Source organism: Flagellimonas lutimaris (assembly GCF_051494225.1).
Taxonomy (GTDB): Bacteria; Bacteroidota; Bacteroidia; order Flavobacteriales; family Flavobacteriaceae; genus Flagellimonas; species Flagellimonas lutimaris_A.
Genome location: NZ_JBNPYE010000001.1, coordinates 173,015 through 288,357, shown reverse-complemented (window position 1 = coordinate 288,357; position 115,343 = coordinate 173,015). Strand labels below are relative to the sequence as shown.

At 40.9% G+C, this 115,343-nt stretch carries 99 protein-coding genes and 1 riboswitch (2 of these 100 running past the window's edge); of the genes, 64 read left to right on the top strand and 35 right to left on the bottom strand.

The annotated features are described in order from the left end of the window. On the bottom strand, positions 1-1,815 hold the 5' portion of the coding sequence (gene serA, locus ACQQ5U_RS01250; RefSeq protein ID WP_437395107.1) for a phosphoglycerate dehydrogenase. 78 nt of this gene lie to the left of the window's left edge; only the first 1,815 of its 1,893 coding nucleotides appear in the window; it begins with the start codon at positions 1,813-1,815; its stop codon lies off the left edge, out of view. A 159-nt stretch (positions 1,816-1,974) separates the two neighbouring features. Next, entirely contained in the window at positions 1,975-2,427 is a 453-nt protein-coding gene (locus ACQQ5U_RS01245; protein ID WP_437395106.1) for a methyltransferase family protein, read from the bottom strand. 60 nt (positions 2,428-2,487) lie between these two features. Here ACQQ5U_RS01245 and ACQQ5U_RS01240 point away from each other — a divergent pair, with 60 nt between their 5' ends. From ACQQ5U_RS01240 to ACQQ5U_RS01225, 4 genes are all read left to right on the top strand, one after another. Beyond that, positions 2,488-3,069, top strand: a complete 582-nt coding sequence (locus ACQQ5U_RS01240) for a non-canonical purine NTP diphosphatase (RefSeq protein ID WP_437395105.1) — start codon at positions 2,488-2,490, stop codon at positions 3,067-3,069. Between the two features lie 145 nt (positions 3,070-3,214). Beyond that, positions 3,215-4,969, top strand: a complete 1,755-nt coding sequence (locus ACQQ5U_RS01235) for a DEAD/DEAH box helicase (RefSeq protein ID WP_437395104.1) — start codon at positions 3,215-3,217, stop codon at positions 4,967-4,969. A 75-nt stretch (positions 4,970-5,044) separates the two neighbouring features. Then, positions 5,045-5,827, top strand: a complete 783-nt coding sequence (locus tag ACQQ5U_RS01230) for a carboxypeptidase-like regulatory domain-containing protein (RefSeq protein WP_437395103.1) — start codon at positions 5,045-5,047, stop codon at positions 5,825-5,827. A gap of 96 nt (positions 5,828-5,923) precedes the next feature. Further along, entirely contained in the window at positions 5,924-7,606 is a 1,683-nt protein-coding gene (locus ACQQ5U_RS01225) for an alpha-amylase family glycosyl hydrolase (RefSeq protein WP_437395102.1), read from the top strand. Between the two features lie 3 nt (positions 7,607-7,609). On the opposite strand, the gene ACQQ5U_RS01220 is transcribed toward ACQQ5U_RS01225, so the two are convergent. The 3 genes from ACQQ5U_RS01220 to ACQQ5U_RS01210 are packed head-to-tail and all read right to left on the bottom strand — an operon-like array spanning position 7,610 to position 9,215. Then, positions 7,610-7,990, bottom strand: coding sequence for a VOC family protein (locus ACQQ5U_RS01220; protein ID WP_437395101.1), 381 nt, complete (start codon positions 7,988-7,990; stop codon positions 7,610-7,612). A gap of 6 nt (positions 7,991-7,996) precedes the next feature. Continuing rightward, on the bottom strand, positions 7,997-8,521 hold the full coding sequence (locus ACQQ5U_RS01215; RefSeq protein ID WP_437395100.1) for an SRPBCC family protein: 525 nt from the start codon (positions 8,519-8,521) through the stop codon (positions 7,997-7,999). Between the two features lie 40 nt (positions 8,522-8,561). Continuing rightward, positions 8,562-9,215: a TrmH family RNA methyltransferase gene (locus ACQQ5U_RS01210; RefSeq protein WP_437395099.1), complete on the bottom strand. Its 654-nt coding sequence runs from the start codon at positions 9,213-9,215 to the stop codon at positions 8,562-8,564. An 89-nt stretch (positions 9,216-9,304) separates the two neighbouring features. On the opposite strand from ACQQ5U_RS01210, the gene ACQQ5U_RS01205 reads away from it, so the two are divergent. Further along, positions 9,305-10,291 (top strand): glycoside hydrolase family 43 protein, encoded by a 987-nt coding sequence (locus ACQQ5U_RS01205; RefSeq protein WP_437395098.1) that lies wholly within the window; start codon positions 9,305-9,307, stop codon positions 10,289-10,291. A 123-nt stretch (positions 10,292-10,414) separates the two neighbouring features. Here ACQQ5U_RS01205 and ACQQ5U_RS01200 read toward each other — a convergent pair whose 3' ends face one another. Next, positions 10,415-11,095 carry a hypothetical protein gene (locus tag ACQQ5U_RS01200; protein WP_437395097.1) on the bottom strand — a complete coding sequence of 227 codons (681 nt, stop codon included), beginning with the start codon at positions 11,093-11,095 and terminating at the stop codon, positions 10,415-10,417. Between the two features lie 317 nt (positions 11,096-11,412). Between ACQQ5U_RS01200 and ACQQ5U_RS01195 the strand changes: the two genes are divergently transcribed. Beyond that, on the top strand, positions 11,413-13,818 hold the full coding sequence (locus ACQQ5U_RS01195) for a penicillin acylase family protein (protein ID WP_437395096.1): 2,406 nt from the start codon (positions 11,413-11,415) through the stop codon (positions 13,816-13,818). 31 nt (positions 13,819-13,849) lie between these two features. Then, positions 13,850-14,542, top strand: coding sequence for an SIR2 family NAD-dependent protein deacylase (locus ACQQ5U_RS01190; RefSeq protein WP_437395095.1), 693 nt, complete (start codon positions 13,850-13,852; stop codon positions 14,540-14,542). Here the strand turns inward: ACQQ5U_RS01190 and ACQQ5U_RS01185 are convergent. Further along, positions 14,532-14,984: a heme-binding domain-containing protein gene (locus ACQQ5U_RS01185; RefSeq protein WP_437395094.1), complete on the bottom strand. Its 453-nt coding sequence runs from the start codon at positions 14,982-14,984 to the stop codon at positions 14,532-14,534. The two genes, ACQQ5U_RS01190 and ACQQ5U_RS01185, sit on opposite strands and share 11 nt — an antisense overlap. A 33-nt stretch (positions 14,985-15,017) precedes the next feature. Between ACQQ5U_RS01185 and ACQQ5U_RS01180 the strand changes: the two genes are divergently transcribed. Next, positions 15,018-15,590, top strand: a complete 573-nt coding sequence (locus ACQQ5U_RS01180) for a hypothetical protein (RefSeq protein ID WP_437395093.1) — start codon at positions 15,018-15,020, stop codon at positions 15,588-15,590. 46 nt (positions 15,591-15,636) lie between these two features. Continuing rightward, on the top strand, positions 15,637-16,980 hold the full coding sequence (purB, locus tag ACQQ5U_RS01175) for an adenylosuccinate lyase (RefSeq protein WP_437395092.1): 1,344 nt from the start codon (positions 15,637-15,639) through the stop codon (positions 16,978-16,980). Positions 16,981-17,326: 346 nt separating this feature from the next. Here the strand turns inward: purB and ACQQ5U_RS01170 are convergent, their stop codons facing one another. The 5 genes from ACQQ5U_RS01170 to ACQQ5U_RS01150 all read right to left on the bottom strand — a co-directional run bounded on the left by ACQQ5U_RS01170 (position 17,327) and on the right by ACQQ5U_RS01150 (position 20,409). Continuing rightward, positions 17,327-18,142 carry a mechanosensitive ion channel family protein gene (locus ACQQ5U_RS01170; protein WP_437395091.1) on the bottom strand — a complete coding sequence of 272 codons (816 nt, stop codon included), beginning with the start codon at positions 18,140-18,142 and terminating at the stop codon, positions 17,327-17,329. Positions 18,143-18,270: 128 nt separating this feature from the next. Then, on the bottom strand, positions 18,271-18,810 hold the full coding sequence (locus ACQQ5U_RS01165) for a DUF4252 domain-containing protein (RefSeq protein WP_437395090.1): 540 nt from the start codon (positions 18,808-18,810) through the stop codon (positions 18,271-18,273). Positions 18,811-18,925: 115 nt separating this feature from the next. Further along, positions 18,926-19,465, bottom strand: a complete 540-nt coding sequence (locus ACQQ5U_RS01160) for a DUF4252 domain-containing protein (RefSeq protein WP_437395089.1) — start codon at positions 19,463-19,465, stop codon at positions 18,926-18,928. Positions 19,466-19,478: 13 nt separating this feature from the next. After that, positions 19,479-19,913, bottom strand: a complete 435-nt coding sequence (locus tag ACQQ5U_RS01155) for a hypothetical protein (RefSeq protein ID WP_437395088.1) — start codon at positions 19,911-19,913, stop codon at positions 19,479-19,481. Continuing rightward, positions 19,900-20,409 (bottom strand): RNA polymerase sigma factor, encoded by a 510-nt coding sequence (locus tag ACQQ5U_RS01150; RefSeq protein ID WP_437395087.1) that lies wholly within the window; start codon positions 20,407-20,409, stop codon positions 19,900-19,902. Before ACQQ5U_RS01150 ends, ACQQ5U_RS01155 begins: the two co-directional genes overlap by 14 nt. A gap of 215 nt (positions 20,410-20,624) precedes the next feature. Here ACQQ5U_RS01150 and ACQQ5U_RS01145 point away from each other — a divergent pair, with 215 nt between their 5' ends. Beyond that, the gene (locus tag ACQQ5U_RS01145) at positions 20,625-22,088 is read left to right on the top strand and encodes a S41 family peptidase (protein WP_437395086.1); all 1,464 of its coding nucleotides are present in this window, start codon (positions 20,625-20,627) and stop codon (positions 22,086-22,088) included. Positions 22,089-22,116: 28 nt separating this feature from the next. Here the strand turns inward: ACQQ5U_RS01145 and ACQQ5U_RS01140 are convergent, their stop codons facing one another. Beyond that, positions 22,117-23,979: a TonB-dependent receptor plug domain-containing protein gene (locus ACQQ5U_RS01140; RefSeq protein ID WP_437395085.1), complete on the bottom strand. Its 1,863-nt coding sequence runs from the start codon at positions 23,977-23,979 to the stop codon at positions 22,117-22,119. A 69-nt stretch (positions 23,980-24,048) separates the two neighbouring features. Next, positions 24,049-24,282, bottom strand: a riboswitch (cobalamin riboswitch). Positions 24,283-24,337: 55 nt separating this feature from the next. Between ACQQ5U_RS01140 and ACQQ5U_RS01135 the strand changes: the two genes are divergently transcribed. The 6 genes from ACQQ5U_RS01135 (at position 24,338) to ACQQ5U_RS01110 (ending at position 30,154) form a co-directional block, all read left to right on the top strand. Beyond that, positions 24,338-25,489, top strand: coding sequence for an ABC transporter substrate-binding protein (locus ACQQ5U_RS01135; RefSeq protein WP_437395084.1), 1,152 nt, complete (start codon positions 24,338-24,340; stop codon positions 25,487-25,489). Next, positions 25,490-26,521, top strand: a complete 1,032-nt coding sequence (locus ACQQ5U_RS01130) for a FecCD family ABC transporter permease (RefSeq protein ID WP_437395083.1) — start codon at positions 25,490-25,492, stop codon at positions 26,519-26,521. Then, on the top strand, positions 26,521-27,300 hold the full coding sequence (locus ACQQ5U_RS01125) for an ABC transporter ATP-binding protein (protein WP_437395082.1): 780 nt from the start codon (positions 26,521-26,523) through the stop codon (positions 27,298-27,300). The genes ACQQ5U_RS01130 and ACQQ5U_RS01125 overlap by 1 nt, the downstream gene beginning before the upstream one ends. Before the next feature lie 616 nt (positions 27,301-27,916). Then, a complete protein-coding gene (gene rmuC / locus ACQQ5U_RS01120; protein WP_437395081.1) occupies positions 27,917-29,233 on the top strand; it encodes a DNA recombination protein RmuC in 1,317 nt (438 codons plus the stop codon). 8 nt (positions 29,234-29,241) lie between these two features. After that, on the top strand, positions 29,242-29,607 hold the full coding sequence (locus ACQQ5U_RS01115; protein ID WP_437395080.1) for a 6-phosphogluconate dehydrogenase: 366 nt from the start codon (positions 29,242-29,244) through the stop codon (positions 29,605-29,607). A gap of 1 nt (position 29,608) precedes the next feature. After that, positions 29,609-30,154 (top strand): acyl-CoA thioesterase, encoded by a 546-nt coding sequence (locus ACQQ5U_RS01110; protein WP_437395079.1) that lies wholly within the window; start codon positions 29,609-29,611, stop codon positions 30,152-30,154. On the opposite strand, the gene pgl is transcribed toward ACQQ5U_RS01110, so the two are convergent. Together pgl and zwf are read right to left on the bottom strand one after the other, a co-directional pair. Then, positions 30,135-30,863: a 6-phosphogluconolactonase gene (gene pgl, locus ACQQ5U_RS01105; RefSeq protein ID WP_437395078.1), complete on the bottom strand. Its 729-nt coding sequence runs from the start codon at positions 30,861-30,863 to the stop codon at positions 30,135-30,137. The genes ACQQ5U_RS01110 and pgl overlap by 20 nt on opposite strands. A 70-nt stretch (positions 30,864-30,933) precedes the next feature. Next, positions 30,934-32,466, bottom strand: a complete 1,533-nt coding sequence (zwf, locus tag ACQQ5U_RS01100) for a glucose-6-phosphate dehydrogenase (protein WP_437395077.1) — start codon at positions 32,464-32,466, stop codon at positions 30,934-30,936. A gap of 164 nt (positions 32,467-32,630) precedes the next feature. On the opposite strand from zwf, the gene gndA reads away from it, so the two are divergent. The 4 genes from gndA to ACQQ5U_RS01080 all read left to right on the top strand — a co-directional run bounded on the left by gndA (position 32,631) and on the right by ACQQ5U_RS01080 (position 37,486). Next, entirely contained in the window at positions 32,631-34,040 is a 1,410-nt protein-coding gene (gene gndA, locus ACQQ5U_RS01095) for an NADP-dependent phosphogluconate dehydrogenase (RefSeq protein ID WP_437395076.1), read from the top strand. Between the two features lie 11 nt (positions 34,041-34,051). Then, positions 34,052-34,903 (top strand): ChaN family lipoprotein, encoded by an 852-nt coding sequence (locus ACQQ5U_RS01090; protein ID WP_437395075.1) that lies wholly within the window; start codon positions 34,052-34,054, stop codon positions 34,901-34,903. Between the two features lie 117 nt (positions 34,904-35,020). Beyond that, on the top strand, positions 35,021-37,051 hold the full coding sequence (locus ACQQ5U_RS01085) for a S9 family peptidase (RefSeq protein WP_437395074.1): 2,031 nt from the start codon (positions 35,021-35,023) through the stop codon (positions 37,049-37,051). 39 nt (positions 37,052-37,090) lie between these two features. Further along, positions 37,091-37,486: a hypothetical protein gene (locus tag ACQQ5U_RS01080; protein WP_437395073.1), complete on the top strand. Its 396-nt coding sequence runs from the start codon at positions 37,091-37,093 to the stop codon at positions 37,484-37,486. Between the two features lie 142 nt (positions 37,487-37,628). Here the strand turns inward: ACQQ5U_RS01080 and ACQQ5U_RS01075 are convergent, their stop codons facing one another. The 4 genes from ACQQ5U_RS01075 to ACQQ5U_RS01060 all read right to left on the bottom strand — a co-directional run bounded on the left by ACQQ5U_RS01075 (position 37,629) and on the right by ACQQ5U_RS01060 (position 43,969). Then, the gene (locus ACQQ5U_RS01075; protein WP_437395072.1) at positions 37,629-39,086 is read right to left on the bottom strand and encodes a TolC family protein; all 1,458 of its coding nucleotides are present in this window, start codon (positions 39,084-39,086) and stop codon (positions 37,629-37,631) included. Further along, positions 39,046-42,315 carry an efflux RND transporter permease subunit gene (locus ACQQ5U_RS01070; protein ID WP_437395071.1) on the bottom strand — a complete coding sequence of 1,090 codons (3,270 nt, stop codon included), beginning with the start codon at positions 42,313-42,315 and terminating at the stop codon, positions 39,046-39,048. Before ACQQ5U_RS01070 ends, ACQQ5U_RS01075 begins: the two co-directional genes overlap by 41 nt. Before the next feature lie 23 nt (positions 42,316-42,338). Next, on the bottom strand, positions 42,339-43,421 hold the full coding sequence (locus tag ACQQ5U_RS01065; protein WP_437395070.1) for an efflux RND transporter periplasmic adaptor subunit: 1,083 nt from the start codon (positions 43,419-43,421) through the stop codon (positions 42,339-42,341). Between the two features lie 146 nt (positions 43,422-43,567). Then, entirely contained in the window at positions 43,568-43,969 is a 402-nt protein-coding gene (locus ACQQ5U_RS01060; RefSeq protein ID WP_437395069.1) for a hypothetical protein, read from the bottom strand. 237 nt (positions 43,970-44,206) lie between these two features. Between ACQQ5U_RS01060 and ACQQ5U_RS01055 the strand changes: the two genes are divergently transcribed. The 3 genes from ACQQ5U_RS01055 (at position 44,207) to ACQQ5U_RS01045 (ending at position 45,956) form a co-directional block, all read left to right on the top strand. Continuing rightward, positions 44,207-44,758, top strand: coding sequence for a Crp/Fnr family transcriptional regulator (locus ACQQ5U_RS01055; RefSeq protein WP_437395068.1), 552 nt, complete (start codon positions 44,207-44,209; stop codon positions 44,756-44,758). Positions 44,759-44,824: 66 nt separating this feature from the next. Continuing rightward, complete coding sequence (locus ACQQ5U_RS01050; protein ID WP_437395067.1) at positions 44,825-45,265, top strand: carboxymuconolactone decarboxylase family protein; 441 nt, start codon at positions 44,825-44,827, stop codon at positions 45,263-45,265. Positions 45,266-45,368: 103 nt separating this feature from the next. Beyond that, complete coding sequence (locus ACQQ5U_RS01045; RefSeq protein WP_437395066.1) at positions 45,369-45,956, top strand: hypothetical protein; 588 nt, start codon at positions 45,369-45,371, stop codon at positions 45,954-45,956. A gap of 217 nt (positions 45,957-46,173) precedes the next feature. Here ACQQ5U_RS01045 and carB read toward each other — a convergent pair whose 3' ends face one another. Both carB and rpmH read right to left on the bottom strand, forming a co-directional pair. Continuing rightward, the gene (gene carB, locus ACQQ5U_RS01040; protein ID WP_437395065.1) at positions 46,174-49,026 is read right to left on the bottom strand and encodes a carbamoyl-phosphate synthase large subunit; all 2,853 of its coding nucleotides are present in this window, start codon (positions 49,024-49,026) and stop codon (positions 46,174-46,176) included. Positions 49,027-49,120: 94 nt separating this feature from the next. Next, on the bottom strand, positions 49,121-49,279 hold the full coding sequence (rpmH, locus tag ACQQ5U_RS01035; RefSeq protein ID WP_072882462.1) for a 50S ribosomal protein L34: 159 nt from the start codon (positions 49,277-49,279) through the stop codon (positions 49,121-49,123). A gap of 169 nt (positions 49,280-49,448) precedes the next feature. On the opposite strand from rpmH, the gene ACQQ5U_RS01030 reads away from it, so the two are divergent. Then, positions 49,449-49,964 carry a DUF2892 domain-containing protein gene (locus tag ACQQ5U_RS01030; RefSeq protein WP_119608127.1) on the top strand — a complete coding sequence of 172 codons (516 nt, stop codon included), beginning with the start codon at positions 49,449-49,451 and terminating at the stop codon, positions 49,962-49,964. Between the two features lie 170 nt (positions 49,965-50,134). Next, positions 50,135-50,590, top strand: a complete 456-nt coding sequence (locus ACQQ5U_RS01025) for a hypothetical protein (protein WP_146035242.1) — start codon at positions 50,135-50,137, stop codon at positions 50,588-50,590. A gap of 345 nt (positions 50,591-50,935) precedes the next feature. Here the strand turns inward: ACQQ5U_RS01025 and ACQQ5U_RS01020 are convergent, their stop codons facing one another. Next, a complete protein-coding gene (locus tag ACQQ5U_RS01020; protein ID WP_437395064.1) occupies positions 50,936-52,420 on the bottom strand; it encodes a cytochrome C in 1,485 nt (494 codons plus the stop codon). Between the two features lie 255 nt (positions 52,421-52,675). On the opposite strand from ACQQ5U_RS01020, the gene ACQQ5U_RS01015 reads away from it, so the two are divergent. Both ACQQ5U_RS01015 and ACQQ5U_RS01010 read left to right on the top strand, forming a co-directional pair. After that, positions 52,676-53,335, top strand: coding sequence for a peptidoglycan DD-metalloendopeptidase family protein (locus tag ACQQ5U_RS01015; protein WP_437395063.1), 660 nt, complete (start codon positions 52,676-52,678; stop codon positions 53,333-53,335). Between the two features lie 256 nt (positions 53,336-53,591). Further along, entirely contained in the window at positions 53,592-55,022 is a 1,431-nt protein-coding gene (locus ACQQ5U_RS01010; RefSeq protein WP_437395062.1) for a S41 family peptidase, read from the top strand. 18 nt (positions 55,023-55,040) lie between these two features. On the opposite strand, the gene ACQQ5U_RS01005 is transcribed toward ACQQ5U_RS01010, so the two are convergent. Beyond that, on the bottom strand, positions 55,041-56,003 hold the full coding sequence (locus ACQQ5U_RS01005; RefSeq protein WP_437395061.1) for a lytic transglycosylase domain-containing protein: 963 nt from the start codon (positions 56,001-56,003) through the stop codon (positions 55,041-55,043). Between the two features lie 48 nt (positions 56,004-56,051). Further along, entirely contained in the window at positions 56,052-56,714 is a 663-nt protein-coding gene (locus ACQQ5U_RS01000) for an alpha/beta hydrolase (protein WP_437395060.1), read from the bottom strand. A 164-nt stretch (positions 56,715-56,878) separates the two neighbouring features. Between ACQQ5U_RS01000 and ACQQ5U_RS00995 the strand changes: the two genes are divergently transcribed. Continuing rightward, on the top strand, positions 56,879-57,172 hold the full coding sequence (locus ACQQ5U_RS00995) for a GNAT family N-acetyltransferase (RefSeq protein WP_437395059.1): 294 nt from the start codon (positions 56,879-56,881) through the stop codon (positions 57,170-57,172). Between the two features lie 62 nt (positions 57,173-57,234). Here ACQQ5U_RS00995 and mtaB read toward each other — a convergent pair whose 3' ends face one another. Then, a complete protein-coding gene (mtaB, locus tag ACQQ5U_RS00990; protein ID WP_437395058.1) occupies positions 57,235-58,563 on the bottom strand; it encodes a tRNA (N(6)-L-threonylcarbamoyladenosine(37)-C(2))-methylthiotransferase MtaB in 1,329 nt (442 codons plus the stop codon). Positions 58,564-58,800: 237 nt separating this feature from the next. On the opposite strand from mtaB, the gene ACQQ5U_RS00985 reads away from it, so the two are divergent. The 13 genes from ACQQ5U_RS00985 (at position 58,801) to ACQQ5U_RS00925 (ending at position 72,211) form a co-directional block, all read left to right on the top strand. Beyond that, entirely contained in the window at positions 58,801-60,102 is a 1,302-nt protein-coding gene (locus tag ACQQ5U_RS00985) for an alpha-L-fucosidase (RefSeq protein ID WP_437395057.1), read from the top strand. A 63-nt stretch (positions 60,103-60,165) separates the two neighbouring features. Next, positions 60,166-62,211 carry an amidohydrolase family protein gene (locus ACQQ5U_RS00980; RefSeq protein ID WP_437395056.1) on the top strand — a complete coding sequence of 682 codons (2,046 nt, stop codon included), beginning with the start codon at positions 60,166-60,168 and terminating at the stop codon, positions 62,209-62,211. A 102-nt stretch (positions 62,212-62,313) separates the two neighbouring features. Then, positions 62,314-63,087 (top strand): DUF6090 family protein, encoded by a 774-nt coding sequence (locus tag ACQQ5U_RS00975; protein ID WP_437395055.1) that lies wholly within the window; start codon positions 62,314-62,316, stop codon positions 63,085-63,087. Further along, positions 63,080-64,687, top strand: coding sequence for a serine hydrolase domain-containing protein (locus ACQQ5U_RS00970; RefSeq protein WP_437395054.1), 1,608 nt, complete (start codon positions 63,080-63,082; stop codon positions 64,685-64,687). The genes ACQQ5U_RS00975 and ACQQ5U_RS00970 overlap by 8 nt, the downstream gene beginning before the upstream one ends. Positions 64,688-64,863: 176 nt before the next feature. Continuing rightward, positions 64,864-67,179 (top strand): hypothetical protein, encoded by a 2,316-nt coding sequence (locus ACQQ5U_RS00965; protein ID WP_437395053.1) that lies wholly within the window; start codon positions 64,864-64,866, stop codon positions 67,177-67,179. A gap of 182 nt (positions 67,180-67,361) precedes the next feature. After that, complete coding sequence (locus ACQQ5U_RS00960) at positions 67,362-67,736, top strand: hypothetical protein (protein ID WP_437395052.1); 375 nt, start codon at positions 67,362-67,364, stop codon at positions 67,734-67,736. Positions 67,737-67,800: 64 nt separating this feature from the next. Then, complete coding sequence (locus tag ACQQ5U_RS00955) at positions 67,801-69,429, top strand: bifunctional metallophosphatase/5'-nucleotidase (protein WP_437395051.1); 1,629 nt, start codon at positions 67,801-67,803, stop codon at positions 69,427-69,429. Positions 69,430-69,438: 9 nt separating this feature from the next. Beyond that, positions 69,439-69,837, top strand: coding sequence for a DoxX family protein (locus ACQQ5U_RS00950; protein ID WP_437395050.1), 399 nt, complete (start codon positions 69,439-69,441; stop codon positions 69,835-69,837). A 2-nt stretch (positions 69,838-69,839) separates the two neighbouring features. Then, the gene (locus ACQQ5U_RS00945; RefSeq protein WP_437395049.1) at positions 69,840-70,265 is read left to right on the top strand and encodes a sulfur reduction protein DsrE; all 426 of its coding nucleotides are present in this window, start codon (positions 69,840-69,842) and stop codon (positions 70,263-70,265) included. A gap of 120 nt (positions 70,266-70,385) precedes the next feature. Then, on the top strand, positions 70,386-70,790 hold the full coding sequence (locus ACQQ5U_RS00940) for a hypothetical protein (RefSeq protein ID WP_437395048.1): 405 nt from the start codon (positions 70,386-70,388) through the stop codon (positions 70,788-70,790). Positions 70,791-70,884: 94 nt separating this feature from the next. Continuing rightward, positions 70,885-71,583: a helix-turn-helix domain-containing protein gene (locus tag ACQQ5U_RS00935; protein WP_437395047.1), complete on the top strand. Its 699-nt coding sequence runs from the start codon at positions 70,885-70,887 to the stop codon at positions 71,581-71,583. Continuing rightward, positions 71,584-71,748, top strand: a complete 165-nt coding sequence (locus tag ACQQ5U_RS00930) for a helix-turn-helix domain-containing protein (protein WP_437395046.1) — start codon at positions 71,584-71,586, stop codon at positions 71,746-71,748. It abuts the gene before it with no gap. Positions 71,749-71,857: 109 nt separating this feature from the next. Next, positions 71,858-72,211, top strand: a complete 354-nt coding sequence (locus tag ACQQ5U_RS00925; RefSeq protein ID WP_437395045.1) for a hypothetical protein — start codon at positions 71,858-71,860, stop codon at positions 72,209-72,211. 32 nt (positions 72,212-72,243) lie between these two features. On the opposite strand, the gene ACQQ5U_RS00920 is transcribed toward ACQQ5U_RS00925, so the two are convergent. The 4 genes from ACQQ5U_RS00920 to ACQQ5U_RS00905 all read right to left on the bottom strand — a co-directional run bounded on the left by ACQQ5U_RS00920 (position 72,244) and on the right by ACQQ5U_RS00905 (position 76,554). Next, positions 72,244-74,058, bottom strand: a complete 1,815-nt coding sequence (locus ACQQ5U_RS00920) for a CocE/NonD family hydrolase (protein WP_437395044.1) — start codon at positions 74,056-74,058, stop codon at positions 72,244-72,246. An 88-nt stretch (positions 74,059-74,146) separates the two neighbouring features. Beyond that, positions 74,147-74,869: a LytR/AlgR family response regulator transcription factor gene (locus ACQQ5U_RS00915; RefSeq protein WP_437395043.1), complete on the bottom strand. Its 723-nt coding sequence runs from the start codon at positions 74,867-74,869 to the stop codon at positions 74,147-74,149. Continuing rightward, positions 74,869-75,930 (bottom strand): sensor histidine kinase, encoded by a 1,062-nt coding sequence (locus ACQQ5U_RS00910; RefSeq protein WP_437395042.1) that lies wholly within the window; start codon positions 75,928-75,930, stop codon positions 74,869-74,871. The genes ACQQ5U_RS00915 and ACQQ5U_RS00910 overlap by 1 nt, the downstream gene beginning before the upstream one ends. 42 nt (positions 75,931-75,972) lie before the next feature. Next, positions 75,973-76,554: a hypothetical protein gene (locus ACQQ5U_RS00905; protein ID WP_437395041.1), complete on the bottom strand. Its 582-nt coding sequence runs from the start codon at positions 76,552-76,554 to the stop codon at positions 75,973-75,975. A gap of 269 nt (positions 76,555-76,823) precedes the next feature. On the opposite strand from ACQQ5U_RS00905, the gene ACQQ5U_RS00900 reads away from it, so the two are divergent. Together ACQQ5U_RS00900 and ACQQ5U_RS00895 are read left to right on the top strand one after the other, a co-directional pair. Beyond that, on the top strand, positions 76,824-77,903 hold the full coding sequence (locus ACQQ5U_RS00900; RefSeq protein WP_437395040.1) for a family 16 glycoside hydrolase: 1,080 nt from the start codon (positions 76,824-76,826) through the stop codon (positions 77,901-77,903). A 180-nt stretch (positions 77,904-78,083) separates the two neighbouring features. Then, positions 78,084-79,451, top strand: coding sequence for a S41 family peptidase (locus ACQQ5U_RS00895; RefSeq protein WP_437395039.1), 1,368 nt, complete (start codon positions 78,084-78,086; stop codon positions 79,449-79,451). 36 nt (positions 79,452-79,487) lie between these two features. On the opposite strand, the gene ACQQ5U_RS00890 is transcribed toward ACQQ5U_RS00895, so the two are convergent. Together ACQQ5U_RS00890 and ACQQ5U_RS00885 are read right to left on the bottom strand one after the other, a co-directional pair. After that, positions 79,488-80,666, bottom strand: coding sequence for a GlmU family protein (locus ACQQ5U_RS00890; protein ID WP_437395038.1), 1,179 nt, complete (start codon positions 80,664-80,666; stop codon positions 79,488-79,490). 83 nt (positions 80,667-80,749) lie between these two features. Beyond that, on the bottom strand, positions 80,750-81,019 hold the full coding sequence (locus ACQQ5U_RS00885) for a type B 50S ribosomal protein L31 (RefSeq protein ID WP_119608105.1): 270 nt from the start codon (positions 81,017-81,019) through the stop codon (positions 80,750-80,752). A 159-nt stretch (positions 81,020-81,178) separates the two neighbouring features. On the opposite strand from ACQQ5U_RS00885, the gene ACQQ5U_RS00880 reads away from it, so the two are divergent. The 8 genes from ACQQ5U_RS00880 (at position 81,179) to ACQQ5U_RS00845 (ending at position 88,534) form a co-directional block, all read left to right on the top strand. Next, a complete protein-coding gene (locus tag ACQQ5U_RS00880) occupies positions 81,179-81,700 on the top strand; it encodes a DUF4199 domain-containing protein (protein ID WP_437395037.1) in 522 nt (173 codons plus the stop codon). A gap of 42 nt (positions 81,701-81,742) precedes the next feature. After that, positions 81,743-82,690: a glycosyltransferase family 2 protein gene (locus ACQQ5U_RS00875; protein ID WP_437395036.1), complete on the top strand. Its 948-nt coding sequence runs from the start codon at positions 81,743-81,745 to the stop codon at positions 82,688-82,690. 58 nt (positions 82,691-82,748) lie between these two features. After that, positions 82,749-84,455 (top strand): phospho-sugar mutase, encoded by a 1,707-nt coding sequence (locus ACQQ5U_RS00870; protein WP_437395035.1) that lies wholly within the window; start codon positions 82,749-82,751, stop codon positions 84,453-84,455. A gap of 3 nt (positions 84,456-84,458) precedes the next feature. Then, positions 84,459-86,285 (top strand): ABC transporter ATP-binding protein, encoded by a 1,827-nt coding sequence (locus ACQQ5U_RS00865; RefSeq protein ID WP_437395034.1) that lies wholly within the window; start codon positions 84,459-84,461, stop codon positions 86,283-86,285. 243 nt (positions 86,286-86,528) lie between these two features. Continuing rightward, entirely contained in the window at positions 86,529-87,071 is a 543-nt protein-coding gene (locus ACQQ5U_RS00860) for an RNA polymerase sigma factor (RefSeq protein ID WP_437395033.1), read from the top strand. Positions 87,072-87,104: 33 nt separating this feature from the next. Further along, positions 87,105-87,638 carry a hypothetical protein gene (locus ACQQ5U_RS00855; protein ID WP_437395032.1) on the top strand — a complete coding sequence of 178 codons (534 nt, stop codon included), beginning with the start codon at positions 87,105-87,107 and terminating at the stop codon, positions 87,636-87,638. Beyond that, positions 87,631-88,071: a hypothetical protein gene (locus tag ACQQ5U_RS00850; protein ID WP_437395031.1), complete on the top strand. Its 441-nt coding sequence runs from the start codon at positions 87,631-87,633 to the stop codon at positions 88,069-88,071. Before ACQQ5U_RS00855 ends, ACQQ5U_RS00850 begins: the two co-directional genes overlap by 8 nt. A 109-nt stretch (positions 88,072-88,180) precedes the next feature. After that, entirely contained in the window at positions 88,181-88,534 is a 354-nt protein-coding gene (locus ACQQ5U_RS00845; protein WP_437395030.1) for a DUF6515 family protein, read from the top strand. A gap of 55 nt (positions 88,535-88,589) precedes the next feature. On the opposite strand, the gene ACQQ5U_RS00840 is transcribed toward ACQQ5U_RS00845, so the two are convergent. Then, complete coding sequence (locus ACQQ5U_RS00840) at positions 88,590-89,621, bottom strand: WD40/YVTN/BNR-like repeat-containing protein (RefSeq protein ID WP_437395029.1); 1,032 nt, start codon at positions 89,619-89,621, stop codon at positions 88,590-88,592. A 59-nt stretch (positions 89,622-89,680) separates the two neighbouring features. On the opposite strand from ACQQ5U_RS00840, the gene ACQQ5U_RS00835 reads away from it, so the two are divergent. After that, complete coding sequence (locus ACQQ5U_RS00835; protein ID WP_288933492.1) at positions 89,681-90,895, top strand: methyltransferase domain-containing protein; 1,215 nt, start codon at positions 89,681-89,683, stop codon at positions 90,893-90,895. 207 nt (positions 90,896-91,102) lie between these two features. Here ACQQ5U_RS00835 and ACQQ5U_RS00830 read toward each other — a convergent pair whose 3' ends face one another. Beyond that, complete coding sequence (locus ACQQ5U_RS00830; RefSeq protein WP_437395028.1) at positions 91,103-92,695, bottom strand: amidohydrolase; 1,593 nt, start codon at positions 92,693-92,695, stop codon at positions 91,103-91,105. 236 nt (positions 92,696-92,931) lie between these two features. Between ACQQ5U_RS00830 and purL the strand changes: the two genes are divergently transcribed. The 6 genes from purL (at position 92,932) to ACQQ5U_RS00800 (ending at position 104,569) form a co-directional block, all read left to right on the top strand. Then, positions 92,932-96,597 (top strand): phosphoribosylformylglycinamidine synthase, encoded by a 3,666-nt coding sequence (gene purL / locus ACQQ5U_RS00825; RefSeq protein WP_437395027.1) that lies wholly within the window; start codon positions 92,932-92,934, stop codon positions 96,595-96,597. A gap of 127 nt (positions 96,598-96,724) precedes the next feature. Next, a complete protein-coding gene (locus ACQQ5U_RS00820; protein ID WP_437395026.1) occupies positions 96,725-98,494 on the top strand; it encodes an AMP-dependent synthetase/ligase in 1,770 nt (589 codons plus the stop codon). A gap of 135 nt (positions 98,495-98,629) precedes the next feature. Beyond that, entirely contained in the window at positions 98,630-99,079 is a 450-nt protein-coding gene (locus ACQQ5U_RS00815; protein WP_437395025.1) for a MarR family winged helix-turn-helix transcriptional regulator, read from the top strand. Between the two features lie 15 nt (positions 99,080-99,094). Beyond that, the gene (locus ACQQ5U_RS00810; RefSeq protein WP_437395024.1) at positions 99,095-101,500 is read left to right on the top strand and encodes a 3-hydroxyacyl-CoA dehydrogenase NAD-binding domain-containing protein; all 2,406 of its coding nucleotides are present in this window, start codon (positions 99,095-99,097) and stop codon (positions 101,498-101,500) included. A gap of 49 nt (positions 101,501-101,549) precedes the next feature. Further along, the gene (locus ACQQ5U_RS00805; RefSeq protein ID WP_437395023.1) at positions 101,550-102,740 is read left to right on the top strand and encodes an acetyl-CoA C-acyltransferase; all 1,191 of its coding nucleotides are present in this window, start codon (positions 101,550-101,552) and stop codon (positions 102,738-102,740) included. A gap of 20 nt (positions 102,741-102,760) precedes the next feature. Continuing rightward, positions 102,761-104,569: an acyl-CoA dehydrogenase family protein gene (locus tag ACQQ5U_RS00800; protein WP_437395022.1), complete on the top strand. Its 1,809-nt coding sequence runs from the start codon at positions 102,761-102,763 to the stop codon at positions 104,567-104,569. Positions 104,570-104,639: 70 nt separating this feature from the next. Here ACQQ5U_RS00800 and ACQQ5U_RS00795 read toward each other — a convergent pair whose 3' ends face one another. Beyond that, a complete protein-coding gene (locus ACQQ5U_RS00795; protein ID WP_437395021.1) occupies positions 104,640-106,439 on the bottom strand; it encodes a glycoside hydrolase family 15 protein in 1,800 nt (599 codons plus the stop codon). A 103-nt stretch (positions 106,440-106,542) separates the two neighbouring features. Between ACQQ5U_RS00795 and ACQQ5U_RS00790 the strand changes: the two genes are divergently transcribed. From ACQQ5U_RS00790 to ACQQ5U_RS00770, 5 genes are all read left to right on the top strand, one after another. Further along, on the top strand, positions 106,543-108,753 hold the full coding sequence (locus ACQQ5U_RS00790; protein ID WP_437395020.1) for a bifunctional alpha,alpha-trehalose-phosphate synthase (UDP-forming)/trehalose-phosphatase: 2,211 nt from the start codon (positions 106,543-106,545) through the stop codon (positions 108,751-108,753). Then, positions 108,750-110,279 (top strand): nuclear transport factor 2 family protein, encoded by a 1,530-nt coding sequence (locus ACQQ5U_RS00785; protein WP_437395019.1) that lies wholly within the window; start codon positions 108,750-108,752, stop codon positions 110,277-110,279. The genes ACQQ5U_RS00790 and ACQQ5U_RS00785 overlap by 4 nt, the downstream gene beginning before the upstream one ends. A gap of 109 nt (positions 110,280-110,388) precedes the next feature. Continuing rightward, positions 110,389-111,723, top strand: coding sequence for a M28 family metallopeptidase (locus tag ACQQ5U_RS00780; RefSeq protein WP_437395018.1), 1,335 nt, complete (start codon positions 110,389-110,391; stop codon positions 111,721-111,723). A gap of 14 nt (positions 111,724-111,737) precedes the next feature. Further along, positions 111,738-113,351 carry a M1 family metallopeptidase gene (locus ACQQ5U_RS00775; protein ID WP_437395017.1) on the top strand — a complete coding sequence of 538 codons (1,614 nt, stop codon included), beginning with the start codon at positions 111,738-111,740 and terminating at the stop codon, positions 113,349-113,351. A gap of 1 nt (position 113,352) precedes the next feature. Further along, the gene (locus ACQQ5U_RS00770; protein WP_437395016.1) at positions 113,353-113,925 is read left to right on the top strand and encodes a YdeI/OmpD-associated family protein; all 573 of its coding nucleotides are present in this window, start codon (positions 113,353-113,355) and stop codon (positions 113,923-113,925) included. Between the two features lie 2 nt (positions 113,926-113,927). Here the strand turns inward: ACQQ5U_RS00770 and ACQQ5U_RS00765 are convergent, their stop codons facing one another. Next, a complete protein-coding gene (locus tag ACQQ5U_RS00765; RefSeq protein ID WP_437395015.1) occupies positions 113,928-115,184 on the bottom strand; it encodes an MFS transporter in 1,257 nt (418 codons plus the stop codon). 100 nt (positions 115,185-115,284) lie between these two features. Here ACQQ5U_RS00765 and ACQQ5U_RS00760 point away from each other — a divergent pair, with 100 nt between their 5' ends. Continuing rightward, positions 115,285-115,343, top strand: the 5' portion of a protein-coding gene (locus tag ACQQ5U_RS00760; protein WP_437395014.1) for an amidohydrolase family protein. It continues 1,351 nt past the right edge of the window; the window shows 59 of its 1,410 coding nt (coding positions 1-59); the start codon lies at positions 115,285-115,287; its stop codon lies off the right edge, out of view.

Below are 115,343 nucleotides of genomic sequence, written 5' to 3'. Positions count from 1 at the left end.
CAAATCGGTGATTACATAACCTACTTCGTTATCTGTAGAAAGGAATTGTCCTGAAATGTTAAGTCCGTATTGTGCCAATACTTCGTTGATTTTAGCCATAATACCTGGAACATTTCGGTGGATGTGCAAGAATCGGTGCGCTTTGTTTTGTTTGGGCAATCTAATATTCGGAAAGTTCACGGCATCTACTGTATTTCCCGAATTGATGTAGTCCATAATTTTGTTAGGAACAAAATCGGCGATGTCTCGTTGCGCCTCCTCCGTACTACCTCCAATATGAGGGGTGAGAATCACATTGGACAACCCTTGTAATGGTGTTTCAAATTCACCATTGCTCCTTGGTTCGGAAGGATATACATCTATGGCTGCACCACCTAGTTTTCCGTTCTTCAGGGCGTTGGCCAATGCATTTATATCAACCACAAACCCTCTGGATAGGTTGATGAGTTTTGCACCATCCTTCATTTGGTTTATTTCACGCTCTCCGATAAAGTTTTTGTTGGCTTTATTATCATCTACATGAAGAGTTACAACGTCGGAAACATTGAGTAAATCCTCCAAAGTGTCACATTTTACCGCATTACCTAGTGCCAATTGGTCGTTTACATCATAATAATAGACCTTCATGCCCATGGCTTCGGCCAAAACGGACATTTGTTTACCAATGTTCCCGTAACCTACGATACCTAAGTTTTTTCCGCGTACTTCTTGTGACCCAATGGCTGTTTTGTTCCATTCACCGTTATGAATCTCCGTGCTGCGTGGAAAAATGCTACGCATCAACATAATGGTCTGCCCAATGGCCAGCTCCACCACTGAACGCGTGTTGCTGTAGGGAGCATTGAATACCACTACGCCTTTCTTTTTACTGTAATCTAGGTCTATCTGGGTAGTACCGATACAGAACGCACCTACCACCAATAGTTTATCAGCGGCATCCAATACTTTTTGGGTCACTTGCGTCTTGGATCTAATTCCCAAAACGTGCACTCCTTTAATACGCTCTACAAGCTCCTCTTCCGAAAGGCTTGTTTTGATCAACTCTACCGAAAAACCTTCTTCGGATAGGTTTTCAAAAGCTGCTGGGTGTACATTTTCCAGTAAAAGTATCTTGATTCTGTTCTTTGGGTATGATAAGTTTCTTGGCAAATCGTTCACAAATAAAAATTCATCTAGGTTAGGTGTCACGTGGTCGGCATTATCTGCTGCCTTTTCACGGTGCACATTTTCAGTATAGGCAAAAAATTTATGGGCAATACCGGCCTCGCGCATTACATAGTCGCTGTAGCCATCGCCAATAACTTGAACTTCGCCTTCCAAATCCAAGTTTTTTAAACATTCTATTTTTCCGTTATGTGCAGCTAACACATTGGTTTCGTCAAAGCCAATAATATTGCCTTCATCATCAAACTTGAAGGTATTGGCATAAACACGCTCGGAGGGAATATTGTATTCTTCAACAATAGGGTCGATAAACTCCTTGAAACCACAGGAAATCACATAGATATGTTCCGAGAACTCATGGAAAAAATCTTTGTTGGCAGCAATGGATTTAGAAATCTTTTGACGCAGTTCCACAACCAAATCTTCCAAATCGCTTTTATTGGCTTCTAGCAACTTGATTCTTCGTTCCAAGGATTCGGTGAAAGAAATATCCCCATCAATCCCCAAGTTGGTGATTTTTTGGATTTCCGACACAATCTCGTCCCTTTTCGGATTATTTTGCAGGGTCATTTCTGCCAAAACATCCAAAGCCTCCACTCTTGTGAGCGTGCTATCAAAATCGAACACATATTTGCGTCCTGTTTCTACCATAAATCGCTTCAAAAAAAATTAAGGCATAAAATTAAACATTAATTCTATCCTTGTAATCGGAACTTGTCAAAAACCTTACACTTTTGCGGATAAATCAAAAATCCATTACGATTTGTTTTAAATGGCACCCAAAAAGGTACGTTTTTCAACTTCGGGTTCTTAAAACCACCGCCTTGTCAGCTTACGATAGATATTATATTCCTTACCAAACGTTTCTTTGAGCACCTTTTCTTCAGGTTTAATCTGAAATCGGTTCATATACGACACAAAACCAGCTGCTATAAGCGTATTGAAAGCATTGCCCAACTTTAAACCAAAGGCCAGCAAAAAAAGAAGCATCCCTAAATACATAGGGTTGCGGGTGAATTTATAGACACCATTGGTTACCAAATTGGATGTTTTCTTTGGATTCAAAGGGTCCACCGTAGTTTTTGTGATAAAAAATTGGATTACCGATATCAAAATCACCAGAATTCCTAGTCCAAACAATAACATAACAAGTACACGTTTGCCAAAAAACTCAAATTCCCCTACAGGCAAATATTTGTCCAACAAATACATCAATCCTCCAAAAATCATCATCACCAATGCTGGCGGCACTTTCATTTTCATACAAATCGGTTAAAGTCCGAAATTACTACTTTTGAATCTCAAAATAGAACCCTTTTTGATTTGAAACTAGTTTTTGCCACCCATAACGAGCATAAGCTCAAAGAAGTTCAGCAGTTACTGCCTGAAGGTTTTGAAATCTTATCCTTAAAAGATATTGAGTGCTTTGATGAAATTCCCGAGACCGGAGCCACTCTAGAAGAAAACGCCAAAATAAAAGCGGATTACGTAACTCAAACCTATGGTTTGGACTGTTTTTCGGACGATACAGGTTTACTTGTGGATGCTTTGGATGGACAACCCGGAGTATATTCCGCCAGATATGCGGGAGAAAATAAGAACGCCAAGGACAACATGGCAAAACTGTTATTGGAAATGAAGGGAGTATCAAACCGGAATGCCCACTTTAAAACTGCGGTCCATTTGAACCTCCAAGGCAACAGTTACACCTTTAAAGGCATCGTGGAAGGTGTCATTACCAAAAATGAACATGGTGTTGGTGGTTTTGGCTACGACCCTATTTTTAAGCCCGACGGATACAACAAAACCTTTGGTGAACTGCCCTCCGAGACCAAAAATGCCATTAGTCATAGAGGTAGGGCCATTCAAAAATTGGTGGAATTCTTAAAAAACAAGGGGTCTTGACTCCCGCGGAATAAAATTAATGTACCTTTGCCGCTTTATTAACGCCGCCGGTATGGGCAAGGTGTTGTGATGGGCTTAAATGGGTTATACAAAAATCGCTCTATACAACACAAACATATTTGCGATTTAAGGTATATACACCGCTATGACAAAATTTGAAGCCTTGGGGTTGGACAAACCCCTATTGGATGCTATTTCCGACCTCGGATTTGAATCCCCATCAGAAGTACAAGAAAAATCAATCCCCGTTTTATTGGAAAAGGAAACCGATTTGGTGGCCTTGGCACAAACAGGAACAGGTAAAACTGCTGCGTTTGGATTTCCCATGATTCAAAAAATCCAAGAGGAAAGCAGAACCACCCAAGGATTGATCCTCTCCCCTACAAGAGAGTTATGTTTACAGATTACAAATGAGTTAAAACTCTATTCCAAATACGTAAAAGGACTTAATGTTGTCGCCATTTATGGTGGTGCCAGCATTACGGAACAAGCGCGACAAATAAAAAGAGGGGCGCAGATTGTTGTTGCCACTCCAGGTCGTATGAAGGATATGATCGGCCGAAGAATGGTCGATATTTCCAAAATTGATTATTGTGTTCTGGATGAAGCAGATGAAATGTTGAACATGGGCTTCTTTGAAGACATTAAAGACATTCTATCCAACACTCCCAAAGAAAAGTTGACCTGGCTTTTTTCTGCAACCATGCCCAAAGAAGTGGCCACGATTGCCAAAAAGTTCATGCACAATCCTGTTGAGATCACTGTTGGATCTAAAAATGCAGGTGCATCCACCGTACAGCACGAATATTATGTGGTAGGTGGTCGTGACCGTTATGCAGCGCTTAAGCGTTTGGCAGATGCCAACCCAGGAATCTTTTCCGTGGTGTTCTGTAGAACCAAAAGAGATACGCAACGAGTGGCTGAAAAGCTTATCGAAGACGGTTACAATGCAGGAGCACTACATGGAGATTTAAGCCAGAACCAACGTGATTTGGTGATGAACTCCTTTAGAAAGAAACAGGTACAAATGTTGGTGGCTACCGATGTTGCCGCCCGTGGTATTGACGTGGACGATATTACACACGTAATCAACTACCAATTGCCCGATGAGATTGAAACGTACACTCACCGAAGTGGTCGTACCGGACGTGCCGGTAAATCCGGTATTTCCATGGTTATTATCACTCGCTCCGAGCTTAGGAAAATCAAAGCCATCGAGAAAAAGATTCAACAAGACTTCTTGTCCAAACAGATTCCGGATGGTATTGAAATCTGCGAGATTCAGTTGTATCATTTGGCCAATAAGATCAAGGAAACCAAAATCAATAAGGAGATTGACGACTACCTACCAGCCATTAATGATGTTTTGGAAGGTATTGATCGTGATGAGCTTATCAAAAAGATTGTTTCCGTAGAATTTACCCAGTTTTATAACTACTACAGTAAATCCAAAGACCTCAACAGCCAAGATTCAGGTAATGAGAGAGGAATTTCCAAAGGAGATATCCCATCAGATGGTTCGGTTCGCTACTTTATTAACGTAGGGGAACGCGACGGTTACGATTGGATGTCACTAAAGGATTTCCTTCGAGATACGCTTAAATTGGAAAAGGAGGACATTTATAATGTGGACACCAAGGATACATTCTCTTTCTTTAATTCCGATGCGCAACTGACCGAATTGATTCTCCAAACATTTACTGAGTTTAAGATAGACGGACGTTTTATTAATGTTGAAGTTTCCAAGAGTCCTGGTGGTAGTGGAGGCGGAAGAGGAGGTAAAAAACGTCGAGGTAAAAAAGGTGGTGGATACCGCGGAGGAAATAAATCCTATAAAGGTGCTGGAAAAAAAGGAGGTTACGGAAAAAAAGGAGGTAAGAAAAAGCAAGGCTTTTATTAGTTAATTCTATATTAAATGGTAAGCCTCTCCTATTTATTTTTCTTTGTTTAGTACTTTTATAGCTACAAAGATTGCATGAGAAGATTACTACTTATACTACTGTCCCTATTCCCACTACTCGGTTTTTCCCAAGAAGAAGACGATGAGAACCAAGAGGTAAAGCAGTTTACCGCAACAGTGATCAATGCCCAAACAGAATTTCCTTTGGAAAGTGTGCATGTGGTAAACCTGAACCAAGTGAAGGGTACCATTACAAACCAAAATGGGAAGTTTACTATTTCAGCAGCGGTAAATGATACACTTTACTTTTCGTACTTAGGCTTTAAAACCCAAAAAGTAAGGGTAACAAACGATATGTTCCGATTTGGGGATACGGAAATCGCCCTAACGGAGTTGGCTTATGCACTCGAAGAAGTGATCGTAACACCATACCAGCTTACGGGCTACTTGGAAATCGATGTAAAGAATCTTCCAGTAAACAACGCCTATCAGTACAGTATATCCGGTCTTAATACCAGTTATGAGGCCGGAAACAAAAGCCCAAGTGCGGTAACCAAGGTACTGGGAGCCATTCTCAACCCAGCTGACCTCTTACGGAATCTTTTTGGTAAAAAACCAAGACAGATGCGCAAGTTGCGTCAGATTAAGGAAGATGATAATATAAGAGACCTACTGGCCTCCAAGTTTGATCGGGAAACCCTTACCGAACTACTCCAATTGGAAAAGGTGGATATTGAGGACATCCTTAATAATTGCAACTACTCCAAATCCTTTATCAAAACAGCAAATGATCTTCAGATTTTAGATGCTATCTCCAGCTGTTATGAAGAATACAAGGTTCTGAACAGAAACAATTAATACTATCTAAATCAAGTTTTGGGATGGTCTTATTCCGCTATAAATAAATTTTATATTTACCTACACATTTTATAGCTTTAAACAAAATCCCAATACATGAAAAAACTGCTTGTTGCCTTGTCATTATTATCCCTATTTATTGGCTGCAAAAAAGTTGAAAAAAAGCAGCAACAGACCCAGGTAGTTGAAGAAAAGTCATCTAAAAAGGATGTCCCTTTTGTTTGGGAAGGTGCCAATGTTTACTTCTTACTCACCGATCGTTTTAACAACGGAAACCCCGAAAATGATGTTAATTTTGACAGAACTGAAGAAACCGCTGTTCTAAGAGGTTTTGAAGGAGGTGACATTCAAGGGATTACCCAAAAAATTGAAGAAGGCTACTTTACCGATTTGGGAATCAATGCCATTTGGTTTACTCCGGTGGTAGAACAAATTCACGGAGCAACTGACGAGGGTACCGGTAAAACCTATGGTTATCATGGGTATTGGGCAAAGGACTGGACTTCGGTTGATCCAAACTTTGGAACACGAAAAGACTTAGAAAAATTAGTAAAAACCGCTCATGACAAAGGAATTCGTATTCTCTTGGATGTAGTATTGAACCATACCGGACCCGTTACAGAGAAAGATCCTGTTTGGCCAGACGATTGGGTAAGAACCGGTCCAAAATGTGAGTTCACCACCTACGAGAACACCACCGCTTGTACACTAGTTGAAAATTTACCGGACATCCTCACCGAATCAGACGAAGCTGTGGAATTGCCCGATGCCCTTTTGGCCAAATGGAAAGATGAGGGACGATTGAGCAAGGAGCTTGACGAGCTACAGCTGTTTTTTGAACGCACCGGATATCCACGGGCACCCCGCTATTACATCATTAAATGGCTCACAGATTACATCAACGATTTAGGGGTTGATGGTTTCCGTGTTGATACAGTAAAACATGTCAATGAAAACGCTTGGGCCGACTTGCACAAAGAAGCGGAATATGCCTTTGAAACATGGAAGAAAAAACATCAGGATAGAATTCTGGACGACAATCCATTTTATATGGTTGGAGAGGTATATAATTATGGAATTTCCAGTGGAAGGGATTTTGATTTTGGCGACAAAAAAGTTGACTTTTTTGACCACGGGTTTAAAAGTCTTATCAATTTTGAACTCAAAAGCGACGCAGACAAAAGCTATGAGACCATATTTAAAAAGTATAGCAAGCTGCTCCACACCAAACTAAAGGACAAAAGTGTACTCAACTATTTGACTTCTCATGATGATGGATCCCCTTATGACAAAGACAGAACAAAACCCTATCGCACTGCCAATGTACTTTTGTTGACACCTGGGGCCTCACAAGTATATTATGGAGATGAAACCTCCAGAAGCTTAATCATCGAAGGTACTGAAGGCGATGCAACCCTGCGTTCGTTTATGAATTGGGAGGATTTGGACAGTGTTCCCAAAGTACAGAAAATACACAAGCATTGGCAAAAATTAGGACAGTTCCGAAAAAACCACCCAGCCGTCGGTGCCGGAAAGCATAAAAGATTGGCCAAATCACCCTATGTATTCTCCAGAACCTATGATAAGGGGGAGTATCGTGACAAAGTTGTAGTTGGACTGGATTTACCAAAAGGTAAAAAGTCACTTTGGGTAAAAGGCTTTTTTGGTGATGGTACCAAATTATATGACACTTATTCCGAAACCGAGGTTACTGTGGCCAATGGAAAAGTGCTGCTGGATAACGATTATGACATTGCCCTTTTAGAATTAATGGAATAGTTTTTAAGCTCTGGAATGAAGCGCAATCCGGTTGCCTTCGGAATCCAAGAACAAGGCCATGTAGCCAATTTCGGGGCTTATCTGTGTTTTAGGCTGTATTACCTTACCTCCCGCAGCTTCAATCCGTCCAAGTTCGTTGCCAACATCCGCACTTGAAAAATAAATAAGCACACCAGCTGATTCACTCGGCTGATAGTGGTCTTTACTTTCGATAAGTCCGCCAGGGGCACCCGATCTATCTTGTGCCCAAGGAAACCATGCCATTTTGGTTCCGCCCAAATCATGAAGTTGCATTTCTATTTGAAAAACCGATTCGTAAAATGTTTTCGCTCGGTTTATATCTGTGACCGGAATCTCGAACCAGCCTACCATGTTGTTTTCCATATTGTATTATTTTTCTAAGATTTTCTTTAAACTGGCCAAACCTTCTTCAAAATCCTTGCCTACCGCTTTATCCATGTTCATAAACAGCATCATGATACTCATTGGAAATTTGTTTTTCCCCGAAAAGCCCCAAACCACTTTGGTCATTTCTTTTTCAACCTCTTTTGTAGCTATATATGCATCCGAAGTAGACCTAAATGGTTTTAAAAACCGAAGCTCGGATTCAATTCGTTCGCCTTCCACAATACTGGTGATTTCTTGCTCCCCTTCTCCAACCTCTTTGTTGCCTTTCCAATAACTAATGGCACCCACCTCTCCATCGGTACCTGTAAACTTCTTTTCCATATTAGGGTCTCTTTTTCCCCAAGGCGACCATTCATCTTGGTGTTTCAAAGATTTGAGATAATCGAAAACAACACTTTTGGGTCGGTTGATTTCAATAGAACGTGAAACATCGTAGTTTTTTGGGGCAATGGCTGCCAGGAAAAGAATTAGCACCACTATGGCCAAAACAATATATAGTACTATCATAACCGTAATTGATTGATTAACAACTAAAAATACAAAAATTTTACTCAGCCTTATACCTTTTTATAATGCCCTCAACATCCTTTATGGATTTTTTGGTCCAATCCAAACGTTTTTCAAGCACTTCCATATCAGTTAATTGCCATTCAATATCTGAATCACGTACTTTTTGTGCCACTTGTTGGATAATAATAGCTGCGGATACAGAAACATTAAGGCTTTCCGAAAAACCGACCATTGGAATTTTAAGGAATCCATCTGCCTGTTGCATTACCTCTCCTGACAATCCTTCTTTTTCAGTCCCAAAAAAGAGGGCTGATTTCTCCATAGGGAAAAAATCATATAGCAAGTTGGAATCGTTGTGCGGTGTAGTGGCAATTATTTGGTAGCCATCATCCTTTAATTTGGAGAGACAATCGGCGGTATTTTGGTAGCGATACACATCTACCCATTGTTCCGCTCCCATGGCAATGTTCTTATCCAACCGCTTACCAAAACGATCTTCTATCACATGAAGATCCTGCAACCCAAAAACATCACAACTACGAATAATGGCGCTAGTATTGTGCAATTGGTATACATCTTCCACGGCAACGGTAATATGCTTGGTTCGTTTTTGAAGTACTTCCAAAAAACGTTGTTTTCGCTCGTCGGTGAGGTAAGCTTCCAAGTATGTCAACAAATCGTAGTCAAACATAAAACCAAGATAGCAAAAATTGGAATTGTTATCTTAGGCATGAATTGATGTTGTACACACTAGACTATATGGAAACCAAAATATTTTTGATGGCAATTTGTTCTTTGTTTGGAGTCTACTTGATTGCCCAAGAACCAAAAAGAGCACAGAACAATCCAATTTTTGAAGGGTGGTATGCAGACCCCGAAGGCATTGTTTTTGGAGACACCTATTGGGTCTACCCCACCTTTTCCGATGATTATGACAGGCAACTGCATTTTGATGCATTTTCATCCAAAGACCTTATTCACTGGAAAAAACACGAACGTATTTTGGATACCACCAAAATCAAATGGTTACGACAGGCTTTGTGGGCTCCCTCAATTATTGAAAAAGACAGCAAATACTACCTATTTTTCGGAGCAAACGACATTCAGCGACCAGGGAGAAGCTCCTATGACCCCAATAACGATATCAACCACTACGGTGGAATTGGCGTAGCCGTGGCCGATAGTCCGGGTGGTCCTTTCGAGGATTATTTGGGCAAACCACTAATTTCAGATTTCTATAACGATGCCCAACCTATAGACCAATTTATTTTTAAGGATACAGATGGAACCTATTACTTCTTCTACGGTGGTTGGAGCCATTGCAACCTCGGAAAACTCAACGCTAATTTCACAGGTTTTGAGTCTTGGGAAGATGGTACCCTATTCAAGGAAATCACCCCCGAAGGCTACGTAGAAGGTCCGTTTATGTTTCTGAGAAAAGGTATTTATTACTTTATGTGGTCCGAAGGGAATTGGACCGATGGCAGTTATAAAGTCGCTTATGCGATGGCAGACAAACCCACAGGACCCTATAACCGAATTGGAATCATTTTAGAGTCAAAAGAAGGGGATATTGCTACCGGGGCCGGCCATCATTCCGTCGTCAACAAACCAGGGACAGATGAATGGATTATTGTTTATCACCGAAGACCTATTCCCAACGAAGACCGGGACCACCGCGTTACGTGTATGGACAAGTTGGAGTTTAACGCAGATGGCACTATAAAACCTGTAAAAATGACGTTTGAAGGGGTTGGGGTCAATTAATAGACCCATCACTCAACAACATAAGAATTATATCTTTAGAGAGACTAACCTCCAATGATCAATTTCTTGCAAAAAGTTCGACACAGAATATTTTTACAAAACGAAGCTGAAAATTGGTTCTTTTCATCTCATACGAAATTTCACATACCCTTTCAATTGATAAGAGGATAATACAGTTTGCGCGGTCAGTGACACTTTAACTACTGGTAGAAGTGCTTCTTTGGGCACATCAAAAAAGAACATGGCCTGCCCACAAGCGATATAAGTAGCGCCTAAATCTTCCAATTTTTCAATCAGTTCAATGTTTGGATTGTCCTTCTTAAACTTTCCATTATAAAACTCATTGGTAGTAAAAGAGTTTAAGGAAGAGGCATGGACCACAATAACTGGGTAAATTTTTTCGACAGGGATACCCGATGCTACATGCAAGTTGATGATACGTGAAATTTCGACCAGATCCGCATTTAAACCCGAAATGGAATCCGTTCTGCTCGCAGTCAGTTCGAACAAGAGTTTATAATCCAAATTTGGGTCGGGAACTTCGGTAATATCTTCAACAGGAACTACTCCAGAAAAAGCACCCGCATCGATGACAGGATAGGTGGCTACATTCTTAAATTCTGCAATCATCTGTTTTCTTTTAAACTGGTTGTCCACCTTTAGGGAATCGGCTCGATACATGGAGGTAAGCGTACTGTCCTTTTCGTGTTGAATTTTCTTTTGGACTTCGTCAAAGTTGTTGGATTGAGAAAAACCGACCATTACAAAAAGACCGGACAATAGAGTGAGAATTATTTTTTTCATTGGTTGAGGGTTGATTGGTTTTAGGAAGGAATTCAGCAACTGCGTTTTGTTTACTTGGTAATATGTAATGAATGTACACAAATTATTCAAAAACCAAATACTGGCTAAACAGTTTAATGCATAGAGGGATTAGATTTCCTATCTTAGTTACAAATAAGCTGTTTGAATTGTTGACCATTGAGTTCTGAGAACCCATTAAACTTTAATATAATGTAAGGTTTAACATCCACCGGGTTCAGTTGTGAGGTAAGGTAGCTACCATGCTTATTGATAAGTAATCGCAAAAATGCACATTAACCAACTCAACTTCATTTACCATGAAAAAATTTCAAAGTTTCCTGCTTGCACTTTTACTTTTCATAACCGCCTGCAAAAAACAAGAGTTCAGTGGTGCAATTCAATTGGAAGGCCTTACCGATAATGTGGAAGTGCTAAGGGACGAGGTGGGAATCAACCACATTTATGCAAACAATCAGCACGACCTGTTTTTTGCCCAAGGATATTATGCTGCAAAAGACCGTCTCTTTCAATTTGAAATATGGAGAAGACAAGCTACGGGAACGGTGGCAGAAATTTTGGGAGAAAGGGAATTGAAACGGGATATTGGCACCCGGTTGTTCAAATTCCGAGGCGATATGAAAACCGAAATGCAGCACTACCATCCCGATGGGGAACAAATCATCACCGCTTATACCAATGGGGTAAACGCATATATTGAAGAAGTACTGCAAAACCCCGAATTGTTGCCCGTTACCTTCAAAGCACTGGGCATAAAACCGCAAAAATGGACCCCCGAAGTGGTCATTTCCCGCCATCAAGGATTGTTGGGCAATATTACTTCCGAATTGGACATAGGAAGGGCGGTTGCCAAATTAGGTTCCGAAAAAGTAAAGGAACACTATTGGTTTCATCCAAAAGAACCCAAAATTGACTTAGATCCCGCAATTGACCCAAAACTATTGTCGGATGACATATTGGAGTTGTACCAAGCCTATCGCACCCCTGTAAAATTTGAATCTGGAGACATCGTGCCCGAGTATCGTGCCCAGCCAAGTGTGAGCTTAAATTCCGAGTTGAAAATCTATCCAACGGAGTCCGACAAAATGTGGATTGGCAGCAATAATTGGGTAACAAGTCCTTCATTAACAGAAAATGGTCATGCATATATGGCCAATGACCCCCACAGGACCTTGGCGGTACCCTCCCTTCGTTATTGGACACACCTCTCCGCTCCAGGATGGGATGTAATTGGCGGAGGTGAACCCGAAATTCCGGGAATTTCAATCGGCCATAATCAATATGGGGCATGGGGCTTAACAGTTTTCAGGACGGATGGCGAGGATTTGATGGTCTATGATTTGAACCCTGAAAATCACAATCAATATAAATACAAAGGCAATTGGGAAGATATGGAAGTGATCAACGAAACCATTCCTGTAAAAAATAGCGAAGATGCAAAGGTGGAACTAAGATACACTAGACATGGACCGGTCACCTATATTGATTCCGTGAACCATGTGGCCTATGCCGTTCGCTGTGCGTGGATGGAACCCGGCAGCTCCCCTTATCTGGCTTCCTTAAGGATGAATCAGGCCAAAAATTGGGAAGAATTCAGGGATGCATGCAACTACAGCAACATCCCGGGCGAAAACATGATTTGGGCCGACAAAGAAGGAAATATTGGTTGGCAAGCTGTGGGAATAGCCCCCATTCGCAAAAATTTTAGCGGGTTGGTTCCCGTACCTGGAGACGGGAGGTATGAGTGGGACGGCTATTTGCCCATCAAACAAAAACCGAACGACTACAATCCGTCCAGCGGTTTTATCGCAACCGCGAACCAAAATGTGACCCCTGATAATTACACCCAATGGGATGCCATTGGATATATGTGGAGTGATCCCTTCCGAGGAGATAGATTGAAGGAAGTACTCGGCTCAGGAGAAAAATTGACCATGCAGGACATGAAGGCTTTACAAACAGATTATCTGTCATTACCCGCAAGTACCCTGGTCCCTTTTTTACAAAATCAGGCTTTTACCGATGAATTGCAGAAAAAAGCAAAACAACAGCTATTGGAATGGGACTTTGTTTTGGACAAAAACTCTGTAAATGCAGCTATATATGTAGCTTGGGAACGGGCATTGATAAATGATTATTTTGAATATTTTCCCGATGCCGAGGTACAATCGGTCATTCCACACATACAAATGAGCAAACTGATGCAATGGATTCTACACCCAGAACAAAAGTTTGGTCCAAATGCCACTGATAAACTAAATCGCTATTTATCGGGAACTTTTGCTTCTGCCATAAATGATCTTTCCGAAAAATTCGGAGATCGTATGGAATCATGGAAATACGGTCAAGCCGAATATAAACATGTGCAGATTGTCCATCCCTTGGGCAAAGTGGTCAATGCAGCATTACAATCCAAATTGAACACCGCCAAATTACCTAGAGGAGGCAACCAATACACTCCTGGGGTAACCGGAAGCAATGACAACCAAACATCCGGTGCTACCTTCAGGATTATTGTTGACGTAAACGACTGGGATCAATCGGTTGGAACTAATTCACCGGGGCAATCCGGCGACCCGGAGAGTCCATTCTACCAAAATCTGTTTGAAGATTGGGCCAATGACAAATATTTTCCCGTTTATTATTCAAGGGATAAAATTGAAGAAACAACAGTTGATAAAGAACTTTTGGTTTCAAAAAATTAACATTTTTGAATCATTAATGTCATCATAGAAAATGCCCAAACAAAAAATCGTAGTCCTTACTGGAGCCGGCATGAGTGCCGAAAGTGGCCTAAAAACCTTTCGTGACGAAAATGGCCTATGGGAAGGTCACGACGTAATGCAGGTCGCATCACCACAGGGCTTTGCCCGTAATCCAGAATTGGTGTTGGAGTTCTACAACCAACGAAGAAGGCAGCTTTTGGAAGTCACCCCCAACAAAGGCCATTTGGCCTTGGCCCGATTGGAGCAACATTTTGATGTGAGCGTAGTAACTCAAAACGTGGACAACCTTCATGAACAAGCAGGTAGTTCCCATGTGGTACATCTGCATGGCGAATTGTTCAAAGTGCGCAGTACTGTAAACGAAAACCATGTATTGGAATGGAAAAAAGACTTGATCCTAGGTGATGTAGACGAGAATGGGCATCAACTCCGCCCACATATTGTATGGTTTGGTGAAATGGTTCCCATGTTGGAAACCGCTGCGCAAATAACACAACAAGCCGGAATATTGATTATTGTGGGGACTTCCATGCAAGTATACCCCGCTGCCAGCTTAATACATTATGCCCCAAAACAAGCCCCGATTTATTTTATTGACCCAAGACCCAATATTCGTTCATCGGATTTTGAAAACCTTACCGTAATCCCAAAAACAGCAGTTAAAGGTGTTCCTGCTTTAGTGGAACAGCTTTTTAGTAGTTAGCCCTGGCTTCATCGGCCCAAGCTAACAGAGCACTAATTTGTTCATCGGACAATTTCGCATCCGCATGGGTCCATGTATACTCATTTAAAGGCATCTCACCTTCCTTAACCTCTTCGATAACCTCTTCGAGCTTGTGGTCTTTCTTTTTGGCATCATAATTTTCCCAATCGGAAAAATTTAAATGTTCTTTTCCTTCTTCAATATGGTTTGCCAACCAATAGGAAACAGGAGCTATATTATTATACCAAGGATATTCAGTATTGGCACTATGACAATCGTAACAGGCCGCTTTTAAAATTTCTTTTACCTCGGGCGAGGGCTGGGTCTCGGTTTCAAAAGTGGTTACATAATCTCCTTCGGACACATTTTTTTCAGGACGATAAAACTGCATTCCAATCAATACGACCAACAAGGCAATTGCTATTTTTTTTACTATTTTCATCAAACAAGGTTTTAGTAAATATATTGAATTTTTGTGACTGAAGAAGAATTACATATTGCACTTAATTCTGGTAGAATATCCAAACCTCAAATAGATGTTCTGGTTCAGCAATTAGAGAAAGAACCCCAATTGGCTCAAATACTTTTTAAAGAAGTGTTGTTGGAGGATAAAGAGGGAACCTTCAATGCCAGTTGGACTTTTGACCATTTGATGCGTAAAAAAATTACTTACCTCCTCCCCTTTTTTGAAGACTTTGTCAACCGACTATCAGAATTAAAGACGGAATCTTGCATCCGCCCCATCGCACATGTCTGTGAAATGGTCTGCGAGGCCTATTTCAAGAAAAAAGACCAGGTTTTTACCCAAAATATTACCGATGGTCAATTGGAGAAAATTATGACTTCCTGTTTTGATTGGTTGATTGGTCCAATGAACATGGCTCCAAAGGTCTTTTCCATGACCAGCCTGTACTATTTGGGATTAAAATTTGATTGGGTGCACACCGAACTTAAACAAATATTGGAAGACTCCTACGCCACAGGTACTACGGGGTATAAAAACAGAGCAAAAAAAACTCTGGATAAGTTGGCCAAATTGGGTGTCTAAACCACAGCGTTTAAGTATCTTTGATGCTTTCAAAATTTTCCTCACCATGTCGTTGACACCACTTAATGCCATTTCGCCGATTGACGGTAGATATAGAAACAAAACCGAAAACTTAAAAGATTATTTTTCGGAAGAGGCACTGATCAAATACCGTGTTCAAGTAGAAATTGAATACTTTATCGCCCTTTGCGAGGTTCCTTTGCCACAATTGAGCGATTTTAATACCACACTGTTTCCCGAATTACAAAAAATCTATCAAGAGTTTTCTGCGGAAGATGCACAGGCAATCAAGGACATTGAAAAGACTACCAACCACGATGTAAAAGCTGTGGAGTACTTCATCAAACAAAAGTTTGATGCCTTAAATCTTCAAAAATACAAGGAGTTTATCCACTTTGGATTGACTTCACAGGATATCAACAACACAGCGATTCCACTTTCTATAAAAGAAGCCATGAACGAAGTATATGTGCCTTCGTATCTAGAGGTTTTCAACAAACTTAAGGAGCTTGCCAAAGAATGGGAAAACATCCCCATGTTGGCCAGAACGCACGGACAGCCTGCTTCCCCTACCCGTTTGGGGAAGGAAATCGATGTTTTTGTGGAACGCCTTAAAGAGCAGTTCAATTTATTGAACGACATTCCCAGTGCTTCGAAATTTGGAGGGGCAACAGGAAATTACAACGCCCATAAAGTGGCCTATCCAAACAACGATTGGAGAGCGTTCGGAAAGCAGTTTGTACAGGAGAAATTAGGTTTGCACCACTCTTTCCCCACTACCCAAATTGAGCACTACGACCATATGGCCGCTTTGTTCGATTGCCTAAAACGCATCAATACCATTTTGATTGACTTGGATAGGGATATTTGGACTTATGTTTCCATGGATTACTTCAAACAGAAAATCAAAAAAGGTGAAGTAGGTTCCTCAGCCATGCCGCACAAAGTAAACCCCATTGATTTTGAGAATTCTGAAGGAAATCTTGGTCTGGCCAACGCTATTTTTGAGCATTTATCCGCCAAATTACCTATCTCCCGATTGCAACGCGACCTTACAGATAGTACGGTACTACGAAATGTGGGAGTTCCATTTGCACACACTATTGTTGGGTTCCAATCCACTTTAAAAGGCTTGAACAAATTGGTATTGAACCAAACCAAGTTTGAACAGGATTTAGAAGACAACTGGGCCGTGGTTGCCGAAGCCATCCAAACGATTTTAAGAAGAGAGGGTTATCCCAACCCATACGAAGCTCTTAAAGGTTTGACACGTACCAATGAGAAAATCAACCAAAAATCCATTGCTGATTTTATTGAAACTTTGGATGTTTCTGATACCATTAAAGCTGAGTTGAAACAAATTACCCCAGCAAATTACACCGGGGTTTAATCTTTTTTGTCATTCCAGCGATGTCAGGAATCTATATCAATTAGATTACGCAATTTGACCGGTGTAATGACAAGATTCTTCGCTCCGCTCGGAATGACAAGGAGACGTGTGATTTCGAAATGAGATGCAAAGCATTGATTGAGAAATCTCATATGAAAACCTTAAGTATAAGTTTTTGGCAATTTGGGCACAGTCGAGAATTCTAAAACATCTCGACTGCGCTCGATATGACACCTTAGGCCATTTGATAAAACATGCTCTACGCCATTTCGAACCGACCAAAGAGAGTGTTAGAAATCTGAATAGATTTCCCAGTCGCTGCACTCCTTCGAAATAACTATTGTTCTTAAGCCTCTTTACGTATTTCAACTTGATGTGGATATGGAATTTCGATTCCAGCTTCGTCCAGAGCCAGTTTAGAATTCTCATGGGTGGCAAAGTATACATCCCAATAATCCTCAGGTTTGCAAAACGGCCTAACCGCAAAATTCACGGAACTATCGCCCAATTCCATTACATTAACAGATGGTGGAGGGTCTTTTAGTACCTTTTCGTTGGAGGTCAATACATTTAACAATACTTCCTTGGTTTTTTTGATATCCTCATCGTACCCGACCCCTATGACCGTATCCACCCGCATTTTTCCTTCTGCTGTATAGTTAATGATGTTACCGTTGGCCATAGCACCATTGGGAATAATGGCCAATTTATTCTGAGGAGTCACCAATTTGGTGGTAAATATTTCAATTCCCTTTACATTTCCCAATACACCTTGAGCTTCAATCAAATCACCGATTTTATAGGGTTTGAATATCATGATCAACACCCCTCCAGCAAAATTGGAGAGTGATCCCTGCAAAGCCAGTCCCACCGCTAAACCTGCGGCAGCGATAACGGCAGCAAAGGTGGTTACATCCACACCTAATCTGGAAATAACTATAATGATCAAGAATATTTTTAATGCCCATGAGAAAAGATTCAACAAGAAGTTTTGTAGGGATTCGTCGTATTTGCTTTTGGACATGACCTTTCGGGTTCCTCCAATTATTTTTTTTACGATCCACATCCCTACGATGTAGATTATGAGTGCCGTAATCAGTTTGGGGCCAAATTCTTTGGCCAATTCAATACCGTAATCGAACCATTCTTGTGCTTTTTCCATGGTGTTATAGTTTTGTTAGTGTTCTTATTTTGAGACACTAAGATACTAAACTAGGTCACGTTTTCTATTCTCCTAAAAAGAAAAAGGGCGACAAATGTCGCCCTTTACTAAATTTATGATGATTGGTCTTAGCCTTTTAGAAAATCTCCTATTTCGCCCAGTCCTTCCCCTTTATAATCCGATTTTTGAATGGCTTGCATTAATTGTATAATGTGTGCTGGGTTCATATTCTTGCCCAGTACACGTACCAGAGCAAATCCTTTGTCTTTACTATCTCCGTAAATGATTACCTCATCAATAGCATCCTCATCCCCCAAATATTTGATTACACCCTTACCGTATTTTGAATTGATTTTCATTAACTCAACAAAATCGTCACCCTTTAGAATTTCTCGAACCTTTTTCTTTTCAATCTCATACTCTGCTTCATTATCGGAATTCTTTTTAAAGGCTAATAGATTGAATTTGCGTAACGATTCTATAGCTTCCTTTTGTGTTGGGTTCAGATTTACCTCATCCATTTTAAGGATACTGGCAGGAACATCGATGGACAAAAAGTTCGGATTCTCCGAATTGTCCACGTAATACTCTTGCAGACTTGGCTGCGAAGCACACGAAGCCAGAAGTACTGCTCCGGCCACTAATATGCTTTTAATAATATGTTTCATCTCTTTACATTTTTTTGATTGATTCTGCACACTGAAAATCAGCTGACAATAATTAGTTGGAGGTTATAGTTTTTTGTTACAATTTCCAACCGATTATTGTCGACCGATATCCTAATTATTTGTTCTTCTCTGCTTCGTTAAGTTCTTCGGGCAGATTCATTTTTTTTGTCAATGAACTGATGTTGTTCAGGTCAATGTCACCTGTAAGGGATAAAATCACTGTTTCAAATCTTTGTCCATTGGCTTCAATATTCTTCATGCCGGTTACGAACATCAACAGTTCGCTCACGTGGTCCGCATCTCTGCCTTCTTTAATGTAAAACTTCACGTTGGCATCTTTATCCTTGATTCTCATCAACTCTTCCATTTTGGAAGACCTAAGGTAGTTGTCCACGGAAGATTTCATATCGTCACCAATACTCTTGCTTTCAGTAGTAAACACTTTCAAGCTTTTTAAGCTGTTAACAATATTGATAAACTCACGTGCTTCTGGATCATCTGTTTCTATATCCATTTTGGCCAATAGATTGAACATGCTCCTGTTCACGATCACAGTGGTTACATCATCAAGGTCTTCGAATTTATCAAAAACTGATTGTGAGAACCCTGCCAATGGCAATAATGCCAATACTACGATTAAAATATACTTTTTCATTTTGTTACGTTTTTTAATTGTTGTTGTAAATTTTTTGTTTTGCTGCTTCGAACTCGTTTAGGTAAGCCACTTTTTCTGTGCCTCGGTTAAAATTTTCCGCTAAGAGATCAAAAGCTTTTTTGGTTTCTTCGTAGGCATACTCCGCCTTTTCTTGTTCCAAACGCTTTGTTTCCTGGTACTGATTACCAAAATAAATGCCAAAGGTTAAAACTACTGCCGCTGCAACGGATAGCCACTTGTAATAGTTTACTCTAGGTTTTAATGGTACCTGCTTGGTGTACTTTTCTTCCTTGGCCATGGAAAAGTAGCTGAACATGGGTTTGTACTGTTTCAAGTGAGGTGCTACCTCATCCTGTGAAAAATACGCCCTAAGTGTTCTTTCTTCATCCACCGTGGTGGTGGCGTCGAAATACTTCTCCAATATTTTTTCTATGTTACCCAATTCCATAGTTATGTTTTTTTACTAGTTCTTCTCTTACTGTTTTTCTCGCCCTCGATAGTGCTACGCGCACTGCCGTCGGTTTCATGTCCAATAGTTCGCAGATTTCCTCGAACTCATATTGCTCCACATCGCGCAGTTGCAATATCATTTTTTGTTGTTCTGGCAGGTCTTCCATAATCCGTTCCATCCAACTTACACTGTCCTCGGCCTCCAATTGTTTCTGCAGGGAGGTGTTTTCGTCACTGTAATTACTATGAACCAGTTTAAGGTTTCCTGCTTGTTTGGACTTTAAACGGTCCAAGCAAAAGTTTTTGGTCATGGTCATGGCAAAAGCTTCTACATTCTTATACTTTCCCATGGACTCGTTCTTTGACCATAGCTTCAACAAAATTTCTTGAGTGGCATCTTCAGCCTCTTCCCGGGAAACCAACAGTCGCTTTGCGAGCCTGTATAGTTTGTCCTGAAAAGGCAAAACCACATTTAAGAATTCTGTTTGTTTCATTTGGTTGTCTTAGTTGTTTTTTGTGTCTTTCTTATCGACCTACACTATCACGACGATACATATCGAAATTTGTTACAAAAAATTTGTAATCTGCTTATATAAGCCTATTTTGCAGGGCAAATTTATATGTTAGCGCATACAATTTTACTCAAGCCAACCTACATCTCTGATAAATTTTGGAACAAAATTTGAGTAAATTCATTAAAAATTAAGCTATGAAAAAGTATTTCCTCCTTTTTTTGGGACTATCTCTTGCATTTTTATCCTGTAGTGATGATGATGGAATCAAAAACGTGCCTACCCCCGAACCGGAACCGAGTGCTAATGTGACTGCCCAAAATTTTATGTGGCAAGCCATGAACCTCTGGTATTTTTGGCAAGCAGATGTAGAAGATTTGGCAGATGACCGATTTGCTACGGATGCCGAATACACGGCTTTTTTAGAATCCTATCCCGACCCTGAAAGCTTCTTTTACGATACTTTATTATTTGGAGAAGACCGTTTTAGTTTTGCCAATGAAGATTATTCTGAGTTGGTAAACAGTCTTTCCGGAATATCCCAGAGTAATGGTTTGGAATTTGGATTGGGACTTATTGGTGACACCAATAATGTTTTTGGTTTTGTACAATATATTTGGCCAGATTCTGATGCTTCCACAAAAGATATCCAAAGAGGAGAATTCTTCACAAGGGTTGATGGAGTTCAAATTACCGTGGATAATTACGTTGCATTACTTTTTGGCGATAATAGTACCTACACTTTAGGTATGGCCACCGTTGAAAACGGCACTATTTCGGACAACAGCAAGGAAGTCTCACTAACCAAAATTGAAAATCAAGTAGAGGATCCCATTTTGGTTGCTAAAACATTGGATGTGAATGGCACCATAGTTGCCTACTTAATGTATAATCGTTTTTTGAGCAGTTTTAACGAAGATTTGAATGCTACTTTTGCAGAGTTTAAAGCAGCAGGTGCGACCGAACTTATTTTGGATATGCGCTATAATCCAGGAGGTTCTGTAAATACTTCTCGCCTTTTGGCCAGTATGATTTATGGCACCAATACAAATGAAGTTTACATTAGACAACGTTGGAACGCTAAAGTTCAGGCTCAATTAACCGACGATTTTCTAACCGACTACTTTGCAAATTCTACTGGAGCAAGTGCTGTTAACACTTTAAATTTAAACAGGGTTTTTGTTTTGGCCACAGATGATTCTGCATCTGCCAGTGAATTGGTCATGAACGGGCTTGCCCCATATATCGATGTTATCCATATCGGAGAGACCACTCGTGGCAAAAATGAATTTTCCATTACTCTAGTTGATGATAGCGAGAACTCTTATTTATATGCCAGTGATCGTGAAGGCAATATAAATTCACAAAACTCATGGGGACTACAACCGTTGGTTGGTAGAAACGAGAACGCGGATGGCTTCTTCGACTATACTGCTGGGTTGGTACCAGATATTGAATTAAGCGAGGATTTAACCAACCTTGGTGTTTTGGGTGATGTTAACGAACCGCTATTGGCCCGTGCGCTGCAAGAAATTTCAGGTGGTTCCGCAAAAATCGACTTTACAGTGAAAATGCCCGCTAAACATTTTACGAGCTCCCGACTACACACCCCTGTAAAGGATAACATGTATCTGGAAAAACCATTACAATTGAACAAATAAAAAAAAGCGGCCAATGGCCGCTTTTTTTTTAAAGGTTAAGGTTGAGACCAACCCTAAAGTTTCGCCCCCGGGTAGTGAACCCCAATAACTCCCTGTAATCTTCATTCAACAAGTTGTCCGCATTTACAAACACATTGAGTCTGTTCTTAATCAGTTCGTGTCTGACGGAAAAGTTCAGCAAGGAAAATGGTTCCAGAGCGATATCCGAATAGGTCACGAAATCCGTATCAAAACGTTCGCCGGTATAAGCATAGCTCAACGAAGCGTTTGTACTTTCACAAAACTGATACCACAAGGATACATTAGCTTTATGTTTTGGAATACGAATCGCATTATCCCCTTTTCTTTCCGTGAACGTATAATTGACATTCACACTAAGCTTGCTCCAAGGCAACCAAGTAGCTTCCACCTCTACCCCATTGGCATCGATTTCATCGGCCACATTAATGCTCATAAAATTGGCGTCATAACCAATGGCATTGGTCTCGTTTCTATCAAAATAGACCGTGCTGATTCGGAAAGTTTCGTCTAGTTTAAACTCCACTCCACCTTCAAGCGTTGTATTCTCTTCCGGTTCCAAATCAGGATTTCCGCCAAAAGCACCGAACAACTGCGTTAAATTAGGGGTGATATAAGATGTGGCATAAGATCCCATCAATTTTACATATCCATTTTCAGTATCAAAAATATACGATGGATTCACATTATACACAAAATGGTTTCCATATTCGGAATGATTGTTCAATCGGACACCGGCATTCAAGTTCAGACCAAAATCCGAAACATAGACTACATTGGCATAAGGGTCGACGATCGTAAAATCCACTTCATCAACGAATATTGCTTCATCCTTTATGTAGTTCACCCCCAAAATAGTATGGAATTGCTCCGCGAAAACATATTTGTTGTAAACATCCAATACCCAATTGCTTCCTTCCGTTGTGCTTTCACCGAAGGTGTCATTGGCCACGGACTCATAATCCGTGTAAGCCGCATTCAAATGTACAGAACCTTTGCCATAGCCCAACTCCGAGGAAAGACCAACGCGTTTTTGTTCGTTCTCCCCCAAATTGGGAGCTTCGGCCAAAGTGGCGTCATATTCATTTTTAAACTTGGTCTGATTCCCATAGATCCGAACCCCAAAATTTTCAGAGAACTGATAGCCCAGCTTTACATTGGTGCTAAAATGGGAAAAAATATCCTCTTCGTTCTCTGGGGTCACTGCAGCAGAAAGCCCACTTTTATATCTGTTGGAAAAATCAACCCCATAATTGAACTTGCCCAGCGTACCGTTGACATTGGCGGAATTTTGAATGCTCCCGAGGTTATAATTTTGATCATCCGCCGTTTGATTCGTTCCTACGCTCGTTTCAAAATTTCCTGCAATCTTCTGTTTTGAAGCTTTTTTCGTGGTGATGTTGATTACGGCCGTAACCGCATTGGTACCATAAAGTGTACTGGCAGCTCCTTTAATGATCTCAATCGACTCGATAGTGTTTGGAGAAAGCAAACGAAGATCATACTCCGCCGAAAATGTGGATGGATCCGACACGCGAACACCATCAATAATGATCAAGACCTGACGCCCACGACCACCTCTGGCGTAAACACCTAGGACATCACCGTCCCGGCCACGACTACCAGCAATTTCAATACCACTTTTGGTATTGATGATTTCCGCAACCGTCCTGCCTTGGTTGCGTTGCATTTCCTCAGCAGTGATTTTGATCACTGTTTTTCCTGAGTTTTCTCTTTTTAATTCAAATTTTGAATCGCTTACAACAACCTCGTCCAGTTGTTGCACCTTAAGTGAATCTTGCTGTACATTTTGCGCAAAAATCCCCTTCCCCGCCAAAAGGGCGGTAATTAACCATAAATGATTTTTTTTCATTTCGTTTAATTGAATAAACGGGAGAATAGTATGATGTTCATACGTAAACTTTTATCCCGAAAGTTTAACATTGATTGTTTGAATCTGGCAGGTCTCCTGGCTTGTGTTTTGTCTCCTACCTTCCCACCTGTTATTGGGCAGTGGCTTTGAAGAAGAGACAATCACCTACTACGTACTGATGCTCAAAAAACATCAGTGCCGATTCGGCACATACTTACAGTTGCGGGAACAGCTCCGGTTTTGCACCGGATTCCCTTTTAATCCCACGGAAACTCCGTGCGAACCAAAATTCGAGGTCAAAGCTAATCAATCTGTTTAATCTTTTTCCGCAAAACTTAAATAATCTTACTTTTGACCCATGGCAAAAAAACAACGGTCGATTCTACTCCTAGGTGGCTTTTTTGTGATGTTGATGGGTTGCAAGCAAGCAAAAAAACCACAACCCGTTCAAAATCAAGAAACAATAGCAACCGTTACGTATGCAACAGGTTTCACGATAAAAAAAGAAGCCGATTTCACCGTGATAGAAGTCACCGCAGCTTGGCCTGGGGCAGATAACTTTAAATATGCTTTGGTTCCGAAGGATAAATTACCTGCAATGACTTTTCCGAGAGATGCCTACGATGCCATTATCGGCACCCCAGTAGAAAAAGTAGTGCTTACCTCTACCACCCATATTGAGCCCTTAAAACAACTTGGGGAACTCAAGTCCGTTGTCGGCTTTCCCAACACCGACTACATTTCCTCGCCAGAAGCCAGAAAACTCGTGAACAGCGGACAAATCCAAGATTTGGGGATGAATGACGTCCTCAATACGGAAATGGTCCTCGAGATGAATCCAGAACTCATCATCGGATTCAGTATAAACGAAGAAAACAAGGCTTACGATATTATAAAAAAGGCGGGCATACCTGTGGTGTACAATGGGGATTGGGTGGAACATACACCTTTAGGAAAAGCGGAATGGATTAAATTCTTTGCTCCTTTCTATCAAAAAGAAGCATTGGGCGACAGCATTTTTACAGAGGTTGAAACATCTTATAAACAAGCTAAAGCATTGGCACAAAAAGCAAAGTCCAAACCGACCGTGCTAACTGGCGGACTCTATAAGGATGTGTGGTACGTAGCTGGTGGAAATAGTTGGATGGCGCAGTTTATGAAAGACGCCAACGCCGATTACTTATGGTCCAACACGGAAGAAACGGGAAGCATTGGTCTTAGTTTGGAATCGGTTTTGGAAAAAGCACAAGATGCTGAATTTTGGTTCAATCCCTCCGCAGCTTCCTCGTATTCCGAATTGACCGAAGCCAATCCCTATTATCTACAATTTGAGGCTTTTAAAAATAAAAAAGTATACTCCAATGCTATTGAAAAGGGAGAAACCGGCGGGCTTATTTTCTACGAATTGGCACCACACCGACCGGATATCGTTTTAAGGGATTTCATCAAAATATTGCATCCAGAGCTATTACCGGAACATCAATTGCAATTCATCAAACCATTACAATAAATGCAGGGAGCAAAAACATATCGCATTTCCTTTGTGCTTTTGGTACTGGCGTTGTTATGCGCTTGGCTCCTGAACATTAGCTCGGGTTCCGTTTCCATCCCCTTTGCCGATGTGTTGTCCACTTTGTTTGGCGAAACCCCTGAAATTACATCTTGGAAATACATTATCTGGGAGTATCGATTTCCAAAAGCATTTACCTCTATTTTGGTGGGCGCAGGACTGTCCTTGAGCGGACTTTTGATGCAAACTTTGTTTCGAAACCCATTGGCAGGGCCGTTTGTGCTTGGAATCAGTTCCGGCGCTAGTTTGGGCGCCGCCTTACTTTTGATGGGTGCTTCGTTGTTGACAGGATACACCTCATTCGCTTTTTTGGGCGATGTTTCCTTGGCCATTGCCGCCAGTATTGGTAGTTTTTTGGTACTCTTGATTGTTATGATTGTCGCCCAGCGCGTAAAGGATACGATGGCTTTATTGATCATCGGCTTGATGTTCGGCAGCATCACCTCTGCTATTGTTAGCGTACTGGCTTATTTTTCACGTGCCGAAAACCTGCAACGCTTCATTTTTTGGTCGTTTGGAAGTGTGGGAAATCTATCCACAAACCAACTGATTTTATTAGGGGGCATTGTTGCATTGGGTGTTTTATTGAGCGTTCTTTCCGTAAAATCATTGAACGCCTTTCTTTTGGGAGAAAACTACGCACAAAGTCTGGGAGTCTCCTTGCAAAAATCTCGTTTGACCATCATTGTTGCCACAGGATTATTGGCAGGTGGCATTACCGCATTCGCTGGACCCATCGCTTTTGTTGGATTGGCCGTTCCCCACCTTACCCGTCAAATTTTTGATACGATGGAACACAAAGTATTGATTCCTGCCGTAATGCTTTACGGAGCCATTTTGATGCTACTTTGCGATACTTTGGCCCAATTGCCCAATTCTGCCAGTGTGTTACCGATAAACGCTATCACCTCGCTTGTAGGAGCTCCTGTGGTAATATGGCTGTTGGTTCGTAAACGTAAAATGATATTCTAATGGCAAAATTTGGTAAAAACATATTGTCCATTAAAGATTTGACCATTGGGTACAATTCAAAAATAGTTGCGGAGCATATCGATTTTGAATTGGAAACTGGAATGTTATGCGGAGTTGTGGGCATCAATGGTATCGGGAAATCGACTTTGCTGCGCACTCTGGGCGGTTTTCAACCCAAATTATCCGGAAACATCCTATTGAAAGAACACAACATAGAAAAATACACATCGACCAATCTATCCAAAGAGCTTAGCGTAGTATTGACGGAGCAACCTGCTTCCAAAAACCTGACCGTTCAAGAGTTGATTGCCTTGGGCAGACAACCCTACACTAACTGGTTGGGCACTTTGACGAAAGAAGACAGGCTACAGATTGAAGTTAGTTTGGATGCCTTCTTATTGAAAGAACTCCGACACAGAAAATGCCATGAGCTCAGCGACGGACAATTACAAAGGGTGCTCGTGGCGAGGGCAATGGCTCAGGATACTTCTTTGATTCTCTTGGATGAACCAACCACACATTTAGATTTGTATCATAAAGTGCAGATTTTAAAAATGCTTCAGGAATTGGCGCACGACAAACAAAAAACCATTTTGTTCACTACGCACGAAATTGATTTGGCCATTCAGTTATGTGACCGCATATTGATTTTGGATGGAAAGGAACATCCCTTCGGAGATCCTTGTGAATTGATTGTGCAAAAACATTTTGACCGTTTGTTTCCCTCCGAAATGGTGCAGTTTGATGCCAAAACAGGTTCGTTTAAGGTTTCAAAATAAAAATTGACACAATTCTGAAGGCATACAGTGTGAAGTTTTAATTTAAATTTCAAATATTCAACCATTTACTAAAGGCTAATCAAATTTCAATAATCACACTTAACACATCTATCAGCCGTAAACCCAGCTTTTATTGCTGCCGCTATACATTCTTCTTTTGTATTATAACATGGATAAGGAGTCTCTATATAATCGATTGTCCAAGGTGCGGAAGATGGACATCTTCTAGGACAAATGTAAAAATCCAAATCATCACCGCCACTGCAAGTCCCTAGAAAGAAAGTGAAAACAAAAAGCAAAATTAGAGTGATACGAATATTTCTCATGACCAATCAAAATTTCATGTTGTTATGTTTATAAACCATAACATTACTCCAATTTATACTTTCTCAATAAGACGCAAAATGATTCTAATCACTACTGATTTTATCAGTTATGCAGTGCTTCACAAAAAAACTGTCTAATGTTCAAATACAGACCTTCTCACATATCAACATAGAAATCGAACTACGTAGTGTAATCCAAATATTAATATTCTTCTTGTGGATTTCTGCTTTCACAGAAATGACATTTTTATCCTAGTAATCCGTTATCTTTATCCTTCAGAAACTTTTTCATGAGTACAGAACTTATCTATGTAATTATTGGTATCATCGCATCGGCAATTGGGCTTTTTGTGGGGATGTACATTCAAAAACTAAAGATCAAATCCACTGAGAGTGTTTGGCAGGACAGGGAAATCAAGTCCAAGGAAGTTGAATCCTCTTTAAAAGAAGAATTGAAGGAAATTCAGTCAAAGAAATCAGCCCTTGAAATTGCTTTGGCCAGAGAAGAATCCAAATCGGACAATCTGGAGGAAAAACTGCTTGAACAAAAACAAGAACTCGAAAAACTGCAGGAAAAATTTACCAAGGAATTTGAGAACTTGGCCAATAAGATTCTGGACGAAAAAAGTGAAAAGTTCACCAAAAGTAACAAAGAGAATATTGAAAACATCCTAACGCCACTCAACAAAAAAATAAAAGAGTTCGAGGAAAAGGTAGAAAAATCCCAAAAGGAGAACATCAGCATTCACTCTTCCCTCAAAGAGCAATTGCTCACTTTACAGACCCAAAACCTCAAAATAACCCAAGAGGCCGAAAACTTGACCAAAGCCCTGAAAGGCGATAGCAAAATGCAAGGAAATTGGGGAGAATTGGTATTGGAACGGGTTCTGGAAAAATCTGGTTTAGAGAAAGATAGGGAATACAGTGTACAACAAAGCTTTAAACGCGAAGATGGTACTAGGGTACTGCCCGATGTGATCATCCACCTGCCCGACGGCAAAAAAATGGTGGTGGATTCCAAGGTTTCCCTCACGGATTATGAGCGTTACACCAATGCCGAAGAAGAGGATAGACCCAAGTTTCTAAAGGACCATATCAACTCCTTACGAAGACATGTGGAGCAGCTTTCCTCCAAAAAATATGAGGACCTTTACGAAATGGAAAGCCCCGATTTTGTATTGATGTTTGTACCGATTGAACCCGCTTTTGCTGTCGCCATAAATGAAGATGTATCACTTTATAACAAAGCTTTTGAGCAAAACATTGTAATTGTTACGCCTTCGACCTTGTTGGCTACCTTACGCACCATAGATTCGATGTGGAGCAATGAAAAACAGCAAAGAAACGCTATGGAAATTGCGCGACAGGCAGGCGCCCTCTACGATAAATTTGTAGGTTTTATGCAAGATTTGACCCAAGTAGGGAAAAAGATGGACGATGCCAAGGGCGAGTACAAAAATGCTATGAACAAATTGTTCGATGGCAAAGGCAACATTATAGGCCGTATTGAAAAATTGAGAACCATGGGAGCCAAAGCGAAAAAATCGCTTCCCGAACCCATTTTAAAACGTGCCGACGAAGACGATTTTGAAGAACTAAACCAATAACACTGAACATGAAAAAATTCCTACTGATTTTTATCACAGCCATCATAGTTGGCGTTGTGGGCTATTTTTCTTTTATCTATTACGTGCCCTATAGTGAAGGTTATCGTTCGGGGGAACTTATTAAATTCAGTAGAAAGGGAGTATTGGTGAAAACTTGGGAAGGGCAAATAAGTCAAGGGCTTTCCGGCACCAATGTCTTTTCATTTTCTGTGGAAGACAATGAAAAGGAAATCATTGAAAAAATGAAAGAGTATCAAGGCCAGTACATTAAAGTTACGTACAAAGAGCGCTACGCTACCTTTTTCTGGTTGGGCGATACCAAATATTTTATCACAGAAGTAAATTCCGAAAAATCACCGATTTTTAGAAACTAGCATGAAAAAATTCAAATCATCCAGAACAAGCAGGGTTTCCATCACCGAACTTATGCTCCCCTCGCATTCCAATTTTGGTGGCAAGGTACATGGGGGGCATATTCTCAACCTTATGGATCAAATAGCCTTCGCATGTGCTTCCAAACACTCTCAAAGTTATTGTGTGACGGCTTCGGTAAACCGCGTGGACTTTTTGAATCCCATTGAAGTGGGAGAGCTTGCAACACTTAAGGCTTCCATTAATTATACTGGAAAAACCTCCATGGTGGTTGGGGTTCGTGTTGAATCCGAAAATATAACTACAGGAGAAGTAAAACATTGTAATTCCTCCTATTTTACGATGGTTGCAAAGGGTGATGACGGTAAAAACAAACCCGTACCTGGCCTTATTTTAAAGACCAAACAAGACATTCGTCGTTTTGCACGTAGTAAGGAACGTAAGCAATCCGCTTTTAAGAGAGATAGCAAGTACGAATCCAACAATTTTAAAGTGAATGAATATTTGGAATTTTTAGAAGGTGAAAATGTTAAGATGGATTTTGATTAAGCTTTGAAGCTGCTGCCTCATCCAAAAACCAAACTAAATTTCCTGATGTTGGATTGACCAAGGATGCTGGATAAGCTTCGGAACCTTCAGTTTTCTCTACCACTGCTTCTACTTTTTCAGCTTTAGATTCACCCGTGACCAAAAAAGCAACTTCTTTGGCCGTATTAATGACCTTTCCGTTAATGGAAACTCGTTTCTGACCAGAATCAGGATGGGTGGCCACTACACAATGATCTTCTGAATTCCATAACTCAATTTCGTATGGAAAAATGGAAGCAGTGTGTCCATCGTCGCCCATGCCCAAAATTACCAAGTCAAACTGGGGAATGCCTTCTTCTACCCTATCCAAATCTATTTCCAACAGATTGGCATAGCGCATGGCTTCATTAACAGGATTTTTTTCACCCAATATGCGATTAATGTTTTCTTTCGGCACCTCAATTTTGGAAAACAAGTGTTCCACTGTCATTTTATAATTACTATCATCATCCGTTGGAGGCACACAACGTTCGTCTCCCCAATAAAAATGAACCTTACTCCAGTCTACTTTGTCCGAAAATTTTTCAGCCAAAACATCAAACACAATTTTTGGTGTACTTCCTCCCGACAAAGCGACGTGGAAAACATCTTTATCTTTTAATTGATCTACAAAATAGCTGGAAAACTGCTTAGCCACCTCTTGTTTATCCTTATATATTTTTAGGTCCATCCTTAAATTGTATTCTTTTTCTTTATTTCCAACTCCTAACTCCTAACTCCTAACTCCTAACTCCTAACTCCTAACAAATCACACAATATCCTGGGTCATCCGCTAAATTCTCACTGGGATTCCTCCAATACCCCTCGTCTTCAATCAAATTATCCGCATTTTCTGGTCCCCAAGCTCCTGCAGCATAACCGTAGACACGAACATCTTTACCATTTTTCCAGTAGTTTAAAATAGGGTCTACAAACTCCCAAGCTGCTTCTACCTCATCGGCACGTGCATATAAGGTGGCATCTCCCTGCATGGCATCCAATAATAAACGTTCGTATGCTTCCATAACATAGGTTTCTGCCAAACTAGAGTAGTAAAAATCAAGGTTGGCACGTTCCACCTTAAACCCTTGTCCGGGAACTTTAACCCCGAACTTGATTAAGATTCCTTCATCAGGCTGGATACGGATAATCAATTTGTTATCCATTTCCTGCATTTCGGACCCTTTAAATATTTGGTGGTGCGGTTTTTTAAAATGAATTACAATTTCTGTCACCTTTGTAGGCATTCTTTTGGCCGTCCGCACATAAAACGGAACCCCATGCCAACGCCAGTTATCCACATAAAACTTGATGGCCGCATAGGTCTCCGTAGTAGAATTCGGGTCCACATCGTCTTCCTCTCTATATCCTTTCACTCTTTTACCGCCTACCTTAGAGGCAACATATTGTGCTCGAATCGTATTTTCAAAAAGTTCCTTTTCATCCGTCATAATACGCAAAGACTTTAAAGCCTTTACTTTTTCATTTCGGATTTCTTCGGCATCTGCACCAATCGGAGGCTCCATGACAACCAAAGAAACAATCTGCAACAAGTGATTCTGGAACATATCTCGCAAGGCCCCGGATTTATCATAATATCCCCCGCGCTTTTCTACACCAACACTTTCTGCATTGGTGATTTCTACATGTTGTATGTAATTACGATTCCAAAGCGGTTCAAAAATGCTATTCGAGAAACGAGTCACCAATAGGTTCTGGACGGTCTCTTTCCCTAAATAATGGTCGATTCTGTAAATCTGGTGCTCCTTAAAATAATTGTGAAGTCCCTTGTTCAACTTTTTAGCAGTCTCCAAACTATACCCAAAAGGTTTTTCCACAACCAATCTTTTCCATCCATTGTTTTGGGTATTCATACCCGCATCGGACAAATTGTGTGCTATAGTTTCGTATAATGTGGGAGGTGTAGAAAGGTAGTAAATGATGTTGCCCGAGACACTATGTTTTTCTTTTAAGGCCTCCACTCGCTTTCGCAATGCGCTATAATCCGTATCATAGCTATCTCCTAAGTCCTCGTAATAAAGTTTGTCCGCAAAGCTCTTTACTTCACTATCCTTGAGGTCTTTGGTTTTTTCTTTTAAATATTCACTTTCATAAACCACTCTGTCACGAAAAGCCTCATCCGATAGGTCGCTTCGGCTAACCCCCAAAACGACAAAATTTTCTGGCAATTGATTGGCCAAGTATAGATTAAATAAAGATGGCATTAGCTTTCTAGCTGTCAAATCACCCGATGCTCCAAAAATAACGAGCATCTGATTCTCTGTCTTTTTCATAGTATTTCCAATTTCTGGCAGATTCTGCCCATAAGAACAAAATACATTCAATATAGAGTCCTTATTTTTGAGCATCACGAATATAAGGTTTATTTTAGGTTCGTATTTCAAGAAATCACAACCTTAGGGTTGTCTTAACATCAAAAGAAGAAGAAAAATATATAATGGCAGATACGTATGATTTTGGCCTTGTGGGCCTTGGGGTAATGGGACGTAATTTTATTTTAAATGTGGCTGATAATGGTTTTACTGCATTTGGAAATGATTTGGATGAAGAAAAAGTAAACGCATTGATCAACGAAGGTGGTGATACCTCAAAAGTGAATGCCTCTTCGGATATAAAAACCTTTGTGCAGTCGTTGACCACTCCACGAAAAATTATGTTATTGGTGCCTGCTGGAAAAATTGTGGATAGCGTAATCGAAGGATTATTGCCCCACTTAGATGAAGGAGACATTATTATTGACGGTGGAAACTCATTTTATACCGATACGGATCGTCGTGAAGCATACTTAAAGGAAAAAGGCATCAACTTTTTCGGTGCTGGGGTTTCAGGCGGTGCCGAAGGGGCCCGAAAAGGTCCAAGTATTATGCCTGGTGGTTCCAAAGAAGCTTACCAGCATGTAAAACCCATTTTTGAAGCGGTTTCCGCAAAATATAAAGGAGAACCCTGTGTAGCGTATTTAGGGCCAAAATCCGCAGGAAATTACGTTAAAATGGTACACAATGGCATTGAATACGGTTTGATGCAGTTGACTTCCGAAATTTACGACCTGCTCAAAAAAGCGGGAGGACTCACCAATGGTGAACTGCACAAAACCTATGCGGCATGGAACGAAGGCCGTTTGCAGTCCTTTTTGGTGGAAATCACTTCGGAAATCTTTGAACAAAAAGATGATTTGACGGACAACGACCTTGTGGATATGATTCTGGACAAGGCCAAACAAAAGGGAACGGGAAAATGGACGTCCCAGAACGCCATGGATTTGGGTATCCCAGTACCAACCATCGATATTGCGGTGAGCATGCGTGAAATATCCGCCCTAAAATCCGAACGCGTCAAAGCGGATGAATTGTACGACCGCCCCACACCAAAAGCTGTGGACAAGGACGATTTTACGGTAAAAGCGGAGCAAGCATTGTATTTTGCCTTCATCATCACATACGCGCAGGGAATGCACCAATTGGCGGATGCCTCCAACGAGTATGGCTACGAGCTGGAACTCGGTGAAATTGCCAAAATTTGGCGAGCCGGTTGTATTATCCGTGCCGCGATGTTGGCCGATATTACCGAAGCCTACCAAGCTGATGAAAATTTACAGAACTTGTTGCTTTCCCCTTCTTTTGTGGAGAAAGTACAAAACACGGTGGATGCTGCAAGAGAATTGGTAAGCTACGGAGCTACCAACGGAATTCCATTACCCGGACTTTCCAATGCACTTACCTATTTTGATGCCTACACCAGTAGTCGTTTGCCCTTAAACTTGATTCAGGCACAACGGGACTATTTTGGCTCGCACACCTATGAGCGCATGGACCGCAAAGGTATTTTCCATACGGAGTGGGAGGGTTAAAATTTATTGAAATGAAAAACCTTGTTCTACTTCTAACTCTCACCCTAACCCTCTTGACCGCATCAGGCCAAAAGGAACCCTACGTCATCTACAACAGCAAAGGCAAAAAAGTCTCCTACAAAAGAATGTTGAAGACTTTGGGGGAAAAGGATATGGTTCTCTTCGGTGAGTTGCACAACAATCCTATTGCGCATTGGCTGCAATACGAGCTTACGGCTGACTTGCACGCCAAAAGACCACTTATTTTGGGTGCAGAAATGATCGAGGCCGACAACCAAGATGAACTCAATGATTATTTATCAAGTAAAATAGACTACAAAGCTCTGGATTCCACAGCACGGCTCTGGAACAACCATAAGACCGATTACGCCCCATTGGTTGATTTTGCAAAAGACAACAGCCTTGTTTTTGTGGCTTCTAACGTACCCAGGCGCTATGCCAGCATGGTGTACAAAGGTGGTTTTGAAGCTTTGGATTCACTTCCAGCGCAAGAAAAAGAATGGATTGCTCCTTTGCCCATTACTTACGATGCAGAATTGCCAGGATATCAAAATATACTAAAAATGATGGGCGACCACGGTAGTCCCACTTTGGTAATGGCCCAGGCCATCAAAGATGCTACTATGGCCCATTTTATACTTCAGAATTACAAGGAAGGTTCTTTGTTTTTGCATTACAATGGAGCCTACCATTCCAACGACTACGAGGGAATTCTTTGGTATTTGCAATTGGACCGCCCCGAATTGAAGTATAGTACCATTTCTACAGTAACGCAGGAAAATGTTCACAAGCTTGAAGATGAAAATAAGGATATTGCCGATTTTATTATCTGTGTAGATCAAAATATGACTACTACCTATTAATACGAACCGTCACCTCTAACTGTCGTCCTGACATTTAATCCATAAAACTACTTTTTCATTCGGATATTACAACAAGGGATAATTTGCTTATTTTTAAGAAACTAAATAACTAACCCTATGAAAAAACTACTAGGTACCCTGTTACTTTTTGTAGCCTCCGTTCCTTTGACCTTTGGTCAAGTAGAATCCAATCTAGAATTGTTGGATATCTTCAATATGGAATATGTTTCCGACCCACAGATTTCTCCCGATGGGTCCAAAATCGTTTACGTTCGGAATTTTAAGGATGTAATGACCGATCGCAATCTTTCCAACCTTTGGATTGTAAATTTTGATGGCTCCAACAACCGTCCGCTGACCACTGGAAACCACAATGACTTTGCTCCAAAATGGTCCCACGATGGCTCAAAAATCGTTTTTAAGTCCAATATGGCGGATGATAAAATGAGACTCTACCTTATGTGGTTGGACACCAAGGAAACCATGGCCTTGACCAATACACCTAAATCACCAGGGGCAGTGTCCTGGTCTTATGATGATAAATATGTAGCATTTAACATGTTTGTACCCGAAGCCAACAAATCCATTATAAAAATGCCCGGGAAACCAGAAGGTGCCAAATGGAACAAACCACCCAAGTATATTGATAAAATGAACTACCGCGGAGATGGTGCAGGCTACTACAAAGGAGGTAACTCTCAACTGTTTACATTGCCCATTAGTGGAGGCACTCCAAAGCAACTTACCTTCTCGGAATTTGACCACGGAGGTCCCATTTGGGCCAAGGATAATGTGCACCTATATTTTAGTGCCAATTTCCATAAAGATGAAGAGCAAGAACCTGCCGATAGCGAAATTTATCGTATCAACGTAAATGATGGTAAAATCACCTCTCTAACTGATCGCTATGGCCCTGACGGTCATCCAGTATTGTCTCCTGATGGCTCTAAAATCGCCTATTTGGGATATGATGACCAATTACAAGGCTATCAAATCACCCAACTATATGTGATGAATTCCGATGGGACAGATTCTAAATTGATTTCCGAGGATTTTGACCGCGATGTGGAAGACATGGCATGGAACAGTAAGGGCAATGGACTATATTTTAGTTATACCGACCAAGGTGTGGGCAAATTAGCCTCCATGAGCCTAACCGGTAAAGTTGATAATATTACTGAAGGACTTGGCGGTCTATCTTTGGGCAGACCTTATAACGCTGCCAGCTTTTCGGCTTCTTCCAACAACAAATTTGCATATACCCTAGGTGATACCAGCCATCCATCCGATCTAGGCGTCGCAGATACTCGAAGCACTAAGCGTTTGACTGCCGTAAACGATGACCTATTCTCCTTTAAAAAATTGGGAAAAGTTGAAGAAATGTGGTGGGAGTCCTCCTATGACCAGCGCAAAATTCAAGGTTGGGTGGTAACCCCTCCCGATTTTGACCCCTCCAAAAAATACCCGATGATTCTTGAGATACACGGTGGCCCGTTTACCAGTTATGGCGAAGTATATTCTGCTGAGATTCAAGCGTACGCCGCCGAGGGTTACGTCGTTCTTTACACCAATCCTCGTGGAAGTACCAGCTATGGTGAGGAATTCGGAAATTTAATTCATCACGACTATCCCAACCACGATTACGAAGATCTAATGTCGGGCGTTGATGCTCTACTCAAAAAAGGCTATGTCGATGAGGACCAGCTTTTTGTTACCGGTGGTTCCGGAGGTGGTGTGCTCACTGCTTGGATCGTGGGGAAAACAGACCGTTTTAAAGCAGCAGTAGTGGCCAAACCCGTCATTAACTGGACCAGTTTTGTGCTTTATGCAGATGGTGTTCAGTTTTTCTCCAAATATTGGTTCGGCAAAAAACCTTGGGAAGACCCAGAGAACTATAGGAGACGCTCTCCCCTAACCTATGTGGGCAATGTGACCACGCCTACCATGTTATTGACCGGGGAAGAAGATTACCGTACCCCCATTGCCGAATCGGAACAATTCTATGCAGCGCTAAAGCTAGAAAATGTGGAAACTGCCATGGTACGTATACCCGGAGCTGGTCACGGCATTGCCAACAAACCCAGTAATTTGATTGCCAAGATTGCCAGTGTACTGGCTTGGTTTGATAAATACAAGGACAAAGAATAGTGTAATCCATACGCATATATAAATAAAAAGAGCGCCCTCATGGAATTTTTCAGAACGGTCAAATTAAAAACTACGGAAGAAAATTTACACAGTTTTTTAACGCTGGCCAATCTGGACAAGATTAGCACAGAAATCTTCAATTTGGACGAACCCAGTGAAAAGGAAGCGCATATTGGTGGGATTTGGGGAGAATTTACATTGAGTAGAAGCAAAATAAAGGGAGGGTGTCGCTTTGCCTTACTGGAATGCCCTAATGCCCTATGTTGGACCATCACCACTGGTTATCCACCGAATCCTGAGTCCATTGTTATCCACTTGACCATCAATCGCACAGAAAAGGATGAAGAATTCATTGAAGAAATAACCGATGTTTTAGATGATATGTGCCATAATCTGAATCAATTTTTTTCACAAGAGAAAATTACCCACGACTAAGAATGTATATGTCCATCGTAGGTTGAAATCTTTATAAAAACATCTTTCAAACATTAAAAACCCCATTTACAAAAGTAAATGGGGTTTCACTTTGGGTAAATCAATAGCCAAGCCAGTAGGTAAAACTATCGATTTGGGGGTTTTAATTCCAGCCACCGCCCAAGGCGCGGTACATATTTACCTGAGCCAGCATCTGGTCCTTTTTGGTCTCCACCAGTTCCATGCGGGATTCCAACGCCTCACGTTGTGCCAAAAGCACTTCGATATATTCCACCCTAGCAGACTGGAACAAACGTGTGGACAGGTCTATGGATTCCGTTAATGCCTGTACTTGACCATCTTTCAATTCATAACTCTTCTTCAGATTATCGATATTGGATAACTGGTTTGCCACTTCGATATAGGCATTCAAAATGGTCTTTTCGTATTCGTACACCGCTTGCAACTGTCGAGCTGTAGCATTTTTATACTGCGCCTTGATTGCATTTCTGTTAATCAAAGGAGCTATCATATCTCCAATCGCAGAATACAAAACAGATTCTGGCGTAGTAGTAAGGTATTTAGTATCAAAAGCTTCCAGACCTAAACCTGCCTTAATTGTGAACTGTGGATAAAAATTGGCTTTAGCCGCTTTGGTATCCAACTTGGCCGCCGCCAATTCAAACTCGGCGCTACGCACATCGGGGCGGTTCTGTAACAATTGCGAAGGTATGCCCGCATAAATGGTATCAATGGATGTATCGATAAAGTTATCGGACTCTCTTTGAATATGCTGTGGTGAACGACCAATCAAAAAGTTCAATCGGTTTTCTACCTCCACTATTTCCTGTTGGATTTCATATTTATGGCTTCGGTTTTTCATTACCTCTGCCTGAAAACGCTTAACAGCCAATTCCGTGGCCCTTGCAGCTTGCTTTTGTAACTTAACCATTCGCAATGCATTCTGCTGAATCTCCAAGTTTTGGTCAATTATTACCATTTGATTGTCCAAAGCCATCAACTCATAATAGGAATCAGCAATTTCAGCTACCAGATTGGTCACCATAAAGTTCTTGCCTTCCACACTGGATAAATATTCGAAAACCGCAGCCTTTTTCTCATTGCGCAGTTTCTTCCAAACATCCAGTTCCCATGTTGCATAGGCCCCAACCATATAATTGGTCAGGGGCTCTGGGAACTCTTCGCCTTCCTTAACTTCCAGGTTCTTTTCCACGGCACCATGGCGGGTATATTCACCTACTTTTTCAACTTCCGCACCTGCTTGAAGGTTCACAAAGGGCAAATACTCACCCTTTTTGGCCTGAATTACATTCTTGGCCATATCTACTCGTTGCAACATAATGTTGAGCTCTTGGTTCTTTACAAGAGCAGTGTCAATAAGAGCAATGAGATTAGGATCCCTAAAAAAATCCTTCCACTGCACCAATCCAGTATTCACGGTGTCCACTGACTGGTTTTGGTAATTTTCAGGAACGGCGATGTTCTCGTCTCTGATTTCACGGGTTGGCACACAAGAATAAAAGGCCACCACCGCTATCATTCCAATTAAAAGTGATTTTCTATGCTTCATCTTGGTCACCATTTTTCTTTTTCTTTCCATTTCTTGTGGTCATTTTTTTCAAAAGTTTGTTCACCTCACGCAAACGAGCGCGCAATTTGCTTTCAGTGTCATTATTTTTGAAGAGCTCCTCTGACATTGGCTCATCATGTTCATCTTTAATAAGACTCTTGCCTTCGGCCATTTTTGCAAATACATAGTATAATCCTGGTATCAATAAAACACCGAAAATGGTTCCGATGAGCATACCTCCCAAGGCAGAACCACCAATGGTACGGTTACCAATGGCTCCTGCACCTGAAGCGACCACCAAGGGTATCAAACCGGCGATAAATGCAAAAGATGTCATTAAAATAGGCCTAAAACGTTGTTTGGAGCCTTCAATGGCTGCTTCCAGTATGGGCATGCCTTCTCTATGTTTTTGAACGGCAAACTCCACGATCAATACGGCATTTTTACCTAAAAGTCCCACTAGCATGATCATACCAATCTGGGCATATACATCATTGGACAATCCCATAACCTTCAACAACATAAAAGAACCAAACACCCCAACAGGAAGTGAAAGGATTACCGCCAATGGTAACAAGAAGCTTTCGTACTGGGCGGCCAACACTAAATACACGAATATGAGCACCACAATAAATATGTAAATGGATTCATTTCCGCGTTGCGCCTCATCATAGGAAAGTCCCTCCCAAGCAATATCGTAGCCTCGAGGCAAGGTTTGCTCCGCCACTTCTTTTATAGCACCAATCGCATCGCCACTGGTATACCCTGCTGCTGGTAATCCACGAATGGCTGCAGAATTGTAGAGGTTATATCGAGTTACCTCATTGGGACCCAGTTTTTTCTCCATGGTCATAAATGCAGAATAAGGAACCATTTCGCCTTCTTCGTTCTTTACAAAGAGTTTTTCCAAATCGGAAGGCAATCCACGATATTCCGGTGCTGCTTGAGTATATACCTTAAAGAATCGCCCAAAACGGATAAAACCTTGCTCATAGGTACTACCGATAAGAATGTTGAGGTTTTCCATTGCTCTTCCTATGGAAACTCCCTTCTGCATGGCGGCCTTATTATTGATTTTCAACTCATATTGCGGATAATTGGCGGCATAGAACGTAAACAAACCTGCCAGTTCCTTACGTTCTCGCAAGGCATCCATAAAATCGTTGTTGATTCGCTCAAACTCATGGTAATCGGTACCATTGGTCTTGTCCAACAAACGCATGGCAAAACCTCCAGAAGAACCAAAACCAGGAACTGCTGGTGGTTCAAAGTATTCGATTACCGCACCAAGGTCCTTGGTCTCTTCTTCCAACTCTTCCATGATCTCGTGGACTGAATGCTCCCGCTCTGACCATGGTTTTAGGTTGATGAGACAGGTACCTGCATTGGAACCACGACCCTCTGTCATGATTTCATACCCTGCCAAGGAGGAAACAGATTCTACTCCTTCGGTCTCTTCACAAATGGCTTGGAGTTTTCGGGCCACCTCATTGGTTCGTTCCAAAGTGGCACCCGGAGGGGTCTGGATAATGGCATAGATCATCCCTTGATCTTCATTGGGTATAAATCCGGCGGGCAACACTTGGTTGGTAAAGAAAATACCGGCACAGAATGCCAGCAAAAGTCCAAAAGTGACCACTCTTCGATTTACAATTTTGTTCAGCACCCCGACGTAGCGTCCCGTGAGTTTCTCGAACCTGCCATTAAACCAATCAATAAATCGGTTTACGGGAGATTTCCGTTTTGGTTTGCCATGGGTGTTCTTCAACATCATAGCACAGAGCACTGGAGTCAATGTGAGAGCTACTATAGCCGATATTACAATGGAACCTGCCATGGTGATGGAAAACTGCCTATAGAAAACCCCGACTGGTCCTGTCATGAAGGATATAGGGATAAACACCGAGGTCATTACCAAGGTAATGGCAATAATGGCCCCACCAATTTCACCCAATACCTCATAAGATGCTTTGTAGGGTGTGAGGTTTTCCTCTTCCATCTTCACGTGAACGGCCTCTACTACCACAATGGCGTTATCTACCACAATACCGATGGCCAATACGAGAGCAAACAGTGTAATCAGATTGATGGATAGTCCAAAGAGCTGCATCACAAAGAATGCACCAATAAGGGAGACGGGCACGGCAATAATCGGGATTAACGTAGAGCGCCAATCACCCAAGAACAAGAACACCACAATGGCCACCAAGATAAAGGCATCTCGAAGGGTATGCAGTACTTGATCAATTGAGGCATCCAAGAAATTGGATACATCATAACTGATCTTATAATCGATACCTGGTGGCATATCGGCCTCAAGTTCATCCAATTTTTCCTTAACGGATTTGATAACATCGCTACCGTTACTGCCAAAGGTCTGTTTTAATACTATGGATGCCGATGGTTTTCCATCCAAGTTGGAATAGATATCAAAGAACTCACTTCCGAGTTCCACATCGGCGACGTCCCCAAGTTTTAGGATTTCCCCATCTTCATTGGCTTTAATAATAATATCCTTGTATTGCTGCGGTTCATTATACCTGTTTTGATAAACCAAAACATATTCCAACGATTGTGCTTTCTTACCAGAACTTCTACCTAAACGTCCCGGCCTGGCCAGGATACTTTGCTCTTCCATGGCCTCCAGAATTTCTTCTGCAGAAACATTATAAGCTCGCATTCGGTCTGGTTTAAGCCAAACCCGCATGGCGAACTTACGGCTACCCAGAATCTTGGCACTTGCTATTCCATTTATCCGCTGGATTTCAGGAATCATTTTAGTGTATGCATAGTTGTACAAAAACTTTTCATCATTGTTCTTGGAGTCACTATACAGGTTAACATACATCAACATACTGGGCTGCACAGGAGTAATAACCACTCCTTCCCGTTGCACTAGTTCCGGTAATAACGGCATTACCTGGTCTACCCGGGTCTTTACCCGAACCACAGCTTGATTAGGGTCCGTTCCCGGTTCAAAGATTACCCTTAAGGTTCCTTCCCCTGCACTGGTTGCATCAGAAGCGATATACCGCATACCTTGCACCCCATTAATCGAGGTTTCCAAGGGAATTAGGGTGGATTTTACCAATACATCGGCACTAGAACCTGGATAGGCTATAAATATATTTACCGTTGTAGGCGCAATTTGGGGGAACTGCGATATGGGCAGTTGCTTTATGGCCAACAGTCCCGTAAACACAATTATGACCGAAATCACAATGGCCAATACAGGTCTGTGTATAAATTTTTTAAACATAATAACTAAAGATTATGGGATTGTTACTCAGTGTACAGCTCAAGATTGGACAGTATGGATTCCGGTTTCTCAAAATCGTAGTGAATTTTCTCTCCACTTTTAACCATACGGATGCCTTCCAAGAGCACTTTGTCATTTAACGAGAGTCCTTTTTCCACTACAAATAGGTGTGGAAGTTCGGCGCCTACCTCAATTTCACGCTGTTGTACTGTATCGTTCTCATCAATAACAAACACGTATTTCTTGTCCAGTACTTCAAAAGTTGCCTTTTGTGGAATAAGCATGGCTTTGTCCAACGGCACCCTCATTAAGATGCTTCCCGTTTCACCATGCCTTAAAATACCATCGGGGTTGGAAAAGGTTGCCCTAAAGGCAATGTTCCCTGTTTCGTGGTTGAATTCACCTTCAATGGTCTCAACGACACCGGGCTGGTTGAATTTTTTGTTGTTTGCCATCAAAAGTTCAACCTCTTGTTTTTCATCCTTTTTGGCACTAATGATATAATCCAGGTACTCGGACTCGGGAACATTAAAATAGACCCACATTTTGGAGTTATCGGAAAGGTTGGTCAATAGTTCTCCCTCATCCAAAAGGCTTCCTTCCCGTGCTTCCAGGTGGTCCATTATCCCATCGAACGGAGCTCGGATATCTGTAAACCCTAAATGGGTTTCCGCCAAACTAACCTCTGCTTTGGCCCTATCGTATTCTGCTTTGGCCATGGCCAGTTCGTTTGCAGATACTACATCGCCATCTGCCAAGAGTTTGGTGTTCTTGTATTCAATTTCAGCAACCTCTGCCTCTGCTTTGGCTTTTTGTAGATCGGCCTCGTACACATTGGGCATTATGTGGAACATTTGCTGTCCTTTTTTCACATGTTGCCCCTCATCCACATAAATATGCTGTAGGTATCCTTTTTCCAAAGCTCTAAGTTCAATGTGTCTAATGGAATGGATTTGACATACATAATCTTTAGTAATTGAAGTATCCTTTTGAATGGGACTTGATACCAGATACTTGGTTTCTTCCTTGTTTTCGTGTTTTTTGGATTCGCAACTTGTATAGCTCAATACCACAAACAAGCCGATGAAGATGGAAAATCTCCTCATAATTTTATTGGTTTAAAAATGTTTAGAAATGGTCAAGGGAAGTCCGAATCCGCATAAAGGGACCTACCCTTGGTTATTGATTGTTACCCAAAGGGTTGTAGAAGTTTGCGAAAGAACCCAAAGCTCAATTCACAAAAAGTAAAATTCTAAATTCGGAATACCTGAAATCTAACGTGCTTCTTTAAGGATGAAGCGGATTTGGGTCGTGACAACCCGCAATTGGTGTTAGATTCCAAAAACAATTGGCCCCAAGAAGGGTCAAAAAAATTGGCAGTCAAAGAACTGCCATACGTTAAAGAAAAACTATGTGATGCTACTTCTTCCTCACGTTCTTCTTGTTCTTCAATATCAATCTCTGCGCAATGCCTTTTCTCCAGGCCCAATTGTATCGCATTGAACGAAGCGTAGGAACGCTGATTTTCTAAATTTTGTAGATAACAGGCATTTTCGGCAAAGGAAGTTTCTTGCGAATCAGCATATAAATTAATGAACCCTCCCAATAACAGGATGAATAGAGGAAACACATATTTTGCAAATGCCTTTTTCATTTGGGGAACAAAACTAGCTTACCCAAACTATTCACACAAATAGTACTTGTTAATATTGGTTAAATTTTATTTATTGGCTATTATTCTTGATGAAAATTTTGTAAACACAGGTTAAAATCATAAATAAACAATCTGTGTTTTGAAATTCAGTTTCAAATACCATTTTATAAGAACACTATTTAAGTTAAAAAAGAAAATTCTATTTTGAAGACTACCGACCATCCACTACTCATCCATATGAGAAAATTTGTTTCTCTTGAAGATGCAGATTTCCCCAAAGTCCTTTCATATTTTGATGAACTTGATTTAAACAAAAAGGATTTAATAATGCAGGCAGGCAATTTATGTAGCCATACCTATTTTGTAATGGAAGGTTGTCTCCACATGTACTTTACTTCTAAGAAAGGGACTGAACGGACCGTTCAATTTGCATTGGAAGGATGGTGGTTGACGGATTTTTTGGCCCATCACAATCGAACTAACACCGATTTTAATATGCAAGCGGTAGAAAATACCAAAGTTCTATCAATTACTTACGGTAAACAAGAGCAATTGTACCGTGAGTTTCCCATACTTGAACGCTATTTCAGAATAATACATCAGATAGGATATGGAGCATCCTTACATAAAATGAAACACCTCTACGATTTGTCCAAAGAAGACATTTACCTTCAATTTACGGAGCATTTTCCTGAGTTTGCCCAGCGTGTACCCCAATATTTAATTGCTTCTTTTTTAGGTTTGACCCCTGAATATGTGAGTGAAATTCGGGCTAAAAAGCGTTCTTAAACCTGTTTAAGTTTTCTGTTTTTTCCCCTAGCTACCTTAGCATCAATCTAATAAAAAAATATAATCATGGAAACAAGAATTCAAATTGATGCATCGGAACCATTGGCCATTAAAGCTATGCTTGGGCTCGAAAATTACATCCAACAGAGTACGCTAGACAAGATCCACTATGAATTGATAAAAACAAGAGCCTCACAAATCAACAGGTGTTCCTTTTGCATAGACATGCACACTAAGGAAGCCATTAGAATGGGGGAAAAACCAAAGCGATTGTTTTTATTGGATGCTTGGTGGGAGACAGACCTGTTCTCTGAAGAAGAAAGAGTGATTTTAAAAGCTACTGAAGAAATCACCATGATCCATGAAAATGGATTGAGCCAAGAAACCTACCAAAAAGCCACAAAACTTTTTGATGAGCATTATTTCTCTCAAATCATCATGGCCATTGTAATTATAAATGCTTGGAACCGCATTGCAATAAGTACTCACAAACCTTTACAGAGTTAAACACTTGATGCAGTGAACCTCAAGAGGCCCAATTGGGCCTCTTGTTTTTATTCGAACCCATAAAATTCTATCTTAGTATTCCACAAAACATCAAAACTTTGCTATGGGAACCAGACTTACTTTTTTAGTTGTTTTGCTGACACTTTCATATACCTCATGTAGAAACTCCGAGGAAAAGAAAAACGGTTCGGACGCCATGGCCAAGGATTTTAATACCGTTGCGATCAATAATGAATATCAAATAAGTATCCCTCGTTTTATGCAAGGTACCACTGGGTTAAACGAAGAAGCTTCCTTGCAATATCAAAGTCTGCTCAAAGAGGCGTACCTTCTTGTTATTGACGAACCCAAAGCTGGTTTTGAGGAAGTATATCGGGACTTAAACCAATATGATGATGAACTTTCCATCATGCAGAATTATCGGGACGCCAGATTAAGAATACTTTCTCGAACTACAGAAATCAACCGTAAAACCAAACCAAAATCCATAAAAATACATGGGTTGGATGCTGAAACTATGGAGCTGGATGCCAATATAGAGGGGGTTGCCAACGAAATTTCCTATTTTTTGACCTTTGTTGAGGGTGGCGACAGGGTGTATATGATTATGGCATGGACCCTGAAAGACAAAAAGATGGAACATGAAAAAACCTTTAAAACGATTGCCGAATCTTTTGAACTAATTGATTAGGAAACCGCCTTAAAGGTTTATATTTTATTACCCATTGTGAGTTATGATCGAAATTCTGGTTCTCGATACGATTTTTCAAAAAAAATCACTCGAACTGACTAATTTCAAATCAAAAACCTATTCTCGATACAAAACTCCTTTGGAGTTTCACTCGAATCGATAGTTTTTTTGCACAGGAAACCTTTAAAATGCATAACATTTATGCCGTTGATATAATTTACTTGCTCAAATACATTTTTCTTCTTGCATACAAGTTGTAGAACTCATCATCTTTTAAACTATCAATGAACAAGATGCTCTCCCCTGTACTCTTCATCTCAGGCCCCAAGTTTTTGTTTACGTTAGGGAACTTGTTAAATGAGAACACCGGTTGTTTAATCGCATATCCGTCCAAATGCGGCTTAAAGTCAAAATCTTTGATTTTCTTATCACCCAACATTACTTTAGTAGCGTAGTTCACATAAGGTTCCTTGTATGCTTTCGCGATGAATGGAACCGTACGGGATGCCCTTGGGTTGGCCTCGATAATGTAAACAATATCATCTTTTATCGCAAACTGAATGTTGATCAATCCAACGGTGTTCAATGCCAAAGCAATCTTTTTGGTATGGTCTTTTATCTGTTGCATTACAAATTCACCAAGGTTAAATGGTGGTAAGGTAGCGTTCGAGTCTCCTGAATGGATTCCACAAGGCTCAATATGCTCCATAATTCCGATAATGTAGACATCTTCTCCATCACAAATGGCATCTGCCTCTGCTTCAATGGCACCATCCAAGTAATGGTCCAGCAACAATTTGTTGTTTGGTATCTTTCTCAACAAATCAACCACATGGGCTTCCAACTCCTCTTTGTTGATTACGATTTTCATGCCTTGTCCACCAAGAACATAGGATGGTCTCACCAATAATGGAAAGTTCAGCTCTTCGGCCAAGTCCAAGGCTTCATCTGCGGTTTCTGCTACCCCGAATCGTGGGTAAGGAATGTCATTTTCTTTCAATAGTGTGGAGAAACTTCCACGATCCTCGGCCAAATCCAAAGATTGGAAGCTTGTTCCAATGATGTTGATTCCGTATTTATCCAATTTTTCGGCAAGCTTTAATGCTGTTTGGCCTCCCAACTGAACAATTACACCTTCTGGTTTTTCGTGAAGGATAATATCGTAGATATGTTCCCAGAATACAGGCTCAAAATATAATTTGTCCGCCGTGTCAAAATCTGTAGAAACGGTTTCTGGATTACAGTTGATCATAATGGTTTCGTAACCGCATTCAGCTGCCGCCAAAACACCGTGCACACAACAGTAATCAAACTCGATTCCCTGACCGATTCGGTTGGGGCCCGAGCCTAGAACCACTACTTTCTTCTTATCCGTAACTACGCTATCGTTGGCTACGTATCGCTCACCTGCTGGTGTCTCGATCTCTTCCTCGAAAGTGGAATAGTAGTATGGCGTCACCGCTTTAAACTCTGCGGCACAGGTATCCACCAATTTATATACACGATTGATGTTCAAATCCATACGCTTGCTGTGCACTTCACTTTCCCAACAATCCAACATATGGGCGATTTGTCTATCGGCAAAACCTTTCTGCTTTGCTTCCAACAGCAATGCTTTCGGTAAGCTTTCTATGGTGTATTTTGATATTTCCATTTCCAAGAAGTGCAATTCCTCGTATTGTTTTAGGAACCACATATCTATCTTGGTGATTTCATGGATACGTTTTAATGGTATTCCGAGTTGAATGGCATCGTAAATCACAAATACTCTGTCCCAACTCGGTACTCTTAACTTTTCAATAATGGTTTCGTAGTCCTTGTATCCTTTTCCGTCAGCACCTAATCCATTTCGTTTGATTTCGAGCGATTGTGTGGCTTTGTGCAAAGCTTCCTGAAAGGATCGTCCGATACCCATCACCTCCCCGACAGACTTCATCTGAAGACCAAGGGTTCTGTCAGAACCTTCGAACTTATCAAAGTTCCAACGCGGTATTTTTACGATAACATAATCCAAAGTTGGCTCAAACAGGGCTGATGTAGACTTGGTAATTTGGTTGTCCAACTCATCCAATGTGTAGCCAATCGCCAATTTAGCAGCGATTTTTGCAATCGGATACCCTGTTGCCTTGGAAGCCAAAGCAGATGATCTGGAAACCCTTGGGTTAATCTCGATCGCAATAATATCCTCGTTCTCATCCGGACTTACGGCAAACTGTACATTACACCCTCCAGCGAAATCTCCTATACTTCGCATCATGTGAATGGCCATATCCCTCATGCGTTGGAACGTCCTGTCGGACAAGGTCATTGCGGGGGCTACGGTAATGGAATCTCCTGTGTGGATACCCATTGGGTCCATATTTTCGATGGTACAGATGATGACAACATTGTCGTTTTTATCACGTAGCAATTCCAACTCATACTCTTTCCAGCCCATCAAGGCCTTGTCGATCATTACCTCATGGATCGGAGAGACTTCCAGGCCATGGCTCAACATATCATCAAAATGTTCTGGATCATATACGATACCGGCACCGGCACCTCCTAGGGTAAAAGAAGCCCTGATAACCAATGGGAAACCAAACTCTTGCGCTATTTCCTTTCCTTTTAGGAACGATGTGGCGGAAGCCTGTGGCGGCATGCCCACACCTATTTTGAGCATCAACTCCCTAAACTTCTCACGGTCTTCTGTAATATTGATGGCATCGATGTCCACCCCGATGATCTCCACCCCAAAATCTTCCCAAATTCCTTTTTCATCGGCCTCAATACAAAGGTTTAATGCTGTTTGTCCGCCCATAGTAGGCAATACAGCATCAATATTTGGATGGTTTTTAAGTATTTCGACTATGGATTTGGTATTCAACGGTTTTAGATAAACATGGTCCGCCATGGTCGGATCCGTCATAATAGTGGCAGGGTTACTGTTTATCAAAATAGTTTCAATACCATCCTCCCGAAGCGACCTAAGTGCTTGGGAACCTGAATAATCGAACTCACATGCCTGACCGATAATGATTGGGCCAGAACCAATAATCAAAATGGAATTTAAATCTTTTCTTTTGGGCATCGTAATAGGAGGTTACTCGTTATTTGTTTATATGTCAAAAAAAAGGTGTTACCCAGAAAAGTAACACCTTTAATTTAAATAATAAATACTCTCATTATTTTTTATGTCTTGGCTCAGAGGAAACAGTTAATCTCTTTCTTCCCTTGGCTCTTCTTCTCGCAAGAACTTTTCTACCATTGGCAGTCGCCATGCGCTCCCTAAAACCATGCTTGTTTCTTCTCTTTCTTTTGGATGGTTGATACGTTCTTTTCATTTCCGAACTGTTTTATGGATTTTGATGTCGGGAAATTTGTTTTCCCTAAAAAATTCTGGGCGCAAATATACGAAGACTTTTTACTTTGGCAAGCCCAAACTTAAAATATTTAATTAAGTTTTTAGTACTTTTGCCAGCGCTTAACGTTAGGTAAAAATCACTAGACAATATGTTCAATAAAAATATCAAGCTTGTTATTGCCGTTCTTATCATTGCTTATGCCGTGTACCAGTTTGTGGAAGGCAATATTGGTAATGGAATTGCACTGATCTTGCTATCGCTCGTATTCATTTTTCTTTACTTTAGAAATGAGTTTATCCTTTTGGCCTTTCTTAAAATGAGAAAGCAGGATTTGGATGGCGTGCAACGGTGGCTTGATAAAATAAAGAATCCAGAAGCTGCTTTGATCAAAAAACAGCAAGGGTACTTTAACTACTTGCACGGTATCATCTATTCACAAAAAAACCTGACGCAGGCTGAAAAGTACTTTAAAAAGGCTTTGAAATTTGGTTTGACCATGGATTATGATGTAGCTATGGCCAAATTGAGCTTGGCGGGCATTGCCATGCAAAAGCGTAGAAAGCGTGAGGCCACCCAATTGTTAAAAGAGGCCAAGAAGCTGGATAAAAACAACATGCTTACCGACCAGATCAAGATGATGCAGCAGCAGATGAAGAAGATTTAGCGGGTTCTCCTACCATAAATTTGCTTTTTATTCTTGGTTGATTATCCATCAAACCAAACATGGTATTGGTCATTTCCGATTGGAATTTTAACCAGAAAAATACTAACTTCACTTATCGGTCGATATAATTCATTTAAAAACGAATCATATCTTTAAACGTTAGCAAACATTTGAAAAAAACATTCATCATATTAGTATTTGGGATTTTGACTAATAACCTAATTGGTCAAGAAATAAGTTCTGAAAAGGAAGTTCTTTCTGAATATATGTTCAAAAAAGAAACAAGAAAACCTAATAAACTAAAATGGAACGAAATAGAATTGGATAGTTTAGTTTTATATAATAACGGAGCATTTAATCGAACATATGCTTATGAATTCCACCAAATAATATACTCGGAATTTAAAGGAAGTTGGAAAATTCAAAATGACACTCTGAATCTAAAAATAAAATACAGAAAACTAGGTAAAGCAAATAAAACTTGGAATGAGTTCAATTCCCATTTTATGTACAAAATTAAAAGAACAAAATTAGTTCCTATTTATAATTACAATATAGATGATTTTTTCGAACTCAATATCAATGAATTATATACAACCAGAAAATTGAAACTGATAAAAAAATAAAAACGTTTGCTAACAATGTATAACCGCAATTACGGCGGATTCGACTACGTCCGAATCCACTCGGAATTGCTAACATCAGTTCTTAACCGAAAATCATTAACTTTAATCCCGTAACTGACGGTTATACGAGACCGATAAGTGGCAATACAGCCAAAAAGCACTTTTTGACCCCTCTTCAATTTGAATCAGAAAAAACTAACTTCAACTACTTGTGCCCGACTTGTTTCGCTATCGTCTACTAAAAATCGTAGCATCGATGTTATCTGAAATAGCTTATATAAAGCGAAACAAAAAAGATTATATACTTTATTTCGCTCGATAATACTTTCATAGCCCCAATTATTCTTATAAACACATCATATAAGCTGTAATGGCATCTTTCTCGTCTTTGGTCAAATCTAACTCTAGAACGATATTAAAAAACTCAGTAGCATCGTCCAAAGTAGGCAATCTATCATCATGAAGGTAAGGTGGTGAATCTTTAATACCTCTCAAAGGAAAAGTTTTGATCGGTCCTTCGGGCCGACCTTTATAAAATCGCTCTACTTTTAAATCGTGCATATAATCATCCACAAAAGCGGGACCATAGTGACATTGGACACATTTGGCCTTCCCACGGAACAACTCCTGCCCCAACAGTTCTTGCTTGGTAGATTTTTCGGGAATCAGGTTCCCCATACCATCGAGTTTAGGTGCTGGTGGAAAATCAAGGATGGAATTAAAGTCTCCCATACGATTAGTTACTTCTCTCTTTTGGCTACGAGGACCAATGTGCTGTTGCATGCCCGGATCACCATCAAAATATTCCTCAACCTCTGCAAAGTGGTCCATACTGCGTATAGATCGTTTGGAGGACAACTGCATCAAATTGTAATTTCCGCGCATGGTCGGTGTTCCCACTCTTAACCTTGCCAAGTTGGGACGACTATCCGGACCAAGCTCAAAGGCACCATTGGTATGCCCGTTTACGTGACATGAAAAACAGGCTACCCCAGCACTGGGAGCCTCGGTCACCCTATGGGTGGTATGATTGAACCAAGTGGTTGGAGATGGACGCAACAATTCCTTTAATCCCTCCATTTGTTCCGGAGTAAGAAGACCGTTGAAAATCTCGTAGTAATTGGCAATGGTCACCTCCCTGCCTTTGGTTACATCACCCAACTCCTTGTGGGTTGTCAAAAACATCGGGGGTGGGAACTCGGGTAGGTATTCCACTGGAAAGTCATGATCCACATCGATTCTGACGTGTTCCGGATGGGCTTCGTTCCAATTATCCGGAAACACCATATGGGCGGTTGATGCCAAAGGATGAGCCAAAGGTTTAAAAGGAAATAAATCCTTTTCCCTAATCTCCAATGCAGTAAGTTCGGACAATTCTTCAAAGGACTTGACTCCTTTAGGTAATCTGGTAATCGGCCCTTTCATGATTGGATTTCTTCCTCCAGACATGAACTTCCCTTCATATACCTCACCGTTGAAATCGTAACGTGAATTCATATATTCCCTCACATCTGCCATAAGTTCTGGCTTCTGCTTTTTATTAAAGGCCAACCATTCTTCCCACGACATGCGTAGATCAGGAGTTGTGAACGATGTTTTTCCCTTTCCCCCATATCGCCAAAGATCAAAAGGGGTACGCTCTCCTTTTTTTACTTTAGGAAATGCCAATAGAGAATCAACATGACCAGGACCGAGGTCATAATCCGGTTCAACATAATCCGAAATCACCACTCCGGGAGATTGTAGCAAGTGTAATTGATCGTTTACCATCTGAAAACCAGCCAAAACCAGCCCTGCAAAAAGACAAATGGCAATAATTCTTTTCTTCATAATTTATATTCCCTAAAATTTCAAGTGCATAATTATACTACTTTTCTTAAAAAAATCATAAAATTACCATAGTTAATATTAGTTCAAAAAGATTTAATGCTATTACCGTATAATTTTAACGTCCATTTCCATGAATTCTCAAGAGGGTAATAGCCATTGTTCTGCGTAGTTTCCTTAAAATAATCAAATCGATAAACAGCTAAACAATGTATCTATACATTTGTATATTTTTATGCTTTTTAGACCGCATTAGATATGTACTATCCCTTAAACCTAAATGGTGTCAATATCCATCCCCTATTTGGAGATTTCCTAAAAGGAAAGCCCTATATCTTTGATTTTTCATCCAACAATCCCAAAACATTGGAATACCCTTTATCTGATTTCGAGCAGTTCAATGCCATGATTTTTGAAGAGCTGGATACCTCTTCGCACCAATGGGGCATTGGCAAATACCTGGAAGAACGGAAAACCCTTCTCAGGGATTACCCCAATATTATTGAAGAAAAACGTTATTATCATCTCGGTCTGGATATTGTGGTGCCTTATAATACCCCAATGTTTTCTCCCCTGGATGCCGAGGTATATAAAACAGGAAAAGAGACCGTGGTTGGCAATTATGGCGGTTACATCATACTAAAACACCAAATCAATGCAGTGGTCTTTTATTCTCTCTATGGACACCTAAAAACTCCACATTTAGTTAAGGTTGGAGAAAAAATTAAAGCAGGTCAAGTGTTTGCACACATAGGACAAGAAAGTGATAGTGGTGGTTGGTTTTGCCATGTGCACTTACAAATTCTAACCCAAGAAGCCATTGACGAAGGTTATACGGATTGGGGATACATTTCGCCAGAATTACTGCCCAAAGTGGAAACGTATTTCCCTTCTCCATATTTTCTGTTCAAGTATTAAAAAAGAACCTTCCGTACACTCACCCATGCCCTTTGTTCAGAGTTTAGATAGTGTATTTTTTTATAAAAGCCTACGTTGCAGGCCAATCCATCAATTGGTATGGGGCATTGGTCAATTGACATTTGTTTCAATCCCTAAGTATTAGAAACTTACGTCAAGTTTGCCACACCTCAGTCAGTAATATATCCAATTGATGTGTGGTGTTGGAAGTGTAACAATCCGAGAAACAACTTATCCTTATTGCTAAATTATAAGTATGTCAAAAAATATTGTCCCTGTTATTTTAGTCTTTTTGCTTATTGCATCCTGTCAACAGCAAACAAGCAAAACAAATCCATCGGTCAATGGAACTTGGGAATCCATCGGTTCGGGTTGGGTTTTACAAGTTAAAGACAGTGCGGAATATGAAATGTACGACATCACATCAATTTCCTGTTTGCCAAACAAAAAAGGAAAATTTGAAGAATTGGAGAAGTCATTGACCATAGCAAACGATACATTACAATTAAAAAAAGGGGTGATTACCTATAAATTCAAAAGAAGAAACAATTTGCCCGAATTATGCCAAAACTTATCCAACAAAAATAATAACGATCCCTTTTACAATTTTGAAGTTTTTGCAGAGACGGTAAAAGCGCATTATGCGTTTTTTGAACTGAACAACCTGCAGTGGGACCAAATTTACAAACAACAAAAAAATAAATTAACAGAACAATCAACAGATGTTGAACTTTATCAGGTCATTAAAGAAACATTTGGGCTTTTAAAAGACAATCACGGCTTTATTGAAGCTACCGATGAAGTATACAATGTACTGGAAAACCCCTCTGAGCAAGAAGAAAAAACAGAACCGGACAAATTACCGGAGTATGGTGATTTTACGGTGGCACAAATGGTGTCAGAACATCATATGGAAGAGGAAATGACGAAAGATTCTTGGCTAATCCAATGGGGCAAATTCGCAGATGGGATTGGTTATATCCAAATTAAAGCCATGTGGCTATTTGCCGATTTAGACGTCCCCCAACAATTAATAGATGATATGGGTTATGTTGATGCTTATGTGGAGACTTTCCAAAAAATGTACGAAGGAGACTATATTGAAAAAGAAGTAGCTGGCGCGTCGAAAATAATGGATAATGTAATGAAAGATCTTTCTAAAATGGAATCCATTATTATAGATGTCCGGTTTAATGGAGGTGGTCAAGATGCCGTTAGTTTTGAAATATTGAGCCGGTTCATTTTAAATGAAAAACTACAAGTGGCCATACAAAAATTAAGACATGAAAATCAATTTACATCCGTTCTTCCTCTGTACATAAAAGGTAAAAAGGATGCTTTCACCAAACCTATTTATGTGTTGACATCCCAACAGACTGCTAGTGCCGCTGAAGCTTTTTCCATAGCAACGATGGCAATGGACAACGCCAAAAGAATCGGCTCTGCTACTTCGGGTGCTTTGTCAACCGCTTTGGAAAAAACGCTCCCTAATGGATGGCCGTTCGCCATTTCCAATGAAATTTATATGGATACGAACGGAAAAAGTTATGAAAACATAGGAATACCGGTGAATCACAACTTGAACTACCCGAAGGACCGACAAACCTTTTTTAGAAGCGTGGCAAATGATTTAGATGCTGATAAAAAAAGTATTATCCGAGCCATCAATGCACTCCAACAAAACTAGTTCTTAACAAAAAACTACCTACTTCCCCGTACTTCCCACACGGTAAACCCCTTTGTTCGGGATTTCGATGGTGTACTTTTTACGGGAAGCGTTGTTCAAATGTGGTTCGCGCAACCAAGGGTTGTGGCGTTTCAATACTTTGTAGTTGATTTCGTAAAGAGATGCGAAATCGGCCCAGCTGGTAACCGCTGTATCCACTTCTACCTTAAATGTGGGAACCTTTTCATACATATCCTCTTCATCCAACTGAAAACCGTACTTGTCACGGTTGGAGATAATTTCTTTGATGGCCAAAATACGGAACACGTAGCGTCCTGTCTCTTGCCCTAACAGCAAATCATAATAATCATCCACTTGCTGAATGTCCATATATTTTTGTACTCCGGCAGGTCCTGCGTTGTATGCAGCAGCCGTTAAGGTCCAACTACCAAAACGGTCTTTCCATTTGTTTAAATAATCACAAGCTACTTGTGTAGCTTTTTCTATATGATAACGCTCGTCTACATTGTCGTTCACCTCAAGACCGTATTCTCTTCCGGTTCCTCTCATAATTTGCCAAAAACCCGTAGCGCCCGCAGGAGAGACCACATTTTGCAGACCACTTTCGGCTACGGCCAAATATTTAAAATCATCCGGGATACCATTCTTTTTAAGAATGGGTTCGATAATCGGGAAGTATTTATTGGCCCTTTTCATCAATAGCAACGCATTGGACTGCCAATAGGCGTTTACCAAAAACTCACGGTCCACGCGCTCCATTATCTCAGGGTCTTCTTGCGGCACAGTTTCTCCTGCAAAATTGAGATCTTCCGGAATTTCTATAGCACTTATCTGGTACGTATCCGCAACATTTTTATCTGTAGTTTCCTTTTCTTTTACCTCTGGTTTTTCTTCTTCTTCATTCGACTGCACGGCAAAAATCAACGTGCTCACAACGGCAATCAATCCAATAAAAGCCAAAATGTTCTTCATCTGTTTCATCACTTCCCTTTTTTATAATAACGTAAAGATACTATTATATAGACGAAATTATTCCAAAATAATTGTGGGGAGATGCTCATTGAACCATCTATATCGATGAATGATCATGGTATGCGTACCGTTTTTTACCGGAATACAATCCTTGATATTGCTTATTGGGAAAACGGCATCCCGATCTCCTTGAATGTGAACTACATTTTCGGGCGGAACCTCTTGACCCCAGTTCACGATCTGATCAATGGACCAATCAATATAATATTTGTCGCGTATCGATAAATACTTCTCGTACAAATGCAAGCGCTTTGTCACAGTTTCACCAAAAGCGTATTTGGCCAACAATTCCACATTGTTCACCAAGCCCGTGGGCAACAATTTATGAACCTTGGTGTACTTGGCGAAAATCATTCTTTTAGGAAGCTCGTGCTTGCTTTTAACCGATGATACCACAATAACTTTTCGGGTTGGGATAATTTTGGCCATCTCTTGCACCAACATGCCACCAAAAGATATCCCGACCAAAACAGGGCCAGGTTCGGGTATGTTTTCGCACATCTTTTGCGCATAATCAGTTAGACTCATTCCCTTTTCGGGAACAAACCATTCCAACGTATGGGTTTCAAATTGATTTTCGGGAAGTTTGATGTCTTCAAAAATAGAAGGATTGGCAGCCATTCCCGGCATTAGGTAAACATGGATTTTATTGTCGGACATATCGCACCAAATATCGACAAGGACTAGGAAATTAGCAATATTTTGACTACTTTTGTATCCCTTTTGCAGCTTACCCCGCCAAATGAACACATTTTTTTAATCAGGGGATTACGGAATTACCCTTCAGGGTACTTCCACAGAGTCATTAAAAAAACAAGTACTATATGACAACATTGGAAATCACTGACAATAGTTTCTTACGTCAATTTGAAACTAAGGTCAATGGGCATTTAGCCAAAATTGAGTACTCTTCACAGGAGCGCAAAGTATTTTTGACAAAGCTGGTTATTCCGGAAGAAATTACAAGAGAAGGTTTTAAAGAGGAATTTATCAAAGCCGTTTTAAACGAAATTCAGGAAAACGACCTTAGAGTTGTACCTACCAGCCCTCAAATTGCAGGTTTTTTAAGAAAAAACAGGCAATACAAAGAAATGTTACCAGTTGGTATCCGTATCTGATCTAAGCTATTGCTATTATCAGTAAAAGTATGTAAAGTCTCCTTAAAAATAGGAGGCTTTTTTTATGCTATCACTTCGCTGGACACAAATTCAAATCGAACCAGACCATCATCATCAATATCGGTAAGCTCCACCCGGCACAAGGTATTCACCAAAGTAGGATCCCAAGGAGCTTTCACCTTTACATAGTTTTCAGTGAACCCATGGATGTAGCCTTTTTTGTTCTCCCCTTCGAATAAAACGGTACGTATACTTCCCAACTGACCCTCATAAAAAGCCCTACGTTTTTTGGCCGATAGCCCACGAAGCATCTTACTACGTTTATTACGTACTTTTTTAGGAACCACTTCGCCCATCTCGGCCGCCACCGTATTATCCCTTTCGGAATAAGTAAAAACGTGGAGGTAAGAAATATCCAATTGGTTCAAGAAATGATAAGTCTCCAAGAAGTGCTCTTCGCTCTCACCAGGGAAGCCTACAATTACATCCACCCCTATACAGGCATGTGGCATGGCGGTTTTGATGCGATTTACCCTATCCACATACAAATTGGACAAATAACGGCGGCGCATTTTTTTCAAAATATCATCACTTCCACTCTGTAATGGCACATGAAAATGAGGTACAAAGGAATTGCTCTGAGCCACAAAATCTATTGTCTCGTTCTTTAGCAAATTCGGTTCAATGGAAGAGATACGAAGGCGGTGAATACCATCGATGGTATCCAAGGCCTTTACCAAATCCAAAAAAGTATGTTCGTGCTTTTTATTGCCGAATTCCCCTTTTCCGTAGTCGCCAATGTTCACGCCCGTTAAAACAATTTCTTTGATATCTTTTGATGCAATTTCTTTAGCATTGTTCAGTACATTGTCCAGAGTATCGCTACGTGAAATCCCTCGCGCCAACGGAATGGTGCAATACGTGCACTTGTAATCACACCCATCCTGAACCTTTAAAAAGGCTCGGGTACGGTCACCAATGGCATAACTGCCCACATAAAAATCTGCATCTTCTATCTCGCAGGAATGCACTTCCCCCCTATCATTCTTGGTAAGGTCGTTCAGGTAGTCGGTGATTTTAAACTTTTCCGTAGCACCCAATACCAAGTCTACCCCATCCACCGAGGCCAATTCTTCAGGTTTGAGCTGCGCATAGCAACCTACCCCGGCCACAAAAGCGTCAGGATTGGCTTTTTGGGCTTGCTTTACAATGGTTTTAAAACGCTTATCCGCATTTTCGGTCACCGAACAGGTATTGATCACATACACATCCGCTTTTTCGGAAAAGTCCACACGCTCAAACTCCTCCTTTTCAAAACCTCGCGCAATCGTAGAGGTTTCGGAGAAATTAAGCTTACAGCCCAGCGTGTAAAATGCAACCTTTTTGTTCATATGCCTGCCTTGCGTTTTAGGGGCGCAAAGATAGTGATTTGTTGGGAGTTATCGAAAGGGTTGAGGGCTGGGGGATTATTGGATGATTGCTCATTTTAAATATGGACCCTGAGCGGAGTCGAAGGGTACAGCGTATTGTTTATCGCTCATTGTAAACAAACCACACATTACCATCCATCAAATTTCTATCATCTTTTAAGTAACTTGTTTGCCCATACCAACCAAAATACCAACCGTATGAAAAAATGTATAATTCCCATATTGATTTTATTGGTTTGCACCAATTTCTCCTCCGCCCAAGAATACAAGCCTGCCCCTGAAAATTTAGAGAACAGGGAATGGTTCCAAGATGCTAAGTTTGGGATGTTTATCCATTGGGGCGTGTATTCCGTTCTGGGTGTGCACGAATGGGTGATGGAAACACAATCCATCGACAAAAAGACTTATGAAAAAATACCTGCGTTTTTTAACCCTACCGAATTCAATGCCGAAGAATGGGTGTTGATGGCCAAATCAGCAGGCATGAAGTACATCACGATAACCGCAAAACACCACGATGGCTTTGCCATGTTCGACAGTAAAATATCCGACTGGGATATTATGGATAGAACGGTATACCAAAAAGATGTCATCAAACAAATGGCCGAAGCCTGCAAAAAGTATGGTTTAAAACTGTTTCTCTATTATTCGCAATTGGATTGGCACCATAACGACTATTACCCTAGAGGGGATACCGGAAAGAAAACAGGAAGACCCGATAATGGCAATTGGGAAAATTATCTTGATTATATGAACGGTCAACTCACCGAATTGCTGACCAATTACGGGGAAATAGGTGGTATTTGGTTTGATGGCTGGTGGGATAAAAAGGAAGCCAACTGGCAACTTCGAAAAACGTACGACCTCATCCATGATTTACAGCCTCAAGCCATGATAGGAAGCAACCATCATCAAGCACCCAATCCAGGTGAAGACTTTCAGATGTTTGAAAAAGACCTGCCCGGAGAAAACAAAGGAGGCTTCAGTGGCGATTCCGAAGTGGGCAACCTACCCCTCGAAACTGCTGAGACCATGGCGCAACGATGGGGTTTTTCCTTGCAAGACAAAGCCTATAAGTCCTCCAAGGAACTAATTCAATATTTGGTGAAAGCAGCAGGCTACAATTCCAACTTTCTTTTAAATGTCGGCCCCATGCCCAACGGAAAAATTCAACCCGAATTTATAGATACCCTAAAAGTTATTGGTGATTGGACCTCGATCTATGGTGAAACCATCTACGGAACCCGAGGAGGACCTATTCCACCCCAAAGTTGGGGCGTATCTACGCAGAAAAATGACAAAATCTATATCCATATTATGAATTGGAAAACGGATAACTTCTTTTTCCCGACCATAACAGGCAATGTTAAAAGCGTGATTGATTTTCAAACCAAGAAAGAACTGAAGCATAGCACCAATTCCTACGGCACCATGGTAGCGCTTCCCGAAAATCGTGATTATGGCCAAGCGGATTTTGTGCTCGAAGTGAGCTTGAAATAGCCCGTAGCACCTAAAATAATCACCTAAATTCGCTACCTTCAACCTCTAACTTAAACCATCCCTATGAAACTTAAAGTATTCCTTGTCGGTCTAGTCCTCATGGCCGGCTATTCCTGTAAAAAAGAAACCACTTCCTCCTTGGCCGATTACCAAGGGGACGAAAGCTATACCGTCATCATTGGTGAGAACAAGGTAGGGTACCTAAAGACCCTTACGGCCGGGGACACCATCAACATCGATTACGATTATAAAAACAACGGCCGTGGCCCGACCATGAAGGAAACCTTGGTTTTGAATGCCGAGGGCTATCCTATCGATTGGCAGATCACCGGCAACACCACCTTTGGAAATGCCGTGGACGAACATTTTACCTTGGAGGGTACAGAAGCCACATGGACCGATGCCACCGGTTCGGGGTCTGCTACTGTGACCGACCCACAGATCTACGTGAATCAATTCGGGAGCCCTTACTCCACTGTTTTGGCGGCCCGATTGTTGTTACAGGCTCCTGATAACACTTTATCTGTTTTGCCAGCCGGTAACCTGAAGTTGACCAAGATGGAAGAACTCGTCATTCCCAAATTTTCAGGCGAAGGCGAACTGGCCTTGACGACTTATGCCCTTTCAGGTGCCGACCTGAATCCCTCCTATTTTATTTTGGATGGCGATAACCGTTTTTTTGCGGCCATTTCGCCACGCTACATCGTAATTCGTGAAGGGTATGAAAATGTGGAAAAGGATATGCGGGAACTCGCTGAAAATTATTCCGCAAGTCGCTACGAAACCCTGCAAGAGCAATATGCCCACAACTATGGTAAAAAAGTACGCATCCAAAACGTACATGTATTCGATGCCAAGAACATGACCGTTACAGACCCTGTTTCCGTAGTGGTGGAAGGTGAAAAAATTGCGGCTATCGAAGCGGCGGATGCCACAGGTGAAAACGAAGTGGTCATCGAGGGCAATGGGGGGACTTTAGTTCCCGGACTGTACGAAATGCATGCCCACTCCGGCGATAATGGGGCCTTGTTAAACGTGTTGGCAGGGGTTACCTCCTTCCGCGACATGGGCAACGACAATGAGGTGTTGGTCGACTTGATTGACAAAATCAACAACGGCGTTTTGGCCGGTCCCCGTATTACCCGTTTGGGTTTTATTGAAGGGAAAAGTAAGTACAATGCCAATAACGGAATCATTGTGGAAAGCGAGGCAGAAGCCTTGGCGGCTGTGGATACCTATGACAGTCTTGGCTATTACGGCGTAAAGCTCTACAACAGCATGAATGGTGACTGGGCTCCTGCCATTGTAAAAAAAGCGCATGAAAAAGGCATGTTCGTCACCGGTCACGTACCTGCCTTTTCCAATGCCAATGGCATGCTAAATGCTGGGTTCGATGAAATGACCCACATTAACCAGACCATGTTGGGCTGGGTATTGGAACCGGACGAAGATACTCGTACGCTTTTGCGTTTGACCGCCATGAAACGTTTCCCTGGATTGGATTTGAACAGTGACAAAGTACAAGAGACCATGGATTTGTTTGTGGCCAACAAAACGGCAATGGATCCTACATTGGCTATCCACGAACGTTTGATGCTCTCCCGCAACGGAGAGGTAACGCCCGGTGCCTTGGATTATGTGGACCATATGCCTCCCAACGAGCAACGTAGCCTCAAAGTGGCCTTGGCTCAGATTGCAGATGATGAAGAAGACAAAGCCTACCGCGAAGCATACGACAAAATTGTAGAGACTTTGAAAATGATGAAGGATAAAGGCATTTTAATTGTCGCCGGAACCGATTTGGGCGGCGCCTTTAACCTGCACCGTGAACTGGAACTATACAACCAACAATTGGGCTATACCCCCGCCGAAGTATTAAAATTGGCCAGTTACGACATGGCGCAATACTTAGGACACGAAAGTTTGGGCAGCATAGAGCCTGGTAAATTGGCCGATTTCTTCTTGGTACCCGGCAACCCGGTGGAGGATATTAAAGCTATTAAAACCATTGCCATGGTATCGCGCGGTGGGACCTTTTACTACCCCTCCGATGTATACCCGGCCTTTGGGATAACCCCGTTTACCGAAAAACCCAAAGTAACCGAATAACATCTTTTTTTAGATAACTTTTAAAAGCCAGTGGCAGTTTGCTGCTGGCTTTTTTTATGGTCGATTCCATAAAAATCCTATATTTAGAAAAACTAACCTCCTGTGATCAAGTTCTTTCGAAAAATTCGGCATCGCTTGCTGACCGAAAACAAATTCAGCAAGTATCTGCTCTATGCCTTGGGTGAAATTATTCTGGTCGTAATCGGAATATTGATAGCACTACAGATTAACAATTGGAATGAAGCTAGAAAAATTCGAAATCAAGAATTAAAACATTTAGTTGATTTAAAAACAGATTTTGAATTGAATATTGCCGAAATCAATCAATATCTCGATACAAGAAAATCAAGGATTGAATCTGCCAATAAAGTTTTGGAATATTATGAAGGCAAGCCCCTAACCGATATAAACGACCTTAATTTTCATGCTACAAATGTTTATATCTGGTATAAATTCACGCTTCACGACAACACCTACCAAGAACTTATAAACTCAGGCAACCTGGCTATAATTTCGAATGACTCCATAAAAAATGGGCTTCTTGATCTGCAGGCACTCTACAAAAAATTGAAGAACGAAGAAGACCATTTCCGTTATGATACAGAGGTTTTGTTATATGAACCCTCTTACGAAACCTTGGACTTAAATGATTTAATCAAGAATTACACCTATAAAGTCACCAGTGGGCAAGAAGGCGAAGATGTACCCTTATCGAGGCCATACTACGAAGCTTTATTAAAGAACATAAAACATAAAAATGGATTTGTAATGGCTGTTTTTGAACATTCAGTTATGAATCAACAGCTATCGTATATGAAAACAATGTGCGAGCATTTAATACAATTAATCAACAAAGAAGTTGCCACAAATGATTAAATTATTCAGTAAAATCCGCCAACAACTACTTACCGTTATTTGTTTGGTAGTCTGCCTTTTCTCCTGCAATACAAAACAAACCACCGAAACAACGGTCGAAAGTCCCGCCCATGCCTATTCCGAATCGTACAAAGCTCCGATTTTTAACCCCGATGATCGGATAGAAAAAATCAAACAAATCGCACCCGAGCTACAGCAATCCATCGAGGAGCATGCCAAAGCCGAGCATTTACCGGGTGTCGCCTTCGGTATTGTAGTGGACAATGAATTGGTGTTTACCTCTGCCACCGGATACCTGAACCTTGAGAAGGAGATTCCCGCTTCGCCCTCATCCGCTTTCCGAATAGCCTCCATGACCAAAAGTTTTACCGCAATGGCCATTATAAAACTTAGGGATGAAGGAAAATTGTCGCTGAACGACCCTGTCAGCAAGTACGTTCCCGAAATGTCGAAGCTCACCTACCTGACCAAAGATGCGCCGACCATAGACATTGAAAACCTTTTGACCATGACGGCCGGATTTCCCGAGGACAATCCTTGGGGCGACCGCCAGTTGGACGAACCCGATCGCATGTTGATCGATCTTGTGGATGAAGGCATCTCCTTTTCCAATGTTCCCTCCTATGGGTACGAATACAGCAATACCGGGTATGCCCTTTTAGGGCATATTGTTTCCGTGGTTTCTGGGATGCCCTATCAGGACTATATCACCCAAAATATTTTTAAGCCCTTGGGCATGGACCACACCTATTGGGAGTACGAAGGCATTCCCGAAGAACAACTGGCCATCGGGTATCGCTGGGAAGATGAGCAGTGGAAACTGGAACCCATGCTCCACGACGGCTCTTTTGGTGCCATGGGCGGACTTATTACCTCCATAGCCGATTTTAGTAAATATGTGAGTTTTCACCTTTCGGCATGGCCTCCACGGAACGACGATGATAACGGCCCCATAAAACGAAGTTCGTTGCGCGAAATGCAGACACCACAGTTCCCAAGACTGTACGCCAATGCAAAGGATTATAAGGGTGGCGACTGTGCTGTTTTGGCCGGCTACGGCTTTGGATTGGGCATTACGGAATACTGCAATGGCCTTAAAAGGGTCTCCCATGGTGGTGCGCTGCCCGGCTTTGGCAGCAACTATACCTTTTATCCCGAGTATGGCGTAGGCATTATGGCCTTTTGCAACCTTACCTATACCTCACCTTGGTCGTTAAATGAGCTTAGTAGACTATTGTTCGAGACTGCTGATTTACAACCACGGAAATTACCCGCCTCCGATGTGTTGCTGGAACGGCAAGAACAGATTACCCAACTGATCCAGCAATGGGAACCTGCTTTGGAGGAGCAGCTCTTGGCCGAGAATTTTTATTTGGACCGATCGCGAGAAAAAAGAAGGGCCGCGATACAGGAAGTTTTGGAAAAAGCCGGGACCATTGAAGCGGTTGGTGACATGCGTCCCATAAACCAGCTACGGGGACGCTATACCCTACAGGCCGAAAATGGGGAAGTGAACATCTTTTTTACGCTAACACCAGAAAAATACCCAAAAGTACAGCGATTGGATGTTTCCTTTGAGCCAAACCAACCGGATGCATAAAAAAGTTGGATCTACACCTACTGTCCCCTATACCAACACATTACTGTTGATAAAAGTGTTGAGTACTTACGGAAAAGCTTAGCGGGTTGTAGGTTTTTTCTGTTAACTTAGATTTTTGTTTTTAGTCCAATATTTAGCCAATTATTATATCCTAGGTATTGTCAATCCTTCTTATTATGAACGAAGAAATAAGGAATTTAATAAATGCACTTTCAGTCGACAACTTCAGGCTGCTTGTAAAAGAACTCAATAAGGAAAAATACAGTACAAACCAGGTTAGAATAATTGATGGCCCCTATGATGGTGGAAATGATTTGGAAATTCTTATTGAAAATCAAGAAATTAGAAAAAATATCCAAATTACAGTTCAAAAACATAAATGGGAAAATAAACTAGAAAAAGACTTATTAAAAGCTAAAGAAAATGTTCAAAAATTTAGTTACTTGACCAAGCTTGAATTTTACAGTAGTCAAAACATTTCAAAGGAAAAGAGAAATAGACTTGAAACTGCTGCAGAGGTTAATCATGGTCTGGATTTAAAAATTATTGATGCTACTATTCTTTCAAATGATTCTGAAACTTATAAATCAATAGCCCAAATAACCTATAAGGCTCATGGAATTAAAGCAAATTCTTTGAATGGAAATTTAAGTAAAGAATCTAAAATACTTTTTGATGTATTATCTGGAAATAAGAATACTGTTGAGATTCGCAAAAACTTAATTTACTCTTATATTTATTCCTACCTCTTCAACAATCCCAATTCAAGATTTGAATCCATAATAGAAGAAGTTAACAATTATTTACAAAATAATATAGACGAAGATTATCTATTAAAAGAGATAAATTATTTAAAATCCAAAGGTCATATTGTCACCCCTAACTCCAAAGAACAATATCAATTATCTGTTAAAAAACAATCAGAAATTGAGAATATTCATAAGAAAATTCAAATCCAGGAGCATAAATTGGTTGTAGAAATAGAGAAGTTTATCTTAAATCACTCTATTAATTGTGAAGTTTCTGAATTAGTTGAAGCCATACACAAAATCTATATTGAGAATTATCAAATTGATATTGATGAAATTAAAAATACATCAAATTCGTTCAGTTCTTCTTTGAAAAAATCCTTCAACGATTTACAAACCTTTTTAATTGAAAAAGGTATTAATAGAAAAGATGCAGGATTTGTTTCAAAAGAAATCTTAACAAAGTGTTCTGAAAAGGAATATTTAAACAAATTGGCTACAACCTCGCTTTTTGCAAACCTTTACAACTCTCATAAATTAGAAGAATATCTTAATAACAGATTACAGACAGTATATGTTGACACTCAAATTTTAATACGATTATTATGCATATACTTTAATGAAGATTTTGAGTATGAAGACTCAGCTTTAATAGCAGTTAAAAGCTTTCACAAATCTGTTTCTTCCAATTCTGAAAATGTTCATTTGGTAACCTCTGTGGACTACATACAAGAAGTATCAGGACATTTACAAGAAGCTTTGAAACTACAAAGATTTCTTAATCTATCATTTATATCTGAATTTGGAGCATCCAAAAACGTTTTCTACAATGTTTACAATCGATATAAAGAAGTAGGGGAAATTAGTGATGACATGGATTTAGTTGATTTCATACAGGATTTATTAGGTGAAGAGCACGATGTTTTCGAAGAAGAAAATTTTATTAATAATGTTACGAATCGATTGTGCGAACTTTATGAAATTGCTGGCTTTGAAATAATATGGCACCCAAATTACGAAAATTATTCTTCCATAAAACGTGATTATGAAATCAGTCTAGCCTATGCTGGAAAAGAAAGATCCTATACCGCTCGAGAGAATGACCTAAGGACGATTCTTTATTTATCTTCAGAAGATTTACACCTTAATCCAGAGAATGGTGTTTTGAACGAACCATTTTTAATCACATGGGACTCTGCATTTTATAATTTCAGAAAAACTCTTTTAAAAAAATATCGTCAATTGAGCTATTGGTACATTTATTCACCATTGAAATTCATTGATCGATTATCTGTAATGAATTTTAAACTATCATCTGATTCAATAACACATAATATAGTTGCACTAGCAGAAACTAACTTTAATTATAGCACAAAAACAAATTCTTTCTTTGATGTCATTTCAACTTTCTTTAACAAAAAAGAAGTTTCTAAGTTATCCATTCTTAAAAAATTAGCAAACCTAAAAAGAGAGACGGAAGACTTGGAGGGAAATATTGAGAATGAAAGCATATTTGAAACCCAAGAAACCCCAATAACCAATGTTCTATTAAACATTAGAAACTATTATACCTCATTTGAATCCAACAAATCATTTGAAGAATTAATTAATGTATTTGAAAATGAAGAATATGAATCCAAAATTTATGATATTTTAAAAACCGCTGTAAAAAACTATAAGTCTGAAGGTTTTATGAAAAAGACCTACTTTAAAATTGATGAATTGATAGAAAAAAAAGATTGATCATTCTCATAAAGTTAATGTTATAAGCAAACAATATGTTTTAAAGATGGCTAATAACAAGATTTCTCGTTTGCCTTGATTAAATACTTAGCTAAAAGTAGTTAAAGCTTTGATTTAAAACCTCCCAATTCTATGTAACTTTAGTTACATCTTTTTTGCCCAATTAATGTTTTCTTTGGAATATGCCGGGAATCCACAAATCCACATTCGACATCCGCATCCTGTTTACCGCTTTGTTGGCAGGATTGCTTTTGGTGGCACCCTGCAAAGTCCGTAACTCCTTGGAGCATGCCCTTGGGCTGGAAAAATCCGAGGTTTCCAATAAAATAAAAACTACCATATCCACTTCCTGCGCTTCCTACGAGGCCGTGCAGCATAATGAGAATACATCATCGCACCAATTGGATAGGACCACTGCCCTATTACCAGCCTTGGCAATACCTAGCTACTTTACCGTTTCCAATAGCGGAAAGCACCTTTACGCCGCCGAAAAGCAACGCTTTGCCTCGGTAGTTCCCCTCTACATTTTATATCGGCAGTTCAAAATCTATTCATAAGCAGTCCTTTCTACATCAGGCATTGCCTACCCCCTTATCTTAAGTCAAATTATAAAATAACAACATGCAAACTATAAAATATTTGGGCCTTGTCGCCCTGCTCTTCGGAACCCTATCTGGCTGCAAGGATGCAAAAACCCCTGCACAAGACACCGAACAGACCATCACCATATTACAGACCGCAGACATTCACGGGCAGTTGTTCCCCCACGACGAACTTTTCTGGGAAAACGAACAAATCACCTTTAGAAAATTGGGAGGACTCGCCCATGTTAAAACTCTTTTTGAGGAAGAGCGCAGCAAAAACCCCGAAGGCACCTTGATCTTGGATGGTGGCGACATGATCCAAGGAAGTGCCGTAGCTGCATTGTCACAGGGTCAGGCCTTTGCCCCGATCATCAAAACCATGGGTTACGACTTTTTGATTCCCGGAAACTGGGAAGTGGTATATGGCAAGAAAACCATGATGGATGTATTGACCCATTACGATACGCCCGTGATATCGGCCAATATGTACGATGATGCCACTGGTGAAACCTTGTTTCCCCAATATTTTATCAAAGAACTAAAAGGCGTAAAACTTGGTTTTATCTCCTACAACGACCCCGAAATTCCGGTACGCCAGAACCCTTCGTTCAGTGAAGGTATCCGTTTTGATCCCATCGATGCCAACTTGGAAGCGCTCATCAACGAACTGAAGGATAACCAAGGGGTGGACATCCTTTTTGTGGTGACGCACATCGGCATCAGCAAACAATACAATCTGGCCAACAACCCCGCCTTGGAGCGCGTGGACTACGTACTGGGCAACGATACCCACGAACGCATCCGCAAACCTTTGGAGACCGAATACACTAAAGTGACCGAACCGGGGGCCTTTGCTTCCTTTGTGGGCAAACTCACCTTGACCGTAAAAGATGGCAAGATCGTGAACGAGGACTATGATCTTTTGGAGGTAGATCCCGAGAAATACCCTGCCGATGAAAAAGTGGCGCAGGTCATTGCCAAGGAAACCGCACCGTACAAAGAGGAAATAGACCAAGTCTTGGGGTACACCAGCACTCCGCTGTACCGCTATTTTGTGGTAGAAAATCCCATGGACGACTTTATTACCGATGCGGCCCGATGGAAAACAGGAGTGGATATTTCCATTTCCAATGGATTCCGATTCAGCACCCCAATTTCGGTGGAAGAAGGCGGTAAATCGCCTATCACCAAAGCGGATTTGTGGAGCATGCTCCCCGTGAACGAAAAAGTGAAGATTGGAAAGGCTACCGGTCAACAGATCAAGAACTGGCTGGAAAAAGAACTGAACAATGTGTTTGCTGCAGACCCCACAGAGCGATTTGGGGGCTGGTTGGTGCGCTTTTCGGGCATGGAACTCACCTTTTATGCCAACAAACCCATGGGCGAGCGTGTGGCCTCCATTATGATTGGTGGCAAACCCATGGTAGAAGATCAATTGTACTCTATGTCCGCCTGTCGTAGGGAAGGTGAACCACTACCCACCCTCTGCCGTATGCCCAACACCGTGGAAACGGAGGTGATGGACTACACCATCCACGATGTAATCGAGGAATACCTCAAAGAAAAGGGCACTATCGCCCCAACTTTGGACGGTCGTGCCAAGGCCTTGGATTTGGGACCCAATGTATTGTCGCAATTACCGGGAACGGATTATCAATTCCATTAAAGCAAGGCTATGCAAAACAACAAAGTTGAAGTCAACCGGAGTTCGATAGCCGTGTTGCGGGTCATGGTGAGTTTGATATTCATCGTGGCCAGTTTGAATCACTTAATCAACACGGACAAGGCCGTGGCCCGTATCGAAAATGCCAAGTTTGGAGCTTTGGGTCATTTATTGGGGGCTCCAGAAATTTCAGTAATTGCTTCAGGAGTGGTGATGCTGCTTGTCGGTATTGCCTTAGCTGTGGGCTTCAAGACCAAATGGTCGGCCTTACTGTTGATCTTGATGCTTATTCCCATCACTTTGACCATTCAAGTAGGTCAAATGGCGACGGTGGGGCCGTTGTTCAAAAACATTGCCATTCTAGGAGGGCTCCTCTTTTTTGTATTGAATCCAAAACTTAAAAAACAATAAAAATGAAAAAATTATTCACTATAGCTTTTATGGCTATCACCCTGTTGGGAGGGCTGACCCAAGTCAGTGCCCAAAGCACCTACAACAAAGATCAGAACAACTACATTGTGCTTACCCGAAAAATTCCACAATTGAAGGCCATTTTATTGGCCGCGGATGAACTGGCTACCGATGATGGGGCCCAGTTCGGGGAGTTCCATGTGGTTATCTGCGGAGAGACCGTGAAAGGGCTTACCGATATGGAACAAATGCAACCGTTTCTGGATTTGGCCAAAAGTGAAAAGATAAAACTATTGGCCTGTGGTTTTTCCCTTAAAAAATTCGGGGTGGATGCCACAAAACTACCTAAGGAGATGGGGGTGGTAGCCAATGGGATTCTATATAATTTCAATCTACAAAAAGATGGGTTTTTGAGCATTACCTTATAAAATCAATAGTTGAGGTTCATAAAAGGGACGGTCTTGGGGTCGTCCCTTTTCTTTTTTGGTTATTTTTCAACAATTTAATATTTGGTGATGTTCCTAAAATGAAAAGCTGAAACATGGAATATGATTACTAAAAAAAAAGTCCGCATACGCGTTGGGGTTGCCATCATGTTGATTCTAGCTGCCATCCACATCTTTAGGATGGGCAGTTATTTGTCTGGGAAAGCTTACATTTTTTATTACAGCTACGCATCGGATATTATGTTGTCTTTCGGTGCTTATTTTTTGCTCTGCATGAACGAGGTCCAGCTACGATTTCTACGGAAATGGTACGTAAAGTCATTGATCGTTTTTGGTGTCATGACGTTTAGTGAAATCATGCAGTATTATGGTATTTACTTCTTTGGTGTCACCTTTGATGGGTTGGATATCTTGATGTATGGATTAGGTTCATTATCGGCCGCTTTTTTTGATAAACGGATTTTGGAACGATTTGTCCCCCACTGGAAATATGATGATATAAAATAATTCATCCAAGACTAAAACGACCACCAACTGAAAATTTGCCCTTATTCCAAACCCTTATTGAATCTCTTATTTTTTTACAGTACCTTGAAATACCATGAATATTTACGAGGCACATAAATCCAATCCGGATATTTTCACACAGCTATCCCTCAAAGATCTGCTGTTCTGTTACTATGAGTGTCCTCAAAAAGATCAAGTCCTTCAATTATACTCCAACCACAACCAGTTTACCTTTACCATAAGTGGAAGGCGCATCATACAACATGGGGATCATAGATGGGAGCTGAGCGCCGACCAGGGTTTTTTATTGAAACGGGGGGGCTTTCATCAAGAATTGCCCCACGATTTTTCGGGCTGGAAGGTATTGGTGCTGTATCTCAAGGACAATTATCTAAAAAATGTCTTTGAAGAGTTTAGGCAGTACCTTCGGTTGGACAATTTACCCGAAGTGAAGGTGGACATGATCGAGGAGTTCGAAATCAACGACCCCATTCGAAACAGTTACGAGAGCCTACTCCCCTATTTTGATAAATCGAAGATGTTCCCAGATGCCATTTTTGAGGCCAAGTTCAAGGAACTGCTCTTTAATATTCTGGCCCATCCCAACAACAGACATATTTTGGCCTACATCAACCAAATAACCGAAGATTATGTGACCCCCATTTGGGAAGTTATGGAAGCTAACTACTTCTACGACCTAAGTATTTCCGATTTTGCCAAAATTGCCAATCGGAGCACCACTACGTTCCGACGCGATTTTATGGCCCATTACCATACCACCCCGGGCAAATAGTTGACCAGCAAACGACTCGAAAAGGCCAAACTATTGCTGAAAAGTTCGGACAAATCCATTGGCGACGTTGTCTTCGAATGCGGTTTCAAGAACATCTCCCACTTCAGTAGAATTTTTAAGGAACGTTACCAGGCATCCCCATCCCAATACAGAGGGCAGCAATAATAACACGGATTTAGGCCCTGATCAGGAAAACAAAAAGTTTGGACAGAATAGAAAAGTAAGTTTCTGGATATCAGTCTAATTTGGCTTTATAACCTTAAAATTTAAAGTCATGAAAAATGTATTGCTAGTAACTTTCGGATTAATTTCAGCCCTATCCTTCGGACAGAACATCGACCCAACATCCCAATCGGAACAGCTAGTTTTGGACAACGATGAGATGAGTGTTGTGGAGTTTGTAGCCGAGCCACAAGGTCAAGTCTGTGGAAAGGATATGCACCATCACAAACCCCATTTGACCATATTACTGAGCGATGCCAAAGTGGTGATCACCACACCCGAAGGCAAATCCCAAGAAGTGGAAGCACCTTATGGTACCGCATTATGGTCGGAAGAGGAAACACATGCCGTAATCAACAAAGGGAACATGCCCACCCGGATGATCTTGGTGTTTCCTAAGAACTAGATGACAGAAATGCTCCGTTTCTCATAATCATCTTATTTCTTGAGAACCGGAATCTTCAGATAGCTATCCCCATACCATTTAATGATCAAAGGTTCTTTGGCATCTTTGATGGTTTCTTCGCTTACATTTTTGCCAGTACCATAATTGATTTCCGTAAAAGGGTCCTTGATTCCGTTGACCACCACTACCAACCGACTGCCTTTACTGATTTTCTTGCTCGTCATGCGAACAATTCCAAATGGGAGTTTTACCTTTTTATGGGGGGTCAACAATTGTCTTTGCTCCCAATCTCGCACATAACTTGCCCTGCCCACATAGGGTAATGTAAGGGCAAAGAATTTACCATCGGGGGTCTGCTCGAACAACACAACTTTATAATCAAAATCCTTTTTATTGATAGACACCGAGATTTCCCCTCCAAACGAACCGTTCAGTTCAAAATCGGAGTCAAAAGGTTGGGTCGCAAAGGAAAAACCATGTCCCACCATTAAACTATCTTCAACAATGTTTCGCCAACCACTTGAATTCCAGGTAAGATTGCTTCGGTCGGTAAAATCAATGGTCTGCTCCAAATATTCATTGGAGTCTACCGGCTGCTCAGCAAGCGTGTAATGGATATCCTTCCCATTATTTCCCGTATCAAACAGTGATGCAAAAGCCACTCCCGAACGCTCGTTGCTCAAATAATATTTGAGCGTATCGTTCGCCATTTCCTGCAGTGAGGAAGCATGCCCCCAGATATTGGCTCCCATCACTTGATAATTGATCTTGTCCTGTATCAAATCGGGTTTGGGCTTCCCCTTCAAAATATAATCAAACCAATCAAAGATCAATTCCGTGATATCAATTTGGGCCACGGGGTCGATATCGTACCCAAAAATATGGGCACTCGGTTTTTCTTGGGCTCCAAAATGGGTGTATGGTCCTATAACCAGATAATGCTCCGCATTTGTATTGTATTTGGTATGCTCTTTCAAATAGTACTGCGTTCCGACTTGCCCTCCGTCATAGTAGCCTGTTGTTGCCAGAACGGGAATGTTTATATGCGCAAACTCCTCTTGGTAGGGCATCATGTTTTGCCAATAGGCATCGTAGGTGGGGTGCAATAACCGCTCTCGAAATTGCGGGTTGGGCAATCCGTCCAAGCTATCCATGGCATTATAGGCCACTCCTTTTTCAAACCAATTCATGTTCAGGTCTCGCCACCGTTGACCATTATAGTACAAAGTAGTGTCCAAATACTTATTATTCGATACATAATGGTGCCAAGGAAAGTGGAAGTTAAAATATACCCCATTTTCCATAGGTTCTGCGATACCGGGCGCTGCCGAAACAGACGGGACAATGGTTTTTAAGGCAGGGTGCACCTTGTGCTTTACTGCAGCCCATTGGGTGAAGCCGACGTAGCTTCCACCATACATCCCCACTTTTTGGTTGCTCCAATCTTGTTTACTGATCCAATCGATTACCTCGTAGGTGTCGGTTGACTCATATTTATAGGGGACTATCGAATCAGGGCTCAAGCCCTTGCCGCGAGTGTACGAAACCACCCCCACATACCCATGGTCCGCAGCCATTTTGGCTCTTTTCAAGTCACTTTTGCGTGCGTAAATGGTATGAAACAACACGGTTGGGCTTGGTTCGGAAGCCTCGGCATTTCGAACTACGATTGCATGGATTTTTGCTCCATCACCGGTTGAAATCAAGATACTATCCTGAACCAGGTACGCTTTGCCATCTTCCGTAATCGCTCTTGGGGTTTGAACGGAGGCTTGTTCTTGGCAAGAGGCTAAAAAACAGAGGGCTACCCCTACGAGAATAAACGTTTTGTGGATTGAAATTTTCATTTTGATTGATTTTTAGTTCAGGACATAACCGTCCTAAAGCAATATGTTTTTGCTATTCGTTATGTTGATTTGATTGCTTGTGAAACCGCTACAAACTGTTTCGTTTTTTGAACTTTACCGATTGCCTGCTCGAGAGCTCTATCTTTTCCCCTGTTGTCAATACCAACTGTAGTTTGTTGTTAAAATACGGGTGGATTTCTTTGATGTATTCCGTATTGATGATTTGACTTCGATTGGCCCTAAAAAAGGTGTTGGGGTCCAATTTTTCTTCCAGTTGGTTCAGGGAGCGTTTGATCATGGCTTTTTTATCACCAAAATACAGGCGTGCATAATTATCCATGGACTCGATTAAACTTATCTCCGCCAACGCAATAAAGTATACCTTTTCGCCATCCTTGATAAATATTTTTTGATGGCTTGCCAAGGGTACTTTTTGCTCTTCCTCCTTCTTTTGCAGTTCCAACTTCACCTTTTCAATGGTTTTGGCAAAGCGCTCTTCCCTTAGCGGTTTTACCAAATAATCCAAAGCATTTACTTCAAAAGCCTGAACTGCATATTGATCATAGGCCGTTGTGAACACCACTTCGGGAACGGTCCCCAACTCCTCCAACAAATCAAACCCAGATTTCTCCGGCATATGAATGTCCAAAAAAATGATATCCGGTTGCTCTTTTTCTATCAGACCAATAGCAACTTCCGCATTGTTCGCTTCGCCCACGATTTCAAATTCTGGATAGCCTTCAAGTGCTCTTCGCACCTCTTCCCGGGCCAAGCGCTCATCGTCTATGATCAAAGTTGTATACGTGCTCATTAGTTTTCGATTGGAATCATTAATGTGGCAACCACCTTATTTTCCGAAGGGGTTTCCACCTTAAACTCAGCCCTGCCCTCATATTGCAACAACAGGCGTTCCTTCAGATTTTTTAACCCTACTCCTTTATGTTTTCCTACGGAAAGCGTTCCAGGATTTTTAACGCTTATCACCACATAATCGTTCTTCTTTTGAACCGAAATATCTACGGTCCCCCCATCCAATTGTTTATCAATACCATGCTTAATGGCATTTTCTACCAAAAGTTGGATACTCAATGAAGGGATTTTAAAGTTTTTAAGCGTTTGGTCAATATCAAATGTAACATTCAGGCGTTCCTCAAATCGAAGTTTTTCCAACTCTACATAATCTTTCACCAATGCCATTTCTTCTGCAATGGATATGGTGGCATGTTCTTTTTCATACAATGATGAACGCAATAGGTCGGATAACAAGTCGATGGTCCTTCTTGCACTTTTCGGGTTTTCAAAAACCAAGGCTTTGATGGAATTAAGGGAGTTGAACAAAAAATGAGGGTTCAACTGTGCGGCTAGATTATCCAACTGACTTTGCTTTGCAATTACCGAAAGTTGGGCGTTGGTTTTAGCCGTATTCACCTCTTTTATATAGAAATGATACGCATGGTAGGCAAGCACCCAAATGGACATGTGCCTTATTCCCGTAATCAAAACAGGGTTCCAAACCGACAAATTTTCCAAAAATGTATTGGCGTCATTGACCAAATAAATGTAAACCGATGTTTTTAAATTCATAATCAACATGAACAGTACGGCCAACACCAAAATAGAGGGAATAACCTTCTTGATCAACCTCTTTATCCCCAACTGGTTCCAATTAGCTTTTAAAGCTATGCTCCTATAAGCATGGGTGAGGCCAATACAAATGGCAACATCCAAAATATAATTGATTAAAGCTTGGGTAATGGTAAATTGATCCCGTACCAGCGCAATATAGAGCCACAAAAGGGAAACAATGCCCCAGCCAATAAATTGGCATTTCCAATAAAGGGATAGTCTTGTATTTATCGTTTTGTTGGGCATTGAACCATTCATTTTTAGGGCCTCTTGTTGTTATGGTTATTGCTACTCGGGTTTTGAATAACTGGTCAACTCATTTACATATACCCCATAACCATCCTTATTTACATGCTTTATATATGTTTTTAACGCTGGGGAATACCACCAAATATCCGTCATTTCCCCTTTAAAACCTCTAGAATTGGTTACAATTCCTTTGTATTCTATTTTATAAGCCTTGAATTTTCCAGCTACCACATTTAGCTCTTCAAATGAAACAATTTCAGCATCTTGACTGGTTTTTCCCGTGGTACCTTCATTATTTTCCCATTCTGACTCGTATTTCCATTTTTTTCCTACCTGCAAAGGCCAATTACGAAACGGGGTGCTGCTCTGTTTTTGATTTGTGGTTTTCGAAATTTGAACGGTATCAACACCGTTCCAAAGCCCCAAAGTTCCATTGTAGTCCACTACTTTCTGGATATCTTCCCCTTGTGCACGAACCTCACCTTCAACTTTTCGTTCCCATTTCCAAGTCCATTTTTCTCCAATGGTATAATCCTTTAAAGTTGGTTCGTTAGTTTTTGTAGATGCACAATTACTAAAGATGAGTAACAGTGCGAAGTAAAATATTGCTTGTTTTGTCATTACTGTTGTTTTTTGATTGATGAATAATTATGGTTGTGATCATAACTATGATGAACCACCGATACAAAGCAATGAAAAACATTCAACCCCAAGAAGATAAAGTACATGGGCGAACGAAATTTACGTTGAGCGGCAAAATTTATATTTAAGCGCCAATTGCTTGAAAAAAAGGACTTATAACACAACCAACATTTCTTCTATTTTTTCTGTAAGGAACATTACTTCCTTCCGACGCATTGTTGTTTCTTTATCAATCTAAAGGCGAGCATATGATGTTTTTTCGGTTACTTTTATTAAACAGCGCACTATTATTGACCCAGTTGATTCATGGTCAAACTACCCAAACAATACCATTGCAAGCCGAGTATTGGACTGCTGCCAAAGGCAGTAAGCTCTCCTTCGAAACTTTTGATGGGCGACAGACCATGGTATTGGATGGTAAAGCGTTTGCCAACGACATCGAATTTTCCAACGGTGTACTGGAAATGGAGGTGTACGCCAACCAAGCACGCAGTTTTGCTGGTTTTTTGTTCCGTAAGCAAGATCAAAACTTTGAAGAAGTGTATATGCGCATGCACAAATCGCGACAGGTCGATGCGGTTCAATACACGCCCACCTACCATGGTGAGAGTAACTGGCAGTTGTATCCAGAGCATCAGGCCCAAGTAGCTTTTAAAACCGAGGGATGGAATAATTTACGGATAAAGGTGGAAAACCTAAAAGCTACCGTATATATAAACGACATTCAAGCATTGGAGGTGAACCGCCTAAAATCAGGTAATCTCTCTGGGGAAATAGGCGTTTTTGCCCTTTTTGGCAACCGTTTCTCTAATCTGAAAGTCACCAAAATGGGAGAAGCCGTTGCGAAAGAACCTTTCCCTATTCTTACTCCCGCGAAAGGTATCATCGGTGAATGGGACCTCACAGAGGCCCAACCTTATGTAGAGGGTCAATTAAATTTTGAGGATTTTGAAAAGGCGAAGACCATCACTGTCAATACAGAACAATCTGGCTTGTTGCCCATTTCCAGATATTTGGCAAAGCCAACTTCGGGCAACTTTGAACGCAACCAAGAAGCTTTCACGGTAGCCTCTACAACTATAGCCGTGGATCAGGCCCAGACCAGGTTCTTTTTGTTCGATTACAGCGATAAAATCGTTGTATATTTAAACGGAGAGCCTATTTTCTACGGCAACAATGCCTTTCGGTCTAAAAACAACCAGTTTCAAGGTCATTTGGGTTTATCCGCCAACAAACTGCCCATTCAGCTCAAAAAAGGATTCAACACCTTGCACTGTGTGGTTATCGACAAGGCCAATGGTTGGGGGTTGCTTGGTAAAATTGAATAGACAAAGCGAAGGGGGCGCAATCTTCAGCCCCCAATAACGTAAATTAAACTGTAACACACCTATCATAATAGTAACCTTAAATAAATTAAAAGAATGAACAAACCCATCTTAATTATCCTACTAGTTTTACCATTTCTCATGTTTTCCCAAAATTGCGATTGTGAAACCAATTTTAATTGGGTGAAAACAACTTTTGAAAAGAACGATGCAGGGTTTGCCCATGCATTGGAGAGTAAGGGAGAGCAGGCTTACCAAGCCCATAACGAATCTTTCGCCCAAAGGATAAAAAGTATTGAAGACCCCAATGAATGTGTAAAAACCATTAGGGAGTGGCTTGCCTTTTTTCGCTCAGGTCATGTTTATGTAGGCCTGGCCGGTCCAGCCAGTACCAGTAATTCGGAAACATTATTAGATAAGGACATCATTGCACGATACAAAGATTCCGAAAAGATAAATGTGAATTTGGAGGAATTCACCAAATATCTGGAAGCAAAGAAAGAAGTAGATTACGAGGGTATTTGGGTTTCCGAACCCTATAAAATGGGTATCAAAAAAATCAAGGATGAATACGTAGGGTTCATTATTGAAGCAGATGGGGTATATTGGACCAAAGGACAGGTAAAGCTCAAAATAAAAGCAGATAATTCTTTGGTGTATTACTTGAGAGATCATTCTGAGCAAACTTTTCCAAGTGTAGAACTTTTGAGTGATAATTATATAAAATCAGGGTTTGTCACGCTTAAAAGAGTAGCTCCCAAGTATGACAGCAACCCGGAAATTGAGCGTTATTTTAATGCTATCAGCGCCAACAAACCTTATTTTGAAATTATTGATGACAAAACAACCTATTTACGGATTCCAACATTCAATGGTGGGGAAAAAAGTGTTATTGACAGTGTTATATCCGCAAACAAAGATTTGATATTAAAAACCCCCAACTTTATTATTGACATCAGGAATAATGGAGGAGGGAGTGACCGAAGTTATTACGAGTTACTGCCTATATTATACACCAACCCCATACGGACCGTTGGTGTCGAGTTTCTTTCAACACCCCTGAACAATCAAAGAATGCTGGATTTTATAAATGATCCTTCTTATGGGTTCGACGAAGAAGGAAAAAAATGGGCTCAGGAGTCATTTGATATCTTGGATAAGCGAAAAGGGGAATTCGTAAATCTAGACTCCACTGTTGTCGATATTACCAAATACGACACGATTCATCAATTTCCCAAAAATGTCGGAATCATTATCAACGAAGGAAATGGTAGTACCGCAGAACAATTTTTATTGGCTGCAAAACAAAGCAAAAAGGTGAAACTGTTCGGTACAACAACGGCCGGTGTGCTGGACATTTCCAATATGTACCCGATTACATCTCCATGTGGTGATCTTGAATTTGCCTATAGTTTATCCAGAAGCATGAGAATTCCAGACATGACAATCGATAACAAAGGTATACAACCTGATTTATACATCGACAAAAGTATCCCCACCTACAAATGGATAGATTTTGTTACCAAAACATTGAACAACCAAGTAGAATAAATTGCATTAAGGGGACCCTCGGAAATGTGGGTTCCCTTAATAGTTTCGCCACTTTTGGGTAAACTCAAAAACGTGCTCCAAAATTCTGGCCTCGGTATCGTTGAATTCCACATTCCGGCGTTTCATCATGGCTTCAGCTACTTCAAAAGCCTTGTTGGTTCTAAAAGCGGTGTAGCCCGCAGTAGCCCCTCCCCAACTAAAACTGGGAATAAAATTTCGGGGGAAACCACTACCAAAAATATTGGCACTCACCCCAATAACGGTTCCTGTATTAAACATTACATTGATACCACATTTGCTATGGTCGCCCATCATCAATCCACAAAATTGAAGACCTGTTTTGGCAAAACCTTCAGTTTGATAATTCCACAATCGTACTGGAGCATAATTGTTCTTTAGGTTTGAGGTATTGGTATCCGCCCCAATATTGCACCACTCCCCTAGCACGGAATTTCCAAGAAAACCGTCGTGGCCTTTATTGGAATTGGCGAACAGCACTGCATTATTGACTTCTCCTCCCAATTTACAACCAGGTCCCGCGGTTACGGCACCATAGATTTTAGCGCCCATTTTTAAAATGGCATTTTCACAAAGTGCCAATCCACCTCGAACCATACAGCCTTCCATCATCAATGCATTTTTACCAACGTAGATTGGACCTGTGGACGCATTCAAAATACAGAACTCTACCGAAGCTCCTTCCTCAATAAAAATATTTTCAGGGTTCTTTACTTTATTGGTATCAGATATGGGTTGGCTTTTTCTTCCTTGGGTCAATAAATCAAAATCCACTTGAAGAGCTTCCGCATTTTTGGAAAAAATGTCCCAGGTGTTTTTGATTTTTATACAGTCACCTTTAAAATGAACCGTTACATATTCTTCACTGGAAAATTTGCTATGTGGGTTATCCGTGGTATACGCAACGTAATCTTCTCCATCCATCAAGACTTCGCCCATTTGCAAGTTTTGAATGGCCTCCATCAAACTTTTATTCGGCAAATAACTACCATTGATTACCGTATTTTCAGCAGTTACCGACAACGGAAACTTTTCGGACAAGTACTCTTCGGTTTGAAAACTCACTGGAGCCTTCAACCATTTTTCCCATTTCTCGCTAATGGTCAAAATGCCGACCCGAATCTCAGATACAGGACGTGTGAAGGTAAAAGGAAAAAGGTCTTCGCGGTGATTACCGTCGGAAAGGATATAGTTCATAGCGCAGCTTTGAATACTGTAAAAATAAAAAACGCCCTCGAATAGTATCGAGAGCGTTCATATATTTCGTTGAAAAGTACGACCTACTCGGTCTCCTTCTCTTCTTTCTTGAATTTTTTGTACTTGTTCTTGAACTTATCAATTCTACCAGCGGTATCAACCAATTTAGTCTTACCGGTGTAGTATGGGTGGGAAGTTCTTGAAATTTCCAATTTTACCAAAGGATATTCAACACCATCAACAGTGATGGTCTCTTTCGCTTCAGCAGTGGACTTTGTAATAAACACATCTTCGTTGGACATGTCTTTAAAAGCAACCAATCTATAGTTTTCTGGGTGTATATCTTTTCTCATCGTCTTAAATGCTTAATCTCAGAATTTTCAGGGTGCAAATTTAATGATTTCTTTGACACCTCCAACTTAAAATCGCTAAAAAAATAAAAGTAACTTTATATGTAACAAATTTAAGCAATCTTGCACTAACCAACTGTAATCAACACAAATTTCAAAAAAATGGAAGAACAACAAGTTAAAACAGGAAAATTTGCACTTAACTATGGATTATTGTTAGGTGCCATATTTGTAGTGTTCGGCGTTATGCTCTACACACAAAAGATGCACTACGAGATGAGCACATCAGTAATTGTGATCTCAATTGTTTTAATGGCTGCTGCCATATTTCTTGCGGTAAATGCATTTAAAAAGGCGAACGGAGGCTATTTAACCATATCCGAAGCTTTAAAAGTTGCAGTAGGTGTGGCTTTGGTTGGTACAATACTATCACTGGCCTACCAATTTATACTCACCAACTTTATTGAACCTGACTTTATGGACAAGGCCATTGAGCTAGCTAAGCCAAAAGCTATGGCACAAAACCCCAATATGACCGAGGAGCAATGGGAGCAAGGAGTGGAAATGCAAAAAAGCTTTGCTTGGATCCAGTACCCTGTTGGTTTAATCATGAACAGTGTGGTCGGATTGATATTGGGTCTTATTACTGGATTGATTTTGAAAAAGTCCAAGGCCGATTACTAAATCAAAAAATACTACTTTTGAAAGGAATTCCAGAATCAAACAATGCAGATTTCCATTGTAATTCCTTTACTTAACGAGCAAGAATCTCTAAAAGAACTACATGATTGGATTGTGCAGGTAATGCAATCCAATCATTTTTCTTATGAGATTATCTTTATAGATGATGGTAGTACCGACGGGTCGTGGGAAACCATCTCCGAGCTTTCCAAACTAAATGCCAATGTGAAAGGCATTCGGTTCTTGAAAAACTTTGGTAAATCCCAAGCCTTGCATGCTGGTTTTAAAACTGCTGAAGGCAAGGTTGTCATCACCATGGATGCTGACCTTCAAGATAATCCAGAAGAAATTCCAGAGATGTATCAGATGATTGTCCAAGAAGGCCATCATGTGGTATCGGGTTGGAAAAAGAAGCGGTACGATTCCGTTATCACCAAAAACATTCCCTCCAAACTGTTCAATTGGGCAGCAAGAAAAACTTCCGGAGTAAAACTGCACGATTTCAATTGTGGGCTCAAAGCCTTCAACCAAAAAGTGGTGAAGACCATCGAGGTGTCCGGGGAAATGCACCGATACATACCCGTTTTGGCCAAAAATGCCGGATTTTCCGATATTTCTGAAAAAGTGGTGCAGCACCAAGCCAGAAAATATGGTTCCACAAAATTTGGAGCAGAACGGTTTATCAACGGTTTCTTGGATTTAATAACCATTTGGTTCGTTTCCAAGTTTGGCCGAAGACCAATGCACCTTTTCGGGGCATGGGGCGTACTCATGTTCTTTGTAGGTTTTGGATTTTCGCTCTATCTGGGGATTGATAAGCTCTTCATTAATCCCACTGGGCGCCTTATTACACAAAAACCGCAATTCTATATTGCATTGACGGCAATGGTCATTGGTACCCAATTATTTTTGGCAGGTTTTATCGGAGAAATAATGGTAAGGTCCCGAAAAAATGACACCCGCTATAATATCTCGGATAAAATTAACCTTTAGGCCATTCTCAAACCCTATAAACTTTGTATTTTTAAACATCTAAACAACTATAAACACTATGGATTCCATTACAGCTACAGCGCAATCTTGGTTGACCGATTTTTTTGATGAAGACACAAAAAAGGAAATCAAACATCTTATGGAAAACGATCCTGAGGAACTCAAGGAACGTTTTTATAAGAATTTAGAGTTTGGTACGGGTGGAATGCGTGGTGTAATGGGTGTAGGTACCAATAGAATCAACAAATATACCTTGGGGAAAAACACTCAAGGTCTCAGCAATTATCTTAAAAAATCCTATTCGGACAACGACCTTCAAGTGGTAATTGCTTTTGATTGTAGACACAACTCACAATCTTTGGCCAAAACTGTGGCGGAGGTTTTTTCCGCCAACGGAATCCGGGTTCACCTCTTTTCTGATTTAAGAACGACTCCCGAACTTTCTTTTGCAGTCAAGCAAATCGGATGTCATGCAGGCATAGTGTTAACTGCATCCCATAACCCACCGGAATATAATGGATACAAAGTATATTGGGCCGATGGTGGTCAGATTGTGCCTCCACAAGACGGGGAAATTATAGCTGAAATCAATGCGCTTTCTTTTGAGGATATCAAATTTGATAAAGATGAAAGTCTCATTCACCTAATTGATGAAGAGGTGGACGAAGCCTTTTTTGAAGCATCAGTAAAGAATGGAAGTTTTGATGCCAAAGGGAAAGATGATTTTAAAATTGTTTTCACTTCGTTGCACGGAACATCCATCACTGCTATTCCTGAAGTTTTGAAGCGTGCCGGTTACAACAATGTCACCATAATAGAAGAACAAGCAAAACCCGACGGAGACTTCCCTACTGTGGAATCGCCCAACCCTGAAGAACCAGAGGCTTTGTCCATTGCAATTAAAAAAGCTGAAGAAATTGGGGCCGATATGGTGGTAGGTACTGACCCTGATAGTGACCGTTTGGGCATCGCGGTACGTAACTTGGATGGTAAAATGGAATTGCTCAACGGAAACCAAACCATGGTGTTAATGACAAAATTCCTTTTGGACCAATACAAGAAAAAAGGATTTAAAGGCAACGAATTTATTGCCTCAACCATTGTCTCTACCCCAATGATGGAACAAATGGCCAAATCCTACGGTGTGGAGTTCAAAACCGCATTGACGGGTTTTAAATGGATTGGTAAAATGATCAAAGACTTTCCTAGCTCCGAATTTATCGGCGGTGGTGAAGAAAGTTTCGGCTATATGGTCGGGGATTTCGTTCGCGACAAAGATGCTGTCACCTCTACCCTATTGGCCTGTGAGATTGCAGCCAACGCCAAGGCCAACGGCAGTTCTTTTTATAAAGATTTGATAGATGCCTACGTAGAATTTGGATTCTACAAGGAAAAATTAATCTCCATTACCAAAAAAGGAATGAGTGGAGCGGAAGAAATAAAACAAATGTTGAAGGATTTCAAAGAAAATCCTGTAGATACCGTACAAGGCTCAAAATTGCTTTACATTGAGGATTACAACACCTCTATTGTTAAAAATGTACAGACTGGTGAAGAGTTTACGCTTCATTTGCCAAAGTCAAATGTATTGATTTACGAAACGGAAGATGGCACCCGAATTGCAGCTCGCCCCAGTGGGACGGAACCGAAAGTAAAGTTCTACATCAGCACAAATACAAAATTGGACAAGGCAGAGGATTATAAATCCGTAAATTCGCAGTTGGAAACCAAAATAGAAGGTATCCTATCCGAGCTGAATTTATAGTGAATGAACTACTTTAAAAAGATTCTCCTGTTTGCGAAACCATATCGCAGATACGGTATTCTGAATATATTCTTCAATATTCTTTATGCATTGTTCAGTGCTCTGTCCTATGCCGCACTCATCCCAATGCTCAATGTACTTTTTGATAAAACCAAGCAAATCAACGAGCCACCGACATACGAAGGCATTGGGAAGCTAAAGGATTATTTTGAAGGGTACATGAATTATCAAGTGACCCAATTCTCGGGTGAAGACCCCATGAAAGGGCTTCTTTTGGCCGTAGGTCTCATCTTGTTTTTATTTCTTTTCAAGAACATCTTTAATTACATGGCGATGTACTTCATCACTTTTTTACGTAATGGCGTGCTCAAGGATATTCGCAACAAGATGTACCAAAAAATCGTGGACTTGCCCATTTCCTATTTCTCCGAAAAGAAAAAAGGAGATGTTATTGCAAGAATCACTTCCGATGTTTTGGAAATTCAGCACTCGTTTCTCTCCATTTTGGAGTTGATCGTGCGCGAGCCATTGACTATTTTGTTTACAATTATCGTAATGTTCATCATCAGTGTAAAACTGACCATTTTTGTGTTCATCTTTATTCCTATTGCGGGGATGATTATATCGCGAATCGGAAAATCTTTAAAGAAAAAATCGGATAAGGTTCAAAAAGAACAAGGTGAATTTCTATCCATTGTTGAAGAAACCTTGGGTGGACTTCGTGTCATCAAAGCCTTTAATGCTGAATCCAAGTTCTACAACATCTTCAAAAACTCGACTTCCCGATTTTTCAGGTTTTCAAATTCGTTATTAAACCGTCAAAACCTATCATCTCCAACCAGCGAATTCCTTGGAATTGTTGTATTTGGTGTGCTGCTCTGGTTTGGCGGACGCATGGTCCTCTTGGAAGGAACCTTGGATGCCGCCTCATTTATTTCCTATATGGGATTGGCATTCAATATTTTAACACCTGCAAAAGCTATTAGCAAAGCGTCTTACGCCGTTAAAAAAGGGAATTCCGCTGCGGAGCGCGTTTTGGAGATACTCGAATCTGAAAATCCGATCAAGGATATTGATGGCGCTAATGAAAAATCCGACTTCGGCACTGGCGTAGAGCTCAAAAACATATCTTTCAAATATGAGGACGACTATGTTCTTAAAGACTTTAACCTAAAGGTTGATAAGGGCAAAACCGTAGCCTTGGTGGGCCAGTCCGGCAGTGGAAAAAGTACCGTGGCCAATTTGGTGACCCGCTTTTACGATGTCAACAAAGGTGAAATTTTGATTGATGGCACCAACATTAAAAACATCACCAAAAAGTCGCTTCGCGGCCTTATGGGGTTAGTGACACAAGACTCTATTCTCTTCAATGATTCCGTAAAAAACAATATCGCACTGGGCAAAGAAAACGCGACGATGGAAGAAATCATCGAGGCTGCCAAAGTAGCCAATGCACACGATTTTATCATGGAATTGCCCTACGGTTACGACACCAACATCGGTGATAGCGGAAACAAGCTGAGTGGTGGTCAAAAACAACGATTGTCCATAGCCAGGGCCGTACTTAAGAACCCACCCATCATGATTTTGGACGAAGCTACTTCCGCTTTGGACACTGAAAGTGAACGATTGGTACAAGATGCGTTGGAGAAAATGATGCAAAACCGAACATCTATCGTTATTGCTCATCGATTGTCCACCATCCAAAACGCAGATGCCATTGTGGTGATGAGTAAAGGTGAAATTGTAGAGCAAGGCAATCACGAAGAACTGATGAAGTCAGACAAAAACTATAAGAAACTTGTGGAGATGCAGTCCTTTTCTTCGTAAGGAGTTGGATTCCAGGAATATTAGATTGTTAGATGATTCGATTACAAGCTCCTATCTCGAAAAATTAAAGATTCTTCGCTTCGCTCGGAATGGTAACCCTCCATATACCTTTTAACCTTTGCCCCTCGTTCATTGTTCATTGTTCATTGTTCATTGTTCATTGTTCATTGTTCATTGTTCATTGCTAAATAAAAATTAAACCTTTTCCCCTTACCTTAGTCAAAGCATCAAACAACAAAAACATTGATTGCTGAGGAAACCTTAGTCCAGGAACTGAAACAAGAAGAAAGCCGCTCAAAGGCCTTTGAGGTGTTAGTGAACACTTACAAAGAACGCCTGTATTGGCATATTCGAAGGATTGTCCTCAATCACGATGATACGGACGATGTGCTTCAAAACACATTTATCAAGGTCTACAGGAATATCGAAAAATTTAAAGGTGACAGTAAGCTCTATTCCTGGATGTACCGTATTGCCACCAACGAATCGTTGACCTTCCTGAAACAGAAATCAAAAAAAATGGGAGTCAGCGACCAGGAACTGAAAAATAGAATGGTGGAAAACCTTCAAGCCGATGTATATTTTGAAGGAGACGAGATTCAACTCAAATTACAGAAAGCCTTGGCCACGCTTCCAGATAAACAAAAATTGGTGTTCACTATGAAGTATTTTCAGGAAATGAAATACAAGGATATTTCCGAGGCATTGGACACCTCCGTGGGAGCTTTAAAGACCTCCTACCATTTAGCCGTTAAAAAAATAGAAGCGTATCTTAAAGAGAATTAAACCTTTGGCGAATTTAGCAGTCATAACAACAAGATGAAAAAGGACAAAAAAAACAGTTTCAATACCCCGGAAGGTTATTTCGATAACTTCAATGATCGTCTTATGGACAGAATCAAAAAAGAAGAAGCGGGAGAAACAACATCCTTAATTCCAAAAAGTGATGGTTTTGCAGTTCCGGATGGTTATTTTGATGAAGTAACACCAACTGTTCTTTCCAAAACCGTTGCAAAAGTAACTAAGGTCATTCAATTTAAACCCAATCGGAATTTCTATTATGGTGTTGCTGCCGTAGCTGCTATTTTTATATTGATTTTCAGCTTTACTTGGAATTCAACCTCCGAACCCATCACTTTTGACGATTTGGCCAACGCCGAGATAGAATCCTATTTGGAAAATACCGATTTTGAAATGACTTCTTATGAAATAGCTGAAGTAGTTTCTTTGGAAGAAATGGAGTTGACCGATATGTTGGGTGATGATTTGGAAGACGACATCATTATGGAATATTTGGATGAAAATGTCGAAGATATTAAAGAATTAAATTTAGATGACACCGATTATGAATAAGAGAGTACTTACACTGTGTTTCCTTTTGTTCGGAACCTTTTTGATGCACGCACAAGGTCCGGGAAGAGAGCGCATCAAATCACTAAAGGTTGCCTTTATCACGGAACGGGTAGGTTTAACTAGTGAAGAAGCCCAACAATTCTGGCCCATTTACAACGAACACGAAGAAACCTTGGAGCATATGCGCAGAAAGGAACGCATGGAGCTGCACGCCAACATTTCAAGGGCCCAAGACCTTTCTACGAACGAGTCCGAAAAGCTTTTGGACAATCTTCTTGCACTCCAGTTTGAAAAACAAAAAGCGGAACGTGATTTTTTATCAAAATTGAGAACGGTAATTCCAGCCAAAAAAGTGTTGTTATTGGTCAAGGCCGAAGAGGATTTTAAAAGGCAGATGATTCAACAGTTCCGAAAACGGCGTGGTCGTAATTGAACAGAGTAACATCATAAAAACAGACAAGAAGCCTCAGGGCTTCTTTTTTTGATTAAACCTTTACCAAAAACCATGGTCTTACTACCAGAAACCATTAAAATCCAATGTTATGAAACGAATGAGAATATTTTTGGTTATCACCGCATTTTTAGGAGCCGTAATAACAACTCAGGGACAAACAAGAACAGTGGTAAGGGTTTACCCAAAGCACGGAACTATTGTTAAAACCATAGCAAACCCAAGAGTTATAGTGCACAAAAAAACGAATTACTACTATGCCGATGGCGTATGGTACAAAACCCACGGAAAAAAGTATGTGGTTACGGCCGCACCCAGAGGAATTAAAGTAAGAACCCTGCCCAGAGGAAGCAAGGTGGTATACAGGAATGGCAGAAGGCTATATCAATATAGAAGTGTTTGGTACAAAAGGAGAGGACAACATTATGTCGTTGTAAACATATAGTTTTTGATTGATTTGTTTTTAGTTAGTGAAGAGCGGCGATATAATCGTCGCTCTTTTATTTGAATACCAATTGTGCAATTCTGTTCTTACCAGCAGCAAAGGCTGTCGAATCATTTAAAAATCGCAGTGTGTAAAACGACTCCTCACTCATCTGTTTCCATGTCGCGCCACCATCTGAAGAATAAGAAATTCCTGTAAATCCTACAGCAATCAAAGCTTCTCCATTTGAATTGGGAACAAACTGCACGCAGCTTTTATACCCGGGCTCCTGCCCGTTGGCAATCAATTGCCAAGTTTTACCCCCATCGACCGTTTTTATTTTGTTGGCATTATTGGATTCTGGCTGGGTATAATCCCCTCCGATAGCGAAACCCATATTTTCATCAAAAAAATCCATAGAATAAATACCTTGTGTAGGTTCATCTGAAACAATCGGGGTTTCCTGTATTTCCCATGAAGTGCCTTTATCACCTGAAAAATAAATTCTCCCCTCTGTGGTTCCAATCCAAACTTTATTCCCTTGCACGGCAATATTGCTGTTACTGGCCGCAAATGCCCCTTCTCCTTCAATACCTTCAGGCAAATCCGAACATGGAGTTTTTGTCCAAGAATCTCCACCATCCCTAGTTATGATAATAGAAATACATCCATCCATGGTATCACCTACGGCAATACCTTCTTTATCATTCCAAAATGTAAGACTATCATAAAAAACCCCCTCACCTTTCTCCGTATACACCAACTCCATTTTTCCTTGGTCTCCAGTTTTATATAGCAAGGCAGGGCTCTCCACAGAAAGCATAAAGAAATCTTGGGTTGTTCCCCCAACCGCCCTAAAACTTGGAGTTAGGGAATCATAAATTTGAACATTGGTCCTTACTTGATGCGGATTTACATCTACAGTGCCATAAACTCCATTGCTTCCCGCAAAGGCCAAGGTCCTGTTATCCAAAAAAGTAATCGCCCGTATGCTTACAGAGTCTTCAAAAACCGGGGTTATATCCACGGATTGAAAGGGTTGTTTTTTTGACTCTTCGGTACAGGAAATTAAAACTAGGACAGCAAAAATGGAAATGATTGACCTCATTGTATTTATTTTCCTCAAAAGTAAGGAGAAATCATACCTTTGCAACCTTATTTTATATGATGCGTTTACACAGAAACCTAGTATTTGCCGTAATTGATGCCCTTCACATGATTTTTAACGAAGGGGAATATGCCGATAAAGTGATTGAAAAAGTACTGCGGTATGATAAACGCTGGGGCGCACGGGACCGAGGCTTTATCGCAGAGACCACCTACGATATTGTTCGATGGAAACGCCTGTATTCTGAAATTGCCGAAGTACACGACCCGTACAGTAAAACCCATTTGTTCCGATTGTTCGGCGTTTGGTGTGTACTCCGTGGAATTCGTATTCCTGATTGGAAACAACTGGAAGGCACTCCGGAACGTCGCATAAAAGGTAGATTTGATGAACTTTCCAAAATCCGAAAATACAGGGAATCCATTCCTGATTGGATGGACGAACTAGGGGAAAAATCCTTGGGCAACGAGCTTTGGACCAAAGAAATTGCAGCACAAAACCAGCAAGCAGATGTTATTTTGCGAACCAATACGCTCAAGGTTCCAAAAACGCAACTGAGGGCTTTTTTAGCCAAGGAAGATATCGCTGCAGAGCCCATAGAAGGTTATCCCGATGCCTTAAAACTTGTAGAGCGCAAGAATGTTTTTGTGACCCAAGCCTTTAAAGATGGTCTTTTTGAAGTGCAGGATGCCTCCTCCCAATTGGTTGCCCCATTTTTAGAAGTAGAACCTGGGCAAAGGGTTATTGACGCCTGTGCCGGTGCTGGAGGTAAAACCCTTCATTTAGCCTCCCAAATGCAAAACAAAGGACAATTGATTGCTTTGGATATCTATGAAAGTAAATTGAAAAAACTAAAGAAAAGAGCTCGAAGAAATGGCGTTCACAATGTGGAAACCCGAGTGATTGATTCTACCAAAGTCATTAAAAAACTGCACAATAGTGCCGACCGATTATTACTAGATGCTCCCTGTTCTGGATTAGGTGTAATTAAAAGAAATCCCGATTCCAAATGGAAGCTGGAACCTGAATTTGTGGACCGTATTATGGGGGTACAGCAAGATATCCTCCAAAACTATAGCAAAATGGTTAAAAAAGGGGGGCAAATGGTCTATGCTACCTGTTCCATACTTCCGCAGGAAAACTCAGAGCAAGTCAAAAAGTTTTTGGAATCCGAAAATGGGAAAGACTTTGAGTTTGTAAGAGAACGCAATGTTTTTGCTTCGGAAACGGGTTTTGATGGGTTTTATATGGCATTATTGAAGAAGAAAGCTTAACAATTTCGATTGTTGGATTATTGGATTGTTAGATTTTGGGATTCTTCACTTAGCTCAGAATGACATTTTCTTGAACAACAGAACCATCATTCTGAAGGAGTAAAATGACTGAAGAATCTTCTTTTTTTGCTTATGTCACATTGAGCGCAGTCAAGATGTGCTTAAGTTCTCGACTCCGCTCGAACTGACATATTACATATTAATTACTTATTCCTTGACCGTAGGATACTCTACCCCTAATTGTTCCAAATAGGTATCATATTTGGTTTCATCAAAGTAGAATTCCTTTAAAGCTGGACGGAACATATCTTGTTTGTCCTTGTTCAAGAACGTGGGCGGCATATCATCTGCAGAAATCATTGGTTCATATTTGGTCTCCTTGGTTTGCTCGTTATTAAAATAATCCCAAGCTTGAGTCAATAATTCAGGCTTTAGCAAGAAATCCATAATCGTCATAGCTTCTGCTTTGGCACCGGCCGTAGCCCCTTTGTGTGCAATTGGTGTCGCCATGGCAATGGCATTGGCCCAATGGTGACCTGGTAAACTGGGGATATTTGATGGAAAGCGCATTGTAACTGTTGGTATTTTCCAGGAAATATCACCAATATCATCCGAACCTCCACTAACAGGTTCCAATACCGGAAGTCCAATTTTGGAAAGCTCGGTAGGCAATCCTTCGATTTTTTTAGATTTTACTTGGGTCTGTACCGCTTTGGCAAGAGTTTGGTCAGCTTCGGTCCATGTTGGTAACCCCACACTTTTAATATTTTCGTACATGGTTTCGGCAATCACCTTATTATAGTGTCTTGGCCAAGCAGTGCCCAATATACGCGATGTCATTGTAGTACCTGTCATCAGAGCTGCACCTTTAGCAATATCGTTTGCTTCGGCATACATTTCCATTATACCTTCGTAGGTCACATCTCTAAAATAAAACCAGATTCCAGCTTTGGAAGGCACCACATTGGGCTGGTCTCCAGCATCAGTAAAAATAGAATGGGAACGCTTTAAAGGGTGTAAGTGCTCTCTCTTGTAATTCCACCCCACATCCATAAGCTCTGCAGCATCCAAAGCACTACGTCCTCTCCATGGTGCACCAGCAGAATGGGCCGATTCCCCGTCAAACATATATTCAACAGAAATTAAACCCGTACCACGAGTTGGACCCCATGAGACACTTAAATTACTGCTCACATGGGTGAAAATGCACATATCAATATCATCAAAAAGACCATCGCGTACATACCAAGCTTTGGCAGCTACCAATTCTTCGGCAATTCCAGGCCAAAGAATCAAAGTACCACCAATGTTCTCTTTTTCCATTACCTCCTTAACGGCCAAAGCAGACGTAATATTCAACGGGATACCTGCATTGTGTCCTTCACCATGTCCAGGTGCACCTTCAACAATAGGCTTGTGGTATGCCACGCCCGGATATTGAGATGCTTTGGGGATACAATCCACATCACTTCCCAAAGCAATAACGGGCCCTTCTCCATTGCTCCAAGAAGCAAACCAAGCGGTCGGGATATTGGAAATGGAATGCTCAATGGTAAAGCCATTTTCTTCCAGGATTCCAGTTAGGTATTTTGAACTCTCTTCTTCTTGGAACCCGAGCTCTGCAAAACTGAAAATTTTGTCCACCATTACCTGTGTCTGCTTTTTATTGGCTTCGACAATGGCTTCTACTTCGGCTTTAAATTTTTTGACTTGACTTTTTGAGTACTTTTTTTGCGCTGTTGAAGTGGTAATACCTGCAAAAAGTAACATCCCGGATAACAGGATTTTGGTAATTTTCATAAGGTTGATTTTGAGTTAGCTATAATTCTTCTAAGATAGGAAAACAACTTTAATCCTCTAAGTTTAAACTTTTGACGTTGTCAACTTTTAAAGAATTAGTAAGATAAATACCTCTATTTTCTCAACCATACATACTATCAACATTGTTTAGTTAACAAAACACCTTTGTAGTTAGATGAATTACGTTCCAAAATTGTAAATTTGCACTTTCTTAAACCGTTCAACGCACAGATTGTATGATCCATTTTTTTGGGGACAAGGCGACCAAGGTTTTTGCCGTCCAAACCGCTCAGGAAATCACTCAGGAAGACATTAATAAACTGACTTGGTTGTTTGGCAACCAACCCAAAATTGAAGCGGCGTCACTCGACGCCTTTTTTGTTGGGCCACGGGCCGCCATGGTGACACCTTGGAGTACCAACGCCACCGAGATTACTCAAAATATGGGTGTCACTGGGATTATTCGTATTGAAGAATTCCATACGGTAACGGAGGACTTTATCGGCTTTGACCCGATGCTTTCCCAAAAATATAATGTATTGGGGCAGGATATATTCACCATCAATATTGTTCCCGAACCTATTATGGAAATTGATGATATCTCCTCCTACAACGAAAAAGAAGGATTGGCTCTCAGTGATGAAGAAGTTGAGTACCTCGAAGGACTCTCCAAGAAATTGGGGCGCAAGCTGACAGATTCCGAAGTATTTGGCTTTAGTCAAGTGAATTCCGAACACTGCAGGCACAAAATTTTCAACGGAACTTTTGTGATCGATGGGGAAGAGAAGCCCTCTTCTCTATTCAAATTGATCAAAAAAACCTCCGAGGCCAACCCAAACGATATTGTTTCGGCCTACAAAGACAACGTCGCCTTTATAAAAGGTCCAAAAGCGGTTCAGTTTGCACCCAAGAGCGCGGACAAGCCTGACTTTTACGAAGAAAAAGAATTTGATTCCGTTTTATCTCTAAAAGCGGAGACCCATAACTTTCCGACTACCGTGGAACCATTCAATGGCGCTGCGACTGGTTCCGGGGGAGAAATCAGGGATCGTTTGGCGGGAGGGAAAGGTTCGCTGCCTTTGGCAGGAACTGCAGTTTATATGACTTCCTACTCCCGCTTGGAAGAAAACCGTCCATGGGAAAATGGAATGAAAGAAAGGGATTGGCTATATCAGACTCCAATGGATATCTTAATCAAGGCGTCGAATGGAGCGTCCGACTTCGGAAACAAATTTGGACAACCTTTGATTGCAGGTTCCGTACTCACTTTTGAACATCAGGAAGAAGCCAGAAAATTAGGTTTTGACAAAGTAATCATGATGGCCGGAGGTATTGGTTATGGAAAAACCGACCAAGCCTTGAAGGATACTCCCAGTAAAGGAGACAAAATAGTCGTTCTAGGTGGTGATAATTATCGTATTGGGATGGGCGGAGCCGCAGTATCCAGTGCAGATACTGGAGAATTTAGTTCGGCCATTGAATTAAATGCGGTGCAACGTTCCAATCCCGAAATGCAAAAAAGAGCTTCAAACGCCGTTCGCGGATTGTTTGAAAGTCACGATAACCCCATTGTTTCCATTCACGATCACGGAGCAGGTGGACATTTGAACTGCCTGTCCGAATTGGTGGAGGAAACAGGTGGCACCATCGACACGGACAAATTACCTGTTGGTGACCCAACCCTTTCCAAAAAAGAATTGATTGGCAACGAATCCCAAGAACGCATGGGATTGGTGATCGGTGAAAAAGATTTGGATTTGTTAAACCGTGTTTCGGCACGTGAACGCTCCCCAATGTACAACGTTGGTGAAGTTACGGGAGACCATACCTTTAAATTCACATCGGGTAAAACGGGTGAGACTCCTATAAACTTGGAACTTTCCGATATGTTCGGAAGCTCCCCCAAAACCATTATGGCGGATAAAACTGCTCAACAAAAGTATCCCGCACTAGCCTACTCTTTGGAACATTTCCATGATTATTTGGAACAAGTGTTGCAATTAGAGGCAGTAGCCTGTAAGGATTGGTTGACCAACAAGGTTGACCGTTGCGTGGGGGGACGCGTTGCAAAGCAACAATGCGCCGGACCATTACAGTTACCTTTGAACAACTGTGGTGTTATGGCACTCGATTTTAAAGGAAAAGAAGGGATTGCCACCAGTATTGGCCACTCCCCTATCTCGGCTTTGATTGATCCAGTTGCTGGAAGTAGAAATAGTGTTGCGGAATCCTTGACCAATATTGTTTGGGCACCGTTGAAAGATGGTTTAAAATCCGTATCGCTCTCCGCAAACTGGATGTGGCCCTGCAGAAATGAAGGTGAGGATGCACGTTTGTATTCTGCAGTGGAATCGTTGTCTGAGTTTGCAATAGATTTGGGCATTAATGTGCCTACAGGAAAGGATTCGCTTTCCATGAAACAAAAATATAAGGATGGTGAAGTATTATCCCCAGGAACGGTAATCATTTCTGCTGGTGCGAATTGCAACAACATCAACCAAGTAGTGGAACCTGTTTTGCAAAAAGATGGCGGGGATATTTACTACATCAACATATCCAAGGACAGCTACAAATTGGGCGGTTCTTCCTTTGCTCAAATTTTAAATGGCATTGGTGATGAGGCTCCATCCGTTTTAGAGGCTGGATATTTCAAAACTGTTTTCAACACCTTGCAGAAACTCATCAAAGATGGTCAAATTTTGGCTGGACACGATGTGGCTTCAGGTGGTTTGATTACTACCCTTTTGGAACTTTGCTTTGCAGATAACGATTTGGGTGCCAAATTGGATTTATCCAGCATTGGCGAACAAGATATCATCAAACTATTGTTCTCTGAAAATATTGGTGTGGTGTTCCAAGCTAAAGATGCTTCCGTAGAAAAAGTGATGGAAGCAGCAGGGATTAATTTTGCAAAAATCGGTACTACAACTTCTGAAAGTACCTTGGAAATCAAAAATAACGGTATTGAAATAGGTTTGAACATTGCTTCCCTGCGTGATACTTGGTTCAAAACATCCTACCTATTGGACAACAAACAGACTGCCAATGGTTTGGCCAAAGACAGATACGATAATTATAAGGAGCAGCCGTTGCAATATAGCTTTCCATCTGAATTCAGTGGTGCTTTGCCAAAAGTTCCGAGCACAAAAAGACCAAAGGCTGCCATTCTTCGCGAGAAAGGGAGTAATTCCGAGCGAGAAATGGCAAACGCGATGTATTTGGCAGGTTTTGATGTGAAAGATGTGCACATGACCGACCTCATTACAGGGAGGGAAACTTTGGAAGATATCCAATTTATTGGCGCCGTTGGTGGTTTCTCCAACTCCGATGTATTGGGAAGTGCCAAAGGTTGGGCCGGAGCCTTTAAATACAACGAAAAGGCCAATAAAGCATTAAAAGATTTCTTTGCCAGACCTGATACACTTTCTGTAGGGATTTGTAATGGTTGCCAGTTGTTTATGGAGCTGGACCTCATCAACCCGGAGCATGATACGCATGGTAGAATGACCTACAATGACTCACACAAACACGAGAGCAATTTTACCTCGGTAAAAATCCAAGAAAACAATTCGGTGATGCTTTCCAACATGGCAGGTACTACGATTGGGGTCTGGATAAGTCACGGAGAAGGTAAATTTAGTTTACCCCATACCGAGGACCAATACCACATCGTGGCCAAGTACGGTTATGAAGGGTATCCTGCCAATCCAAACGGAAGTGATTTCAACACTGCAATGATTTGCGACAAAACAGGTCGACATTTAGTGACTATGCCACATATTGAGCGATCTACATTTCCATGGAACTGGGCTCACTATCCAAAGGATAGGGTCGATACGGTAACTCCTTGGTTACAAGCTTTTGTGAATGCAAGGGAGTGGTTGGAAAAACTGGAAGATTAATAAAATCATAAAGGGTCAGGGGCATTTTATTGGGAATTTTGCAAAATTTGCCTAAGGTAATTGTTAAATCTGTTTCCTAGTTAAGGTCTGTTTTGCTAATTTGCAACCGCTTTACATAAAACTTACTATGCAAACTGTTACCCGATTATTTGATTTCCCATACTATCAACTTGAAAAACTCCCCTTAGAAAAATCATTGGTCACTAAAAGTGATGGAAAATGGATAGCTACGTCCACCAAAGAATACATCGACAAGGCAAATGCGGTAAGTAGAGCTTTGTTGAGATTGGGAGTTAAGCCAAATGATAAAATTGCCATTATATCCATGACCAATCGCACGGAGTGGAACATAATGGATATTGGCATCCTACAGATCGGGGCACAAACCGTTCCTATATACCCTACCATTTCAGAAGAAGATTATGAGTATATCCTAAACCACTCCGAAGCCAAGTATTGCTTTGTTTCATGCGAAGAGGTATTGGAAAAAGTGCTTGCCATCAGTTCTAACATTAAAAAACTAGAAGAGGTTTACTCTTTTGATGAACTTGACAATTGTAAAAACTGGAAAGAAGTATTGGAACGTGGTGCCGATGCATCCAACCAAGATGAAGTTGAAAAATTGAAGGATTCGGTAAAACCTGAAGATTTAGCAACTTTGATTTACACTTCTGGGACAACCGGCAAACCAAAAGGGGTAATGCTATCCCATGACAATATTGTATCCAATGTAATTTCGAGTGAAAAAAGAGTGCCTTTTGAGTCAGGCGGAAGCGCCCTTAGTTTTTTACCCGTTTGCCACATTTTTGAAAGAATGTTGCTCTATTTATATCAATATTGTTGTATTGAAATTCATTTTGCCGAAGGTCTGGACAAAATTAGTGATAACATAAAAGAAGTAAAACCGCAGGTAATGACGGTCGTTCCTCGACTACTCGAAAAAGTCTACGACTCCATTATAGCGAAGGGCGCTGCACTTACCGGCATTAAAAAGAAATTGTTCTTCTGGGCAGTAGAAGTTGGACTTAAGTTTGAACCCTACGAAGCCAATGGCTGGTGGTACGAAAAAAAATTAGGTGTTGCCCGCAAGTTAATCTTTAGCAAATGGAAAGAAGGTCTTGGTGGAAACCTGGAGATCATGGTGTCCGGTAGTGCTGCCCTTCAACCCAGATTGGCGCGCATTTTTGGTGCTGCCAACATGCCGGTTATGGAAGGATATGGCCTTACAGAAACCTCTCCGGTTATTGCCGTGAACGATCAACGGAACAGGGGATGGAAGATCGGAACGGTTGGTAAAATAATTGATCGCGTTGAGGTGAAAATTGCTGAGGATGGCGAAATACTATGTAAGGGACCCAATGTAATGTTGGGATATTATAAAGACCCTGAAAAAACTGCACAAGTAATGACAGGGGACTATTTCCATACCGGCGATATTGGAGAAATAGATGCTGAAGGCTTTTTGCGTATTACCGACCGTAAAAAAGAAATGTTCAAAACCTCCGGAGGTAAATATGTTGCCCCACAATTATTGGAAAATCGCTTTAAGCAATCCCGTTTTATTGAGCAAATTATGGTCGTGGGCGAAGGTGAAAAAATGCCCGCCGCACTCATCCAACCTAACTTTGAATTTGTCCGGGAATGGGCCAAGCGCCACGATATCAACCTTGGTGGCAACGAAGAGATTGTAAAAAATGACAAAGTGATTCACCGACTGCAAGAAGAAGTGGATTGGGCCAACGAAGAATTTGCCAAGTGGGAAAAGGTAAAACAATTTAGACTTACACCCGATGTGTGGAGCGTTGAAGGAGGACACGTAACTCCCACCTTAAAACTGAAAAGAAAAATCATCAAGGAGAAATACTTAAGCCTGTACAATGATATTTATGGACATTGAAAATATCATCATCAAATTATTATGAAGGGTCAGCAGTAGATGCTGGCCCTTTGTTTTTACATCATATCTATTTCACAAAATTTATTATGCATGCATAATAAATTTTCATATATTTGAGAACACCAAACCAGTTCTATGAAAGATTTGACCATTGATTACGCCCTTAGGGCCACCTGGCAGGCTGTTAGTAAAATGTACAATGAGGAAGCAAAAAACTACGGGCTTACAATGGCCATTGGATTTACCTTATTGAGTATTGACCCAAAAGGAGGCACACCAAGTACAACATTGGGACCCAAAATGGGCATGGAAGCAACTAGTTTGTCCAGAATCTTAAAAAATATTGAGGAGAAAGGATATATACAACGGAAACGAAACCCAAAAGATGGACGTGGAGTACTGATTCATTTAACCCCTCTTGGACTGGAAAAACGGGAAGGTTCCAAAGAAGTGGTACTTCAGTTTAACAAAGTAGTAAAGGAGCATTTAACAGAAGAAGATATAAATGGTTTTTTTAAGACCATGGAAATTATCAATAAGCTTATTACCGATAAAAAAATCTATACAAAAACAACTAATAATTAATTTACAAACTCGCACATGAAAAGGCATATAAACAAAGTTGCCGTAATCGGTTCCGGAATTATGGGAAGTGGCATTGCCTGTCACTTTGCGAACATTGGGGTCGAGGTGTTGTTGTTGGATATAGTTCCGCGCGAACTTAACGACAAGGAAAAAGCCAAAGGACTTACTTTGGAAGATAAAGTGGTACGCAATCGTTTAGTAAACGATTCATTGGCTGTTTCACTAAAATCAAAACCCTCCCCTATTTACCATCAAAAATTTGCAGACCGAATTACAACGGGGAATATGGAAGACGATATTTCCAAAGTGGCCGATGTGGATTGGATCATTGAAGTGGTAGTGGAACGATTGGACATCAAAAAACAGGTATTTGAGAACCTGGACAAACACCGCACACCAGGTACCTTGATAACTTCCAACACTTCTGGTATTCCTATTAAGTTTATGAGCGAAGGCAGAAGTGATGATTTCCAGAAGCATTTCTGTGGGACCCACTTTTTTAATCCCGCTCGGTATCTGAAACTTTTCGAAATAATTCCTGGTCCAAAAACCTCAAAGGACGTTTTGGAATTCCTAAACGGATATGGAGAACAGTTCTTGGGCAAAACATCGGTTGTTGCCAAAGACACACCCGCCTTTATCGGTAACAGAATCGGAATCTTCAGTATTCAAAGTCTTTTCCACGCCGTGAAGGATTTAGGTATGACCGTAGAGGAGGTCGATAAACTGACAGGCCCCGTAATCGGAAGACCGAAATCTGCTACCTTCCGTACTGTTGATGTGGTTGGTTTGGACACCCTTGTGCACGTAGCTAACGGAATCAGTGAGAACTGTAAGGACGATGAACGTCACAAACTGTTCCAATTGCCCGATTTCATTCAAACCATGATGGATAACAAGTGGTTGGGAAGCAAATCTGGACAAGGTTTTTATAAAAAGATTAAAGGAGACAATGGCAAAAGTGAAATTCTCACTTTGGATTTGGATTCCATGGACTACCGTTCCAAAAAGAGTGCAAAATTTGCCACTTTGGAACTCACAAAGACCATTGACAAGGTTATTGACCGTTTCCCTGTTTTAGTTGGAGGAAAAGACAAGGCAGTTGAATTCTACAGAAAGAGTTTTGGTGCCCTTTTCGCCTACGTCACACATCGTATTCCAGAAATAACGGACGAACTATACAAAATAGATGATGCCATGAAGGCAGGTTTTGGCTGGGAACACGGACCTTTCCAAATTTGGGATGCCGTGGGTCTGGACAAAGGTCTTGAACTGATCAAAGCAGAAGGTTTGGAAGCCGCTTCATGGGTTTCCGAAATGAAGGAGGCAGGAATTGATTCCTTCTATACCGTAAAAGAGGGTAACACCTACTTCTATGATATTCCCAAAAAGACCATGGAGAAAGTTCCGGGTCAGGATGCATTCATCATTTTGGACAACATTCGAAAATCCAACGAGGTTTTCAAAAACAGTGGTGTTGTAATAGAAGATTTGGGTGATGGAATCCTGAACTGTGAATTCCAATCCAAAATGAATACCATTGGCGGCGACGTACTCGCTGGTTTGAATAAAGCAGTGGACCTTGCCGAAAAAGATTTTGCAGGATTGGTTATCGGTAACCAAGCGGCCAATTTCTCTGTAGGAGCCAATATCGGTATGATTTTCATGATGGCCGTGGAACAAGAATATGATGAGCTGAATATGGCCATCAAAATGTTCCAAGACACCATGATGCGGATGAGATATTCTTCAATTCCCACAGTTTCTGCCCCACACGGCATGGCATTAGGAGGTGGTTGCGAACTCTCAATGCATGCTGATAAAGTGGTAGCAGCTGCCGAAACTTACATTGGTTTAGTAGAATTTGGTGTAGGTGTAATTCCTGGCGGAGGTGGCTCCAAGGAAATGGCCCTTCGCGCTGCCGACACTTTTAGAAAAAATGATGTGGAGTTGAATGTGTTGCAGGAATATTTCTTGACCATCGGAATGGCAAAAGTCTCAACATCGGCCTATGAAGCCTTTGATTTGGGCATCTTGCAAAAAGGAAAAGATGTAGTGGTGGTTAATAAAGACCGTCAGATTGCGACTGCCAAAGCACATGCTAAAATAATGGCGGATGCAGGCTACACAAAGCCTGTGAAACGCAAAGATGTAAAAGTACTCGGAAAACAAGCTCTCGGAATGTTCTTGGTTGGCACGGACTCTATGGAAGCTGGACATTATATTTCGGAGCACGACAAAAAGATTGCGGATAAATTGGCCTATGTTATGGCGGGTGGTGATTTATCAGAAGCTACCATGGTAACCGAACAATATCTTTTGGATTTGGAACGAGAAGCATTCTTGTCCCTTTGTACGGAAAGAAAAACCTTGGAACGCATCCAGCACATGTTGAAAACAGGAAAACCACTTAGAAATTAGATGAATAGGATTAATCGAATTATCCAATGATCAAAGAATCCAAAGAAAAATGAAAACAGCATATATAGTAAAAGGATATAGAACAGCCGTGGGAAAAGCCCCAAAAGGTCTGTTCAGGTTTAAGCGACCAGATGAACTGGCGGCAGAAACCATTGAACATATGATGAAAGAGCTTCCTCAGTTGGACAAAAAACGTATTGATGACGTTATTGTGGGAAATGCCATGCCAGAAGCCGAGCAAGGCTTGAACATGGCAAGGCTTGTCTCCCTAATGGGACTTGATATTGAAGATGTCCCAGGTGTAACCGTTAACCGCTATTGCGCATCAGGGTTGGAAACCATAGGGATTGCTACAGCCAAAATCCAATCGGGAATGGCAGATTGCATCATCGCAGGTGGTGCAGAAAGCATGAGTTACATCCCCATGGGTGGTTATAAACCAACTCCCGATTACGCAACGGCCAAGGAAGGTCACGAAGACTATTATTGGGGCATGGGCCTAACCGCGGAGGCGGTTGCAAAACAGTTCAAGGTTTCTCGTGAGGATCAAGATGAATTCGCCTTCAATTCTCATATGAAGGCTCTGAAGGCTCAAGCAGAAGATCGTTTTCAAGACCAAATTGTACCCATTGAAGTGGAACACACCTTTGTAAATGAATCAGGGAAAAAGGAAACCAAGAATTACACCGTCACCAAGGATGAAGGGCCAAGAAAAGGTACCAATATTCCCACATTGAACAAATTAAGACCAGTTTTTGCCGCTGATGGTAGCGTAACTGCTGGAAACTCATCCCAAATGAGTGATGGAGCCGCTTTTGTTATGGTGATGAGCGAAGAAATGGTAAAAGAACTGAACCTTGAACCCATTGCCCGCCTGGTAAACTATGCCGCTGCCGGGGTAGAACCAAGAATTATGGGAATTGGACCTGTTAAAGCCATTCCAAAAGCGTTAAAACAAGCTGGAATGAAGCAGGACCAAATAGACCTTATTGAGTTGAACGAAGCGTTTGCATCACAATCATTGGCCGTTATCCGAGAACTTGGCCTAAACCAAGATATCGTAAATGTTAATGGAGGTGCCATTGCCCTAGGTCACCCATTGGGATGCACGGGAGCTAAACTTTCGGTCCAACTTTTCGATGAAATGAGAAAACGGAATATGAAAGGCAAATACGGTATGGTCACCATGTGCGTAGGTACTGGACAAGGTGCCGCTGGTATATTCGAGTTCCTAAATTAAATTACTAAACACAAAAAATCATGAGCGATACAACAGAAAAAGACATACTGAGAGGAGGTCAATTTTTGGTCAAGGAGACCAAATGTGATGACATATTCACCCTTGAGGACCTCAACGAAGAACAAAAAATGATGCGCGAAAGTACCAAGGAGTTTGTAGACAGAGAACTGTGGGCACATTGGGAGCGTTTCGAGAAAAAAGATTACGCCTACACGGAAGAGTGTATGAAAAAAGCCGGAGAGCTTGGTCTTTTGAGTGTAGCTGTTCCCGAAGCCTATGGAGGTTTGGGAATGGGATTTGTTTCCACTATGTTGGTCTGTGATTATATTTCAGGTGCCACGGGATCCTTCAGTACCGCTTTTGGAGCGCACACTGGAATTGGAACCTTGCCCATTACGTTATATGGAACAGAAGAGCAAAAACAAAAATATGTACCTAAATTGGCTACCGGTGAGTGGTTTGGTGCGTATTGTTTGACAGAGCCGGGGGCTGGATCCGATGCCAACTCAGGTAAAACCAAAGCAGTGCTCTCCGATGACGGTAAGTATTATAGCATTACGGGACAGAAAATGTGGATATCCAACGCAGGTTTCTGCAACCTATTTATTGTTTTTGCCAGAATAGATGACGATAAAAACATTACCGGGTTTATTGTTGAAAACGATCCGGAAAATGGAATTTCCCTAGGCGAAGAAGAAAAGAAGTTGGGAATCCACTCCTCTTCTACCCGTCAGGTATTTTTCAATGAAACCAAAGTTCCCGTTGAAAACATGTTGTCCGAAAGGGGTAATGGATTCAAGATTGCCATGAATGCACTAAATGTGGGCAGGATCAAATTGGCAGCCGCATGTTTGGAGGCTCAAAGAAGGGTTATTGGTGAGGCTACCAAATATGCCAACGAACGTATTCAATTTAAAACACCAATCATAAACTTTGGTGCCATCAAAGCAAAAATTGCAGATATGGCCACCAATGCTTATGTAGATGAAGCCGCCTGTTACCGTGCCGCTAAAAATATCGAGGATAGGATCGCCATCCGCGAAGCAAGTGGAAATTCTCACCAAGAAGCAGAGCTTAAAGGTGTTGAGGAATACGCAATTGAATGTTCCATTTTAAAAGTGGCTGTTTCTGAACATGTTCAACATACTACGGATGAAGGTATCCAAATATTCGGAGGAATGGGCTTTAGCGCAGATACCCCAATGGAATCTGCCTGGAGAGATGCCCGTATTTCTAGAATTTATGAAGGTACCAACGAAATCAACCGTATGCTTTCCGTAGGAATGTTGGTAAAAAAGGCCATGAAAGGCCATGTTGACTTACTAGGTCCAGCTACGGCCGTGGGCGAAGAATTGATGGGCATCCCATCTTTTGAAACACCAGACTTCTCTGAAGTGTTATCAGAAGAGAAAGACTTGATTGCCCGATTGAAAAAAGTATTCTTGATGATTGCAGGAAGTGCCGTTCAAAAATTTGGACCGGATTTGGAAAAACATCAGATGTTGTTAATGGCAGCATCCGATATCCTGATTCAAACCTATATGGCAGAATCTGCTATTTTAAGAACCGAGAAAAATGCAAAACGTTTTGGTGAAGAAGCCCAATCTGCGCAAATAGCAATGTCCAAGTTGTATTTGTACAGGGCGGTCGACATTGTTCAACAAAAAGGAAAGGAAGCTATAGTTTCTTTTGCGGAAGGTGATGAACAACGTATGATGCTAATGGGTCTTAAACGCTTCACCAAGTACACAAACCAACCCAATGTTGTGAAACTTAGAACGCAAATCGCCGACAAAGTTGCCGCAGATAATGGGTATACCTTTGACTAATTCAAATATTTGTTGGGATGAAAGCCCAGTAGGATTTGAAAACGCCCCAATGTGGGGCGTTTTTTATTTATTAACCTATGGATTCCAATATTTTCTCATCCCTTTCCTTTTTGGAAAAGTTAATAGCACATTCAATAAGTGCCAAATGGGAATACGCCTGAGGGAAGTTACCCAGCAATCGTTTTGTTTTAAAATCGATATCCTCGCTGAACAGCCCTAAGTGGTTACTATAGCTCAATAAGCGTTCAAAATGTTCCAACGCTTTTTCCTCCTCGCCTATTTTAAACAAGGCATTGATGAACCAAAACGTACATATCGTAAAAGATGACGAAGGAAGTCCAAAATCATCTTCGTTTTTGTATCGGTACAAAAGACCATCGTTGCTAAGTCCCTCCTCTATGGCTTTTACGGTGCTTACATATTTTGGATCACGGGCGTGGATAAAACCATAGGGTTCCATCAATAATACGGAAGCATCCAAATGGCGGGATCCATAGCTTTGTACAAATGCGTTGATATCACTATTCCAAGCATTTTCATGGATGTCGTCCTTAATCTTTTGCTCAAGGGCGGTCCAACGTTCCAACTTTCTCGTTTTTCCAAACATATTCGCCACTTTTATGGCACGATCCAAGGCTACCCAACACAAGACCTTGGAGAAGGTAAAATGTTTGTCTTCCCCGCGGAATTCCCAAATACCCTTATCTGGTTCTTCCCAGTGTTTTCCAACTATCCAAACAATTCCCTTGGTAATGTTCCACAGTTCTTCCACATTTTCAATATCGTTGCTGAACGACCTCAATTGCTCGTAGATTACATCCATCAAAATGCCGTAAATATCATTCTGACGTTGTTTATACGCAGCATTACCAACCCTCACGGGTTTAGATCCCTTATACCCATCAAGATGGTCGAGGGTTTTCTCTGTCAACTTCTTTTCCTTGTTGATACCGTACATGATTTGGAGTTTCTCATCCTTATCCGGCATCAAATCAATAATAAACTGCAAGTATCGTTTAGCAGAATTTTTGTGTCCCAATTCGGATACGACTTTGATAACCATAGATGCATCTCTAATCCAACAAAAACGGTAATCCCAATTTCGAACCTCTCCAATGGTTTCCGGAAGTGATGTCGTTGCCGCAGCTAAAACAGCCCCTGTTTTGTCATAAGTCAACATCTTTAGGGTTATAGCACTCCTTACAATCTGATTATTGAACTTTTTGTACGTTGGGGTCTTAGCGACCCAATCCAACCAATACACTTTTGTACGTTCTAACTCCAACCCCATTTTATCTGTGGAAGGCTGTAATATTTTTTCGTTGTAGCATATCATAAAATACCCATCCTCCTCTAAAACAATTTCCTTAGCCTCTAAAACAGATGCTTTATCAAAAGAGGTGTAAAGGAAAAGCGTATCGTACTTAGACTCGTGAGTAAGACTGGCAATAAAATTCTCTTTGATGTAATGTTTTGTCTCGCCCATACCATATTCCAACCTGGGGTCATACTTAACAGAAAATTTTGGCTTTCCAGAAATATGCTTCACATATCGAATCAGTTCAGGTGGCGCCATGTACTTTCCATTCATCTTATGGTGCCTTGGCATAAAGTCATGAAGTTCAAAAATATTATCACCGTCAGAAAATCGAGTTACAAGAATCGCAGTGTTCTTAAAATATTCTTGGTCTATCTCATATTCTTCACCCACCAAGACTTCAAAACTTCCACCTTTCCGCTCATCAAGCAATTTGGCAAATACCGAAGTAGAATCAAATTCTGGCAGACAGCACCAATCCATGGAGCCTTCCTTGGAAATCAATGCCGCACTCCTGCAATTTCCTATAATTCCGTAATTCAAGTTGTCCATAGATCAAAAATTCTCAAAAGGGTTAGAATGAATTGGTTTTGCGCTCGAATTTCCCGATTTTTAAAGAAACAAAAAATAAAAATAGGTCAAAAATCATCCTTTTATGGGCAAAACTATCATAATCTCAAATCGACTACCCGTTCAATTACAAATTAGCAACGGAACCCTTAATGCAATACCAAGTGTTGGGGGTTTGGCAACAGGAATGAAATCTGTTCATAGCGGGGGGGAAAGTTTATGGATAGGCTGGTCCGGATTAACCGATGAGGATATCCCTGAAGCACTTGAGGATGATATTGACAAAGCCCTGGAAGAACATGGTTGTGCAAAAGTAAAGCTCAATTCCAATGAAATCGATGGTTTTTACTACGGGTTCAGTAACAGGACCATATGGCCCCTATTCCACTATTTTTTAAAATATTCCGAGTTTGAACTGAATTATTGGGACACCTATAAAGCGGTAAACCAAAAATTTGCTGATGCCATCATAGAAAATTCAACTGAAGACGATACCATTTGGGTACATGATTACCAACTGATGCTCGTACCTCAAATGGTTCGCGAAAAACGTCCCGATACCACCATCGGCTTCTTCCTACATATTCCTTTTCCTTCTTTTGAGATATTCCGAACATTGCCATGGCGTGAAGAAATTTTAGAAGGATTGTTGGGCTCGGACCTTATCGGTTTCCATACGTACGACTATGAAAGACACTTTTTGAGTTCTGTGAGAAGACTTATTGGCCTCGATGTAAGCTTTAACGAGATTTATTTGGACAACAGGGTTATAAAAGTAGATTCCTTCCCTATGGGAATCGATTACAAAAAGTTTAGGGATGCCGCCGTGTTACATGATTCCAAAAGTAAAGACGAACGCAGTGACCTACAACTCCGTTTGGATAATCACAAAGCATCTGCACCCGATACCAAACTCATTCTTTCCATTGACCGTTTGGATTACAGTAAGGGTATTGCAAAACGTATCAATGCTTTTGAATACTTCCTACAGAAATATCCCGAATACAAAGAAAAGGTGAGATTGATTATACTGGCAGTACCCTCCCGCTCCAATGTACCCCAATATCAATTGTTGAAAAGAGAGGTTGATGAATTGGTAGGCAGGATCAATGGAGAGTTGTCCACTGTAAACTGGACCCCAATTTGGTATTTTTATCGCTCTTTGCCCTTCGAAAGCTTGATTGATCTTTATACCTCCAGCGATATTGCATGGCTAACACCACTAAGAGACGGGATGAATTTGGTAGCCAAGGAATACATCGCCACACGAACAGATAAATCCGGAGTGCTTATTTTGAGTGAAATGGCCGGATCTGCTTACGAAATGAACGAAGCGCTTTTAATAAACCCAAACAATTTTGAGCAGCAAGCAGACACCCTGAAGCTAGCCTTAAATATGCCCTTGGAGGAGCAAGTAACGCGAAACTCCTTTTTACAAAAAAGATTGGAACGCTACAATGTGGAAGTTTGGGCCAATGAGTTTATGAATGCCCTGAAAGAAAAAAGAGATTTGGGCAAAGCCTTCATTTCCGAAAAAATGTCTCCCGAAATTCTACAGTTGATCGAAGAAACATATGCAAAATCGAAAAAGCGTTTGTTGTTCTTGGATTATGATGGAACCTTGGTGGGATTCCACAAAGACCCCCAAAAAGCATCTCCTGATGAAGAATTGTATGAGCTATTGGACGAGCTGCACCGGCAAGAGAACACCACAGTGTTTTTAATAAGCGGAAGGGACAAACAAACCTTTACTCGCTGGTTCCTGCCTAAAAAATACAATATGATAGTAGAACACGGTGTCTGGATTTCTCGAAATGGGGATGAATTTAAAATGTTGGAACAAGTAAAAGGAGAATGGATGGGTAAGATTAGACCTGTTTTGGAATCCTTTGTGGATAGAACTCCGGGTTCTTTCATTGAGGAAAAGAATTATTCTTTGGCCTGGCATTACAGAAACACAGACCCTGATTTTGGAACAAAAAGAGCTACTGAACTCAACACCGTATTACGAAGTTTAATAGGCAATGACGATATTAGCGTATTGAACGGTAACAAGGTAATGGAAATAAAAAACAGCAACGTGAACAAAGGTAGGGCTGCTACTCGTATGTTAAGTGAAGACGATTACGACTTTGTTTTTGCCATTGGTGATGACTGGACAGATGAATTTATGTTCCAAGAACTGCCCGACTCGGCCATTACAGTTAAAGTTGGACTCAAAAAAACACAGGCCAAATACCATGTGGAAAATACTGCAAGGGTAAGGCAACTTTTAAAACGTTTTACAAAACCATGATACGAACAGTTTTCATTATTTGCTTTTTATCGGTGAACGTCTACGGGTGGACACAAACAGAAACAGAAGTATATCTTTTTGACTTAGAAGTAAACAATGGAAAGCCGGTTCTTACCAATCCCAAAAATATTTCCAATAACCCTGGATACGACAACCAACCTTCATTTTGGGACGATGATACCGTTTTGTTTGCATCCACTCGGGAAAACCAAACCGACATCCTTCAATTTAATGTGAACAAGGGCAGTACTTCTACTTGGTTGACCTATACAACGGCAGGTAGTGAATATTCACCCTTGCGCATTCCTGAAAAAAATGCCATTTCTGCTATTCGGTTGGATATGGATGGTTTACAACGCTTGTATGAATACAATTTTAAAACAAGTGAATCTACCCCGATCACAGATTTGAAAATTGGGTACCATGTTTGGTTCAACGACCATATTCTGGTTGCAACCGTTTTGATAGAAAATCGAATGGACCTAAAAATAATCAACCTAGAAGAAGATACCCAAAAAACAGTTTACCAAAACGTAGGACGGTCGCTACATAACATACCCGGTACCGATTTAGTCAGTTTTATTGGCAAAAAGAACGATACATGGCAAATTTTGTCCTTAGACCCAATAACTGGTGAGTCAAAAAAAATAACGAACACTTATGACCATGAGGAGGATATTTGTTGGTTGGATGAAAATACCATTATTACCGGAGCAGGAAAAAAACTCTTAACGTTAGATGTTGGTTCGGAAGGTTCTGAATGGGAAACCATCATCGAATTTGACCAAGAAGAAATTAACAATATAAGTCGTATTGCCATTAGCCCCAACTCAAAAAGATTGGCTTTTGTGGCCGAGGAGTCACCTGCCAAAATTATTCGAAATCAAGTAACGGCATTTAATAATAGGGATTTGGATGCTTTTGTTGGTTGTTTTTCGGATGATGTTCTGGTAAGTCGTTTTCCCAATGAAAAAATGTATCAAGGTAATGACAAAATGCACGAAAACTATAGTCGCTTCTTTGAAAACGTCAAGAACTCAAGTGTAGAGGTGGTCAATCGAATTGTACTTGGAAACACAATACTTGATGAGGAAATCAGCAAAGTTGATGGTAGGGATGGGCGCCAGGTTGCCATTTACCAAGTGGAAAACGGGCTTATTTCATCCATGACCTTTGTTTTTCCAGACGGACCATTAACCGATGCGGAAAAAATTGTACAAGAACAACTGGAAGCATACAATAACAGGGATATTGATGCCTTTGCAGACACTTATGCAGATGATGTTGAACTATACCAATTTCCAAAAACATTCCAATCCAAAGGTAAACCCAAACTTGTACAGCAATACGGTGCATTTTTTGAAAACACCCCTGATCTGCATTGTGAGATAAAAAACAGAATTGTTATCGGAAACAAGGTGATTGACGAAGAATTGGTCACCATCAATGGAGAGATTTTTAAAGCCATTGCCATTTATGAAGTGGAAAATGGCCAAATTGCGAAGGTTACCTTTATCCAAAATTAGACATTTCGTTTTTTAACAATCTTTCAAGTTCCAACATAAAACTGCTTTGGGTAGTTTTCGCTATTTTTATGGTTCAAATTTTCAAGGAAAAACTCAACTCAAACTAATTATGAAAAACTACCTCCCCCTACTTTTTGCTTTTTTTATCATATCACTTACACAAGCTCAAACGGACACACGTATTTACGATATCATCAATGATGTATCAGCCGAACGCATCGAGAGCGACGTTACCACGCTTGTAAACTTGGGGACACGACACACTTTAAGCGATACCGTTTCCCAAACTCGGGGGATAGGCGCCGCTCGAAGATGGATCAAGTCGGAATTTGAAAAAATATCATCAAACTGCGGAGATTGTTTGGAAGTTTTCTATCAAAAAAACCTGATTGAAAAAGGAGATAATGCCCGAATCGTAAAAGATGTTGAAGTGGTAAACGTTGTCGCCATTCAAAGGGGAACCAAATTCCCGAACCGCTTCATTATTATGAGTGGGGATATTGACTCCCGCGTGAGCGACCCAACCAACTATACTTCAGATTCGCCCGGAGCCAACGATAATGCCAGCGGAATGGCGGGGACAATTGAAGCATCGCGAGTACTTTCCAAGTACAAGTTTGAAAGCAGCATTATTTATCTGGGTCTTTCCGGCGAAGAGCAAGGACTTTATGGTGGAAAAGGAATGGCCGCTTATGCCAAGGAGAAAGGATGGGACATAGTAGGCATTCTCAATAATGACATGATTGGAAACATCACAGGTGTTGATGGTGTAGTGAGCAACAGGGATTTCCGAATCTTTTCAGAGCCAGTTCCTCCAACAGAAACCGAACAACAACGTAGAGCACGACGTTTTTACGGTGGCGAAGTCGATGGAATTTCGCGTCAGTTGGCAAGGTACGTGTACAAAACCACTAAGACCTACATGCCAGAAATGAACCCCATGATGATTTACCGTTTGGATAGATTTGGACGTGGTGGGCACCATAGGCCTTTTAACGATGCGGGTTTTGCGGGTATCCGCATTATGGAGGCGCATGAAAATTACACCCAACAACACCAAGATATTCGTGTAGAAGATGGTATCGCCTATGGTGATGTTTTGGAACATGTCAATTTTGGGTATGCTAAAAAACTAACGGCTGTAAATGCCATAAACTTGGCGTCGATTGCTTGGGCTCCACCTGCCCCAGAAACTGTTGAAATTGGTGGAATCGTAGAACCTAATGCAAAACTAAGATGGAGCAAGGTAGAAGGTGCAATAGGCTATAAAATTTATTGGAGAGATACCACCTCCCCTACTTGGGATAATTACAAGTATGTGGGCGATGTCAGCGAACATACCCTAGAAGGTATTGTCATTGACAATTTCTTTTTTGGTGTAGCTGCCGTTGGAAAAGATGGGCATGAAAGCCCGGTGGTTTTCCCAAACAAGGTTTTTAGATAATTACAATTTTACATATGAAACAAAGTTTCTTTCTTATTGCTCTATTATTGGGAGCATGGGCCATCAATGCACAAAATTTCACTAGACAGGATACCTTAAGGGGCAGCATAACACCGGAAAGGGAATGGTGGGACTTAAACCATTACGACCTAAGTGTAAAAGTGGAACCCTCCAAAAAGTTTATTTCAGGTTATAATATCGTTCGGTATAAAGTGTTAGAGCAGGCCAAAACGCTTCAAATTGATCTCCAAGCGCCCATGAAAATCGAATCTGTGGTTCAAGATGGCAAAAAACTAAAGTTTACCTCCGAAGGAAACGCACATTTCATCAAACTGAAGAAAAAACAAATACCCGGAGAGTTCAATCAACTTAAAATAACATACTCTGGATATCCGCGTGAAGCCGTTAGAGCGCCATGGGATGGCGGCTTTTCTTGGAAAGAAGACGAAAATGGAAGCCCATTTGTCGCCACCTCTTGCCAAGGTTTGGGCGCAAGTGTTTGGTGGCCCAACAAAGACCACATGTACGACGAGGTGGACAGTATGCGCATTAGCGTGACTGTTCCCAAAGACCTTATGGATGTTTCGAACGGTCAATTGGAAAGTGTTGAGGATAAAGGCGATTTCAAAACCTACAATTGGGTAGTTGAAAACCCCATCAATAACTATGGTGTTAATGTCAATCTTGGGAACTATACGCATTTTGGTGAACTTTATGAAGGGGAGGAAGGCCCCTTAAAGTTGGATTATTACGTTTTGCCCGAAAATTTGGAAAAAGCCAAAAAACAATTTGCTCAAACCCCTATGATGATGCGGGCCTTTGAATATTGGTTTGGCCCCTACCCTTTTTATGAAGATGGGTTCAAGTTGGTGGAGGTTCCGTATTTGGGTATGGAACACCAAAGTTCCGTTACCTACGGGAATAAATATGAAAATGGATATTTGGGACGTGACTTATCAGGTACTGGTTGGGGTTTACAGTTTGATTTTATTATCATTCACGAGGCAGGCCACGAATGGTTTGCCAACAACATCACCTATAAAGATATTGCCGATATGTGGGTGCACGAAGGATTTACCGCTTACTCGGAAAACCTATATCTCGACTACCATTTTGGAAAAAAGGCATCTGCCGAATATGTTATTGGAACCCGTGCCAACATTCAAAACGACAGACCTATTATTGGTCCTTATGGGGTAAACAAAGAAGGTTCTGGCGATATGTACTACAAAGGGGCCAACATGTTGCACACTCTTCGCCAATTGGTGGAAGATGATGATAAATGGCGTCAAATGCTAAGAGGCCTCAACATAGAATTCTACCATAAAACGGTTACTTCCGAACAAATCGAAAACTATTTAAGTGAGAAATCAGGTAAGGATTTATCCGCTTTCTTTAATCAATACTTGCGTACAACTATGATTCCTAAATTGGAATATAAAATCAAAGATGGTTCCATTACGTATAGATACGTTGATATTGTTGAAGATTTTGATATGCCCATTAGAGTATTTGTAGATGGTTCGGAAAAATGGCTCTTCCCTTCTGCTGAATGGAAAACGGAGAAATTGGATGGAGCCCAAGTTGATTTTGACAAAAACTTCTACATAGAGACCCAAAAAATATAGTTTGAAAAAGCATCCTGAGCATTATTTTAAAAATGATGAAGAGTGGCGCGAGTGGCTTCATGAAAATCATGAAACGCAAACTGGTGTCCACCTGATTTTTTACAAGGTGGAACACCATCAAGAAAGTATGCGATGGGAAGAAGCCGTAAAAGTTGCCCTTTGTTATGGATGGATAGATAGTACCGTGAGAAGTCTCGGCGATGGAAAACGCAAACAATACTTCTGCCCCAGAAAACCCAAAAGCACTTGGAGTAAATTGAACAAGAATTATATAAAAGCGTTAAAGGCCGATGGATTGATTCACAAAAGCGGTTTAAAAGCCATTGAAGTGGCCAAGAAAAATGGTTCATGGACCGAACTGGACGATGTGGAAAACGGTGTGGTTCCGGAAGATTTGCAAAAAGTTTTTGACAATCACCAAACCGCTTATGAAAACTTCAAAAGTTTTACCAACAGCCAAAGAAAAAGCTATCTCTATTGGTTAAAACAAGCCAAGCGGGAAGAGACCCGAAAAAAAAGAATCATGGAAATTGTATCCCTTTCAGAAAAAAACATCAAATACAGAAAGCAATAAGGTCACTCCTTACCATATTTTCTGTGGTAGATAAAGGCAGCTACTCCTCCAATAAGGGCAAATACACTCAACATCCAGAACACATTTTGATGCCCAAGTTCCTCGCCTGGATGTGCATCCAAAAGCATTCCGTAGGCCGGACCAGCAAATACATCGGGCGTGTAACCGATCAACGAAATAAGTCCAACAGCTGTTCCCGTTAAGGTCAACGGAATTTTGCCAACGTGCATTACTCCAAAATACAAAGCGCGTGTGGCATAAACCCCGGCAGCAATTACAACAACGGACATAAAAAACAAAAGCGTGGTAGTGGGCGCTATCACTCCACTAGCGAACAGCAATCCCCCTATAAGAGTCAAAATAAAGCTCAGTACCAACAACCATGTGATTTTTAGCCTGTCTGCAATCAAGCCAAAAAGAATACCTGTTGTGGGCCGGAGAAATTGCAATAAGGTTCCAACTTTAGCTGCATCTACTTGATTGTACAACATGACTTCTTCGGCATATTGAGAGATAACGTCTGTAATTTTATATCCGACGTAACCACAGAGAATAATTATCATCAACAGCCAAACCGAAGGTAGTTTTAAGACTTGTTTAATATCTGCCCAGGAAATACGATTACGAATCACCTTTTCATCATTATCACTGGTTTTCATAAAAAACCACACTAAAACGCCTACCAAGATGATAATTGCGGATGAGAAATACAACACATAAGTAAACGCATCCTTTCTGTCTTGAAGAGTAGCTATTTCAGGAGATTCCAACAAAAAAAAGGAGAAGACTACAACCCCCATCAAACCGAACAAGGCGCCTGTTAGTCCACGACCTCCATCGAGAAACCCGAATGCTTTTCCCTGTGAATCGGCGCCGCCCCAAATCCTTGTCGCTTTGATCATGGGAGCCCAAAAAAGGAAAATTGTGGTAAAGCCCCACCAACCGTACAACACCTGAAGTACCCATAAAGCGGGATATTGAGCAAATAAAAAGCCACCCAATGCGGTCATCCATAAAGCAATGGCAATCAATTTTCGAGGTTGATATTTGTCGGCCAAAGGTCCGCCGAAAACATAGGAAATCATGGCGACCAATCCGTATACCGAAAAGCACAGTCCTAACTGGACATTGTCCAACTCCAAAACATCCAGAACGGTTGGCCTAAAAACACGCGGTAATACAAAAGGAAGGATAAAAATGGCCTCACCCGATAGAATCAACAATAATAAATAGAACCAACTAGGCTTAACTTCCTTCAAAACTTGTATTTGGATAAAAATCACTAAAAAAAGTGGAAAAACCCAAAAGCAGGATGAATAAAAAATCAGGTATCTTTAAGGAATTAAAAATCAACCCTTAATGACCCGACTACTCGTTTTATCCTTTCTACTCATTATTGTTGGCTGTAAGAAGGAGAC

Excerpts from the sequence above, each read along its gene's own strand:
- ACQQ5U_RS01245 (WP_437395106.1), bottom strand. The coding sequence starts at position 2,427 with ATGAAAATGAAAGTGCCGCCAGCATTGGTGATGATGATTTTTGGAGGA.
- ACQQ5U_RS01235 (WP_437395104.1), top strand. The coding sequence starts at position 3,215 with ATGACAAAATTTGAAGCCTTGGGGTTGGACAAACCCCTATTGGATGCT.
- ACQQ5U_RS01230 (WP_437395103.1), top strand. The coding sequence starts at position 5,045 with ATGAGAAGATTACTACTTATACTACTGTCCCTATTCCCACTACTCGGT.
- ACQQ5U_RS01225 (WP_437395102.1), top strand. The coding sequence starts at position 5,924 with ATGAAAAAACTGCTTGTTGCCTTGTCATTATTATCCCTATTTATTGGC.
- ACQQ5U_RS01220 (WP_437395101.1), bottom strand. The coding sequence starts at position 7,990 with ATGGAAAACAACATGGTAGGCTGGTTCGAGATTCCGGTCACAGATATA.
- ACQQ5U_RS01215 (WP_437395100.1), bottom strand. The coding sequence starts at position 8,521 with ATGATAGTACTATATATTGTTTTGGCCATAGTGGTGCTAATTCTTTTC.
- ACQQ5U_RS01210 (WP_437395099.1), bottom strand. The coding sequence starts at position 9,215 with ATGTTTGACTACGATTTGTTGACATACTTGGAAGCTTACCTCACCGAC.
- ACQQ5U_RS01205 (WP_437395098.1), top strand. The coding sequence starts at position 9,305 with ATGGCAATTTGTTCTTTGTTTGGAGTCTACTTGATTGCCCAAGAACCA.
- ACQQ5U_RS01200 (WP_437395097.1), bottom strand. The coding sequence starts at position 11,095 with ATGAAAAAAATAATTCTCACTCTATTGTCCGGTCTTTTTGTAATGGTC.
- ACQQ5U_RS01195 (WP_437395096.1), top strand. The coding sequence starts at position 11,413 with ATGAAAAAATTTCAAAGTTTCCTGCTTGCACTTTTACTTTTCATAACC.
- ACQQ5U_RS01190 (WP_437395095.1), top strand. The coding sequence starts at position 13,850 with ATGCCCAAACAAAAAATCGTAGTCCTTACTGGAGCCGGCATGAGTGCC.
- ACQQ5U_RS01185 (WP_437395094.1), bottom strand. The coding sequence starts at position 14,984 with ATGAAAATAGTAAAAAAAATAGCAATTGCCTTGTTGGTCGTATTGATT.
- purB (WP_437395092.1), top strand. The coding sequence starts at position 15,637 with ATGTCGTTGACACCACTTAATGCCATTTCGCCGATTGACGGTAGATAT.
- ACQQ5U_RS01170 (WP_437395091.1), bottom strand. The coding sequence starts at position 18,142 with ATGGAAAAAGCACAAGAATGGTTCGATTACGGTATTGAATTGGCCAAA.
- ACQQ5U_RS01165 (WP_437395090.1), bottom strand. The coding sequence starts at position 18,810 with ATGAAACATATTATTAAAAGCATATTAGTGGCCGGAGCAGTACTTCTG.
- ACQQ5U_RS01160 (WP_437395089.1), bottom strand. The coding sequence starts at position 19,465 with ATGAAAAAGTATATTTTAATCGTAGTATTGGCATTATTGCCATTGGCA.
- ACQQ5U_RS01155 (WP_437395088.1), bottom strand. The coding sequence starts at position 19,913 with ATGGAATTGGGTAACATAGAAAAAATATTGGAGAAGTATTTCGACGCC.
- ACQQ5U_RS01150 (WP_437395087.1), bottom strand. The coding sequence starts at position 20,409 with ATGAAACAAACAGAATTCTTAAATGTGGTTTTGCCTTTTCAGGACAAA.
- ACQQ5U_RS01145 (WP_437395086.1), top strand. The coding sequence starts at position 20,625 with ATGAAAAAGTATTTCCTCCTTTTTTTGGGACTATCTCTTGCATTTTTA.
- ACQQ5U_RS01140 (WP_437395085.1), bottom strand. The coding sequence starts at position 23,979 with ATGAAAAAAAATCATTTATGGTTAATTACCGCCCTTTTGGCGGGGAAG.
- ACQQ5U_RS01135 (WP_437395084.1), top strand. The coding sequence starts at position 24,338 with ATGGCAAAAAAACAACGGTCGATTCTACTCCTAGGTGGCTTTTTTGTG.
- ACQQ5U_RS01130 (WP_437395083.1), top strand. The coding sequence starts at position 25,490 with ATGCAGGGAGCAAAAACATATCGCATTTCCTTTGTGCTTTTGGTACTG.
- ACQQ5U_RS01125 (WP_437395082.1), top strand. The coding sequence starts at position 26,521 with ATGGCAAAATTTGGTAAAAACATATTGTCCATTAAAGATTTGACCATT.
- rmuC (WP_437395081.1), top strand. The coding sequence starts at position 27,917 with ATGAGTACAGAACTTATCTATGTAATTATTGGTATCATCGCATCGGCA.
- ACQQ5U_RS01115 (WP_437395080.1), top strand. The coding sequence starts at position 29,242 with ATGAAAAAATTCCTACTGATTTTTATCACAGCCATCATAGTTGGCGTT.
- ACQQ5U_RS01110 (WP_437395079.1), top strand. The coding sequence starts at position 29,609 with ATGAAAAAATTCAAATCATCCAGAACAAGCAGGGTTTCCATCACCGAA.
- pgl (WP_437395078.1), bottom strand. The coding sequence starts at position 30,863 with ATGGACCTAAAAATATATAAGGATAAACAAGAGGTGGCTAAGCAGTTT.
- zwf (WP_437395077.1), bottom strand. The coding sequence starts at position 32,466 with ATGAAAAAGACAGAGAATCAGATGCTCGTTATTTTTGGAGCATCGGGT.
- gndA (WP_437395076.1), top strand. The coding sequence starts at position 32,631 with ATGGCAGATACGTATGATTTTGGCCTTGTGGGCCTTGGGGTAATGGGA.
- ACQQ5U_RS01090 (WP_437395075.1), top strand. The coding sequence starts at position 34,052 with ATGAAAAACCTTGTTCTACTTCTAACTCTCACCCTAACCCTCTTGACC.
- ACQQ5U_RS01085 (WP_437395074.1), top strand. The coding sequence starts at position 35,021 with ATGAAAAAACTACTAGGTACCCTGTTACTTTTTGTAGCCTCCGTTCCT.
- ACQQ5U_RS01080 (WP_437395073.1), top strand. The coding sequence starts at position 37,091 with ATGGAATTTTTCAGAACGGTCAAATTAAAAACTACGGAAGAAAATTTA.
- ACQQ5U_RS01075 (WP_437395072.1), bottom strand. The coding sequence starts at position 39,086 with ATGGAAAGAAAAAGAAAAATGGTGACCAAGATGAAGCATAGAAAATCA.
- ACQQ5U_RS01070 (WP_437395071.1), bottom strand. The coding sequence starts at position 42,315 with ATGTTTAAAAAATTTATACACAGACCTGTATTGGCCATTGTGATTTCG.
- ACQQ5U_RS01065 (WP_437395070.1), bottom strand. The coding sequence starts at position 43,421 with ATGAGGAGATTTTCCATCTTCATCGGCTTGTTTGTGGTATTGAGCTAT.
- ACQQ5U_RS01060 (WP_437395069.1), bottom strand. The coding sequence starts at position 43,969 with ATGAAAAAGGCATTTGCAAAATATGTGTTTCCTCTATTCATCCTGTTA.
- ACQQ5U_RS01055 (WP_437395068.1), top strand. The coding sequence starts at position 44,207 with ATGAGAAAATTTGTTTCTCTTGAAGATGCAGATTTCCCCAAAGTCCTT.
- ACQQ5U_RS01050 (WP_437395067.1), top strand. The coding sequence starts at position 44,825 with ATGGAAACAAGAATTCAAATTGATGCATCGGAACCATTGGCCATTAAA.
- ACQQ5U_RS01045 (WP_437395066.1), top strand. The coding sequence starts at position 45,369 with ATGGGAACCAGACTTACTTTTTTAGTTGTTTTGCTGACACTTTCATAT.
- carB (WP_437395065.1), bottom strand. The coding sequence starts at position 49,026 with ATGCCCAAAAGAAAAGATTTAAATTCCATTTTGATTATTGGTTCTGGC.
- rpmH (WP_072882462.1), bottom strand. The coding sequence starts at position 49,279 with ATGAAAAGAACGTATCAACCATCCAAAAGAAAGAGAAGAAACAAGCAT.
- ACQQ5U_RS01030 (WP_119608127.1), top strand. The coding sequence starts at position 49,449 with ATGTTCAATAAAAATATCAAGCTTGTTATTGCCGTTCTTATCATTGCT.
- ACQQ5U_RS01020 (WP_437395064.1), bottom strand. The coding sequence starts at position 52,420 with ATGAAGAAAAGAATTATTGCCATTTGTCTTTTTGCAGGGCTGGTTTTG.
- ACQQ5U_RS01015 (WP_437395063.1), top strand. The coding sequence starts at position 52,676 with ATGTACTATCCCTTAAACCTAAATGGTGTCAATATCCATCCCCTATTT.
- ACQQ5U_RS01010 (WP_437395062.1), top strand. The coding sequence starts at position 53,592 with ATGTCAAAAAATATTGTCCCTGTTATTTTAGTCTTTTTGCTTATTGCA.
- ACQQ5U_RS01005 (WP_437395061.1), bottom strand. The coding sequence starts at position 56,003 with ATGAAACAGATGAAGAACATTTTGGCTTTTATTGGATTGATTGCCGTT.
- ACQQ5U_RS01000 (WP_437395060.1), bottom strand. The coding sequence starts at position 56,714 with ATGTCCGACAATAAAATCCATGTTTACCTAATGCCGGGAATGGCTGCC.
- ACQQ5U_RS00995 (WP_437395059.1), top strand. The coding sequence starts at position 56,879 with ATGACAACATTGGAAATCACTGACAATAGTTTCTTACGTCAATTTGAA.
- mtaB (WP_437395058.1), bottom strand. The coding sequence starts at position 58,563 with ATGAACAAAAAGGTTGCATTTTACACGCTGGGCTGTAAGCTTAATTTC.
- ACQQ5U_RS00985 (WP_437395057.1), top strand. The coding sequence starts at position 58,801 with ATGAAAAAATGTATAATTCCCATATTGATTTTATTGGTTTGCACCAAT.
- ACQQ5U_RS00980 (WP_437395056.1), top strand. The coding sequence starts at position 60,166 with ATGAAACTTAAAGTATTCCTTGTCGGTCTAGTCCTCATGGCCGGCTAT.
- ACQQ5U_RS00970 (WP_437395054.1), top strand. The coding sequence starts at position 63,080 with ATGATTAAATTATTCAGTAAAATCCGCCAACAACTACTTACCGTTATT.
- ACQQ5U_RS00965 (WP_437395053.1), top strand. The coding sequence starts at position 64,864 with ATGAACGAAGAAATAAGGAATTTAATAAATGCACTTTCAGTCGACAAC.
- ACQQ5U_RS00960 (WP_437395052.1), top strand. The coding sequence starts at position 67,362 with ATGCCGGGAATCCACAAATCCACATTCGACATCCGCATCCTGTTTACC.
- ACQQ5U_RS00955 (WP_437395051.1), top strand. The coding sequence starts at position 67,801 with ATGCAAACTATAAAATATTTGGGCCTTGTCGCCCTGCTCTTCGGAACC.
- ACQQ5U_RS00950 (WP_437395050.1), top strand. The coding sequence starts at position 69,439 with ATGCAAAACAACAAAGTTGAAGTCAACCGGAGTTCGATAGCCGTGTTG.
- ACQQ5U_RS00945 (WP_437395049.1), top strand. The coding sequence starts at position 69,840 with ATGAAAAAATTATTCACTATAGCTTTTATGGCTATCACCCTGTTGGGA.
- ACQQ5U_RS00940 (WP_437395048.1), top strand. The coding sequence starts at position 70,386 with ATGATTACTAAAAAAAAAGTCCGCATACGCGTTGGGGTTGCCATCATG.
- ACQQ5U_RS00935 (WP_437395047.1), top strand. The coding sequence starts at position 70,885 with ATGAATATTTACGAGGCACATAAATCCAATCCGGATATTTTCACACAG.
- ACQQ5U_RS00925 (WP_437395045.1), top strand. The coding sequence starts at position 71,858 with ATGAAAAATGTATTGCTAGTAACTTTCGGATTAATTTCAGCCCTATCC.
- ACQQ5U_RS00920 (WP_437395044.1), bottom strand. The coding sequence starts at position 74,058 with ATGAAAATTTCAATCCACAAAACGTTTATTCTCGTAGGGGTAGCCCTC.
- ACQQ5U_RS00915 (WP_437395043.1), bottom strand. The coding sequence starts at position 74,869 with ATGAGCACGTATACAACTTTGATCATAGACGATGAGCGCTTGGCCCGG.
- ACQQ5U_RS00910 (WP_437395042.1), bottom strand. The coding sequence starts at position 75,930 with ATGCCCAACAAAACGATAAATACAAGACTATCCCTTTATTGGAAATGC.
- ACQQ5U_RS00905 (WP_437395041.1), bottom strand. The coding sequence starts at position 76,554 with ATGACAAAACAAGCAATATTTTACTTCGCACTGTTACTCATCTTTAGT.
- ACQQ5U_RS00900 (WP_437395040.1), top strand. The coding sequence starts at position 76,824 with ATGATGTTTTTTCGGTTACTTTTATTAAACAGCGCACTATTATTGACC.
- ACQQ5U_RS00890 (WP_437395038.1), bottom strand. The coding sequence starts at position 80,666 with ATGAACTATATCCTTTCCGACGGTAATCACCGCGAAGACCTTTTTCCT.
- ACQQ5U_RS00885 (WP_119608105.1), bottom strand. The coding sequence starts at position 81,019 with ATGAGAAAAGATATACACCCAGAAAACTATAGATTGGTTGCTTTTAAA.
- ACQQ5U_RS00880 (WP_437395037.1), top strand. The coding sequence starts at position 81,179 with ATGGAAGAACAACAAGTTAAAACAGGAAAATTTGCACTTAACTATGGA.
- ACQQ5U_RS00875 (WP_437395036.1), top strand. The coding sequence starts at position 81,743 with ATGCAGATTTCCATTGTAATTCCTTTACTTAACGAGCAAGAATCTCTA.
- ACQQ5U_RS00870 (WP_437395035.1), top strand. The coding sequence starts at position 82,749 with ATGGATTCCATTACAGCTACAGCGCAATCTTGGTTGACCGATTTTTTT.
- ACQQ5U_RS00865 (WP_437395034.1), top strand. The coding sequence starts at position 84,459 with ATGAACTACTTTAAAAAGATTCTCCTGTTTGCGAAACCATATCGCAGA.
- ACQQ5U_RS00855 (WP_437395032.1), top strand. The coding sequence starts at position 87,105 with ATGAAAAAGGACAAAAAAAACAGTTTCAATACCCCGGAAGGTTATTTC.
- ACQQ5U_RS00850 (WP_437395031.1), top strand. The coding sequence starts at position 87,631 with ATGAATAAGAGAGTACTTACACTGTGTTTCCTTTTGTTCGGAACCTTT.
- ACQQ5U_RS00845 (WP_437395030.1), top strand. The coding sequence starts at position 88,181 with ATGAAACGAATGAGAATATTTTTGGTTATCACCGCATTTTTAGGAGCC.
- ACQQ5U_RS00840 (WP_437395029.1), bottom strand. The coding sequence starts at position 89,621 with ATGAGGTCAATCATTTCCATTTTTGCTGTCCTAGTTTTAATTTCCTGT.
- ACQQ5U_RS00835 (WP_288933492.1), top strand. The coding sequence starts at position 89,681 with ATGCGTTTACACAGAAACCTAGTATTTGCCGTAATTGATGCCCTTCAC.
- ACQQ5U_RS00830 (WP_437395028.1), bottom strand. The coding sequence starts at position 92,695 with ATGAAAATTACCAAAATCCTGTTATCCGGGATGTTACTTTTTGCAGGT.
- purL (WP_437395027.1), top strand. The coding sequence starts at position 92,932 with ATGATCCATTTTTTTGGGGACAAGGCGACCAAGGTTTTTGCCGTCCAA.
- ACQQ5U_RS00820 (WP_437395026.1), top strand. The coding sequence starts at position 96,725 with ATGCAAACTGTTACCCGATTATTTGATTTCCCATACTATCAACTTGAA.
- ACQQ5U_RS00815 (WP_437395025.1), top strand. The coding sequence starts at position 98,630 with ATGAAAGATTTGACCATTGATTACGCCCTTAGGGCCACCTGGCAGGCT.
- ACQQ5U_RS00810 (WP_437395024.1), top strand. The coding sequence starts at position 99,095 with ATGAAAAGGCATATAAACAAAGTTGCCGTAATCGGTTCCGGAATTATG.
- ACQQ5U_RS00805 (WP_437395023.1), top strand. The coding sequence starts at position 101,550 with ATGAAAACAGCATATATAGTAAAAGGATATAGAACAGCCGTGGGAAAA.
- ACQQ5U_RS00800 (WP_437395022.1), top strand. The coding sequence starts at position 102,761 with ATGAGCGATACAACAGAAAAAGACATACTGAGAGGAGGTCAATTTTTG.
- ACQQ5U_RS00795 (WP_437395021.1), bottom strand. The coding sequence starts at position 106,439 with ATGGACAACTTGAATTACGGAATTATAGGAAATTGCAGGAGTGCGGCA.
- ACQQ5U_RS00790 (WP_437395020.1), top strand. The coding sequence starts at position 106,543 with ATGGGCAAAACTATCATAATCTCAAATCGACTACCCGTTCAATTACAA.
- ACQQ5U_RS00785 (WP_437395019.1), top strand. The coding sequence starts at position 108,750 with ATGATACGAACAGTTTTCATTATTTGCTTTTTATCGGTGAACGTCTAC.
- ACQQ5U_RS00780 (WP_437395018.1), top strand. The coding sequence starts at position 110,389 with ATGAAAAACTACCTCCCCCTACTTTTTGCTTTTTTTATCATATCACTT.
- ACQQ5U_RS00775 (WP_437395017.1), top strand. The coding sequence starts at position 111,738 with ATGAAACAAAGTTTCTTTCTTATTGCTCTATTATTGGGAGCATGGGCC.